A 115,343-nucleotide genomic window follows, 5' to 3' on the forward strand; every position below is an offset into this window, starting at 1 on the left:
CAGGTTCAGGGAAATGCTGGATTACAAGTCCAGGTGGTATGGCAGAGACCTCATAATTGCTCCGCAAAACTATCCGAGTTCTCAGCTTTGCTCTGACTGCGGTAACCGGTCGAGTCAGACAAAGGACCTGAGCTGCAGAATATATGTCTGTCCAGAGTGCGGTCTTGAGATAGACAGAGATTACAATGCAAGTCTGAACTTACTGAAGCTGACAATGTAAATATAAGATACAGTGTCAGTCGGGGAGGGTACCGCCCTTAGAGCCTGGAGAATCTTGCTTCATCAGAAGCATTGACCAGGAAGCCCCCACTTCTTAAGTGGTGGGTAGTTCACCTGAGGCAATACCTACATCACTTACAATATTTTCTCCGATGAACCTTGTTATATCGGCGACAATTATAATCGGGCTTCCTTTTGTATGCAGGGCGATGATGCCTGATGAGGAACACACTATTGAAGTGGACCCAGCGTTACTTATTGAAGATGCTGAAAAGGTATACAAGATTGAAACTCCTGCTGACAAGCTTGAACATAGTAGAATAATATGGGGAATCGTGATTGTTCTTGGATTTGCATATATTGTATACAACGTTGCACTTAATAAATTGAATTCGCTAAATCTAAATTTTGTTAACTTTATCTTCATGTTTGCTGGTATATTGCTTCATGGAAATCTTAAGAAATATATTGATGCTTTTGCGGATTCTGCAAAGAGCTGTTCTGGGATTCTTCTTCAATTCCCATTCTATGCGGGTATTCAAGGAATGATGACTGGCGCGGTTGCTGGAGTTTCTCTGGCTGGGGTTATATCCACTTTCTTTGTTGGAATAGCTACTACTACAACTTTTCCTCTATTTACTTTCTTGAGTGCGGGTATTGTTAACTTCTTCGTTCCTTCTGGTGGGGGTCAGTGGGCGGTTCAGGGTCCTATTATGATGCCGGCGGGTCTTGCGATTGGGGTGCCTGCTGCAAAAACTGCACTAGCTATTTCATGGGGAGATGCTTGGACAAATATGATTCAGCCTTTCTGGGCGCTTCCTGCTCTTGGTATAGCTGGACTTACAGCAAAAGATATAATGGGTTACTGCGTAATTACGCTTCTATTTTCGGGAGTAGTTATTGCTGCGGGACTGCTTATTTTTTAAATTTAATACAATGAGATTTTAAAATAGCAACTCCACTCAAAAATAGCAACTTCACCTAAATAGAAGTTGCTATTTTTTATACTATATTTTATAGTTTTTTTAAAAACTCATCTCTCCTGCTTTTGGAAAGAGGCCGTAGAGTCCGCCTGTATGAATGAACAGTATGTTTTGATACTGGGAAAAGTCTGCCATTGGATTGTTTGGCTCGAGCCCAAAATTACTCTTGGCTATCTCGGAGACCATGCCTTTGAGGGTTTTTCCTGTATATACTGGATCAAGAAATATTCCTTCTAGTCTTGCAAATTCTTTAATGAATTCAAAATCTGCGCTCACGTTGAGGGCGTATCCCTTTCCTGCGTATCCGTCTGTGATTATAAGGTTTTCCTCTGTAATTTCAAGGATTTCTGGACTTATGCCTTCGAGGTAGTTACAGCACTCTTTGATATACTCAAAGGATCTTTTTTGAAAGTTTGGAGCTGTATCTGCAATATTAAATCCGATAACGTCGCATTTCATATTGTAGAGCTTTGAGCCGACTACGAGTCCTGCATATGTGCCCGCTGAGCCTACACAGGAAACGATAGCATCAAATTTCATTCCAAGTTCTTCCTCCTGGGTTTTAATTTCTTTCATGGCGTTTATATAGCCAAAGAGTCCGATGCCGTTTGATGCACCTTCGGGGATTATATATCCTGTTTCGCATTGGGATTCGAGCTCTTTTTTGATATCTTCCATTATTTCAAATCTTTTTTCTGCGTACTCCTTTGCGCTTATAAATCTTATATCGGCGCCTACTACGAGGTCGAGCAGATGATTTCCTTCTGCATGGCCTTTTTCGGATTCTCTAAGGACAAGTACTGACTTCATGCCCAGCTTTATTGCAGCTACCGCGGTTGCTCTTGCGTGGTTTGACTGAATTCCTCCACAGGTGATGAGGACTGTAGCTCCCTGTGATTTTGCTTCTGCAGTTACAAATTCGAGTTTTCTTACCTTGTTTCCGGAGAGTTCTACTCCAGTTTCGTCATCTCTTTTTATGTAGATATTTTTTTCGAGCTTTTCTGAAAGCTTTTGGAGCTTGTAGGTCCTGGTTGGCAGGTTTGCTAGGGATATTTTTTCAGGTAGTGTGATCATACTGATTCTTCCTTTCTGTTATCTTTTCAATGAATAATCCTTTAAAACAATATTGAAATTAGTAAATCTCTTTATAGAGTTGTTGTTTTCTTGTATAAAATTCCAGCTATTCGCATAATCTAGCTTTACAGAAAAATCGCTATTACAAATAAAATCTATGAATCCCTCCAAGTCATCAATATATAGATCTTGAAAATTTTCAGCATATTGCACTTTCGCATAATCTTCAACTTCAATTTCATTGTGAAGGACATGTTCTAAATTACATGAAAAATAGAAAACTCGATAAGGCACAGAGTTATAGACTTTAGAAGTCTGAGATAAGAGTTTTAACAAAGCTTGCTTTCTTTTATTTCGATCTTTTACGGATTGAATATCCGGAGCGTAAATGCCATCATTTCTGTAAGAAAATACATTATTAAGTGTATCAGAGTGGATACTATCTTCAGAGACAAATGCAGCGTCCATGTCAACCAAGTGTATGACTTCTTTATAGTCAGCAGGTTTAAATTTCCTTCCGCTGCTTTTAATTAACTCAGTTATTTTACTTTTAATATTATTTTGACTACTATGTTTATCAGAAGTGATGTCGCCTTGTGCAACTTCAAATATAACTTGGCTATTATTTCCGAATAACTCTGACAACAACAATTCAAGACTTTCTTTTTCGCTGAATCCCTCAACTATAAACAAAACAACTTTTTTTCTTGCCAATATCATTCACCCGCCTTTCTAAAAGCCCGGGCTATTCTTGGAGAATTTGTTCTGTCATATATAATTTCATCTTGTCCATCGAGGATTATGTCTCTATAATACATATCTCTAATATTATTATTGGCCTTAACATTTTTCAATTTTATATACCTGTTATCTGGATTGGTAGTTGTAAACACTAGGCTGTTTTTATTGAGGACTTCAAGAGGGCGTAGATTATGTGAAGTGAATATCAACTGTCCGTTGCCTCTTTCCTCTAATATTTCAAGAATTTCACCTATGAGATACTCAAAAACACCCGAATCCAGCTCATCAATCAATAAGGTCATCGACCTGTAATTGAACATTGAAATTAGAAGATGAATAATAGCCACAATCTTTTTAATACCATCAGACTCATACCTTATGGCAATCTCTACGCCATCCCTACAAGACATAAGCTCTACTGCAACCTCTTCTTCTCCTGACTTGGAAATCCTTACACTGACTTCCTGAAGTTTAATTGTCAGACCTGGTATAATTTCACTAAGAACCATATTTGAAGAATTAAGACTGGTTTCAATCTCAGCAATCGCAAATTTAGGCAAATAAGTTGCTTTCTCTAAACCTATAGGCATAACCCCCATTGAACGCTGAATATTATCCTTATAATTTTTGAAATTGATAGGAAGTAAAATGTTAGCATTACTTAATGCCATTTGTTTGTTATCAATAATAAGCAAATTAAACATAGCGTAATGTTGAAGGGTCTGTAATATACCGAATTCTTTTCCAACAGTGTTAAAACTAGAATCTAAAATACTGAGAAGCTCATCTGAAAAGATAAAGCTCTGGTTATCTCTAAATTTAATTTTTTTGGTAACTATAAGATCGTTAGGATCGGGGAACAATCTGGATATATCATCATTTCTATATTTGGGAGAAATGCTACTTTTGTTGTATTGATTATTAATTAAGACTTTGACTTTATTCCAATTCTCATTTTCGGTGGACTTATCCCAGTAAGAGAGTGTTTCTCTTTGTATAAAACAACCTTCTTTATTCTTTGCAATAACTACACTATATTTTGCTTTGTACTTACCTTTATCATTCTCAATAAAAAATAAAACGTTTATTTCGGCCTCATTCTCACCATATTTTATATATTTGTCTATATCTTCTGGCAATGACTTTCCTGAAAAAATATTTTTTATTAAACTCATTGCACTTATAATAGAAGTCTTTCCAGAACCATTTTGGCCATAAATCCCACGGATATCTCCTCTGTCATTTTCTATATTAGAAACAGTAGATACCTCAATAGTTCCGTTAGATGTATTCTTATAATTTTTAATATTTATCTCTAAAATTCTTACCATTGTATTTTCAAAGTTAATCATATCATCCACCTCCATTTTCATTATAGTATGTTAATTTATTTTGCACAACATTATTTTTAAAAATAGATACATTTTGTGCCATTTTAAATTTTCAATATTCAATATTCGAGAAAAGCAGTCCTGTTCTCCATATTGACGAAATCATCAAAATATGAAATAATGGATGGTGGAACAAACAATTTAATACATACAGAAATTAGTCTAGGAAGTCAGGTTAAAATCCTGCACAGTCTCGCTGCCGTGATAGAGGAGTGATACAGCATAATGCCACTGGGAAACTGGGAAGGCGCTGTAATTGCTATGATACTTAAGTCGGAACACGTACTTTTTCTGTTAACACACTCTACGATGAATAGAGGCTGTTAAAGTGATATGAATAATATGACCTAAACTCCCTGAGACTCGATGAGACTTGGGGCTTTTTTTACAGGTTTTTATAAATTGAGCTTTGACCCTGCTTTTCGGTAGAATTATTTTTTGAAGAGAAAGGGAATTGAAATGAAAAAAGAAAAAATTGCAAAGATTTTACTGAGCGTGGTTGCGCTCCTGGGAATGAACACGGTGTATTCGAGTGCGATGCACATAGCGGAGGGTTTTTTGCCTTCTCCCATGTGGATAATATTTTGGTTTGCGGTTTCGGCTCCGTTTGTAATCTATGGTTTCAAGGCTATAAAGGTGAAGATTGATCAGGTGCCTAAGGCAAAGATTCTGCTTGCCATGGCGGGTGCGTTTGTGTTTATACTTTCTGCGCTAAAGATACCATCTCTTACAGGAAGCTGCTCTCATCCTACTGGAATAGCGCTTGGAGCTATACTTTTTGGGCCTTCTCCGATGGCGGTTATGGGTCTTATAGTGTTACTGTTTCAGGCCCTGCTTTTGGCTCATGGGGGAATAACCACTCTTGGAGCAAACGTGTTCTCGATGGCAATTGTAGGTTCTTTTGTAGCTTATTACACCTACAAGTGGCTGAAATCTGCGGGAGTTTCTTCGGCGGTGAGCGTATTTGTGGCAGCTTTTCTTTCTGATTTACTGACATATGTTACGACTTCTTTCCAGCTTGCAGTGGCATTCCCATCTCCAGATGGAGGAATAATGGCTTCACTTGTAAAATTCATGGGTGTTTTTGCGGTTACGCAGATTCCAATAGCTGTCGGGGAGGCAATACTTACGGTAATAGTGTTTGGGATACTTGAAAAATACAGTTTTGCTGAGGTCAAGGCGCTTGAAACCGGATCTTATGATGCTTATCCTGAGGGAAGTGTGAAATCAGAAGAACCTAAAGGGAAAAAAATTGCTTCGGCATCATCAGGAAAAAAGAGTCCACTTTGGAAAAAGAACGTAATACTTCTTGTTGTGTTTTTTATAGTGGTATTTGCACCTCTTGCAATAAAGAGTGGTTCTGAGTTTGGTGGAGCTGACGGGATTGCAATGGACATAGTTACTGAGATAGATGAAAATTACCAGCCAAATTTTGAACCATTCTTTGAGCCTGCAAGTGGAGAGATAGAATCACTTCTTTTTGCACTTCAGGCGGCGCTTGGAGCGGGGGTTATAGGATTTGGTCTTGGAAGGCTTACTAAGAAGGAGAGTTAAAAAAATTGAGCGGAACTGACAGATATGCCTATGCCTCAAAAGTGAGGTCAAGTGACCCGGTAACCAAGATACTAGTTTCCCTTGGGATGATGTTTATATGTATAGTTCTGGATGATATTCTTGTCAGCCTTGTTACCATAGTGGCTATGAGCGCCTGCAACATGTGGATGGGGGGGCACCGCGCCAGAGATATCTGGAGGATGCTCAGGATTCCCATGGGATTTATATTTCTTGGAGTAATAACCATAGCTGTTGGAAGGTATGACCCTTCGGCAAATCTGATTGCAGGGTTTAAGGCAGGGAATCACCTTTATGGAATCTCACAAAAGGGAGCACTTGAGGCAATTAGCATATCTGCAAAGTCGCTTGGGGTGATAAGCAGTGTGTATTTTCTTGTTATGAATACGCCCATGACTGATATTACTCTGGCACTTTCGAAAATGCATGTTCCTGCGCTTTTTGTGGAACTGCTGGAGCTTGTCTACAGATTCATATTTGTACTTGCAGACACTGCTGAAAAGATAAAGACAGCGCAAAGTTCAAGGCTTGGATACGTCGATATGAAGACTTCATACCGGTCTACTGCGGATCTCATATCGAGGGTTTTTATGAGCTCGTTTAGAAAAGCGGACAACATATATGATGCACTTGAAAGTCGCGGATATACGGGAGAGCTTCGTACGGTTGGATATGAATATGAAATAGATACAAACATTACTTTTGTGGCAATAGCTGTCGCCCTGCTCCAGATAGGGGCGTATATGATATAGGTGAGTGAAATTATGCAAAACAATAATATTATAGAGACTCGAAATCTTTGCTACAGCTATGAGGGCGGAGAGCTGGCCCTTGATAATGTCAGTATTGAGATCGAAAGAGGAAAGACTACGGCTATACTTGGGGGAAACGGAGCGGGAAAATCCACTCTGTTTCTTAATCTAAATGGAGTTCTGAGGCCTCAGTCGGGGGATATATATATAGCTGGCAAAAAGCTGGAATACTCGAGAAAAGGCATTCTTGACATGAGAAGAACTGTTGGGATAGTATTTCAGGATCCGGATCATCAGCTTTTCTCGGCAGATGTATACAGAGATATAAGTTTTGGGGCGGTAAATCTTGGCCTTCCTGAGGATGAAGTCAGAAGGCGCGTGGATGATGCCATGGAAAAGACAGGAGTTTCACATCTTGCAAAGCGTCCTACTCATGCACTGAGCTATGGACAGAAAAAAAGAGTAGCTATCGCAGGAGTGCTTGTAATGCAGCCGGAGCTTATTATACTCGATGAACCTACTGCGGGGCTTGATCCACAGGGCGTAAGTGAGATAATGAAGCTGCTGGATGAAATAAAGGCCAAGACGGGCATATCAGTTGTAATAGCTACCCACGACATAGATATGGTTCCGCTTTACAGTGACAAAGTATATATAATGAACAGCGGAAGAGTCGTTTCAGGGGGTACTTCCAAGGAAATATTTTCTGATCCGGATGTCATAAGGGAAAACAATCTCAGACTTCCAAGGATAGAGCACCTTATGGAGATTCTAAGAGAAAAAGATGGTCTGGATGTGGACAAGTCTGCCGCCACAATCGGAGAAGCAAGGATAGAAATTTTGAAAGTACTGAGGAGAGACATATAGTATGGATATGGTGATACAGGGGCAAAAAAGTCTCAGACGTGGTTATACTACAGGAAGCTGCAGCGCGGCTGCCACAAAGGCTGCGCTCCTGATGATGATGAGTGGGCAAAGATGTGACACTGTAAAGATAGACACTCCAAAAGGGATAGAACTTAATCTGGAGGTGCATAATCAGGAATATAGCCCAAATGAGGCCTGCTGTAGCATCATAAAAGACGCCGGGGATGACCCGGATGCAACTCATGGACTTCATATATTTTCAAAGGTCAGCAGTCCAGGTGGCCAGCATTTAATTCCTCCTCAGCCCTATGAGGAAGACCTTGATATATGTGGAGTTACCGTGAAAACTTACATAAGAGGGGGGCGCGGAGTAGGAGTAGTTACAAGGGGCGGCCTGAGCTGCGACGTCGGCAAGAGCGCCATAAATCCGGTACCAAGAAAAATGATAATAAAGTCTGTAAAAGAAGTACTTGACCAGTATGAAGCAGACGCCTTACCTCGCTTTTTAAAAATCGAAATATCGGTAGAGCGCGGCGAAGAAACCGCCCTCAAGACCTTTAACCCAAAACTTGGGATAATAGGCGGTATTTCTATACTGGGAACTAGCGGCATAGTAGAGCCCATGAGTGAAAAAGCTCTGGTTGATACTATAAAGACTGAAATAAAACAGTTTGCAGAGCTGTACAGTGTGCAGAGAAAAGACGGCGCTGAAGCGGCTGTGGGCATTGCAAGATTGGTTGTGCCTCCCATGCTGGTGTGCCCTGGGAATTATGGACAGGATTATGCGAGAGATGAACTTGGTATAGATTTGGAGATGGCTGTAAAGTCTTCAAATTATATAGGTGAAATGCTCGACTACAGCTGCTGGCTGGGGATACCTCGGATACTGCTGATTGGTCATGCGGGAAAGCTCATCAAAATAGCGGCGGGGGTAATGAATACCCACTCTGGATCTGCGGATGCAAGGCAGGAAGTAATCGCTGCTCACAGCGCCATGCTTGGAATGGAATCTGGAGCTATAAGGGATATAATGAATGCTATTTCTGCAGAAGAGATGACAGATATTTTACTGTCTCAGGGCAGCGATTTTGCGAAAAATGTATTTGAGAGTATTGGAAAAAAGATAAGAGAACATATAGATCACAGAACAAAGGGTAAAATTCAGGTTGAGTTTATTGTATTTACAAAAGTGCACGGAGCTCTCATAAAGAGCGATGGCGCCGACGAAATGCTGAAGGATTTGAGAAAACATCAGCAGAAACAATAGTAGGGAATCAGATTATAGATGAAGCTTATTATAAATGAAGGAGAATTTATGACAGGAATATTATATGGAGTAGGCGTGGGCCCTGGAGATCAAAAGCTGCTGACACTTCAGGCGGTAGAAACCCTTGAAAGTGCTGACTGCATTGCATATCCGATATCTGGAGGCGAAAATGTTGCGCTTGGAATAGTAAAAAAATATATACAGGGCAAGGAAATGGTTGCGTGTGATATGCCAATGACAAGGAATCGTGCTTTACTTGAACAGAGTCACGAAAGATGTGCAGATCAGATGATAGAGCTTATGAAGCAGGGCAAAAATATTGCCTTTATAACTTTGGGAGACCCTTCTATATACAGCACGTATATCTATGTACACAAAAAAGTGCTTGCAAAAGGTTACAACGCCCAGCTTATAGCGGGGATACCATCGTTTTGTGCGGTTGCGGCAAGGCTGAACGACTCGCTTTGTGAATCCAAAGAACCACTTCTCATAGTGCCTGCTTCATATGATGGACTTGAAGACTGCCTGCAGTTTCCGGCCAACAAGGTGTTTATGAAATCGGGAAAAAGCATACTGGATTTGAGAGAAAGACTCAGAGAAACAGGAAAATTAAGCAATGCGAAGATGGTGGAATGCGCGACTATGGAAAATGAAAAAGTGTATCACAATCTGGATGAGCTGGATGAAAAATCGAGTTATTTTTCAATAATAGTAGTAAAGGAGAGCTAAGAATGATAAATTTTGTAGGAGCAGGCCCCGGAGCGGTGGACTTGATAACAGTAAGAGGAAAACAGCTGCTTGAACAGGCAGACATTATAATATACGCGGGTTCTCTGGTAAATCCAGGACTGCTTGGATATGCCAAAGAAGGATGCGAGATTCACAACAGTGCGTCCATGACGCTGGAGCAGGTAATTGAGGTTATGAAGGCGGGCGAAAGTGATGGCAGAGCGGTAGTAAGGCTGCACACAGGCGACCCAAGCATATACGGAGCGATAAGAGAGCAGATAGACATGCTCGAAGAACTGAATATACAGTACAAAGTCTGTCCAGGAGTAAGTTCGTTTTGTGGAGCTGCGGCTGCGCTTGGAGCCGAGTATACTCTTCCGGGAGTTAGCCAAAGCGTTATACTTACAAGAATGGAAGGCAGAACGCCTGTTCCACCAAAGGAAGAAATATCTCTTATGGCGGCGCATCAGGCTACAATGGTAATATTTTTGAGTTCGGGAATGCTTGAGCAGCTGAGCGAAAGACTTATCGAGGGCGGATATACAAAAGACACAAAAGCTGCGATAGTATACAAGGCTACATGGGATGATGAAAAAGTAGTTAGAACAACTGTCGGAAACCTTGCACAGGCGGCTCGCGAGAACAACATAAGCAAGACGGCGCTTATTACCGTAGGTGAGTTTCTTGGAGACAAGTACGAAAGATCACTGCTTTACGATCCGGGATTCACGCATGAATTCAGACAGGCGAGCAAGTAAGATGAAGCGCGAATCAGGCAGGAAAAGTATATATGTGATGGCATTTACAATTAATGGTGCAGAGCTTGCAGCAAGAATGAGGGATGTATTTTCTCAGTGGAAAAATATTGATGCGAAGTTTTTTGTGACGAAAAGGCTCACTGGAGGATCGCCCGCAAGCCTTGGAGAATTTACATCTCAGGCCTTTGCAGAGGCTGATCACATAATATACATCGGTGCGGCAGGAATTGCGGTCAGGGCTATAGCTCCTCACCTTAAATCTAAGGACACAGATCCTGGGGTAATAGTTATTGATGAGCATGCAAAACATATAATACCCATACTCTCAGGTCATATAGGAGGCTCGAATGAGCTTGCGATAAAACTGGCAGAAGTTCTTGGGGCAGATCCTGTAATAACCACGGCAACTGACATAAATGATGTGATTTCTATAGATTCATGGGCAGTAGAAAACTCCATGAAAATTGACAGCATAAAAAATATCAAGCACATATCATCAGCCGTGCTTGAAAACAGGAAAATTAAAGTATATACTGACTGCAGAGGAAACTTTGCGAAGCTGAAAACAGAAGAACTACTGAGTCTTTACAGTGGCTTTGAGCTCGCGGACTCACTGGATTCGTCATATCCAACAGTGGTTATAACCGATGCTCACTCTCTTGTGGAGAAAGTAAAAATCAGATTCCCCGAGGCTCTTGTGCTTATCCCCACTGCTACCTTTATTGGAATGGGATGCAGAAAAGACATTGATGAAGTCCTTGTAAATGAGCTGTTTGAACAGGCAATATCAGAACTTGATCTGGATATAAGGGCTGTAGGCAGCATAAATACTGCGGATATTAAGAAGGATGAAAAAGCACTGCTTGCTCTTGTGCAAAAACATGACTTTGCATTTAATACTTTTTCAGCAGAAGAACTCATGGAAGCGGATAAACATACGAGCAGTGAAATGTCTCATTCGGAGCTTGTGAGCCGGACGGTAGGAGCCGGTAACGTGTGCGAGAGAGCGGCGGTTATGGGAGCCTTCGGGTCACCTGCATACTCAGGGGCAGAAGGCATAGAGATTATAATGAAGAAAATGAAACGAAGCGGCGTAACTATAGCGGTTTCGTGCATATAGATAAGATGGGAGCAGAAAATGAAAATATATGTAGTGGGATTTGGTCCCGGTGGAGAGGATCAGATAACTCCAAGAGCGCTTGAGGCTCTAAGAAAATCTGATGTAATTGCAGGATACAGTCTTTATGTAGACTTGATAAAAGACATTATAAAGGATAAGAAACTTATACAGACTCCTATGAAGAAGGAAGTGCAAAGATGCCAGATGGCTATAGATGAAGCTCTAAAAGGACAGACTGTGGCTATGATATCTAGCGGAGATGCTGGAGTATACGGCATGGCAGGAGTTATGTATGAACTTTGCGAAAATCATCCTGAGGTAGAAATTGAAGTAGTGCCTGGCATAACTGCGGCATGTTCTGGAGCGGCAGTGCTTGGAGCGCCTCTTATACACGATTTTGTAGTAATAAGTCTTAGCGATCTTATGACGCCATGGGAAAAGATAGAAAAAAGAGTGGAGCTGGCAGCAGAGGCCGATATGGTAGTATGTCTTTACAATCCATCGAGTGTAAAAAGAGCGGACTATCTTCAAAAAGCGTGCGATCTTATGCTCAGACACAAGGACTCTGAAACAAAATGCGGCTATGTAAGAAACATTGGACGTGATGAAGAAGAATATACACTATGTACTCTGGGAGAGCTAAGAGAGGCGAAAGTAGATATGTTTACGACGGTAATTATAGGAAATGAGACTACAAAAGTTATAAATGGAAAACTGGTTACACCGAGAGGATACAAGGTGAATTAGATGAAGGCTTTCGTATTTGCGGGAACAACTGAAGGACGTGAGGCGGCTGTTTTTCTTGCGCAAAGAGGCATAGATACAAGGGCTTTTACTGCCACGGATTATGGACTTGAAGTGCTCAGCGGTGCGGCCAGAGGGCTGGATAATATAGTCATAGAATCTGGCAGACTGAGTGAAGATGAGATAAGCTCAATGCTGCTTGAATGCAAGGATGCTAAAATCGTTATAGATGCCACTCATCCGTATGCGACTCAGGTCACGCAAAACATCAGAAAAGCCTGCATGGATACGGACACGCGCTACATCAGGGTGCTTAGAAAATCTACATTCACAGAAACATCGAGCGAAGAATTCGGTGCAGAATCAGGATTTCACGAAGGCATAACCGTGCTTTCAGACGCTCAGGCGGTATGCGATTGGGCTAATCTTGAAGAAAATACAGGCAAGAAAATACTGCTTACGACAGGCAGCAAAGATCTTAAGATCTACAGTCAGATAAAGAATTACAGTGAGAGAGTTTATCCGAGAATACTTTCTGATCTGGATTCTCTTGCAAATGCTATAGAGCTGGGATACAAAAAATCCAACATAATATGCATGCAGGGACCTTTTTCGGTGGAGATGAACATGGCTCTGATCGAGGCAACAGGCGCGAATGTACTAGTAACAAAGGATACAGGAGCGGCGGGAGGATTTGACAGCAAATTGGAGGCAGCAGCGCTTAAGGGAATAGAAGCTTTAGTAATTGGAAGGCCTGCAGACGAAAATGGAAATGCAGCTGAATCGGAGGGACTTAGCCCCGAGGAGTTCAGAAATTATATAGACGAACATTTTCCACTCTTTCCGCATTTTCCGATGTTCGTAAGCCTTGCAGGTAAAAAGGTCACTGTAGTGGGAGCAGGAAAGATAGGGGCGAGAAGAATCAAAGTGCTGGTCGAATATGGAGCATCCATAAGAGTCATCGCGCCAGGTATATGCGATGAAATAAGAGCGCTTGTTAATGAAAATCTGGAAATAATTGGGCGAGAGTACCGCAGCGGAGACCTTGAAGGTTCGTTCATGGTCATTGCAGCCACAGACAAAAGAGAAGTTAACAAAATGATTGGAAACGATGCAAAAAAAATTGGAGCTCAGGTCTCGGTGGCAGACAGCCGGGAGGAATGCAGTTTTTATTTTCCGGCGGTAATCAGAAACGGAAGTATCAGCATCGGGCTGGTATCTGATGGAAGAGATCACGCCGCTGCAGCAAAGACGGCAAGAGAACTCAGAGAATATTTTAAAGTAAATTAAGTGGGAATAATTCAGATAAAGTAAAGAGGGTATAAATTTGAAAATCATTAGAGTAGGAAGCAGAGAAAGTAAACTGGCGGTTATACAGACTCGAATGGTCATGGACGCCATAAAAAGAGCCAATCCTGAAGTAGAGGTGGAGCTGGTTACAATGAAGACCACGGGTGATATAATCCTGGACAAGACGCTGGACAAGATAGGTGGAAAAGGACTTTTTGTAAAAGAACTCGACAAGGCGATGCTTGAAGAGCAGGTGGATATAACAGTTCACAGCTTTAAGGACATGCCGATGGATATACCGTCTGAGCTGCCGATTGTGGCAACCGGAAAAAGGGAAGATCCAAGAGATGTTCTTATACTACCGCAGGGAGTTTCGGAAATGGATTTTTCAAAGCCCATCGGCTCATCGAGTGCAAGACGCAGCATGCAACTGAAAAAGCTGTACCCTGAATCAGATGTAAAACCTGTAAGGGGAAACGTCATTACAAGACTTGAAAAGCTGGATCGTGGAGAATACTCTGCACTAGTGCTGGCAGCTGCCGGAGTTAAAAGGCTTGGACTGGAGCACAGAATAAGCAGATACTTTACCCCTGAGGAAATTATTCCTGCAAACTGTCAGGGCGTAATCGTGGTACAGGCGAGAAAAGGATTTGACACGAGCCTTCTTGGAGATTTTGCATCAGATGAATCGTGGATAACAACCGGCTGTGAGAGAGCTTTTGTGAAGGAACTTGACGGAGGCTGCAGCGCACCTATTGCGGCCCACAGCAATATAGATGGAGACGAGATAGTGCTGACTGGAATGTATGTATGTCAGGAAGACTATGAGAGAATGAAGAGGCAGGAAGAGGCGCAGATAGAGTCTGGTAACAAGATAATCACAATTACCATGCCAAGGGTACATAAAAAGACGGTAAGAGCAAAGATAGCTGATGCGCAGTCCGCCGCTATATCTCTGGCAAAAGACCTTAAGAAAGAAAGTGAATGTATGAAAACTGGAAAGGTTACTCTGGTAGGAGCGGGTCCTGGAGACAAAGGCCTGCTTACGCTCAAAGGAAAAGAGAGGCTTGAAGAAGCTGAGGTAGTAATATATGACAGACTTATTGGAGACGGTATACTGGGACTTATCCCAAAGGATGCTGTAAAAATAAATGTCGGAAAAAAATCCAACAATCATCTGGTTCCACAAAGCGAAATAAACAAGCTTATACTTGAGCATGCACGTTGCGGCAAAAGAGTAGTAAGGCTTAAGGGCGGCGACGGATTTTTGTTTGGAAGAGGCGGCGAGGAGCTTGAACTTCTTCATCAGAATAATATAGATTTTGAAGTAGTACCTGGAATAACTTCCGCCATAGCGGTTCCGGCTTATGCTGGGATACCGGTTACTCACAGAGACTGCTGCTCCAGTGTACACATAATAACCGGGCACGCAAAGGCGGGAAAAAAGATAGATATAAATTACAGTGCGCTTGTATCTCACAAAGGGACTCTCGTATTTTTGATGGGACTGACTGCCATCGAAGAGCTCATGAAGGGGCTTGTCGGTGCGGGAATGGATCCGAATATGCCGGCAGCAACCATTGAAAAGGGTACTTCTACAAATCAGAGAAAGGTAGTGTCTACCATATCTGAGCTTGCGACTGAGGTTAGAAAACATAACATAGAGAGCCCTGCCATAACGGTAGTAGGAACTGTATGTGAGCTCAGTGACAAATTTGACTGGTTCTCTCAAAAACCACTTATTGGGAGTACTATAGTGGTTACAAGACCAAAGGACAGGATAGGAACCATCGCAGACAAACTGAGAGATCAGGGAGCCGATGTAATTGAATATCCATGCATAGAGACAGATGTAATAAAGGACAATCCGCGTTTTGAAAAAGCTATGAAAGAAATCAGGACCTACAGCTGGATGGTATTTACGAGTCCTGCAGGAGTGGAGACTTTCTTTGAAAAACTTTTAGACGTAAAGATGGATATAAGGAGTTTCTTTGGACTCAAAATTGCAGCGGTTGGCCGTGAAACTAAAAAAAGACTTGAAGACAGAAATCTACTTGTGGACTTTATGCCGCAGACTTATGATTCACCTGCGCTTTCAGACGGACTTGCAAGGGTAATCAAGGAAGAGGCCGGCTCAAGTGAAAATTCCGGTCCGGAAGGTAAAATTCCGGCCAAGGTGCTTATACTTCGTGCAGACAAAGGCAGTAACGTGCTTCCGCAGACGCTTGAAGCTCACGCAATAGCCTATGATGACGTGCACATATATGAAACGAGCTACGTGAGCAATGAATCTGAATTCGTGAGAGAAAAACTGGACGAAGGCGAGATAAATTATGTTACATTCACAAGCGCATCGACAGTTATTGGATTTACTCAGTCTATATTAAGAGATCGCCCGGAGTTTGACTTTAAAAAGGTAAATGCAATCTGTATAGGCGAGCAGACGGCGGCTGAGGCAAGAAAATACGACATGAGAATACACGTTTCGAGAGAATCCAGTATGGATTCCATGATAGAGGAAATAGAGATACTTCACAAGATAGAATCAAACAGACCGATTGGAGAATAGAGATGGAACTTATACAAAGAGCAAGAAGATTAAGAGAAACAGACGCAATAAGAAGAATGACCAGAGAGACCAGACTTTCATCAGACAGCCTCATACTGCCATTTTTCATAAAAGAAGGCAAGGACATAAAGACTCCAATATCATCAATGGACGGACATTTTCATTACAGTCCTGACAGAATAAACGAAGCAGTTGAGGAAGCTATGGAGCATGGCGTAGAAAAATTTCTTCTTTTTGGAATACCAGAAGAAAAGGATCCTGTGGGAACTCAGGCATTTCATGAAGAAGGCGTGGTTCAGCAGGGAATAAGAGCGATAAAAGAAAAATTCCCAGAAGCATTTGTAATAGCTGACACCTGTATGTGCGAATATACTTCACATGGACACTGCGGAATACTTTGCGGACAGGGCGTGGACAATGACGCTACAATTGAATACATCGCAAAAACAGCGCTTGCTCAGGTTGAAGCCGGAGCAGACATGGTAGCACCTTCTGACATGATGGATGGAAGAGTAGGAGCTATAAGAAGGCTTCTTGATGAAAAAGGACACAAGCACACGAGTATAATGAGTTATGCTGCAAAATATTCATCTTCTTTCTACGGACCATTCAGAGAAGCGGCGGGATCTGCACCAAGTTTTGGAAACAGAAAGCAGTACCAGATGGATTATCACAACAGAAGAGAAGCTCTTAAGGAATGCCATCAGGACATAAAAGAAGGTGCTGACATCCTTATAATAAAACCGGCACTTTCATATCTGGACATAATAAGAGAAGTAAAGGACACTACCAATGTGCCAATAGCAGCTTACAATGTAAGTGGGGAGTTTGCGATGGTAAAGGCGGCTGCAAAGGCAGGGCTTATAGATGAGTACGGAGTTATGTGTGAGAGCGCTGTAAGTATGTTCAGAGCGGGCTCGGATATATTGATAACATATTTTGCAAAAGAACTGGCAGATGCAATCAAGAGAGGGGATATAGGATAATGAAGGGAATACTGATACTTGGACATGGATCTAAGGCAACAGAAACAGAAAAGACACTTGAGAAGATAGTGGAGATGGTAAAAGAAGCCAATCCAGACAAGATAATAGAATTTGCATTTCTTCAACTGAGTGAAAAGACTCTTGACAAAGGGCTGGACAGCCTGCTTGAAAAGGGCGTGGATGATATAAAGGTAATCCCATATTTCCTTTTTGCAGGACTTCATATACAAGAAGATATTCCAGCTGAGATAAACAAATTTCTTAAAGGAAAAGGCAATATAAAGGTAGAGATGGCAGATACCCTTGGAGCAGATCCAAGACTGGCACAGATAGTGAGCGAAAGAATCGCCAAGATATATTAAGAGAATCACAGGATATACTAAAGGAGCCTCTATGAAAAAAACAGTCAGGATAACAGGAATTGGGATGGGTACTCCAGATTCGCTTACAAAAGAAGCGATTGATTCACTTGCAAATGCTCAGGAGATAATAATTACAGATACTCTGGCAAAGAGACTGAATCTTGGGATTGAAACAAAGGCAGTCACCACGCTTTGCAAAGTTTCCGAAGTTGCAGGGAAAATAATGGAGAGCCATTTTGAAAATATAGTCGTGCCTGTTTCTGGAGATACAGGATTTTTCAGTCTTTCGAGGACGATAGAAAAAGGTCTGAAAAAACTGAAAGGCGAGGTGCAGGCAACCCCGACCTCAGTAGCCGATGATATTGAGCTTGAATATATAAACGGCATAAGCAGCATGCAGTATTTTTTTGCTAAAACTGGCGGCAGCTATGATGATGTAAAGATAGCCAGTGCCCACGGAAGAAATACCAGCATGGTGGCGCTTGCAAGCTACAACAAAAAGGTGTTTGCACTTACAGGCGGCGATCAGAAGGTTCATATAATCTGTAAAAAACTTGCAGATGCAGGACTTGGAGATGTGCTTGTGACGGTGGGCGAAAATCTTGGTAGCAAAGGAGAGCGGATAATATCTGCCAGTGCGAAGGAGATATCAAATCTGGAATTTGAAAATCTGGCTGTTATGCTTATTGAAAACGTTCATGCTGCAAGACCTTTTGAGATGCTAAGAGATATTGATTTTGAGAGGGCAAAAGTGCCTATGACCAAAGAAGAAGTTCGCTGGATTTCGGCGGGAAAGCTGGACATCAGGCCTTCAGACATAGTATATGACATAGGCGCAGGTACAGGTTCTGTTACGATTGAGATGGCGAGAAAGGCCTGCGAGTCGACTGTCTATGCTATTGAGAGAAATCCTGAGGCGACTGAGCTTATCAGAAAGAATATGGCAAAGACAGGAAGCTATAATATCGAACTCTTTGAAGGCAGAGCGCCTGAAGGAATGGAAACCTGGCCCGAGCCGGACAGGGTATTTATAGGTGGCAGCAGTGGAAATCTGAGGCAGATACTTGAATCTGTTATTTCAAAGACCACCAGAGGATTTATTGCAGTTATTAATACTGTAACACTTGAAACTCTGACTGAGGCCTTTTCCGTACTAAGTGAACTTGGATTTAAAGATGCAGAATATCTGAGCATAACTGCGGCTAAATCGCAGAAAACAGGAAGCTACAACATGATGATCGGGGCAAATCCGGTATATATAATAACTGCAAAGTATGACGCTTCTGCTGATGGGAGCGCTGAGCGTGAATAAGAAAAAATGGAGAGGCATATGAAGATAGATATAGTAAAGCCGCATGAGATAGAAGACAAGAGCTTTGAGATAATAAGCTCTATAATTGAAGACCAGTATCCGGACGTTATAATAGATCCGGAGCATGAGAGCATAGTAAAGAGGGTAATACACACTTCTGCTGATTTTGAGTATCTGAATAATCTTGTCATATCTCCTGGTGCCGTTAAAAAAGCCAGGCAGGCGCTTCAAAATGGGGCGATAATAGTAACTGATACCAATATGGCAAAATCTGGAATAAACAAGACTCATCTTGCAAGGCTCGGAGGCCAAGTACACTGTTATATAGCAGACGAAGATGTTGCACTTGAAGCATCTCAAAGAGGGGTAACAAGAGCTATAGTATCCATGGAAAAGGCGGCAAAACTGGACAGGCCCCTTATATTTGCCATAGGAAACGCTCCAACTGCCCTGATAGCACTGGATGAAATGATAAAGCAGGGAAAGATAAAACCGGAGCTTATCATAGGCGTACCGGTAGGATTTGTGAATGTAGTCGAATCCAAAGAACTTATAATGGAATCAGGCATAGAATACATCGTAGCAAGAGGCAGAAAAGGTGGAAGCAACGTAGCAGCCGCTATATGTAATGCTCTTGTCTATTCTCTTGTGGAAAGATAAATGTAAAAGCTTGAAAGATAAAATACGCAAAGTTGCCACACAGAAAAATGCAAGTTTTAATGCAATAAACCAGGACGAGCATGGTATTATGTATATAGTAAAGCTAATAACACACAAAATATATACATAATGCTACTTTTCAGCGATAATAGCAAACCTTCCGAAAGGATGGGACGCAAAGCTAAAGGGCCTAAGTACGAAAGTACAGGCAGCCAGCTACCGAAGGGGAAGTTTTTTATTGGAAAAATTTTCAGTGAATCTCGGAAAATATTGTTGATAGTAGTCTGCTGTATATCAAACAGGAGAAGAAACTACTATGAAAAAATATTCAGGCAATATAACTAAAAAACTAAGTTCAATTCTTATAGTATCAATGTTTTTTGCATCAAGCACTGCACTTTCATTTGCAGACGTAAGAGATACAAAACTGGAGCATCTGAGAACTCTTAGTACAGAATTTAGAACAAATATAAACAATACTTCGGAACTTGACACAAATGCAGGCAGCAAATGGCAGATGAAGGTTGATGCAGACCTTGTTAAGGATGGAAAAGAAGCCAGGAAATTCCTTCAGGGCGTTTATTCAGTAGTTCCATTTTTCAATTCGATGACAATAAAAAGTTTATCAGGAAACTATACTATGAATCTTGAGAATCTCAGTGCATATGAAAGCAATACAGTAGTTGATGTAGCAAAGCAGTGGATATCTGAAATTATCACAGCTGACATGACAGAGGTTCAAAAGCTAAGAGCAATCCATGACAAGATAATCAATGAGACCGTATACGATGCATCTTCAGGCGATGAAGCACACTCACCTGCTGGGGTAGCATTAGATAAGAGAGCAGTATGTGACGGATACTCAAGAATGTTTACAATAATGGCAACGCTTATCGAAATACCAGTAGTTCAAGTTACTTCAAATGCAATGAATCATGCATTCAACCTGGTTTACATAAAGGGGGAATGGCTGATGGTGGATGCTACTTATGATGATCCGATTACTTCAAACGGGAAACAGGTGCTTAAACATGACTACTTCCTTATTGGGCCGGCAGATTCTAAAAAACATAAGTTTGATAGCTCGGAAAACGGACTTACTCTTGAAGATTATATAAAAATAGGTAACTACATCTATCAGGATGTAATATAAGAAGAATAATCTGGCTTGTAAATTCTGGTGATATCATAAAACGTGGTATCACCTTTTTTTTGTATTTTTGTTTATTGAAAAATACTGGAAATAATAGTATTATGAAGGCTATAGATAGTTTTGAATAGATAGTTTTGAGAGGAAATTTAATGGGGAAGATAGTTTCATGCTTAAAGAGAAAGAGCAAATACATAAAAAAGGCGTTTGTTTTATACTGCGTGGTATGCGTGGTGCTTATATTGGGGTTGTCATCAGAAAATATTCTACAAAAAAATCATAAAACTGATTCTATGAATATAGACTACGGCTGGTCGGTAGCAACTGACAATGTTATAGAGACGCAAAGTACTACTTTGCCCTACAATGTAAAAAATAAAGATGCCAGGATTATTGAATTGTCAGCAAAGATACCTCCAAATGACTTTACGGTTGCTGCGATTTCTTTTATGTTGACACAGAAAAACGTCTGGGTTTATTATGATGGAGAAGAAATTTACCGGTATGTCTTTGACAGCGAAGATTCGAGACTGAAAGACGGAAGTGGAAGGGTGGTATGCACACTGCCCGAGCAAAAGCCAGAAGGCGTACTTAAAATAAAATTTGAAAGAAATGATGATTCTTATATAGGAACTTTTGGTAACATAAAGTTCATAGACGGCGGCGTGAATGAACAAAATTTCATGTCTAATTACAGCTTTGTATTTATATTTTCTGTGGGCCTTTTTATAACAGGTCTGCTTATGCTTGTTGCAGGTGGGGCGTATATGGGATTTGGAGTAAAGATATCCTCGCTTATATACATGTCTATGTTTATATTATCTTCGTCTTTGTGGGTCATCTGCAGCAGCAAGGTTGCGCAGATGTTTTTATCTGACTGGGCGCTTATACATAATATTGAATATATGAGTCTGTATCTTTTGCCTGTAGGGGTGTGGGGATATATATCTTCGAGCTGGAAGCATGAGATATCAAGAAGAAGGTATATCAAGTATATAATGTCAGCTTTTTTTGGAATTGCAGTTACACTTAAGCTTATCGGTGCAGCAGATTTTTTTGATCTTTTGTCTGTGTTTAATACACTTGTGGTGATAAATATACTGGTAATGATATACACGGCATTAAGGGGATTTTCAAAAAAAGAACTTTCGCTTAAGATGTTTTATGCAGGGACATGTGTAATGGCGGGATTTATTCTTTTTGAGCTGCTGATGTTTTACAAGTCACCTGTGTATGATACGCTGGAAAGCTATATGGGAGCTGGATTTTCAATAATGATAACTTGCATGATAGCTAGTTTTGTGATATCCACAAGAGAGGCAGTAGCAAAGCTTTATGAGGACAGGTTTTATAAGGAAATGGCCTTTACAGACGTGCTTACGGGACTTGGAAACAGGACTAAATTTGAAGCGGACGCGGAACAATTTGAGCTTCTGAAGTTTACGGCGGATAAATTTGTGCTCGTAGTTGCAGATGCCAACTGTCTCAAGAAAATAAATGATACAATGGGACATCTTATGGGAGATCTGGCTATAAGGGCGATGGCAGATTCTATGAGGATAGTATTTAAGAGGAATGAAGGTATATACAGGACTGGTGGAGATGAATTTTGCATAGTGCTTTCGGAAATGAGTATTCAGGAGGTTGAAGATAATCTTGAAAAACTCAATCAGCTTCTTTTGTGTACAGATCTTGGGTTTCCAATAAGTATGTCTTACGGGTTTGCAAGTTTTGATATGAAAATCCATACATCCATTAAGGAAATGTACAAAGAGGCCGATGATAGGATGTATGAAATAAAAAATAATTATAAAAAGCTTGCACAGATTTGACACTCTGTTATTAAAATTCATAAGAGGAGGGCTAAATTTAATTATGAAGAATAAAAAATTATATTATAAATTGGCAGGAATGCTTTTGGTGACAGTTTTCGCAGTAGTCTCTATATTTTATTTTACTTTCTTTAAAAACTCCCTTATGACTGAGGCCCAAATGCATCTTAATGAGATAACCATACAGACAGCCGGAAGGATAGAAGAAAAGCTGATTAGTAACAAGGAGTTAATAGATACTCTTGCAGTTGAGGCAAAAGATTTTGAAAATCACACAGAAAAAGACAATATCTCAAGGCTCAAAGGCTGGGCAGGAAAAAACACATTTACTCAGATCTCATTTGCTGATGAAAAAGGTATGGGCTATACTTCGGATGGCAATCATGTGGATTTTTCTGATTCGGAGTTTTTTGAGAAGGCACTTTTGGGAAGTGGCAACATTAGTCCTGTAATAAGAAATTATGAAGGTGGATTTGAAAATATAGTGATATTTACATCTCCTGTCTATAGGGATGATATATTTAAAGGCGTGATATATGGCCTTTTTGAAATGGAGAATATAACAAAATCACTTGAACTGGAATTTTTCAATGGTCTTGGTCAGGGCTTTATAATTGATGAACTGGGAAATGTACTGGCTCATTCGGATGAGGATATGGTTAAAAAAAATATGTTTCTTGAAATTGCAAGAAACAACGACAGTATAGATACACAAAAAATAAAAGCCAGAGTTCTTGCTATGGATTCTGGCAATACTGTGTATGTACATAAAGGAACAAAGTACTTTGTCTCTTTTTTCCCAGTCCTTGGAGAACATAACATGAGCAGGGGCAAATCTAATTCGGGGATGTCTGTGTTGATGATGGTTTCTTACAACCGTGTATTTGAGCAGTCCAATATGATAATGAGACGCACTGGAAGTATAGTAGTAATGACATTTTTATTATTCTGTATGATAATTGCCTATGTACTTTATCAAAAGCGGGTCAATGAAGAATCGCTCGAAAAAGTAGCATATGAAGATGAACTTTGCAAAATACTAAATAGAAAAGGATTTGTAAGATCAGCAAATTACATGCTTAGAAATTCAAAAGATGAGCTTGTTGCTATTTGCATAGATATAGACAATTTCAAAATTACAAACAGCATATTTGGATATGAATTTGGAGACAGGGTACTCAAGGCTATGACATCAGAGCTTCAAAAAGCATTTGGAGAAGACGCTGTTATTGGAAGGATAAATGCGGACAACTTTAATGTTATAGTGGGCTATGCAAGCAAAAACTGTGTTTTAAGGGAAGTTGAAAAAATAGCAGAAGCTATGAAAAACAGGTTTTCAAGCCATAAAGAAATCTTGGTTTCGATTGGGGTATACTTTGTTGAGGATGCATCAGAAGAAAGTAAGCAGATATTTGATAAGGCGCAGCTTGCCAACAAAAGTGTGAAGTATGCCAGCAAGACTCCTTATGCGATTTATGAAGAAAGTCTTAAAGATGAGATTGAAAAAGAAAACTGGCTAGTAGAGGAAATGAAAAAAGCTATTGAGAGAAAAGATTTTGAAGTATATTATCAACCAAAGTTTGAGATTGCAAGGGAGCGGACAGTAGGTGCAGAGGCTCTCATAAGGTGGAATCACACAGAAAAAGGATTTATAAGTCCTGTGGAATTTATACCTCTTGCAGAAAAGACCCAGCTCATAGTAGATATTGGAAGAATAGTATTTGAGCAGGTGTGCAAAGATATGTCATCATGGAAGCAGAAGGGCATGAGTCCGCTTTCTGTGGCGGTAAACCTTTCGAGAGTGGAGATTTATCAGGCTGATGTAGTGGGAAATATAAAAAACATGATGAAGATTTATGAAATACCGGGCAATCTGATACAGATTGAAATTACAGAGACGGTAGCTGTAAATGAATATGAAGATCTGAGGGGTGTTCTTTTGCAGCTTAACGAACTTGGTATTTCCATATCTATAGATGATTTTGGATCAGGATACTCATCGCTTGCATGTCTGCATAAACTCAATGTGGATACACTCAAGCTGGATCGTTCATTCCTTGTAAATCTTGATAGTGATGAAAAGGGGATTAATATCCTTCGTGGGATGATAGAACTATCAAGAGAACTTGGGCTCAGGACTGTTTGTGAAGGAATTGAAACAAGAGAGCAGATGGAAATGTTAAAGCAAATGAATTGCAGATATGGGCAGGGTTTTATTTTTGCAAGGCCTATGCCACTTAAAGAACTTGAAAAATTTTTGAAAGATAAGCAATAGAAAAATTGATAGAATAAAATGCACCTGAGAGCTCGTTTAAAGTTCTCAGGTGCATTTTTATTATTCGCGCATGTCCATGTTATATTTTTTCAACTTGTAATTGAGGGTCTGTCTCGAAATCTGCATGAGGTCTGCAAGCTTTGAAAGGTTTGGGGCCTTTTTTGATTTGGCCATTATAAATTCTTTCTCAAAGATTTCCGTTGCAGTCTTGAGCGAATCTTCTTCGTGCAGTGCGGATTCTGGTTTTTCGCAGTTTTTACTCCATGAATTTTGATTGCTACTCATTTCCTTTGTTTTTTTTACTATCTTTGGGACGTCTTCTTTTGTTATTACGGATGAGTCTGAGAAGTTGAAGGCGCTTTCTATTATGTTCTTAAATTCCCTGACATTTCCGGGCCAGTTATATTCAAGAAAAAGCTCTGTAACTTCTGGGGATACCTTTTTTATGTTCTTGTGCATCTCGGTATTGTACAGGCTTATGAAATGCTTTGAGAGTTCTTCGATATCGGATTTTCGATCCCTTAGGGGAGGGGCTTCGATCTCTATGCCAGAAAGCCTGTAGTAGAGGTCTTTTCTCATCCTGTTTTCTTTTACGCAGTCTTCTGGAATTTCGTTTATTGCGGCTATTATGCGGACGTCTGTCTGTTTGGATTCGATCCCGCCTATCCTGGTTATTTTTTTCTCTTCTATGGCTTTGAGGAGCTTTGCCTGCATGTTGATGTCCATGGAATTTATCTCATCCAGAAATATGCTTCCCCCGTCTGCGAGCTCGAATATGCCGGGCCTGTTTTCTGCTCCTGTGTAGGAGCCTTTTGTCGTTCCAAAGAATATGCTTTCAAGGAGCGTATGGGGGATGGCGGCGCAGTTCTGGGTTATGAAGGGTCTGGACCTTCTCGGGCTGTGGCTGTGGATGGACTGGGCTATGAGTTCTTTTCCGGTTCCCGTCTCGCCGTAGATGAGCACGCTCGAGTTTGACTGGGAGACCTTCTGGATCTTGTATTTCAGTTTTTCTATGAGCTCGGAGCTTCCTATGATGCTGTGTATGTTATACATGCCGTTTTCATCCTTGTAGGTGCTGGTCATGTTTGAAAGGTCGATGAAGCTCTTTGTGGGATAGTTGTCGATGAATTTGGAGATGCTTACAGCGCCTATTATCTTCCCATTTTCCTTGATGGGGAAGGTGTTGTCCAGCATCATATGTTCGCTTCCGTCCACGTACTTGAGCTTTTGGATTTGATTTATTGCGCTTTCTCCATATTTTACGGCGCGGTAGCAGGTTGAGTTTTCGGTGTTCAGGTTTTCCCATACTTCCCAGGGCGTTTTTCCTATAGGATCTATCAGGCTGAAGTGGAACTCTTCGGCAAAAGACTTGTTGTATCTGATGATGCAGTTTTCATCTACTATCATGACTCCGTCAAAAAAGTTTTCTATGTTGTTTATAATATCATAATAATTCTCTATCATAATGACTTTATCCTCCGTTTGGTGGCTGGGCTTGAGAGCCTGTATTTATACTTTACTGTGTATATTATAATACATATCAATGATTTTTGTAATATAATTTTACAAAATGGTAAAAATTTTTACAATGGCATAATGGCGGGGGACGAGCTGGTTTTCTGAAAACGTTATCACAAGGACGTTTTCAGAAAATTGAAATTTTTGGCACGTAAATTGCATATAGGAGTGTATACATAAAGTGGATATGCATAAACTGTTTATATTTTAGTAAAATCAAAGGAGATGATATTTTGAAGAGCAGTGAATTAGAAATTATGGTAAATGAGTCTATAGAAAGCGAAAAACATAAGGCTTTTGAACTCAATGAGTATATTTTCAGTAATCCTGAGACGCCTCACAAGGAATTTCTGGCAGCGAGCAGATATGCTGAGATTTTAAGAAATGAAGGGATTGAGGTAGAACAGGAATTTCTGGGAGTAAAGACGGCTTTTAAAGCGACCATCAATGAGGATCCAGACTCGGATATAAAGATTGGGATACTCGCTGAATATGATGCACTTCCTGAAATTGGACACGCCTGTGGACACAGTGCAAGTGGAGCGCTTAGCTTTCTCGCGGCACTGGGGCTTTACAAAAACAGGGAAAATCTTAAAGGCAATATTTATCTGATAGGAACTCCTGCTGAGGAATTCAACGGTGCTAAGACGGTCATGGCAAACTCCGGGATGTTTGATGATTTCAGCTATGTGGTGATGATACACATGATGGATTACAGCCAGACTCATGCAAAGTTCATGGCATTAGCAGGATTCGACTATGAATTTTTTGGACAGCCAGCTCATGCAGCAGCTGCACCATGGGCCGGAAAGAATGCGGTAAATGGAATGACGCTGTTCATACATGCGCTTGATATGATGAGGCAGCAGTTAAGGGACGGCTCGAGAGTTCATGGGATGATAATGAACGGCGGTTCTTCGGGCAACACTATACCTGATTATGCGTTGTGTCAGTATATGTTCAGGTACAGTGAGAAGAACTATCTTGATGAAATCGTAAGAATGGCCGAGGATGCAGCTAAAGGTGCCGCTCTTGCTACGCAGACTACGGTAAAGATAACGCCTCCAGCAAGCGCTTTAGCAGATTTAAAAGCTACTCCTCATACTGATGATCTCATTGGAGATATATACAGAGAGCTTGGAGTTGAGGTAGACACAAATCCGGTTGTTTCTATGGGGTCTTCGGATATAGGAAACCTCAGCTACAGATGTCCGGCATTTCATCCTCTGATTTGTATTTCAGACACACCGGTTGCGGCGCACACAAGAGAATTTGCGCAGTGCATGCTGACTGATAAGACAAAGTGGGCAATTGAAAAGGGAGCCAAGACGATTTCGGCACTTGTAATCAGGTCGCTTTATGACCCTAGTATAATTGAAAATATGAAAACAGATTTTAACCAGAATCGATAGATATCCAAGAAAAAGGAGATTATAAAAAATGGAAGCTAAGAAAAAGTCGTTTAAGATGCCTCACGTGTTTGCAGTTTTACTAATATTGATGTTGTTTACTACAATTTTGACATATGTTGTTCCGAGTGGTCAGTTTGAGAGGATTGCAGATCCAACTACGGGAAGACCGATACTTGTTCCTGGTTCGTTCCAGTTTGTTGAAAAAACTGACATGATAGGTTTTATGGATTTCTTCTCTTCAATATACACGGGTATGGTTGAGGGTGGAATAATAATATCATCTCTTTTAATCCTTTCAGGGGCGCTGTTTGTTATAGAGAGCACTGGAACTTTTTCAGCGGGGATTCACTCGCTTCTGGGAAAGACTAAAGGAAAAGAGTTTTCAATGGTAGTAATGTTTTACTCAGTGTTCGTTCTGTTTGGAGTACTGGGATACGGTGAGGGTGCATATCCGTTTTATCCGCTGATAGTGGGTGTTGTTATGGCGCTTGGCTATGACAGGATGACGGGTGCTGCAGTTGCGCTTGTAGGAAGCGCTGTAGGATTTACATCTGGGCTTGTGAATATGTTTACTACTGGGATAAGTCAGCAGCTTGTAGGACTTCCTCTGTTTTCTGGAATGGGCTTCAGGGCAGTGGGACTTGTTATTTTCTACGTTATAGGACTTGCATTTATATATTCATATATTAAAAAAGTAAAGAAAGATCCAAACAACAGTCTCACAAAAGAAGAATACCTTGTTCAGAAGGCGAGTGAGGAAAAAGGGGAAATCGTTGAACTTACAAACACGAGAATAATGGGACTTGTTGGATTCTTTGTACTGGTAGCACTTCAAGGATATGGGGCACTGAAACTTGGCTGGGGCCTTCCTCAGATTTCGGGAATATATGTGGTTTTTGCAATAATAATGGCGGCAATATTCAAAATTGGGCCGTCTGACATGAGCATGAGATTTACAAAAGGAGCAGAAAGGGTGCTTGGAGCTGCTATGGCAATAGGTTTTGCAAGAGCGATAATGGTGCTCTTAACTGCTGGAAACATACTCGATACTTTCATATACTACCTGAGTGAATCACTGATGGGCAAAGGACCTGTGCTCACGCTTCTTATAGTTTATTTCTTCGTTACAATATTTAATTTCTTTGTTACATCAGGAAGCGGAAAGGCCGTAATGGTAATGCCTATACTGAGTCCTCTTGGGAATCTTCTTAACATAAATCAGCAGGTTATGGTGCTTGCATATCAGTATGGTGATGGATTCACTAACTTCCTGTGGCCAGCTGGCGCAATGGTATGTACGGCGATATGTGGCGTGGATTATGGTGCGTGGCTTAAATATGCATGGAAGACATTTGCAACGCTCATAGTTGCGGGATATGTACTTGTAATTATAGCTAATAAGATAGGATTAGGTCCTTTCTAATTATGCTACTTTCTAATGATAATAAAACTTTATAAGGAGAAGGAAATTGAGAAAAGAGAATCTTGAAAAGGCGATAAAGCTTCGTCACGAATTGCATGAGCATCCAGAACTCTCAAGTCAGGAAGTATGGACGAGGAATCACATTATGGAGTTTTTAAGAGAAAACACAAGCCTTGAAATCGTGGACAGGGGAAGATGGTTTTATGCAGTATACAGATCTGAAAAAGGCAGGAGAAATATAGCGTTTCGTGCAGATTTTGATGCGCTTGCAATGCAAGAACCGGATACGATTGAATATGCTTCAAAAACTCCGGGGGTTTCACACAAGTGTGGGCACGACGGCCACTCGGCAAGTCTTGCGGCTTTTGCCATGGAGATTGATCAGGAAGGCTCGGATAATAATATATACTTCTTGTTCCAGCATGCGGAGGAGACTGGCGAAGGAGCAAGAGAAGCCTGCGTGTTTATTGAAGAAAACAATATAGATGAGATATTTGCATTTCACAACATGAGCTCTATGGCTCACAGGTCGATAAACATAAAGGATGGGACTGCAAACTGTGCGTCAAGCGGGATGACAATAAAGATGGAGGGTCAGCCTTCGCACGCGAGTGAACCAGAAAAAGGGAAAAATCCTGCGTTTGCAATTGCAAAGATAATTGATGCGATACCGGGACTCATTTCTCCGGAAAAAAACGAGGGAATGGTCTTATGTACAGTAATACAGGTGGACGTTGGCGAAAGGGCATTTGGGGTTTCTCCGGGTAGAGGAGAGTTGCTGCTTACCATAAGGGCGCTTTATCAAGTCGAGATGGACAAGTTGCGTGAAAACCTTGAGAGCATTGCAAGAAGCGAGGCAGAAAAATACGGTCTCAGCGTGAGTTTTGAGTATAATGATGTTTTTCCTGAGACTTGCAACTACAGTGAGAGTGCAGATAAGATAAGAAGGGTAAGCCTTGAAAAAGGCATGCAGCTTGTGGAAATGAAAGAGGCATTCAGGGGGTCAGAGGACTTCGGTGAGTATCTCAAGCATACAAAGGGTGCAATCTGCTACATCGGAAACGGCGAGGACTATGCGCCTGTGCACACTTATAACTTTGACTTCAGAGATGACATAATAGAGACGGCGGTAGAGCTTTTCAAGGGGCTTTCTGCACTTTAGATAAAACTAAATACTGGTGCTTCTGAAAAAGCTGCCATCCTTACGTTGAATCGTACTTGATGGCAGCTTTAATTTTACACAAATGTAAAAATTTTTACAAAATATCTGATGTTTTTTTTATTTATGCTAATAATTATCGTGTTTTTAATAATAACAAATGAAAGAAAGCGGTCTATATTAAGTTTTTGTATAGAAAATAAATATTATTATCAATAAATTCTGTAATTGGCATAAAAATTGCATTATTAATAGATGTGGGCAATTATTACATAATTTTATTGGTTTAAAGGAGAGTTTAAAAATGAAAAAATCTACAAAAGACACACTTGTCATAGGATTTGCGATTTTTGCAATTTTCTTTGGTGCTGGGAATCTTATATTTCCGCCATGGATAGGACAAACTGCTGGTGCTGCATGGTTTCCTGCAATGATTGGCCTTATAATAACAGGGATAGCGTTGCCGATACTTGCAATTGTTGCGATTGGTAATGGTGGTGGAACTTTTCAAAAGCTAACAGAGCCAATAACGCCTTGGTTTTACCACTTTTACAACTTTTTTATAATGATCTGTCTTGGACTGATGATAACACATCCAAGAGTTGGTGCGGTTGCTTATGAAACTGGGATAAGAACCCTGCTTCCAAATGTTAACGAGGCTATACTTCATCCTGTGGCGCTTATCGCATTTTTTGGATTGTCAGCCTGGTTTTGTATTAACTCTGCAAAAGTTGTGGATAAAGTGGGTCAACTGCTCACACCTATCCTGCTTGTAGCACTTGCGATTATAATAGGACTGGCGATAGTTAATCCTGTAGGAGTTCCTGTTGATACTGGAATCGAAAACGCATTTTATATGGGATTCAGCAATGCATATCAAATTGGGGATATTCTTACGGGACTGCTGTGTGGAGTAATCTTTATAAATGCAATTGTTGACAAAGGATACGGACTTACTACTGAAAAAATGGGAATGTCGGCGCTTATCAAAGCTTGCCTTGTTGCATTTGTAATGCTGACATTTGTATATGGAGGACTTGAGTATCTGGGAGCAACAGGGGGATCGAATTTCCCGTCTGATACTGACCAGACTGTGCTTCTTGTAGGGCTTGTTAAGATGCTTGGCGGAAACATACTCATGAACGTGCTTGCTGTATGCGTGATAGTGGCATGCCTTACTACATCAACTGGACTCATGTCAGTAATAGCAGGATATATTAACGATCTTTCAAAAGGCAGGATTCCCTATAAAGCTGGGGTTGCATTCGTAGCTGTAATAGCTATTATTCAGGCATTAGGTGGAGTTGCTAAGATAATTGTGATAGCAGGCCCTATATTTATGTTCATATATCCGCTTTCAATTGTTATTGTAATTCTTGGATGTTTCAAGAAGTATGTGCCTAACAACGGAGTATGGAAAGGTGCGGTTCTGGCAGCTGCAATAATAGGACTTTATGACAGCTTTGGTATTATAGGAGCAATAATGGGATTCTCTATACCTGCAGCTATTACGGGGATATATACTATTATCCCACTGGCTTCTCAGGGGTTTGCTTGGGTACTTCCTTCGATTTTAGGTGGAGCTATAGGTGGATTTGTTGGAAAAGATAAGTAATATGTACATTTTTAGAGAGGAAATTTAACAATGAAAGTTGATTATTACGCAAACGGAAAGATTTTCACTGGACAAGATGAAACAAGGTTTGTATCAGCATTTGGAGTAGCTGATGGAAAGATTGCATGGACTGGTGAAACTGCTGAAATAGAAGGCGAATATATAGATTTAAAAGGAAAAATTGTGCTTCCGGGCTTTATAGACTCACATATACATCCTGTTTATGTTGCAAGTGTACAAAATCAAGTTGCATGTATGCCGCCATTTGTAAACAGCATTGACGATATGATCGAAGCGCTCAAAAAAACCGTTGATGACACAGATCCTGATTCATGGATTGATGGATGGGGATTTGATGAATCCAAGCTTGCTGAGGGCAGAACTCCTACTAAAGAAGATCTGGACAGAGTCTCAACAACTTATCCTGTACAGATAATTCGTTCGTGTTTCCATGCCCGAGTTCTTAACTCGAGAGCACTTGAAATTGCGAAAATAAACAAGGATACTCCAGATATTCCAGAGGGGATAATCGAGAAAGACGAATATGGTGAACCTACGGGGGCCCTTTACGAAGCCGCTCACTGGTACGTAGAAAAATTCAGAAATCCAGTCACGCATGAAGAACGCATAAAATCTATAGCTGATCTGACCAACAGATTTGCAAGCCTTGGGATAACAGGAGTTACAGAGGTTATGGGTATGCCGGATGACTACGAAATGTATATGGATGCAAAAAAATCAGGATTTAAGCAGCATATTGCAATCTATAAAAAATTCAAAGATTACATGGACAGCGGACGAGCTGAAATAAAATATACCGATGACCCTGAAGAGACTGTCAGATTTACGGGACTTAAATTTTTCCTTGATGGCAGCATATCTGGACACACAGCGTTCATGAAGGAGCCTTATCCAAACAGCGATGAGAGAGGAATGCCTCTTGGTTCTGAAGAAGAGATGGAAGAGCTTTACGAATATGCCAAAGTCAGAAACCTTCAGATAATAATCCACGCTATGGGAGATTCGGCCATACAGTTCATTATAGATTACTTCAAAGACAAGCCTTTGTGGGTAGAAGGAGCTCCTTCTGTAAGGATAGAGCACTGCTCTATCTTGAGTGATGAAATGATTGATGAGATAGGATCAGCTGGCATCGGCGTGACTATGAACATTGACTTTTTGTATGCAGAATATGATTCTTGGAGAAAAAATCTCGATGATAAAAGATTCAACATGGCGACAAGGCTGCGCAGCTCTTATGACAAAATTGAGCACCTGGCGCTTGCGTCGGACAGTCCTGCAACTTTATGGGCGGTACCTGAAGACGTATTTATGTCACTTAAGGCAGCAGTTACAAGAAAAGCTCATGGGGGGCAGGATATAAATCAGGCTGAGAAAATTTCTGTAGAGCAGGCAATTCTTTTATACACAAAAAGGGCTGCAGTTGTGTGCAATATACCACTTACGGGGCAGCTTATACCAGGGTATCATGCCGATTTTATAGTTCTCGATAAAGATATATTCAAAGTATCTTCAGAAGATATAGACAAGGTTGAAGTAGTAGAGACTTTTATAAAAGGAGAACAGATCTATAAGAAACAACATTAAACTTAGATAATTAGAATCCTGGATTATTCAACATCTGCAAAATGCAGAGAATGGAATAATTCGGGATTTTTTTGTGGCGTAGATAGGCGTTTTTTAATTTTGCCAATTCATTGCACCAAGATAAATCAAATGTTATAATAAAAACATATGAAAAATTCACAAAATAATTTTTTAATTATAAATTAAGAGGAGAATAATGGCGGAGAATATGAAAAAAGATAAGATTAACAATACAAAAGGAAATACTGGGAAACCGGTCTTGCTGGCTTCTAATAAAAACAGTGAAGAGCGCTTTGCAAGGCAGCTGGGAAAGCTGGGATCGTCGATATTTATAATCATAGTAGCCATGTACTTCAAGGTTCCAGATAAGATACAAAATCTATATCTTATGATAGCGCTTACTATGCTCATATATCAGCCACTTTTCAGGACTATTAAGGTACTTGTCAAAAAAACGCAGACCACAACAAACTGGATTGAGGTCACATTTGTGGTGACGAGTATACTGGCAGTATCTGTGAATCAGTATCTGGGAGCAGCTATAATAATGGTAATAGGTGAGATAATAGAAACTGTAAGAACAAGACCTATGTAATGAAGGGAGGAAGAAGTGTCGGGAAAAATCAAGCTTGATAAAACAGCGGTCGTGACCGTAGCAAATTCCAAGGGAGGGTCTGGAAAGAGCACTACAGCGTCCATGCTGGCAAGAACCCTGGGTGAAAAAGGGTACAGGGTGCTTGCTGTGGACTGTGACTCTCAGATGGATCTTACTAATACACTGGGTTTTACGGTGGATGAATCACTTGTAGAGTTTGGACTTACGCTCATAGATTTCAACAAGACCATATACCAGATGATACGCAGCAAGGGTAATGTGAGAGACTTTATAATACCTACAAAATACAGTAATCTCGATATAATAGCAGGGGATGACTATATTGGCAGGATAGAATTTGACCTTCATCATGAGTATCAAAGAGAAGCGATACTGAAAAAAATCATGAAGAGTCTTGTTGCTGAAAATGCATATGATTTTATAATATTTGACACATCCACGCATCTGGGGGACCTGGCAGCAAATATACTTAACATAACAGACCATGTAATAATACCTGTTCCTATGGCTATGTTTGGAATAAGAGGAATCAGGACGTTCATAGATTTTTATAATCAGTTTACAGAAATAAATGAAAATCTCAGTATACTTGGAATCCTCATGACCATGTACAGGCCTAATAACAAGATCATGAATGAAAGGGCCCAGACCCTACTTACAAATATTTTTGGAGATGAACTCCTTTTTGATACAAGAATATCAATTGATACCAACATAGAAAAAGCCCAGTGGAACAATGTGACGGCGGTGGACTATGCTCCAAAGGGCAGAGCCACAATCCAGTACCATGATCTGGCAAAAGAGGTGATCAAACGTGTCAAAAACTAAGAAAATAGATATAGGCTCAAAGATGAGTTTTGCAAATGTGTCGCTTGACAGGAGCTCTTATTCTCTGGCTCCTCTTAAGGAAGCAGAAGAAAAACCTGATCAGATTGTAAGGATAGATGTAGATTACCTTGAGACCGCACCAGAGGAGTGGAACTTTTATCCAAGGCTTGAAGGTGAAGAATTTTCAAAGCTGGTAAAGTCGATTTATGAACACGGCCTGCTTCATCCTATCGTTGTAAGAAAGCAAAGAGACCGCCACACAATACTTTCGGGTCACAACCGTGTCAGGGCTTTTGCTCAGATTAAAAAGGAACTCCAGGAGATAAAAAATGGCCGAAACAGCAGTCTTCTTGAGATGAAAGATGACTCTGTAATAGATCCGCAAGAATACGACCAGATAATGGCAGTCATAAAAGAAGATATAAGTGATGACGAAGCAAGAGAGATAATAATTGATGCCAACTACGTTCAAAGGCAGCTGGGTCAAAAACTCATGACCAGGAGTATAATTGAAAAATACAAGATAATTCAGCAGCGAAGAAAAAGCTCTGATGAAGAAAAATACAAGAATATAAAGACCAGAGAAATCGTGGCAAGAGAGTTTAAATTAAGTGGAAGACACATAGACAGGTATAAGAAGCTGGAGAGCCTCAATGAGACCATGTTAAATGAGTTTTATGAGGGTAAACTATCCCTTGAACTCGCTGCAAAACTCGCGGGTCTAAAGCCAAACGTACAATCTTATATAACAAAAATGCATCTGAGAGATATAAAAAAATATCCGGCAAAAACTCTTGCAAGTCTTAAACCTTCCCTTACTCAGACTGATATGGATTCTATAATGAATGAGATAAAAGAAGATGGAAATCATATTAAGATAAGCCTAAGAGAAAATGGCAAAAACAGGCATTATGTTATTGAAGAACCAGAGATAATGGAAAGAATAAAGAACTTGCTTGCAGAGCATGCAAATGATAATTAGAATTTGAAAAGCGGGGAGGACATTATGAGGATGCTGGCATCTTTTTCAGGGGGTAAGGACAGTGTTCTGAGCCTGGACAGAGCCTTGGAGCAGGGGCATGAAATAGCGGGATTGTTTGTTACAGTAGATATAGATGGGAGTTCCTGGTTTCATGATATAAATCACGATATACTTGAGGCTGTGAGCATGAATCTGGCTATACCTGTATTTTTCTGTCCATGCAGACAAGGAGATGACTATACTTTAGATTATGAGAAGAGCATGAGACAGATGATAGCTATAACAAGAGCTCAGGCCTGTATATTTGGAGATATTGATATAGAATCTCACAGGCAGTGGGCAGAGGAGAGGGCCCAAAATCTGGGGATAGAGGCTGTTTTTCCCCTGTGGCAGGAAAATAGGAGAAAACTTGTAAGTGAATTTGTAGACAAGGGATACAAGGCAGCTATAAAAAAAGTTAACAAAAAGTATCTGGATTCGAAATATCTGGGTAGAGTTTTGGACCACGAACTTATAGAGGAGTTTGAAATGATGGGCATAGATTCATGTGGCGAGAATGGCGAATACCATACCCTTGTTTATGACGGGCCGATCTTCAGTAAGGGGATAAATCTAAGGCTTGGAAAGATTTTAGAAAATGAGTATTGCTACTCAAGGGAGATTGAGCTGGCATAGACAAGGAGCATTTATGAAAAATAATTATTATGATAATGTGGAGCATAAGGTTGACAGTTCGGGTCCGAAAAGGATGCCTATAATTGAATCCAGACTGAAAAAGAGAATAGTTACAGTCCCAGATGTTATAAGAGATGCTTCAGGTATAAAAATATTTGGTAAAAGGATAAAATCGATGATTTTTACGACTGACCTGGCTATAATAAACAACAACAATGCCGATGCAGTTATCGCTGTATACCCTTTTACACCCCAGCTTTCTATAACCAAGGCCATAATGGAGGTGTCTTCTACTCCTGTATTTTGTGGAGTGGGAGGTGGACTTACTTCTGGGCAGAGGTCTGTAGATATAGCCCTTCATGCAGAACTTGGAGGAGCCTACGGGGTCGTTATGAATGCACCTGCAACCAATGAACTTGTAAGTGAGATGAGAGACAGAATAGACATTCCAATTGTAATAACTGTTGTTTCGGAAAAAGAAGATTTTGAAGCTAGAATAAGGGCTGGAGTGGGAATATTCAATGTTTCTGGTGGAGCCAATACTGCAAATATAGTAAGAAAAATAAGAGCCATACGTCCGGATTTTCCTATAATAGCAACTGGGGGGCCTACCAATGAAAGCATAAGAGAAACTATAAATGCTGGAGCAAATGCCATAACCTATACTCCACCAACTTCTGCGGAGCTTTTTGCTGAGATAATGGAAAAATACAGAGAAGAATTGTAAGAAAATAAAAAACATTTTAAAAAAACAAAAATATTCTTGACAACTTTTTGAAAAGAATGTATGATGATAAACAATAAACAAAAGCTATAACAAAGATTAGTAATTAGAGTTACGGATTATAGAGAGCAGTCGCAAGGTGAAAGACTGTATCCGATTTTAATGAATCTCCTTTCGAGCTGCTTTATGAAAATAGAGCCGTCTAACCCGCGTTACAGGGAACGAGTGAGTAGAGCCTTAGACGTTTTGAGGACTGCTAATTTGGGTGGCAACGCGGAAGAGTGCAGTGTTTGTATACATAAATACAGATGAACTTACAGCTTTCGTCCCTGATTTAAGGGACGGAAGCTTTTTTTATACCCAAAAAAGCCAACGATCCCAGGAAATAACAAATTTGCTGATTTCAGACCGGAGGAAAATATGGAAAATGTAAGACTCTTTATACCAGGACCAGTTAGCGTAAGAGAAGATGTACTTGAAAAAATGACCATGCCACAGATTGGGCACAGGACAAAGGAAGCATCAGCGCTGCAAAGACGTATATCAGATAATCTTAGAATACTTTGGAATACAAAATCAGAAATACTTTTATCAACTACTTCTGGAAGCGGGCTTATGGAAGGCGCTATAAGGACCTGTACGGCCAAAAAAGCGGCCGTGTTTTCAATAGGGGCTTTTGGCAAGAGATGGTACGAAATGGGCAAATGGAATGGAGTAGAGGCGGATCTTTATGAAGTGGAGATGGGAAAAGCAACTGACCCTGATGAAGTAGATAAAGTGCTTGCTACGGGGGCATATGATCTGGTTACCATAACTCATAACGAGACTTCAAGCGGAGTGGTAAATGATTTAGAAAAAATTGGAGCAGCAGTAAAGAAATATCCCAATGTAATATTTTGTGTAGATATGGTAAGTTCTGCAGGCGGGCACAGGATAGATGTAGATGAGCTTGGAATAGACATATGCATAACCTCAAGCCAAAAATGCCTGGGACTTCCTGCTGGCCTGGCAGCCTGCACATTCTCCAAAAAAGCAGTAGAAAGAGCCAAGACCGTAGAAAACAGAGGGTTTTATCTGGACCTTCTTCAGCTTTATGATTTTATTCAAAAGAAGGACTATCAGTACCCTTCTACACCTTCTCTGGCACATATGTTTGCACTCGATTATCAACTTGATTATATACTCAATCACGAAGGCCTTGAAAACAGATTCGACAGGCATCAGGAGATGATGCACATGGTCAGAGCCTGGGCAAAAAAGAATTTTGATGTACTTGCAGGGGATGACATAGCATCAAGGACTGTCACGGCTGTTCTAAATACGAAAAATATAGATATAGCTGAGCTCAACAAAGAGCTTAAAAAGCGGGGCATGATGATCTCAAACGGATACGGAGACCTCAAAGACAAGACCTTTCGGATAGCTCATATGGCAGATACAACTCCAGAACATATCAAAGAGCTGCTTGATAATATGGATGAGATACTAGGACTCAAATAAGGTGTTTATATTAAGTGTATATGTAAAGGAGAATACTATGAGAATACTTGCAAATGATGGAATAGATAAGATAGCGGCAGATGAATTTACAAAAAGAGGATTCCTACTGGATAAAGGGCATTATGACAAAGAGGAATTGAAGACTAAGATAAGAGATTTTGAGGTACTGATAGTAAGGTCTGCTACAAGGGTCGATAGAGATATAATAGACGCAGCAACATATGGAAAACTAAGGCTGATAGTAAGGGCTGGTGTTGGAATAGATAACATTGATGCAGGTTATGCAAAAGAAAAAGGGATAGAGGTAAGAAATACTCCAAACGCAAGCAGCGATTCTGTTGCAGAGCTGGTCCTTGGTCATATGTTTTGCCTTGCAAGATTTATTTCTATTTCAAATGTCACTATGAGAGACGGAAAGTGGAATAAGAAGGAATATGAAGGCATAGAACTCGCTGGAAAAACGCTTGGAGTCATAGGCTTTGGAAGGATTGGAAGATCGCTTGCAGAAAAAGCTTCTGCGCTTGGAATGCAAGTCATATTTCACGATACATGTGTAAAAAATCATGAGAAATTTGAATACACAGAGTTTGAAAAGCTTGTTGAAAATGCGGATTTCATATCTGTTCATACGCCTTACACAGGGAGCGCTGTAATTGGAGAAAAAGAATTTGAAAAAATGAAAAAGGGAGTATTTATAATAAATGCAGCCAGGGGAAATGTAATTGATGAAAAGGCACTTTTGCAGGCACTTAACACTGACAGGGTAAGCGGGGCTGGGGTAGATGTATTTGAAAAGGAACCTGCCGTTAATTTCGAGCTTGTGAACCATCCAAAGGTATGTGTAACGCCCCATATAGGATCGGCTACAAAAGAAGCTCAGATGAGAATAGGCAGAGAAACAATAGAGACAATAATTGATTTTTTTGATAATATAATTGACAAAGCCATATAATTTGTTCACAATATAGAGTATACAAGCAGGATTTGTTTAATAATAAGAGAAGGAGATTGGGGAAAATGATTACACTTAAACCATTTAAGGCATTAAGACCTGCAAAAGAGACCGTAAAAGATGTTGTGGCACCACCCTATGATGTTATAGATACTGCAATGGCCAGAGAACTTGGAAAGAATCCAAAAAGCCTGGTGCATGTAACTAGGAGTGAAATTCATTTTAACAAGGACCAGGATCCTTATTCACAAGAGGTTTACAAGAGTGCAAAAGAGACTCTGGAAGAATTTCAAAAAAAAGGTATACTTTTTCAAGAAGATTCAAAATCGTATTATATATATCGTCAGATAATGAACGGCAGAGCTCAAACTGGGATAGTGGGATGCGCCGCAATTGACGATTACAAGAACGGAAACATAAAGAGGCATGAGTTTACTCGCCTTGACAAGGAAGCGGACAGGATAAACCATTTTTACGCATGTGAAGCTAATACGGAGCCTGTATTTCTTTTTTGCAATGAAAATGAAAGGTTTAAGAGCTTTACAAGCAAATACACTCGTGACCACAATCCAGAATATGATTTAATTACAGATGACGGAGTTGCTCAGATACTGTGGGTGGTTAACAAAGAAGAGCATATAAAAGAAATTTCAGAAATATTTGCGGAGATGGATTCACTTTATATAGCAGATGGTCATCACAGAACTGCTTCGGCATATAATGTTGGTGTGGTTAAGAGAAAGGAAAATCCGGGTTACAGTGGAGATGAAAATTTCAATTATTTCATGTCAGTGGTATTTCCTTCAGATGAACTTTTTATTATGCCATACAACAGACTTGTAAAAGACATGAATGGTATGACCAAGGACGAATTTGTAAAAAAAATCTCAGAAAAATTTGATATAAAAAAGATATTTCTAAGTGCAGATGAAAGATTTGATTATGATGCTAAGCTTGAGAAAATACAGCCCAAAAACAAGAAACATATAACTATGATTATGGAAGAAGAATATTACAGACTTGTACCAAAAAAAGGAACTTATGATGAAAATGATTCAGTTGCATCTCTGGATGCTTCTATCTTGCAGGAAAATCTTCTTGGGAGTATACTAGGCATAAAAGATCCGAGGACGGACAAAAGGATAGAATTTTTTGGAGGAGAGAATATGCTCGAAGAAATAGAGGCAAAGCTTCTTGTGAGATACAGAAGAGGCCTTGGATTTCTTTTATATCCAACTCAGATTGAAGATATAATGAGTGTAAGTGACAATAATCAGGTGATGCCACCTAAATCAACCTGGTTTGAACCAAAATTAAAAAGTGGACTTTTTATACACAAGTTCTAAATAAAGAAAAGGATGAAATAATGAAATTACTTATTGATAGGATAATCAAAGATGGAGAAGGCAGAGAAGGTCATATAATCAAGGTGGATTCTTTTATAAATCATCAGATGGACATGAAGCTGATGGATGAGATTGGAAAAGAATTTGCAAAGAGATTTGAAGGGCTTGGGATAAACAAGATACTTACAATAGAAGCTTCGGGAATAGGGATTGCAGTAATAACCTCGGTTCACATGGACTATATACCTGTTGTATTTGCAAAAAAATCACAACCCAACACAATGACTGAACGATATTACGGGGCAGAGGTGAAATCCTTTACAAAAGGGACCGTTTCACTGGCAAAAGTCACCAAAAAATATCTAAAAGAGGGAGATAAAGTCCTTATAATTGATGACTTTATGGCTTATGGAGAGGCTTCCAGGGGACTGATAAGTCTCGTTGAGCAATCTGGCGGACAAGTTATGGGTCTGGGCGCTGTGGTAGAAAAAGCATTTCAGGGCGGCGGAAAAAAGCTCAGAGACGAAGGCTACAAGGTAGAATCTCTGGCGGTAATAAGCAAGATATATGATGATGGGACTCTCGAGTTTATGAATTATGATTCTGAGTAGATGTTGTTTGTAAAAAAGACAAAATAGAATCATCTGATAGGATTTCAAGTGTGATAATTCGGGATATACGGAACTATATACAAAAAAATCGTAAAATATTTACGATTTTTTTGGTTAAAAGTATTTACAATTTCTCGGCGATTGTATATAATTGAGTCATAAACAGATAAAAAAAAATAAAGGGAGATTGATATGAAAAAAATATTATCACTGGCTTTAATTTTAGTTCTTTCACTTACTGCACTGGTTGGATGCGGCTCAGGCGGCGATTCCACAGAAGAAGGCGGCGCGGATCCTATAACTGTTGGATTTATATACGTTGGACCTGTAGGTGACGGCGGATTTACAGATGCCCATGACAGAGGAAGACTTTACCTTGAAGAAAAACTTGGAGACAAGGTAAGAACTATCTATCAGGAAAGTGTTCCTGAAACAATGCAGGATGTAAAAAATGCGGCAAAGATAATGATAGACGAAGGAGCTTCAATAATATTCTCTACAAGCTTTGGTTTCATGGATGCAACTGAAGAACTTGCAACAGAATATCCAGATGTTAAATTCATGCATTTCTCCGGATATAAGATGAATGATACAAACTTTGGAAACTACTTTGGAGCTATGGAAGAGGCAAGATATCTTTCTGGTATTGTAGCAGGACTTAAATCAGAAACAAACAAGATTGGTTTTGTTGGTGCATTCCCACTTACAGAGCTTTTCATAGGAATAAATGCATTCACACTTGGAGCACAGTCAGTAAATCCTGAAGCAACAGTTCAGGTTATATGGACAAACTCATGGTATGACCCAGCTAAAGAAAAAGAAGCAGCAGAAGCCCTTCTTTCAGCAGGATGCGACGTAATAGCTCAGCACTGTGATACTACTGGACCACAAGTTGCTGCTCAGGAAAAAGGCGTATGGGCTATAGGATACAATTCCGATACAAAAGAATCTGCACCAGAAGCATTTATGACAGCTCCTGTGTGGAATCATGGAATATTCTATGTTGACCAGGTTCAAGCTGTAATAGATGGGACTTGGAAAGTAGACAGTTACTATGGAAATATGCTTGAGGGATACGTAGATCTTCTTCCACTTACAAGTGTTGCACCAGAAGGAGCTGCTGACAATGTTGCAGAAGTTAGAGCTCAGATTGAAAGTGGAGACTTTAACCCATTTACCGGACCTATAAAGAATCAGGCGGGAGATGTAGTGGTAGCAGAAGGTGAAAAACTTACAAGAGATCAAATCTGGCAGATGAACTATCTTGTTAAGGGAGTAAAAGGAACAACTAAATAATAACATATAATGTTATCATTCTCAGAGCATGACTGCCATGTTCTGAGAATGCATTTTTATTTTAATTTAAATAGTTTGTGGAGGAAAAATGCAAAAGAATAAAGCTGTAGAAATGATTGATATTTCAAAGAGCTTTGGGAGCATTAAGGCGAATGAAAACGTCAATCTGACCATATACGAAGGAGAAGTACATGCGTTGCTTGGTGAAAACGGAGCGGGCAAGAGTACACTTATGAACATGCTTTCGGGAATATACCGTCCTGACAGCGGTTCTATTTTTGTCTATGGAGAAGAAAAACATTTTGATTCACCCAGTGAACCTATTGAACTTGGAATAGGTATGATACATCAGCACTTCAAGCTCATAGATGTACTTACTGCTAAAGAAAACATAATACTTGGACAAAAGGGAAGCTTCTTTATAAAAGGCAAGGCCCTGACTAAAGAAATCAGAGCCATATCTGATAAATACAGACTGGATGTAGATCCTGGTAAAAAAGTATATAATATGTCAGTTGGGGAAAAACAGACTCTGGAAATAATAAAAGTACTTTATCGTGGGGCAAAGATACTCATAATGGACGAGCCTACAGCTGTCCTGACTCCACAAGAGATAAAGAGGCTTTTTAAAATTATCAATAATATGAAAGAAAGCGGTTGTTCAATAATCATCATAACTCACAAGATGAATGAAGTAATGGAGATAAGTGACAGAGTTACGGTACTTAGAAAAGGAAAGTCAATCCAGACGCTTGAGACCAAAAAAACAACTTCATCAGAGCTAGTTGAGATGATGGTTGGAAAGGCAGTGGATCTTTCTATAGAAAAGCCTCAGATCATAAAATCCGAAAAACCCATGCTGGAACTTGATGAAGTTACTGTGCTGGACAAAGATAAAAGATATGCGCTTAAAGATGTTACCTTTAGTGTTCACGGAGGAGAGATACTCGGAGTTGCGGGACTTGCAGGAAGTGGACAAAAAGAACTTTGTGAGACCATCGCTGGGCTCATGAAGACCAATTCTGGAAGAATATATTTTGAAGGCGAGAATATAATAGATAAGAGCCCAAGAGAAATTATAAATATGGGAGTAAGAATGGGATTCATACCCGAAGATAGGCTTGGAATGGGTCTTGTAGGCTCTATGGACATTGTAGATAATATAATCTTAAAGGATTATCAAAATCAGCCAGGTATATTCCTTAACAAGAAGATAATGGAATCCAAGGCCCATGAGATAGTAGAAAGACTTGAAATATCTACACCCAATATATACCACCCTGTAAGAAAGCTTTCTGGTGGTAATATTCAAAAGGTCTTACTTGGAAGAGAGATAGATGCCAATCCCAAGCTTCTCATAACAGCATATCCGGTTAGAGGGCTAGACATTGGAGCTTCGTATAAGATATATGACCTCTTAAATGAACAAAAGAAAAAAGGCACTGCGGTACTCTTTATAGGAGAGGACCTGGATGTTCTGCTTGAGATATGCGACAGAATAGCAGTCGTTTATGAGGGGCGAATGACAGGAATAGTAGACACTGCTACGACTACAAAAGAACAAGTCGGGGTGCTTATGGCAGGTGGAACTATGGAAGACGTAGAAAAGCTTGCCATAGAACAGAAAAAAGAAGACTTGAAAGATAAAGCACAAAAGAAGGAGGTGAAATAATTGCTAAATTATAATATAATTAAAAAAGATGAGCTTGAAGGTAAACAGGCCATGATGGTAAGGGCCTTAGCAATTATTCTATCTTTTGTATTTACAGGCATATTCATGGCGATAATTGGATACAATCCTGTTCAGGTTTTTACAAAGATGATTTCAGGTGCCCTTGGAACTGAGATGAGAATACAAGAGACCATAACAAAGGCTATACCTCTTGTAATAACTTCGCTGGGTATACTTGTGGCATTCAAGATGAAGTTTTGGAACATCGGAGGAGAAGGACAAATTATGATGGGTGCCCTGGGTGCATCCTATATTGCCTTAAACTATGCTGACAACATGGCATCATTTCCCCTGCTCCTGCTTATGGCACTGGCATCTATAGTATGTGGGGGACTTTGGGCACTCATACCTGCATTTTTCAAGGTAAAACTGGGGACCAACGAGACTATATTCACGCTGATGCTAAACTATATAGCTATAAAGATAGTTCAGTACCTCCAGTATGGACCATGGAAGGACCCTAATGCTTCGGGATTTCCAAAGGTTGCCAGCTTTGCTCCAAATGCTCATCTTCCCAGCCTTTTTGGTGTTCATATAGGATGGATTATAGCCCTGATACTTTCGGCGGCTATGTACATTTTTATGAAATATACAAAAAAAGGTTACGAGATAGAAGTAGTTGGGGAGAGCCCTAACACTGCAAAGTATTCGGGTATGAACGTAAACGGAATTATTATAATGGCGCTTGTAATATCAGGAGGCCTTTGTGGCCTTGTTGGAATGATCCAGGCTTCTGCTATTGAAAAAACGCTTACTTCAACGCTTTCAGGAGGACTTGGCTTTACAGCTATAATAACTACCTGGCTGTCTGGGTTAAAACCTCACTTTATATTGATAACTTCTCTTGCTTTTGCGGTTCTTTTGCAAGGCGGGGTTTATATTCAGATAGCTATGCAGATACCCTCTGCAGTTGCTGAAATGATTCAAGGGATAATACTTTTCTTTGTACTTGGAAGTGAATTCTTTATAAGATATAAGTTTGTAAAGGGGGATAAATAATGTGGATTGATATTTTTGCAGCGGCTATAACTGCTGGAACACCCCTTCTTTTTGCAACAATAGGAGAGATATACACACAAAGAGTTGGAAACACGAACCTTGGAGTAGAGGGTATGATGATAATGGGAGCTGTGGTAGGATTTTCTACTGGATACATCACTCAAAACGCTGCGCTTGCCCTGCTTGGAGCTATACTTGCCGGTGCGGCGGGAGCGCTCATATATGCGGTGATAACTATAACTCTAAGGGCAAATCAGATTGTTACCGGGCTTGCACTGACTATATTTGGAACTGGATTTGCAAGTTTTGTGGGAAAACCTTATGTAGGAAAAGTTGCTCCTGAAGCTATAAAGAGCTTCTTTCGAGTAGTTGAGATTCCACTTCTTTCAGACATACCCTTTATAGGAGCGGTGCTCTTTAAGCATGATGTATTTGTATATCTGGGCTATATAGTTACTTTTTGGACGCTCATATATTTTTATAAGACAAGATGGGGGCTTAACCTAAGATCCATTGGAGAAAGTGCTGCTTCGGCAGATGCATCTGGTATAAACATAGGTGTCTACAAATATGTCCACACTATAATAGGTGGAGCTCTAGCAGGTCTTGGCGGGGCATATCTTTCACTTGTTACTATACCTGTATGGCAAGAGGGAGTTACGGGAGGAAGAGGCTGGATTGCAGTAGCTCTTGTAATATTTGCATCATGGAAACCTGTAAAAGCAATGTTTGGAGCTCTTCTTTTTGGAGGACTCGATATAATTGGCTTCAGGCTCCAGGGGATGGGAATACACGTTTCTCAATATCTTATAGACATGCTGCCTTACCTGACAACTATTGTGGTACTTATAATAAGTACCAGAAAAAACAAACCAGAGGACATGCCTCCTGCGGATTTGAGCATACCTTACTTTAGAGAAGAAAGATAGGATATTACTTTTTTTGTCAAATAATATTTTAACGCCGGAGAGGCTGAGAAATCAGTTTTTTCTGGCGTTTTTTAATTATGCGCATGATAGAAGAGCCTTTTACTGGGTATAAATTTTGGAATAGGCAAGTTCAAGGATGAACTGAAATTTCAAAGGGCAGGGAGTTGACAATTTATGAGATGGTTCAGGAGAAGTGCGATCAGAAGTAGTGGTGTTATTTTAATGGTTTTCATAATAAGTATATTTTCTATTTATGCTGTCATTTCATACAAAACTGTCGGAGATTTTTTTGAAAAGAGTAGCAGGGCGGGGCTTTTTAAGGACGCAGTAGCTATTTCATCTGAAATAGAAAGCACCATAAGCAGATATGATATTCTGGTAAAACAGATGGCAGCCAATCATGATTTTCGTGCACTTGCCATAGAAATTAAGAATAAAAAATATAAACGCTCACATCCGCTCTATAAAAGAGCTGTGGACCAACTTAAGGGAATAAAGTCAATAGATGATAGCATTGCTCTTGTATATATAGCGCCAAGCAGTATAAATGACATAATAGCAGACCTTTATGATCATGATATGGCGGAGGGCTTTGATCTTGATACCAGAATCTGGTACAAAGAGATGGTAAATACCCAGAAAATGAATCTGAGCGCTCCGTATGTAGATGCGCGAACTGGGAGTGTGGCTGTTACTATAGCAAGACCCCTTTATAATGAAGGAATTATAGCGGGTGCAGTAGCGATAGATATAATGATAGATGATATTTATAAAATGATGAGTGAGTATAAGGTTGGAGAAAACGGATACATCCTTATTTTAAACCAGAATGGAAAAGTAATATATCACCCAGAATTAAATATCTCTAGAGAAACGGACATAGCTGACGCAGATTATTATCTGTCAGATATGAAGAATGTGATTTTATCAGGCCAATCGGGAGTTGTGGAATATGAGACCAATAACAGGAAGAACTATATGGCTTATGTTCCGGTAAATCATTCAAATCTTGTGGTGGCAGCAATCATTCCAAAATCCGAGGTAATAATGCCGGTACAAAATTTTCTTAAATCAAATCTGATAATACTGTCTGGAATAATAGCAGCTATTGCCGCATTTATAATAAGCCTGACAGGCAGAATAACCAGGCCTATAATCGAAATGTCGGAGAATATAGAGCGCTATGAAAAATCTGATCGCAGAATTACAATACCGGAAAAATATTTTCAAAGAACTGATGAAATAGGGATTTTGGCCAAGGAACTGGATTATATGAGTAGGAGCATAGAAAAGAATATAGTGGATATGGATGATAGAAATAAGGAACTTTTTGAGGAAATAGAAAGAAGAAAAACTATCCAGATGGATATACATCGCCTTAAAAATTTTGACGGCCTCACAAAGCTTTATAATACGGATTACTTTGAGTTTATGGTAGCCAGTTTTATAGACAAAAATCCTTCGCCAGGAAATATACACTCTATGATATTAATAAATATAGACAACTTCAGACTCATAAATGAAGCAAGAGGATTTGAATTTGGAAATCAGGTACTGCTTACCTTTTCAAGGAAGTTGACAGAACTGGCAGATGAAAAAGATATAGTTGCAAGACTGGGAAATGATGAATTTGCAGTATTTAAGACAGGTGTTGAAAACTACGAGCAGCTATATAAGTTTATAGTCGATTTTAGCACAGAGATCAACAATTATCACAAAGTAGCAGGAGAAGGTATGTTTGTTAATGTGACTATGGGAATCAGCGTGTATCCATCTGATGCAGGCAACTGTCAAGAGCTTTTGAAAAAAGCCACATCTGCACTCAACAATGCCAAAAATGACACGAGTATGGACTTTGAATTCTTTAATATGGACATAAACAAACAATCAGTATATAAATATGAGCTTAAAAACAGGCTCAGATATGCCCTCGAAAAAGAAGAGCTCATGGTATATTATCAGCCGCAGATAGATATGAAAACAAAAAAGGTCAAGGGCATGGAAGCCTTGCTGAGATGGAAACATGATGGTGAAATGATTCCACCAGACAAGTTTATACCAGTAGCTGAAGAGTACAACCTTATAATTCCGATTGGAGAGTGGGTACTTAGAAATGTCTGCAAATTTGGGTATGAATTACACAAAAGAGGCTGGGACATACAAGTAGCGGTAAATCTCTCCAGAATACAGTTCAAGAATCCATATATAGTTTCTCTTGTGAGCGATGTTTTGATTGAGACCAAACTCCCTCCGCATCTGCTCGAGTTAGAGATAACAGAAAGCATCCTGATGGATAATGAGCAAGAGTGTGAAATAATACTTGAGAGTTTCAGAAATATGGGGATAAAGACTGCAATAGACGATTTTGGAACGGGTTATTCTTCGCTTTCTTACCTCAAAAAATTTGCAGTAGACAGGATAAAGATAGACAGGACCTTTATAAAAGAAATTCCTGAAAAAGATGATGGGGCCATTGCTAAAATAATAATAGAGCTTGCTTCGGTACTTCACCTGGATGTTATTGCAGAGGGCGTAGAGACTGGAAAACAGATGGATTTTCTTATCAACAACAGCTGCCTGTTAGCTCAGGGCTTCCTGTTTTCAAGACCACTCAGCAACGAGTATATAATAGAGTTTATTGAAAAAAACCAAGATGTCAAACATGAAGATGGTTAAAATGTTTTACAAATGTAGTATAATATAACAAAATACAATAAGAGGAGAACAGTATATGAAAAATCTCGCAGATGCAAAGTATCTTTATGAAAACCGTGACAAGGTCGTAGTAATAGATGCTACCAACAATTTTATGATAGCTTCAGAGGGAAGAGAAAAATATGAAAAAAGGCATATTGAAGGCGCATTTCATATAGATCTGAAAAACGATATGTGCAGGCCTGTTACAGAGCATGGAGGAAGAGATCCGCTTCCAGAGGACATGAACTCATTCCGGGAAAAACTCGAGGAATATGGGATAAGCACAAACACAGAGGTTGTAGTTTATGATGAGGATATTGTTCCTGCCAGCCGTTTCTGGTGGATGTGCAAGTATATAGGCCCAATAAATGTGAAAATTCTCGACGGTGGAATAAAATCTTGGACACAGAGCGGATATGAGCTCACTGACAAAATTCCTCCACTTCCTGAAAAAGGGAAAATAGAAATGAAATTAAACTCAGATATAATAGCAGATATAAAGGATATAAGAAGAGCCATTGATGATGATGAGGTAATCATAATAGACTCAAGGTCCAATCCGAGATATACAGGAAGAGAAGAAGCCATAGACGTAAAGGCTGGACACATTCCTGGAGCTAAAAACAGCTTTTATGAAAAGGTATTGATGGATGATGGAAAATACAAGAGTCTAAATGAAATAAAGACTGTATTTGAAGGTACTGAGAATTACGGTGAAGTTATTGTACACTGTGGTTCGGGTGTATCGGGACCTGTAAACATTATAGCGCTCGATGAGATTGGAATAAAGTCAAAGCTTTATGTAGGAAGCTGGAGTGACTATATAACCTATGAGGACAGTATAATAGCTACGGGAGAAAATTAAAATGATGATTTCTTTAATTGAAGGGGTAAAGCTTAAAGCGATAACAAAAGCACTCAAAAAGAGCTTTCTATTCGCGGATATGACTGAATCGGAAATAGAAAAGGTACTCATATGCTCTGGAGCTACTGTAAAAGCCATAGATAAGAATGAAATAATATTTGATCACGATGATACTCCAAAATATCTTTTTGTGCTTTTAGAGGGGGCAGTGGCAGTTTGTAAGGATTCGATTTCTGGGAAACGCGGGATTGTAACTGTTATTGAGCGTCCTGGAGATATTTTTGGAGAAATCTATCTTTTTCTTCCAAAAAATGAATATGATTTTTACACTCTTGTAACTCATCAGGCACAAGTCATGATGATACCCAGAGAATTCTTTTCAAGTACATGCTCTAACAAGTGCAACTACCATTCCAAATTGATTGATAATATGCTGGGTATACTTGCGCAAAAAGCCTATTACCTGGGCCAGAAACTTCAGATACTTTCGAGCGGGTCTTTGAGGCAGAAAATATCTAAATATCTGCTGGACAACTGTGACAGTAAGGGATTTATCAAAATGAAAATGAACAGAGAAGTTTTTGCTGATTATCTTATAGTGGCAAGACCCTCACTTTCGAGAGAACTTTTGAAAATGCAGGACGAGGGACTGATAAATGTGGATGGAAAAAATATAAAAATTGTGGAGCTTGACGCACTCGAGGCAGAACTGTAAAAACAGCTGAGCTAAAAAATCTGAAATAAAAAATAACCAAAATTTAATAAAAAGCCCAAAATCCGTAATAAATGTTACGGATTTTTTGTTTTTGATGTAGTATTATTAAGTTACAGAAACAGTTCAGACAAAAAAATAAAAAATATATATTAAGTCATATAATCTAATTGATGAGAAAAGGAAGGTACAAAATGAAAGTAACTAAAGATATGATAATGGGAGATATACTGAGAATGGAAATGGGGCTTGCTCCAATATTTATGGAAAACGGAATGCACTGCCTTGGATGTCCTTCAGCTCAGCTGGAGTCACTTGAAGAAGCATGCGCTGTACATGAAATAGATCCGGACGCTTTAACTGCAAAACTTAATGCTTACCTTGAAAAAAAGGGGTGCTAATATGAGTGCATTTTTAGGACCTATACACCACTGGCTTTTTAACAAGATTCAGTTTCAGGATCAGATGGTAGAAAATGTTATTGCCTATGCAGAAACTTTTGGAAAAGAAGATAATTTAAGAGAGCAATTGAGACTTAAATATGGAGAGCTTGAAAAACAGCCTCTTGAAGATATAATAGACGGCTCAAATATCCACGGATGGCTTCAAGACAGGGTTATAGTTGTAGAAAACAGACTTGCGGAACTTGTTGTAGATTTACTTGCCGCAGATCCTGAAAGAATAAAAGATCTAAAGAGGATATTTTTTGAATCAGGTAAAGAAAAGAGCGCGGCAGGTATAGACAGCGCGGATATGATATACAGATTCCTCAGTGACAACCTTCTTGATGGAATGCCGTGTGACAGAGCAAATAAGGTTCTTACAGAAGAAGATGATCATGCCGTTTGGGTAAGAAATACATGCGTACACAAGCCTTACTGGGATGCGGTTGGCGGAGACATTTCGCTTTATTATGATCTGAGAGCCTCTCTAATAGAAGGTATGCTTTATGGAAGTAATTTTGAATATATAAGAGCTGATGAAAACACTAACGAAATAAAGCGTAAATAAAAAGGAGAAACTGATGAAAAGCGTAGATATACTTGTAAAAGAGCACGATAATATACTGGCGTTTCTGGGCACGGTAAATAATGCCTGCCTGTATGTAATTGAAGGTCAGGAGCCAGACACCGGAGATTTCAGGAAGATGATAGATTTTGTAAGAACTTATGCTGACGGACATCATCATGGCAAGGAAGAAAAATTTCTTTTTGATCATATGATAAAAGAACTTGGAAAGATAGGCAAAAACCTCATAACCCACGGGATGATGGTAGAGCATGACCTTGGGAGACTCTATATGTCTGATCTTGAAAAGGCGCTTGACAGCTATGACGAAAAACCTTCAACTCAGGCAAAGCTTGGAATAGTTGCAAATGCGGCGGGCTATGCGTCGCTTCTTGAGAGACACATAGAAAAAGAGAACACTCTGGTATTCAGATATGCACAGAAAAATCTTTCTAAAGAATCTATAGAGAAAGTCAACGAAGACAGTGACAGATTTGAAGAAAAAGCTCTTGCAGATGGCGTAGTAGATAAATATATGGCACTTCTTGAAGAAATGACTACAAAATACAGCAGATAGAAATAACTTTATTAAATAAAATAGTAGACTAAAACCGTATGTACCTTGATAAAAAAGGGTTTATGCGGTTTTTTTGTATGCACATGGAAATTTATCACAAGAAATAACTTCCCTTTTATGCTCCTTTAAAGTATAATAAGAGTGTAAAAGGGAAAAAAGAAAGGTGATGTTTTTATGGGACATAGAGAAAAACTTGTTGAGCTGATTAAAAAGAACAATGGTTTGTTATTGACAAAGGATGCAGAAGCACAAGGTATCCCCAGAAAATATTTGTCTATATTAAATAAAGAAGGATTGTTAGAACGAGTAGCTCAAGGTGTCTACTTATCACCTGATGCTTTTGAGGATAAAATGTATATTATACAGGCAAGAGCAGGAAAAGCTATTTTTTCTCATGAAACCGCTCTGTATCTTCATGACTTAGCCGATCGAGATCCTATTGAATTATCTGTGACAGTACCTTATGGCTATAATGCTTCGAACTTGAAATGTCAGGGTATTAAAGTTCATAAAGTAAAAAAGGAACTTCATGAATTGGGAGTCATCGAGATGAAAACGATGTTCGACAGGCCAATAAGAGTATACGATAAAGAGAGGACAATCTGCGATATTATTTGCAATCGTAATAATATGGATATTTCAATTTTAAATGACGCGCTAAAAAGATATATGAGAAATAAAGAAAAAAATATTAACCAATTATTAAAATATGCAAAAGAGCTCAGGATTTACAACATAACAAGAAAATACGCGGAGATGTTCCAATGAAAATAGATATTACTACAGGAGACAAAATAACACCAGGAGAAATTGTATATGAATTCAATTTGCTTTTGGAAAATCGAAGCATTCAAATTTTAACCTATAATATCGAAACTGTAGTTGCTGAAAAAATGGAGACCCTTATTTCAAGAGGTATTACAAATACAAGAATGAGAGATTTTTACGACTTGTATATCTTGTTAAAACTGCAAAATGAGAACATTAAAAGTGATTTTTTGAAGGAGGCTTTATTTGAGACAGCTAAACGGAGAAACTCACTCCGTAATCTACAATATGGAGAAGAGGTGATTAATGATATTTTTGAAGATCAACTTCTTCAGGAGTATTGGAGAAGATATCAGAAGGAATATAGCTACGCTGAGGATGTTTCGTGGAAAGATATAAGAGATGCAGTGGCTTATTTATGGGATATGACTGAATTTGTTAATATTTAATTATAAGATTACATCAAAAACCCTCCGGTCTGCACTTAAGCAGATTTCGGAGGGTTTTTTGAAGATCTATCTTTTTTAAATTCTATTTCTTTTTAATTATATCAGTTCCCATGTAAGATACTAAAATATCTGGGATTTTGACACTACCATCGGCCATCTGGTAGTTTTCAAGTATAGCTGCCACTGCTCTTCCTATTGCTAGTCCAGAACCGTTTATAGTGTGAACGAATTCTGGTTTTGAAGCTTTGTCACGCTTGAATCTTATGTTGGCTCTTCTTGACTGGAAGTCTTCAAAGTTTGAACATGAAGAAATCTCTACATATCTTCCGTAGCTTGGCATCCATACTTCAAGGTCGTATTTAAAGGCTGCAGTAAAGCCGAGGTCTCCAGAACATATCTGAACTACTCTGTAAGGAAGTCCTAGCATCTGAAGCATTGTTTCTGCATCGGCAGTAAGTTTTTCAAGTTCTTGGTATGAATCTTCAGGTTTTGTAAATTTTACAAGCTCAACTTTGTTGAACTGGTGCTGTCTTATAAGGCCTCTTGTATCTCTGCCTGCTGAACCCGCCTCTGCTCTGAAACATGGTGTATAGGCGCAGTATTTTAGAGTAAGCTCATCTGCGTTAAGGATTTCGTCTCTGTGGATATTAGTAATTGGGACCTCTGCCGTTGGTACAAGGAAATAATCAAATCCCTGGAGCTTGAACATGTCATCTTCAAATTTTGGAAGCTGGCCTGTTCCGGTAAAGCTCTGTCTGTTGGCTATAAAAGGAGGAAGCATCTCTGTGTAACCATGTTTTGAAGTATGGGTATCAAGGAAAAAGTTCATCAAAGAACGCTCAAGTCTTGCACCAAGGTCCTTATAAAGTGTAAATCTGGCTCCTGTAATTTTTCCGCCTGCTTCAAAATCGAGTATACCAAGATCTGTTCCTACATCCCAGTGAGCCTTGGCCTGGAAATCAAATTTAGCGGGCTGTCCCCACTTTCTGATTTCAAGATTATCTTCATCTGTGTCACCCTTTATTACTTTTGGATTTGGGACATTTGGGATTGTAAGCATCTTGTTAAACAGCTCTGTCTCTACTGCTTTAACTTCTTCATCAAGTACTTTTATTTCATCTGAAAGTCTTTTGAGTTCAGTCATTAACTCTGTAGTATCCTTGCCTTCTTTTTTGTACTGAGGGATAAGCTTTGAATCAGCATTAGATTCGCTCTTCATAACTTCAACCTTTTGAAGAAGCTCAATCCTTTTATTGTCAAGCCTAATCACTTCCTCAAGTGAAAAGTCAGCTTCTCCCCTTAAATCCATGAGGGGTTTTATGATTTCAAGGTCTTGTTTAATACGTTTTATATCTAACATATGATACCTCCTGTATAATAATAAATTTTAAATGATTCCTGATAAAAATAAAAAAACCGCATAAAAAAACCCTTACATCCAGTAATAGGACGAAGGTTATCCGCGGTGCCACCTAAATTAGCATAAAAATGCTCAGCTCTTTGCCAGTAACGCAGGCGGCGTGCAGGTTTTCCTGCAGGCTCCAAGGTAGATTCGTATAGGTTCTCTGCAGATTCACACCAACCATCTGCTCTCTTTTTGAAAGAAACTAAACTACTTGTCCTCTTCACAGCCCTTTATTTGAATTTTAATATTGTTACTTGAATATTATCATTTAAACTGTAATTTTGCAATAGTTTTTTTGCCTCTTGTGGTATAATATGAATATCATTGCAATCAAGTAAAATTTTATGGTAAAATACATTGCATTGTTAGTAGAAAATAATGAGTGAAATATAAGGAGGAAATCATGGCAAGAAAAGGTGGAGGTTTTCCAGGCGGAGCAATGCCAGGAAACATGAATAATATGATGAAACAGGTTCAAAAGATGCAAAAAGATATGGAAGTTATGCAAGCTGAGCTTGGAGTAAAAGAAGTAGAAGCTTCAGTTGGAGGCGGCGCTGTTGTTGTTAAGGCAAATGGAAATAAAGAAGTACTTTCAATAAAAATAAATCCAGAAGTTGTTGACCCTGAAGACGTGGAGATGCTTGAAGATCTTGTGCTTACTGCGGTTAATCAGGCCCTAAAAGCAGCTGATGACATGATGACAAGCGGGATGTCAAAAATCTCGGGCACAATGGGAATGCCGGGGATGTTTTAATGCAGCACTTCTCAAACCATATTGATATATTGATAGAGCAATTTGCCAAACTTCCTGGAATAGGCAGAAAGACCGCGCAAAGGCTTGCTTTTCATGTTATAAATCTTTCTCAAGAAGAGGTTCAAGAGCTTGCAGATGCAGTCGTTAATGCAAAGGAAAATATTATGTACTGCCAGCAGTGCTGCAATATAGCAGACAGCAGCTTGTGCTCTATATGCGGAAATCCTTCAAGAGATTCGGCTATAATATGCGTGGTAGAAGACCCAAGAGATGTCGCAGCTCTGGAAAGGTCCAGAGAGTACAGAGGCAAGTACCATGTGCTGCACGGTACTATATCGCCTATGGATTCCATAACTCCAGACATGCTAAAGATAAAGGAACTCATAAAAAGACTGGCAGACACCGAACTTCAAGAAGTAATACTCGCGACCAATCCTACAATAGACGGAGAAGCTACAGCTATGTATATAGCAAGGCTGATAAAACCTTTTGGAATAAAGGTCACAAGAATAGCCCATGGACTTCCTGTAGGTGGGGATATAGAGTATGCAGATGATGTGACAATAAGCAAGGCCCTCGAGGGAAGAAGAGAATTGTAATTATATTATAAAACACAAGATATTGTGGATAAGAATGCTAAAAGCTGTGGGTAAGTGGCGAGTTATCCACAATATTTAGGGTATAAAAATATTTATAGAGTTTTAATCGTATTTTAATGTTAGGAGAAAAAATGAAAGATATCAGTATTTTTGATGTAATCGGACCAAACATGATAGGTCCATCGAGTTCTCACACTGCGGGAGCTCTCAGAATAGCCCTTATAGCATACAAACTGGCGGACAAGGATATAAAAGAAGCAAGATTTGTTCTTTATGGTTCGTTTGCCCAGACATACAGAGGCCATGGAACAGACAGAGCCCTTCTTGGCGGTATAATGGGTTTTGGAACTGAGGATGAAAGAATCAGAGATGCTTTTGAATATGCAGACAAGCTTGGAATAAAATACAGCTTTGAGACGAATTCAACAAACAAGAACGTACACCCTAATACTGTTGAGATATTTATAAAAAACTCAAAAGGTGAAGAAAAATCCATAATGGGAGAGTCAATCGGAGGCGGAAACGTTCAGGTCAAGCAGATAAATGGTGTAGAGGTTATGTTCACCGGAAAATACAGTACTATAATAGTAAGACAAAAAGACAGAAAAGGGGTTGTGGCCCATATTACCACAGCACTGAGCGACTGCGACATAAACGTTGCCTTTATGAGAGTTTACAGAACTCAAAAAGGAGAGACTGCCTACACTATAATAGAGGCTGATGAAGAGATAGACAAGAGTGTAGTGGCCAGAATACGTGAATGTGAAGATATTGAAGATACTACTATAGTAGAGATATAAGATTGGAGATAAGATGAAAGATAATAATATAAATTTTGATTTTACAAGTGCAGTAGAGCTTCTTGCTTTGGCAGAAGAAACGCAGATGAGTATAGGTGAGCTTATGCTAAGTAGAGAGGTTCAGGTTTTTGGAAAGACTAAAGAAAAGGTTCTTTCAGATCTTATGCACTCTTACCATATAATGAAAAATTCTACAAAAAAAGCGCTCAATGAAGACCTCAAATCAATGGGTGGACTTTTAGGCGGAGAAGAAAAAAAGATTATGGCAAGAATAGATAAAAAACCTGTGTGTGGAAGCTTCATGTCAAAGGTAATAGCCTATGCAATGGGAGTGCTTGAAGTGAACACTTCTATGGGTCTTATTGTAGCGGCTCCAACTGCAGGATCTTCGGGAGTTATTCCTGGTGTATTTGCGGCAATCCAGGAAGAATATGACCTCACAGATGACGAAATGATGCCTGCTATGCTTACAGCATCTGCAGTAGGGTATATAATTACAAGAAACGCAACTGTATCTGGAGCTGAAGGCGGATGCCAGGCTGAGATGGGATCAGCATCTGCAATGGCGGCAGCTGCTATAACAGAGATTATGGGTGGAACACCACTTCAGGCATTTGATGCAGCAAGCTCAGCAATGGGAAATATGCTTGGTCTTGTGTGCGACCCAATAGCTGGACTGGTTGAAGTACCTTGTCAAAAAAGAAATGCAATGGGTGCGAGCAACGCGCTTATATGTGCAGAGATGACGCTTTGTGGAGTGAATAACCACATACCTTTTGATGAAACAGTAGAGGCAATGTACCAGGTAGGAAGGTCTCTTCCTTATGAACTTAGAGAAACAGCGCTTGGTGGACTTGCAGCAACAAAGACCGGATGCAACCTTTGTTCAAAAATATTTGGCTAATCGGGAGTATTACTCCCTTTTTTACACAAAAAATCACAAAAAATGTATAAAAATTTTATATGATTTCCACAATCCTGGAGTAAAATAGTAAACAGGCGGCAAGGAGAAAAAATGAAGTATATATCATTATCGTCCGGAAGCTGTGGCAATTGTCATTATATAACAGGCAAGGACACAAAAATAGTAATAGATGCAGGGATTTCCGGAAAGCGGGCAATTGAACATCTTGCAATGCATGGTCAGAGTATGGATGGGCTCGATGCAATACTGGTTACTCATGAACACATAGATCATATACAGGCGGTTGGAATACTGAGCAGAAAATTCAATACTCCGGTATATGCCACTGAAAAAACATGGGAAAGCATGAAAAAGCACATAGGAAAAATAAAAGAAGAAAATGTAAGAGTCTTTAAAAGAGGAGATACTCTGGATATCAAGAATATAGAGGCCAAGACTTTTGAAATAAGTCACGATGCCGTAGAACCTACAGGATACACCCTAAATCAGGGTAATCAAAAAATCTCAGTAGTTACTGACATTGGATGTATTTCTGATGATGTATTTAATAATATAAAGGGTTCGGACATAGCGGTTATAGAATCAAATTATGATCCTCATATGCTCAGCTATTGCAGCTATCCCTATCCTCTCAAACAAAGAATAAGATCAGATGCGGGGCATCTTAGCAATGAAGAAGCTGGATATCTTGGAGCGGCACTTGTAAAAAGTGGGACAAGGAAACTCCTTCTTGCACATCTCAGCAAGGAGAGCAATCTTCCGGAGCTGGCGTTTCAAACTGTAGCATCTATACTTTCACAGCAGAATATAGGACCTGATGATGTAGGACTTGATGTAATGCTCAGAGGCAGGGTTTCAAAAATATACTCAATAGAATAGAGGGATGCAAAATGAAAAAAAACAAGATACTGCTTATTGCGCTCATTGGTGCAATTGTAGGAAGTATGCTTACAATAACAGTGCTTCCACTTATAAATGGGCTTCCGATTATGGGGACCGGTAATGGTGGAGCTCAGACGACTATAAACGTCTCAGAGCAAAATACAGAGAATGTATACAAGGCGGTTATAAAAAAAGCAATGCCTTCTGTTGTGGGAATTACTACAGTAGTAGATGTTGGAAATTTATTTACAGGACCCATGCAGCAGACAGGAGTCGGTACAGGCGTAATCATTGATGCAAGAGGGATGATACTTACAAACTCCCACGTTTTGGAAGATGGTGCCGGAAAAGATGTAACAGTACTTTTTGAAGATGGATCAAAGAGCAAGGCGGAAATACTGTGGACAGACAAGACCATAGATCTTGCAATGATCAAAGTTAACAAGCAGGGCCTTCAGGTAGCAGAGCTGGGAGACAGTGACAAGGTAGAAGTGGGAGATTTAGCAGTAGCCATAGGAAATCCACTCGGACTGGAATTTCAGCGTTCAGTTACAGAAGGTATCATAAGTGGACTCGAAAGAACCATACAGATAGATGCAAATGCTACCATGGACAATCTGATACAGACAAGTGCGGCAATAAACCCTGGAAACAGCGGAGGGCCTCTTCTAAATTCTAAAGGTCAGGTAATTGGCATAAATACGGCTAAGGCAAGTACAGGCGAAGGACTTGGGTTTGCAATACCTATAAACACGGCAAAACCTATTGTAGATCAGTTCATAGAGACGGGATCATACCAAAAGGTGACTCTTGGCATACAAGGCATAGATGCCCAGTATTATGAACAGGCAACGGGAATTGAAACTGGGGCAGACAGCGGAGTATTTGTAGCGAAAATTGATGAGGGATCGGTAGCAGCCAAAGCCAGCCTGATGGTAAATGATGTAATAATAAAAATGGACAATACTAAGATAGAAAACATGCAGGATCTGGTAAAATACCTGTATGGAGTCAAAAAAGGAGATACTATAAAATCAGTAGTGCTCAGAGACAGCAAAAAGGTAAATTTGGAATTTGTATTCTAGAGGCTTGAAAATTTTAAAAAAGAATATTCCCCTTGAAATCAGGCAGGACAATTCCTGGAGCATTTTAAGGGGTTTTTGTGTTAATAAGATGAAAAGTGACATCAAGAGTGGTATAATAAAGTATATTATAATAAACAGGTAAAGATTAAAATAGAAACGGAGTTGCCATGTTTTTTCAGGAAAAAACTGATATACAAAAGAGAGAAACCAGCATACCCAATACATTTTTTGAGCAGATTCTGCCAATTGTGAATCCGGTAATGCTTAAAATATACCTGTATGCATATTACCTTAGCAAGAATCAGGAATATGACCAGGAAGAATCTATAGATAGCAATGAAAGTCTTTCGGAGAAGCTCGACGTTTCCCTGGACGATGTACTGTCTTGCTGGGATTTTTTTGAATCCTGTGGGCTTATAACAAAACACAGTATCAATGATGAACAGGCCCAGTCTTTTTCGGTAGAATTTAAAAATCTCCTAAGTGTAGGACTTGCATCTAAACCATCAAAGGTAACTACAGATGAGCTTTTGGTAGCCTATCAAAATGAAGAATACAAAAAGATGTTTGATCAGATTGAACAGTCAATTCAGATTCCTCTTATGCATTATGACATGACCAAGATAAATGAATTTATAAAGCAGTATAATGTACCCAAGGACCTTGTCGTAGAAGCCGTAAAATTCAATTTGTATCGAAAAAAATCCAAGTCTGTGGCATCTGCACTTGGCATACTCAGGAACTGGTATCTCGACGGGATAAGGAGCTCTGAAGACCTCGATGTAATGCTAAGAAATAAAGAAAAGCGCTACCTTGAGTATAAGAAGATATTGGCCAGTCTTGGTGAGTATCGTCTTCCTACAAAGCCGGAAGAAGAAATGATGAACATATGGCTGGATGACTACAAGTTTACTATAGAAGTTATAGAAGATGCCCTTAGCAAGACTACTGCAATAAGAAGCCCTAATATGAATTACCTTAATGGAATACTAAAAAACTGGAATGAAAAGCTCAAAGACAAAGATGCTAAAAAAGAAAATAGTGGACCAGTATCATCGGCTATGATTGGATTTGAAAGAGAAGACAAGAATAATTTCAGAGAAAAAATATTCAAGCTTGTAAAATTTTCAAGGAAAACCATGAATAAATCAGAGATAGACAGCCTGAGTTTTTTGTATGAGCATTATCACTTTGATGATATAGAGCTTGCTGCAAAGTGGCTCAAGGAAAAAGGGACGCCGGCCAGCCTGGAGAATCTGTGCAAGATACTCCTTGATCCTTCCATGAATGAAGAATCTGAAAAAGTCACCCTGGAAGATATCAGAAATATAGAACCGGATTTTCCATCCAGGTACAAGTCAAAAGACCAGACCAAGTCAAGATCTTTGGGGGACAAACCTCAGGAAATGGACGATCTGGAAAAAAGGCTACAGAAAAAATTGTTTGAAAAACTTGCAAAAAAAGAAAAAGATATGGAAAAAAACAGTCTAAGTTAATATCTACACGGAAAATGAGGGAATATGGAAAATACAGAATATATATACCAGAGAAAGAGGGATCAAAAAGAAGCAGAACTTCAGAGAAGAAAAAATATTATATACTCTGCAAATCCTGAACTTGAGGATATGGATACTGAGATTATGCTTTTAAATCTGGACCATACAAGAAATACTGTCCTTGGTAAGAAAAACGAAGCTGAAGAATCGCAAAGAAAGCTTGTGGCTGCCAAAGAAAAAAGACGTATATATATGGCAGAAAATGAGATAAATCCACTTGATCTAAGACTCAGATATGAATGCACTACATGCAAGGACAGGGGTTATATAGAGAAGATGGGACGTTTTGAAAAATGTTCATGCCTGGTAAAGCTTCAGGAACAGCTAAGATACAGGAAATCAAATCTTGTAAAGCGTGTTGAAAAAGAAAATTTCAGGACCTTTAATATGGAGATATTTGATAACGAAAAGAAGTATTTGATTTCTCCGGAAATGAACATAGAAAAGACGCCAAGGGAGCAGATGGAGCTGATAATGAGAGAATCCAAAAGCTTTATGGACAGTTTTGACTCAGGAGATACAAAGAGTATTTTATTTTACGGAGGCACTGGGCTTGGCAAGAGCTTTATGTGTTCAGCTATTGCAAAAGAAATGATGGACAGAGGTCGGACGGTCAGGTATTATACCTCAAATGAGCTTATAGATATGCTCCAGATGTATACATTTGACAGGGCAAGCTTTCTTAAGGAGTACATACTTGAGGACTATAGAGAACTTGATGATGTAGACCTGCTGATAATAGACGACCTTGGAGCCGAACTTACCAATAATTTCGTAAAGACGGCTTTGTTTAATATAATAAATACGAGAATAATAAAAGAGAAAAAGATGATTATATCCACCAATCTGTCGCCGGCTGAGCTTAGAGACAGATATGACGAAAGGATATTTTCAAGGCTTATTATGTATGTGGATACCTACAAGTTTGTAGGTGAAGATCTTAGATGGTAGAGGTGTAAATATATGAGTGATAAAATAATGCAAAATAAAAACAGATTTATGGAAATATACAAAACACATATAACAAGAGAAGGAGCAGACCGCTTGCTGACATATCTGGAAAAAAGCGATTTTTTCACGGCGCCTTCTTCGACCAGATTTCACTGCAGTTACGAGGGAGGCCTGTGTGAACACAGCCTCAATGTATACGACTGTCTCAAGGACTATCTTACGAGGGATTTTGTAAAAAACAGGTACAATTTAAATCCATCTGAAGAAAAGATAGCCATAGTAGCTCTCTTGCATGACCTTTGTAAGGTAAATACTTATACTGTGAGCATGAGAAACAAAAAAAATGAAAGCGGCCAGTGGGTACAGGTACCTTTTTATGAATTTAAGGAAAAATTTAACTATGGAAGTCATGGAGGCAAGAGTATATTCATAATTCAGGAATTTATGAAGCTTGACCCTGATGAGCAGGTAGCAATAAACTGCCATATGGGAGCCTATGACAGAATGCCAGGAGACTTCAGTCTTAACAATGCATACGCACAGTTTCCACTTGCACTTGCCCTCCATATTGCAGACGTAGAATCTTCGGTAATACTTGAGCATGAATAAAAGTGTTTTCTCTTTTTAACAAAATATGATGTAATTTTGAATGGTTAAGGGTATAACAATAATAATCAATGAAGGAGGAATTTTATTTCGAGCAGTTAGAAAAGAGGAGACCCTGGTGTTTTTTTAGTCTGTTTTAGTATAAGCGTTGTATATCTCGTTACCACTTTGGTTTATTATATCAACATAAACACTTTCGGCGCTCTTTTGCAGATCGTATCTAAGTTCTGGTGAGATATTAATTATCTGTATGCCTTCAGCAGTGATATCTTCTGTTTTTTTTTCTATTCTTTCATCTGAGGCATTTCTTGCAAAATCTCGTGCGATTTTAGCAGCTTTGTCCACTATTTTCTGCTGATCAGCGCTGAGCTCATTATAAAATTTGTCACTTACAATCAGTGAAATATAATGTGGGATATGATTGGTTTCAAGGATATATTTTTGCTGCTCATGCAATCGCCCAGAAGCGATTACTTCGTATGGATTTTCTTGAGCATCTATAGTCCCTTGCTGGAGTCCGACATAAACCTCATTAAAAGACATGGGAGTAGGATTTGATCCGAGGGCTTTCCAAAACCTTATATGATTGGGATTTTCCATGGTTCTTATCTTGAGCCCCTTGAAATCATCTATATTTTCGATTTTACGGTTTGAGGTAGTAACGCGAAATCCCTGATCTGCGAATCCTAGGACCCTGTAACCAGAGCGTATATACACATTTTCTATCAAATTATAAAAAACAGGATTATCCACGGCACCTCTTGCATCTTTTATATTATCAAAAGCACAGGGCAGATCAAATATGGATATTTCAGGCATAAATGCGACTTGAGGTGCGGTGTTTTGAACAACAAAAGGGATATCTCCACTTTCGCAGCTTTCGAGAAGCTCTCTATCTCCTCCAAGCGTACTATTTGGGTACACTTGAATTTTCATTTTTCCATTGCTGAGAACTGAAACTTCATCAGCAAATTTTTGGGCAAATATATTTGTCACAGTATCTTCAGGACTTGCGGTTGCAAGAGGCCAAGCATAACGCTGCACATCTTCATCTTGAGAGCCGCAACCAGACGATAATGAAAGGACGAAGCCTATTATTACAATAAAACATATATGTTTTTTAACATTTATTTTCATAAAAATTCTCCTTCGCCTTCAATTTCCGAGCAGTATCAGACTTATTTGAGGAAATATAGATATAAGTAGTAGTGCTATAAGAAAAAAACCAATCATAGGAACAACTTTTACCGCGATTTCCGTTACTGGGATTTCTGAAATGGTACTTGCAATAAATAAGTTAACTCCAATGGGTGGGGTAACAAATCCGATTGCTAGATTTACGACCATAATCACACCAAAGTGTACAGGATCAATATCAATGGCTTGGATTATAGGAAGCAAGATAGGGGCAAGAATTAGTATTGCAGGAGTAGTGTCCATTACCATGCCTACCAAAAGCAGGAGCAGATTTATAATTACTAGTATAGCAAATCTGCTACTGAAATTTGTCAGTATCATTTCCGAAAGCTGCTGAGGAATTTGCATTAGCGTAAGGACTCTTGAAAAAGCTATTGAGGAGGCAAGTATGAATAGTATTGGAGAAAAAGTCCTTACTGATTCGATTATAATATCTTTCATTTCCGAAATTTTCAGTGTCTTGTAAACGAATATGCTTATGATGACAGAATAGAATACGGATATTACAGCGGCCTCTGTAGGTGAAGTGATTCCGGCATATATAAAGCCAAGTATTATTACTGGAGCCATAAGTGCAAACAGGCTCTCTTTTATTACAATTAATACCCCTTTTTTATTAAGATCGTCGATTCTTTTGTTTATGAGAGTCCTGTCTTCTCCGTTTTTAATACAATAAAATATGCAATAAATCATCAAGAGAAAAGAAATTAGAAGTCCAGGCAATATTCCAGCGATAAAAAGACTGCTTACAGATTCTCCAGATGCCATTGCGTACATTATAAATGGAATACTAGGAGGAATTATTACCCCAACCCCTCCAGAAACAGCGACTATTGCAGTGCTGAATTTTTTATCATATCCAAGTGATGAAAGTATCGGAATAGTCATGCTTCCTACTGCGGCAACTGTTGCAGGACCAGATCCGGAGATTGCTCCAAAAAACAGGCATGTTCCGATTACGGAGCATGGAATCCCAGCTGTAAATCTTCCAAATAAGAGTGAAAATATGTCGAATATTTTTTTTGATATCCCACCCCTGGCCATTATTATTCCGGAAAGTACAAACATAGGTACGGCAAGGAGTGGAAAGCTGTCAATACCTCCAACCATAGAACGTATAACGAACTGACCGCTTGCAGTAAATGAAGGGTCGAATACCCCTGGAAGCACTGAGGCCAATCCGAGGGATATTGACACTGGGATTGCTAGAAGGATTGATATTATGAATATTATCATTATGACAAGTGATGACATCAATTACCTCCTTTGAGTTTGTTATCCAAAACATCATTTTTAACAATTTTATATTCGATTATCCAGCGCTGCAGTATACGTATAAAGGCCAGCAGAAAACCCACAAGAGGAGCACTTTGGACAAGATACATAGGAACTCCGAGAGCTGGGCTAACTTGATTGCTGCTTATGGAAGAATTTAAATACATTATGCTGTAAGGAATCAAGTAGGCAAAAAGTAAAAGCTCTATTGTATGGTTTATTACTTTGAGCAGAGCTCTGTTTCTGTCTGAAAATCTGTGCAAAAACTGCTCTATCTTTATAGATATGCACCTTTTTGTGCAGTAGCTTATGCTCAAAAAGGCAGACCATATGAAAAGGTATCTGGTAACTTCCTCTGACCAAGAAAGCGAATAACTGAGCGCATACCTTGAAAATACCTGTATACCCATGATCAGTGTCATTGCACACAAAATTGTTACAAGTAATGCTTCCTCGAGATTTTTATCCAGCCACTTTAACATATCGTCTACCTCCTTCTTGATTTTAATAAATTATAAATTATATTCCTGAGTGTATTATTTTTAGAACTTCATGAAGTTCATTTACACCTATCTGTCCAGGTGCGGAAGCTTTTTTTGCTGCTCCAAATGTAAGTGCCGAGCCAAATGTCTCTCCGGCAAGACGACTTATCAAGCCTGTCCCAGCCATAGACATAGTAATTATTGGCCTGTCAGCATGATGCGAATACATTTCCTCTGTAGCCGAAAGAAGTGTAAGTACATCTTTTTTGCTTTGAGGCATTACGGCTATTTTGGGAATATCGGCACCAAGCTCTTGCATCTTCATGAGTCTTGATATTATTTCTTCTTTTGAAGGAGTCGCAAAGAAATCGTGATTTGAAGCGACAACTTTAATTCCATATTCATGAACTTTTTCTATTATTTCTTTTACTATTTCATCTCCTGTAAAAGCCTCAACGTCAATTAAATCTACGTGACCAGTCCTTGCGGCAGCTATATTAAGTTCTGAATAGGTTTTTGAATCAATGCTTTTTTCTCCGCCTTCCTTGCTAGTTCGGAAAGTAAAAAGCAGAGGAATCTCTCCAAGAGCGGCTCTAAGTTCAAAAAGAGTTTGTTTTAGGATCTCTATGTCAAATACGTCTTCGTACCAGTCAACACGCCACTCTGCTATATCTACTGGAATTGAGCCAAAATTCTTAGCTTCTTCTAATATTTCATTTTTCGTAATTGCGACAATAGGAACGCATATTTTAGGTATTCCACTGCCAAGCTCTATATTTCTTATTTTTACAGTATTCATTATATTCTCCTTGTATAAATGTGATAACTAGCTTATTGTTACTTTGTTTTGTTTGTACTGGATATTTACAAAAGTTGCTAGCAGTATACCAATGAAAGTTATTCCTATATTAAGAATTATAACATGCAATGGTCCCTGAGCGCCCCCGTTTTTTGTAAGTATTCCAGCAACATTAAGAATTATATAGTTAGCAAGACTCGATGCGATCATTATTATAGAAGTTATCTTGCCTTTGTTTGAAGGGAACATATCGTTTGAAGCGGCTGTAGCCATCTGAAGAACTCCTCCTGCTGCCGAGAAACCTATTACAAAACCTCCAAGAAGACATATGAAAGGAGTTCTTACTATATAAACTATTATAAGCATAGACATTGCTATTGCAGGATAGATAATAAGGAATCTAATAGGATTTACTTTTTTCTTCATCAGATATGCAGTAAGTAGTACTGCTATAATCGTACCTGCTGAGTAGAATGACTGGATTCTTTTAGGGTCAGCTAAGCCAACCATCTTTCCAAACTCCTGGTTACAGTTTAGCCAAAGCTGAAATGTTGAGGTACATGTAAATCCGATGGCGATAAGAGCTATTGCAGCAGGTGTAAATTTCATCTTTGAAGATGCGGCTTTATCACCCTTCTTTATGTTGCTGTTCATTGGTGGCACTGGCATAAAGGCTATAAGTATACCGTCAATTATTATAAGTGCAGCCATTAGGAAAAATATAGATTTGAATGAAAGCTCATTTGCAGCTACAAACCCTATCATTGTAGGAAGTAGCAATTGTCCAAGAGATACCGCAAGTTTTGTAAATATAGTAGCAAGGCCACTTGATTCAACGAGTATTTCCAGACACGCAGGAATTATACCCGTATCGATGAATGAGTTCGCTGCTCCACCAAGGATAGCGAATGCATAAGCAACGTACATATTTGGTGAAAATACTATACCTATGAAATATATTGCATAGCATGCTATACCAATTAATGCCGATGCTTTACGGCCAAACTTGTCTGACAAAGGGCCAGCAACTGGAAGTGTGATTAGTCTTCCGAGTCCAAGTGCAGCGATTACGATAAGCACATTTCCTACGTCAAACGATCCATCTGCGAGTTTTTGAGCTCCCCACTGGCTTGCAAAGTTTTGTTTATACTGACCTAATATCGATACTCCAATACCATGAATGAAAAAACTGATGTACATGATAAATGCCGTTGGGTAATACTTTTTGTAGTTTATAGTTTCCATTTTATCCTCCAATTATAGTAATATATTTTCAATTTGAAAATCTTAGTATTTTATTCCCAGCGTTTCTTTCATGTATTCGATTGGCATAGGTTTTCCAGTCCACAGCTCAAATGCTGCAGATCCTTGAAATAACATCATTCCAAAACCGTTCATGCATTTACATCCGATTTCTTTTGCCATTTTCAAAAGAGCGGTTTCTGCTGGAGAATAAACAACATCGGCCACTACAAGATCAGGTCTAAGATATGAAGAATCAGGTATATATGATTGTCCCTCAAGCGGTTTCATTCCCATTCCTGTTGCATTTACAAAAAGGCAGCTGGCTGCAATCTCTGATTTTAGCATCTCAAGGTTATCAAGATCAAAAAGTTTTGCATTACAGTTTGTCTTTTCGTTTATAGCTTTAACATTTCTTTCAGCTCTTTCCCAAAATTCATCTTTTCTGTTGAATACAGACATTTCGGCTACTCCATCTAGTGCTGATTGGATTTCGATTGCAGTAGCGGCCCCACCGGCTCCAACTATAGTAATTTTTTTACCTTTAATATCAATTTCATTATCTCTGAGAGCAGCCATAAATCCAGTTCCGTCTGTTATGTGACCAGTAAGTATTCCATTGTCATTTACTATAGTGTTTACAGCGCCTGTAAGTTCTGCTGCTGGAGACAGCTTGTCGAGATACTTGTGTACTACGGTTTTGTTGGGCATTGACACATTAGAACCTCTCATTTTAAGTGCTCTTATAGATTGCACAGCATCTTCAAGATTGCTGTTGTCTACCTCAAATGCAAGATATGCATAGTCGAAACCCATTTTTGAGAATGCCTCATTTTGCATAGCCGGAGAACTGGAATGTCTTATTGGATATGCCATCAATCCTATGAGTTCTGTATGTCCTGTTATTCTTTCTGCCATTTTTTCAACCTCTTTTCATAATTTTAATAGTAAGCTTTCGTTATTAATTTGACAATTCCTGTATAGTTATTATATGATATAGAAAACATAACTTCCAATACAACTTATGAACAATATTGATAGTTTGGAACTATCATTTAGAAGGAGGATAAGATGAATCTAAACCAACTTTACTATTTTCAAATGGTGGCTAATTTGCAACACTATCATCAGGCAGCGGCGGAGCTAAACATATCTCAGCCAAGTTTAAGTCGATCGATGTCAAATCTAGAGGAGGAGCTTGGACTATTTCTTTTTGAAAAACAAGGAAGAAATATAGTACTTACAAAATATGGCAGAATTTTTTTGGAACACGTGGACAAAATCATAGAGGAACTTGAAAATACAAAGAAGAGGATGGAAAATCTTGCAAGTAGCAGTGAGGGGCATATAGACATAGCATATGTTTCTCCACTTGCGAAACACTATATACCATTTTCAGCCAGACGATTTTTGGATATAAAAGAAAACAAAAATGTAACTTTCTCGTTTTCCCAAAATTACACTGCCAAGATGATAGAAGGTCTTAAGGCCGACAAATTCGACGTAGTATTTGGATCTTATTCTGAAGAAGAAAGTGATCTAAACTTTGTCCCAATAATAAGACAAGAACTTGTAGTTATAGTTCCGCATAACCATGAGCTAGCGCAGTATGAAGAAATCGACATAAAGCAGATGCAGAGCCATAACGTGATTGCATATGAAAGATATTCAGGCCTTGGGAAATTTACGAGAAAACTTTTCAAAAATTTTGATATGAACCCGGAGATAATATGCGAATCATCAGATGAAGGATCTATAGTGGCACTTGTTGAGGCTGGTTTTGGAGTGGCTATTGTAGCAAGGGTATCGGAACTTGAATCGGCAAATATAAAAATACTTACGCTCAAAAACAGAGATATGTATCACGACGTATACATGATACATCACAAATACAGATACCTTGCACCGGCTGTCCAAAATTTTATAAACTTTATAAAGAAACAGTCCAATTCCCTTTAGTATGATAGCTAAAAACTATCAATAAATCATAAAACATACATTAGATTTATCTTTACGGCTGTAATATAATTAGATATATCGTTATTTTATATACAACTACAGTCTATATATATGTCATTTTTATGTTAGAGATTTATGGAGGAAGAAAATGAAAAGTGCTTACAAACAATTATTGAGTCCGTTGACAGTAAAGAATATGACCTTAAAGAATCGCATTGCCATGACACCTATGGGAACCAATTATGCAGAACAAAATGGAGAGATGAGTTTTCTTCATATAAATTACTATGAGCAGAGAGCAAAAGGTGGAACGGGGCTTATAATAGTTGAAAATACTTGCGTTGATTATCCACTTGGATATAATGGAACGACACAGCTTAGAATAGATTCTGACAATTATATGCCAAGACTTTTCAAACTTTGCGAAAGTGTACACAAATACGGAGCTGCAATAGCTATACAGCTTAACCACGCAGGAGCGTCTGCAGTGTCATCAAGAATAAATGCTCAGCCGGTATCCGCTTCTGACGTTCCAACCAAAGAAGGTGGAGAGATTCCAAGACCTTTGTCAAAAGACGAAATTAAAGACATTGCCAAGAAATACGGAGATTCAGCAAGAAGAGCACAAATTGCAGGATTCGACGCTGTTGAAATACATGCGGGACACTCATATCTTATAAGCCAGTTTCTTTCACCATTAACCAACAAAAGAACCGATGAATTTGGGGGGAGCCCTGAAAATCGTGCACGTTTTGCAGGGATGGTAATTGACGAGGTAAGAAAAGCAGTAGGACCAATGTTTCCAATTATAGTAAGGATAAGTGCAGACGAGTTTGTAGAAGGTGGAAACCATCTACAAGACTCTATAGAATATTTAAAATTCTTTGAAAAAGAAGTAGATATGTTTGATGTTTCAGCTGGATTAAATTCCTCAATACAGTACCAAATAGACGCAAATCACTTCGCGGATGGATGGAGATCATATCTTTCTAAAGCAATAAAGGAAGAATTCGGCAAACCGGTATTTATAATGGGAAATATAAGAGATCCTAAAATTGCAGAAGATATAATTGTAAGAGGAGATTCGGACATGATTGGGATTGGAAGAGGGCTTATAGCAGATCCTGAATATGTAAATAAGTTCAGCTCAGGCAGAGAGGATGAAATAAGAAAATGTATATCATGTAATATTGGATGTGCAGGAAATAGAATTGGGGTAAACAGGCCAATAAGATGCACAGTAAATCCGTGCGTAAATGAGACTGAGGACTATAGAGATGTTGAACTGCTTAAACCTTGTAATGTGGTAGTAATAGGAGGCGGTACAGCTGGTCTTGAGGCTGCATGTACAGCTGCAGAAGTTGGATGCAGTGTATTTCTTATAGAAAAGAATCAGGAAACTGGAGGACTTGCCGCTGAAATTTCAAAGATCCCGGACAAAAATAGACTTGCAGATTTTCCAAACTATCTTAGAAATCGAGCTTCAAAATTGAGAAATCTGTATATACTAAATAACACAGAGGCAAATTCAGAACTCATAAGAAAACTAAATCCAGATATAATTGTAAACGCAACAGGATCACTTCCACTACTTCCGCCAGTAAAAGGGCTTAATGAGTACATTAGTAAAGAAGGTACAAATGTATATTCTATTATTGACATGATAGAAAATATAAATAAATATCCACAAGATCTTACAGGAAAGAAAGTCGTAGTAGTCGGTGGAGGAGCAGTGGGGCTTGATGTAGTTGAGTATTTTGCTCCAAGGAATGCGCAAGTATCTATAGTAGAAATGCAGCCAGTAATAGGAAGAGATATAGATCCTGTATCAAAGAGTGACATAAATGCGCTAATGAAGAAGTATAGCGTTAATAAGATGCCAAATACAGCACTTCTTGAAGTGAAACCAGGAGAATTTGTTGTAAAAATTGGAGAAGAACAAAAAAGTCTTGATTTCGACTACGGATTTGTGTGTCTTGGTATGAAAGCTAACAGTCCGGTGATAGAAGAGATAAGGTCGGAATTTGAAAATGAAGACGTTGAAATAATCAATATTGGAGACAGTGTGAGGGCTAGACGCATTATCGAAGGAGTCTTTGAAGGAAGAAATATAATCAGTATTCTAAAAAATAAAAAATTTATAAAATAAATATAATAGGTAATATAAAATAATGTTTGCTAATAACTACATTATATTATATTATAAGGTAATAAGCAAAATCAATCGCACTCGCTAAGCAGGTGCGTTTTTTGTTAACAGTAAAAATTAATTATGTAAAAAATACAAAAACGGAAGGGGATGAAATATGTCCAAAGAGAAAATTGAATTCCTTTATCTGTCGGAGCCGGACATGATAGAGGCCGGTGTGCTCGATATGAAGGAGTGCGTAAGAGTTATGGAAGATGTATTTTCGCTTATGAGCGACAATGACTATCTTATGGGAGGTCCCAAGGGAAGTTCTCACGGTATGAAACTCTGGTATCCTAAGGAAAAAAGAGGGAAAAACATGCCAGTAGCGGGTGCTGACAGAAGAGCAATGACCATGATAGCTTATGTCGGTGGAGAATACGACGTATGTGGAAATAAATGGTATGGATCTAATGTATCAAACAAAGAAAAAGGTCTTCCAAGATCGATACACAGCATAACCCTAAGTGATCCGGAAACTGGAGCCCCACTTGCTATGTGTTCAGGAAACCTTGTAAGCGCTATGAGAACTGGCGCTGTACCTGGGATAGCGACAAAACACCTGAAATCAGATCAAGCTTCAACAGTGGGTATAATAGGAGCGGGAGTAATAAACCGCGCCGCTCTGATAGCAATATGCGAGGCTATGGAAAATGTAGATAATGTAAAAATATATAATCGCAGCAAATTAAAAGCAGAAATTCTTTGTAGAGAACTTTCAGAAGAATTGGGTATAAAGATGATAGCTGTAGATTCTGTAGAAGAAGCGGTAAAGGGAAGTGATGTAATCAGCATAGCAACTTCGGGCGCTCAAAGTGCAAAAATTGAGGATGCCTGGGTAAAAAAAGGTGCAATCATACATCTTGTTGGTACAGCATCTCTGAGTGAGGAACTCTACATGAATAGCACAGTGGTAGTTGACAACTGGAATATGCACCTGGACTGGATTGATGAGGGTCTTAGACATTCAGATGGAATAGACAGTCTTTTGTTATCAGCACCATCTGCACCTTTGATGAAACTATATCTTGAAAAAAAGAAGGACCAGAGCCAAATCATAAACCTGGGAGATATAATAACAGGAAGATCGGTGGGAAGAAAAAACAACGAAGAAACGGTAATTTTCATATCAGGAGGAATTCCAGCTGAAGACGTAGCATGGGCCTACACCGTATATAACAATGCGCTTGAAATGGGCATAGGGCAGAAACTTCTTCTTTGGGAAAAACCACACTGGTCATAAGGGCATAAGTAAGATAATATATTGTATTAATTTGAAGGATCAGAGTGAATGAGTATGGAGACGAGAATCGACAAGGATAGTCGAAGTGATTTAATAGCAAAGCTCACAAGAGAAAATGATATTCTTAAGAGAGACACTGAGAGGTACAGGCTTTTGCTTGAAGGCTCGCAGGAAAGTGTCTGGGAATGGGATCTTGAGAGGGGAATATATAATTTTTATACAGATAGAACTGATTTTCAGCATATGAACGCGACTGAGAGTGAAATGGCCGTGGATCTCTGGAGCAAGCATATACATCCAGGGGATCACGATGATTTTGTGGATGACCTGCAGCTTTTTATAAAGAGCAGTAAAAAACACTATGAAAAGACTTTCAGAGTAAAAAACGATAGTGGAGAATACAGGTGGATAAAAGCCAGAGGAGCTGCAAGGCATGATGAGTCAGGACAAGTAGTCTTGTTTGCCGGATCTGTACTTGATATTACGGATAGCGTTGATATGGAGAGAAACCTGATCAGGCTTGCATACTACGACAAGCTTACAGGCCTTCCAAACAAGGAAAAGATAAAGGATGACTTTGGTAAAATAATTGCTGAAAAAGAATGCGATGAGTATATTGCATTTGTTCATATAAATATTGATAACCTTAGCTATATAAACAATACCTTTGGTTATTCGGCAGGTGATGAGATGATCAGGAGATTTTCTGGTTTTCTTTCGGGATATTTTGTGCAAGGACATTGTTTATCCAGGGTAAATGCAGACGAATTTTTAATTATTTACAGAGATTTTGGTAATATTGAAGATCTTGAGCGAGATATGGACACTTTCTTTACTGCTGTAAGAAATGAAAAACTTCTGATGCACAGCGAAATAAAGACGTCTATAAGTGCAGGAATATCTGTACATGGGGTGCATGGAGAAACTTTCTTTGACCTTTTAAAATGCTCGGATGTGGCGCTTTATTACTGCAAGAACAATGGCAAAGACCAATTCAGGATATATGATTCTAATACAGGTAAAAAACTTTATACAACTATAGATCTTATAAACCAGATAAGAATCGGTCTTGAGAAAAATGAATTTCAGATGCATTATCAGCCTATTGTCAGTTCTAAAACTGGTAAACTGGTTGGTATTGAAGCACTTGCAAGATGGTATCATTCCAAAAGAGGTGTGATTTCGCCAGGGGAGTTTATTGTAGCTGCAGAAAACTCCGGACAGATAAAAACTCTGGAAAGATGGATAATAGAAGATGTATTCAAGCAGATAGAGGCATGGAGGCATCTTGAGGAGATGGACATATTTGTATCTATAAATCTTTCTGCAAAGGGGCTTATAGAGAACGATCTTATTACATATCTTGAGGCTATTCTTGAAAAATACATTGTTAATCCTGAAAAGATAGAATTTGAAGTTACAGAAACGGCGCTCATGAATAACATTGACCAGTCTATGACTATGCTCAATAAGCTTAAGAAAATGGGATTCAAGCTTGCACTTGACGACTTTGGGACTGGCTATTCATCCCTTAATTATCTCAAAAATATACCAATAGACAAGGTCAAGCTTGACAGGAGCTTTGTTGAGAATATAGACAGGAATACAAAGGATCAGCTTCTTGTAAAATCTATTATAGAGCTTTCTCACCGAATGGAGCTGGAGGTAGTAGGTGAAGGCGTTGAGACGCATTTTCAAAATACTCTTCTGGGTACTTTTGGGTGCGACTATATACAAGGCTATTTTCATGGAAGACCCCAGGATAAAAACCAGATAAATACGTGGATAAAACAAAATTATATTTAAAAAATCATATTAAAAAAACAATTTAATAACAATACAAAAAACTGCAGCGGCATCTACATAATGCCCTGGAGTTTTTTTGTATTTAGATATAAAGATATCAGAGGCTCAAGAATTTTTTATAAGTTCTATCTATTCCGATGGCTCCTATAGGAGCACTTATTATTATGGCAAGTACGGCGACTGTAAGGATAGTGTTTCCAGCGCTTACTCCTGCAGCAAGCGGGACAGATCCTATTGCGGCTTGTACTGTAGCTTTGGGTATATATGCGATGGAACAAAAGACGCGTTCTTTAAGGTTAAGGTCGGTTTTTGCAAGACTTATATTTACCCCTATTATTCTTAAGAGGAGTGCGAGTATTATAAGGATTACAGAATTGATGCCTGCAGAGGAAAGATAGCTTATATCAACCTGGGCACCTACAAGTACAAAGAGAAGTATCTCAGCACCAACCCATATTTTTGAGAATTTGCCCATTAATCTTTTTGCAAGTATTTCATGGGTTTTCAGTATGGTGCATCCCAGTGCCATAACGGCCAGGAGTCCGGATACGGGGAAGTACGGTTTAAGGAAAGTTTCGACAGATACAAATATAAAAGAGACACTAAGTATTATAAGGACCTTGACAGTATCTCTCATATGTATTTTTTTAAAGATGCCTACCAGAATAATTCCGGTGACAACGCCCATGATTATGCCTGTTATAATTGAAATAGGGACAGAGATAAGCGTCATAGCGCTGAAGTCCTCGCCCTTATACATGCCAAGAAAAGCTGTAAAAAGAACAATCACATATATATCATCTACAGAAGCTCCGGCCATTATGATTTGGGGTATTTTTTTCTTCTTCCCATATCCGGTTTCTATCAGATGTATCATGCGAGGAACTATTACTGCAGGTGAAACTGCAGCAAGTACGCATCCCATTATGGCAGCCTCGATATGGGAAACGCCAAGCAAAGCTGGAGCCAAGAATGTCACTGCTCCTATTTCAAAGGTTGCAGGAATGAAACACATTAAAACTGCAGGTCTGCCCACCTTTTTCAGATCCTTTATATCAATGGAAAGTCCTGCTCTTACAAGGATGACTATAAGCGCAATTTCGCGAAGGTCCGCTGATATATTAAGTATATCGCCAGAAATCAGGTTTAGTATGTTTGGTCCAAGAACTACTCCAGTAAATATCATGCCTATAAGACCGGGGATATGAAGCCGGTTGAGTATACCACTTAGAGAAAAGCCGATTATAAGTATTAGTGAAAGGGAAAGTAACATTTAGAGCCTCCTTTTTAGTAAAATGATGTATAATGATATCACATTGAAGTGATTTGCGCAATAAAAGGTCAGGGAAAGCAGGTAATATTATGAGAAACGTAATTATACTTGGGTTTATAAGTTTTTTTGCAGATATAAGTACCGAGATGGTATATCCCATAATTCCTCTCTATCTTACTACGGTATTTGGGGCAACTCCCGCGCTTGTGGGAATAATAGAAGGAACGGCAGAGAGCCTTGCCAGTCTTCTGAAGGTATTTAGCGGATATATAACTGATAAATATAAAAACAGGAAAAAGGTTGCATTTGCAGGTTATGCAACGGGAATAATATATAAACTGATGCTTATATCAGCAACTTCTTGGACAGGGATACTTGGGGCAAGAGTGATAGACCGAATTGGAAAGGGAGTAAGGACGGCGCCAAGAGATGTAATGGTAAGCCAGGCCTCTGAAAAAGGCCAGCTTGGAAAAGCCTTTGGTATACACAAGGCTATGGATATGGCAGGATCAGCGCTGGGCATACTATTTGCATATTTTATCATGAAAGCCTACAATGGAGAAATAGAGTACAAGAAGATATTTCTGATCTCCATAATTCCAGGATTGGCAGCACTTATGCTGTTCTTTTTTGTAAAAGAAAATAAAAACAAAGAAAAAGGACCCGCTATTGAGCCCTTTTGGAAAAATATTAAAAAGCTGGATTCTCAGCTTAGGATGTATCTGATTGTGGTTTTTCTCTTTACTTTGGGAAACTCGTCCAACGCATTTCTCTTACTCAGGGCAAAGAGCGTAGGATTTGATAATTCGAGCGTTATACTGATGTATTTCATATATAATATTACGGCTTCAGTACTTTCTATACCCTTTGGCAAAAGATCAGACAAGTCGGGTAGAAAAAAGTTTCTTGTATCGGGCTATATAGTATTTGCGCTGGTATACATGGGTTTTGCACTGGCTATAAACAAAGCATTTGTAATTCTGATGTTTGTAATGTATGGTGCATACACGGCTATGATTGCTGGAGTTGAAAGAGCATTTATATCTGAAATTTCACCGCCTGATCTCAAAGGAACTATGCTCGGACTTCATTCTACTGTGGCCGGAATAGCACTTTTTCCAGCAAGTGCATTAGCTGGCATACTATGGAATTCTTTTGGAGCAGAGGCACCCTTTATTTTTGGAGCAGGTATGTCACTTTTAGCGGCACTTATACTAATTCTGTTTATGAAAAACAGTTCTTATATAGAAGCCTGAAGAAAAAGTATATAGCTTATAACTGGGATTGCGCCAGCAGCCGTATATAAAATCTTTGGAAATGCTATGGTTTTTTGGGATGTTTTTGATTTAAAATGAAGGATTGCAAAGCCCGCGATTCCAGCGATAACTCCAAAGAAAAGAAGACTGTGTAATTGTGAATTTGCAGTGTAAATAGAGCCTCCACTATATAAAAGATCGGCTATAAACAGTATAGAAAAATTGAAAAGATTGCTTCCAACTATATTTCCAGTGGTAGCATTAAAGTTTCCAAGGCGCACAAGGGATATGGACGACGCAAGCTCTGGCAAAGAGGTCGCAACTCCAAGCAGCAAGGCTCCAGCAAAGGTCATTCCAAGGTTTAGTTTGGTTGCTATTATGTCTGTAGTAAGCGTAAGCGCTATACTCACAATTACAAGAAGAACGCTTTGAAATGCAAATCGCACAAGAATCTGTTTTTTGCTCAGATGAGAAATGGCGGTCTCCTCTTCATCTTCGGCGCTGCTGTCATCACCAGACATGTTTTTTACGCAGTAAACATAGAGTAAAAAAACCACTATGGATATGGGATTTATTCCAAGTATATTCAGATTTGAAGGTACAATGAGAGCTATGCTTACCAGTGCATACATCATAAGAGTTGCAATTACTGTGTTTTTATGACTTACAGAAATAAAACTTTTTGAGAATCTGCCTGTTCCAAACAGGATAAGTGCACCAAGTATAGCAAGATTGAAAAGATTGCTCCCAAGCACATTACCAATAACCAGGTCTGGCTGGTTTACAAAAAGGGTGGCAGCGATACTTGTAAAAAGCTCTGGCAGACTGGTTACTGCGGCAAGCATTACTCCGCCTATAAAGGCTCCAGATATGTTAGTAGTCTTATCGAGAAGGTCGACATAGACAGAAAGTTTTACAGATATTAGTACAATAGCAGCGGCAAGCGCCAGGTAGATTATATAGATCATTGTTCCTCCGATAAATTGTCTTTTAAATAATATTAAAATAAATATCAAACAGTACTAATTATATCATTTACCAGATTATTTGTATATAATAAGTACAGGCAATATGTACTTATTAAAAAATGTTAAGTGCCTCAGATAGAGACAGGAGAAAAAATGCCCAGAAAAAAAGTGTTAGTTATTGATGATGAAAAGGAAATCAGAGAAATAATAGGAGAATATCTTGTTTCAGAGGATTTTGATTTTTATGAAGCAGGTGACGGCATGAGCGCAATGAAGATCTTTGATTCTCTGCATCCAGACCTTGTCATACTTGACGTGATGATGCCTCGCATGGATGGATGGGAGGTCTGCAGGGAAATACGGAAAACTTCAATGATTCCACTTATAATGCTTAGCGCAAGAGGAGAGGAGTATGATAAGCTGTTTGGGTTTGAGCTTGGGGTAGATGATTACATAGTAAAGCCATTTAGCCCCAAAGAACTTATGGCCAGAGTAAAGGCTGTGCTCTCAAGAGGCGCTGCAAATGACGAGGATATCCATGAAACAATTGAGATAAAGGATCTTAAGGTGGATTTTGATGCAAGGACCATACACCTTGGAAATAACCTGCTTAGCCTTACCCCCAAGGAATATGATCTTTTAAGTTTCTTTGTAAAGAATAAAGGAAGAGTTTTTTCAAGAGAACAGCTCCTAAATCAGGTGTGGGGCTATGAATTCATGGGTGATGCAAGGACGGTAGACACTCATGTGAAAATGTTAAGAGAAAATCTGGCCCATCGCAGAAACTGGATAGTAACCTCATGGGGGATTGGATACAAATTTGAAGCAGGTGAAAATAAATGAAAAGCATAAGAATGAGGCTTTGGAGCGGAATGATGTTTCTTTGCGCCATAGTAATATTGCTTATATTTCTTTTTCAGATAGTTTTTCTCGACAAATTTTATACGCAAATGGAAATAAACAAAGTGGAAAAAAACATAAGAGAGATTGTTTCACAGATAGAAGATTATCAAGACATGAATACCGCCCTAAAAGCAAGCGATCTTACTGAAAAAATCGATCAGATATCTTATGACAAAAATATGGAAGTTCAGATAGTAACTTCTGATGAAAAGCTCATTTACAATACAACTAAGAGCGGAAATAAAATGCCGGGCATGATGCAGGGAGAAATAACAAATTCAATTATCTTTGGTCTAAAGGGTGAGGAATATAAAAATCAGACTATCCACAGGCGATTTGGGAATAAAATTGTAGTTATGGGGCTTCCAGTTTATATGGGTGGAGAAGTTAAGGGGGCAGTAGCTTTATCATTTCCTCTGGCATCGGTTGAAGATACAGCTGATATACTGAAAAAGCAGCTTATAATTATAACATTTGTAATACTTGCAGTCTCTATAATAATGTCATCTCTAATGTCGAAAAAGTTTACAAAGCCCATACTTCTTATAAGTGAAACTGCTGAGATTTACAGCCACGGAGAGTTTGAAAAACGCTTGCCAGATCTTGGGGAAGATGAAACTGGTCAGCTTGCGAGGCGGATGAATCAGATGGGAGAAGCTCTTTCTCGCAATGAGATGCTTAAGAGAGAACTCATATCCAATGTGTCTCATGAACTCAGGACACCTCTTACTATAATAAGAGGGTACGCAGAGGCACTAAGAGATATAAGTGGAGACGATATTGAAAAAAGAAATAAGCAGCTTGGGGTAATAATAGAACAGTCCAAGCGATTGGGCAGTATAGTAGAGGACATGCTTAGTCTGTCAAAACTCCAATCTGGCACAGAATCACTTAAGGTGGAAGAATTTTTAGTAGAAGGTATTCTTGAAGATATAAGAATGATGTATTGTGTAAACAATGAAAAAAGGACATTTATAATATCAGAAAGTGAAGGCAAGAATCGAAATGTAATAGGTGACAAGAGAAAGATAGAGCAGGTGCTTTATAATTTTATAAGTAATGCTTTTGTTCACACATCTTCAGAAAATATGGTTGAGGTAAGACTTATAGAACTAAGTGATGCTATGAGAGTAGAAGTCAGAGATAATGGGCCAGGCATTTTAAAAGCTGATATTGACCATATTTTTGAACGTTATTACAAGGGATCCAAAACCGGAGATAGGTTTGCTTCAGGTTCAGGACTTGGACTCGCCATTGTAAAGGGAATAATGGAGCTTCATAAAGCCCCATATGGAGTAGAGAGCGAACCTGGTAATGGGACTATTTTCTGGTTTGAACTCCCATTTTCATAAATTCCTCAGTTATTATGAACTTTCATCACAATTCCATCATATTTGTTTCCTATAATGGGTTTAAGGGAAGATTTTGAAAACCTTAACTGAAATATTTGTAAAAAAGGAGAAAATTATGAAAAAGAATATGAAAAGAACAATAGCAGGACTTGCAATGGCAGCAGTGATGGCAGTAGGAATATCTGGAGGACCAGCATTTGCAGATTCTGGAGATACAGCGCAAAGTGGTCAGCAGTTCCAGGGAACCAGGAATGGTCAGTGTGAATTTTGTCAAAATGGCGAAAACAGAGTTGGCGGATTCAAAAATGGAAGTGGTTTTGGAGCTGGAGAAAAAAGAGGCATGGGTAAGGGAAACAGAACGGGCCCTAAGGATGGAAGCGGAATAAGAGCTCAGGATGGAACCTGCGTGCTAAACAATAATTAATATTTGTCAGGAGTGCCATGGGCGCTCCTTTTTTTATCTAAAATTTTGGGTATACTATAATGGTAAGGTTAAAACTTCGATTTTGAAATTTTCAGGAGGGAGTATAAAGATGGTTGAGAAAATAATTTTTGCATCAGGCGCTTCAGACACTTCAATGGAAGTTATAAGGTGTATGAAAAGTGTAAGAAAGCTGGGTATAAAAAAGTGCCTTTTACTTCAGTGCTATAGTTCGGGAGAAGAGGCTTCTTCGATTGGAGGGATTGTAGAAGAAATTTATAATGAGAATCTGGAAAGACAAAAAGAATTGCTCATTGATCAGGGATTTGAGGTTGAGACAAGGATAGTAAAGGGATCTATAGAAAATGAAATAAATGAGATTGCACAAAAAGAAAATGCAGATATGATAGTTACAAAAGCAACTAACAGGTCTCTTATTGGGGAGGCGGTGTTTAAGGGGCTTGCATATGAGGTTCTTCATAACTCCCAAAAACCAGTTATGCTTGTGAGGGCTAACAATAAAGATGACGCTGATGTGGAATGTGACATAATGGAGCACATAATGTTTCCTACAGACTTTTCTCAAAATGCAAAAAAAGCATTTGAAGTTCTCAAAATTCTTGCTCCATGTGAAGGCACTAAAATCACCCTGGTTCATGTACAAGACCCAACGAGGATGGATTTGGAACGTTTGCAGATACTTGACAAAATGAACAAAGAAGATTTTGCCAAGCTTATGGATATGAAAAGAGAGCTTGAGGGAAATGGAGCTAAAAACGTTGGAGTACAGGTGGTTCAGGGTATTCCGACCACGGAAATAATGAATCTTATGGCTGATAAGGAAGTATCTCTTATAATAATGGGAACTCAGGGACTGGGTTTTGTAAAAGAATTGTATTTAGGAAGTGTAAGTCATTATCTGGCAAGGCATGCTGTTTCTTCTGTTTTGCTGGTATAATTAAAACATAAAAATAAAGACAAATAAAATAAGACCGCACACACAAATGCAGTCTTATTCTATTTAAATACTTATATTTTTATCATGTTCATTATGCGATTGGACCATTCTATAGATTGTATATACCATCTGAATAATTCGCTTTCATCTATGTTCAGTTTTTGAGCGCTTTCAGAAATATGGGAGGAGCCATTTCCTGTTTCGTAATAACTTATGATATCATACACGGGGCTCAAGATACCCTTTTTATGGATTAAGGAATCCTTGATATCATCTCCCACTTGGAGGTCTTCAAGTGCTTCTGGCATTGGCACATCAAGCATGGCATCAAGTACACTGAACAGGCACATAAGTGAGACTTCGTGGCGTCTGTTTTTAATATTGCTGTTTTGTGAAATAAGTTCACCAAATTTAGACCTTACAAGTGAAAGTCTCACAATTTCTTCTGGTTTTTTAAAAGAAATATCCTGAAGCATGAGGACAGAAAACCAGCGTTCGAGTTCAATAAGTCCCATTCTGGTGAGTATGGACATGATAGAATTATTTTTGTATTGGCTGTTTCCGCCAACTTTGACTACCCTGTAAGCCATATTTACATCTTTTTCTATAATGTTTGTAAGTTTATGAAAGGAAGGTTCCTCAGATCGCAGTTCTGAAAGCAGGTGCTGGTATATAGTTATGTCAGTTTTTTGAGATTTAAGTCCCGCAATAATTACAGGGCGACTGAAAAAATATCCCTGGAAAAGCTGAAAACCCATTTTTTTTGCTTTTATGTAGGTGTCTTGATCTTCTATTTTCTCGGCAACGAGCATTTTATTTTCTGAAAGAGCCTTGGTAACTTGATCTTTTATGTCATCTAGCGGAGTAAGCAAAATATCAAATTTTATTATATCAGCATGCTCAACAGCCTTGTAGGAACCTTCACTATTGCCAAAGTCATCCAGTGCTATATGATAGCCCTGTTTTTTGAGGTGAAGGATTCTTTGTACCAGAGCCTCGTCGACGAAAGTATCCTCTAAAATCTCTATTATTAGAATGTCAGGCTTAATGAGTTCTATAAATTCGGAATTAAGGAAATCATAATTAAAATTTATAAATGCTTTTTTATCGCCTACTATCTGGTCAATTCCAGACTCGAAAAGTCCACCAAGAACAGTGGCAGTTGACTTGTTACTGTCTGCAAACCCAAAAGAAGTAGATTCAGAATCATTGCGGTACAAAAGTTCATAGCCATATACATTCATGTTTGTGTCAAATATAGGTTGCCTTGCAATATACATAGTAATCCACCCCTCCTTAAATCGAAATGCCTTATTGTCTAAAGATATGTTTATATGACTTAAGTATAATACATTTTTTAAAATTATACTACAAATTTTGATGCTTGTGGATGTTGAAAGTATAAGCTTGATAATATATAATTAATATTGGTAGAAAAAAAATAATAATGAGGAAACATATGGAAATATCAGTGATAATACCTGTTTATAATGAAGAAAAAACAATAGAAGAAATGAAAGATATTATGAGGCCTCTTAAAGGCCGGTGTGAAATTATTTTTGTTGACGGAGGATCCACTGACAATACTGTATCGCTTATATCAGATGAATTCACGCTTATAAACTCTCCTAAAGGGCGGGCGAACCAGATGAACAAGGGAGCACTCAAAAGCAGGGGAGAGGTACTTTTTTTTCTGCACTGCGATAGCACTTTGCCAGATGCGGCACTTGAACAGATAGAAGAAGTAATGAATAAATTCAGATCAGGATATTTTGGAATAAAATTTGACTCAGAAAATATACTCATGAAATGCTGCGCTTTTATGTCTAATCTTAGATCAAAGATGTCAGGGATAGTTTTTGGAGACCAAGGTATGTTTATAGAGAGAGACCTTTTTTTTCAAGTGGGAATGTTCCCGGAGATTCCTTTGATGGAGGATTATCAGTTTTCGCTGAATCTCAAAAAAATGAAAATAAGATATGGCGATGCCAAAGAAAGAATATGTACTTCGGACAGAAGGTTTGGAGAGGGAAATGTGAACAGGCTCAGGGTGATGTGGAACATGCACAGGCTGAGATTTCTATATAGAAAGGGGATTCCTGCAGATGAGATTGCAAGGATGTACAGTAATATAAGATGAATGAAGCAATAATAATATTTACAAGAGTGCCGGTTGCAGGGAAAACAAAAACGAGGCTTGAATCACTGTTTTTGCCAGAAGAATGTGCAGAGATTCACAGCTGTTTTTTGAAAGATATAAAGAAGTGCTGTGAAAATACAGGGAGAGACTGTTTTGTTTTTTATACCCCATATGGGAAGAAAAACATCCTGTATTCGCTTCTGGGAAAAGATAAGAAATATGTTCTTCAAAAAGGAGGAAATCTGGGGATAAGAATGCATAATGCCATAGAATACGTACTGAAAAGTGGATACGATTCATGCGTTCTTATAGGATCTGATATACCAGAGCTTGAGAGTTCGGACTTGGTCAAGGCGTTTGATGTGTTAAGAAGAAATGATTTGGTTTTAGGGCCTACTACAGATTATGGATATTATCTTATAGGTATGAAAAAACCAGATATTAAGGTTTTTGACAATCAGATATATGGATATGGAAGCGTGCTTAAAAATACCATAGAAGCTGTAAAAACAGCGGATCTAAGCTATAACCTGATAAAAGCGTATGCAGATATAGATGAACCAGAAGACGTATTCAATCTTAAGAAGCGATTTGACATGAAAGAATATGATGAAAATAAATATACAGCGAAGTATGTGGAATATCTTGTAAAGGAGTACGAAGATAGATGGATAGAATCAGCGGACTGCGGGACTATGTAAAAACGAGCTTATATCTTGAGGCACTTGGAATTCCTGAAGATCGGGAGATAGAGTATAAGATGCTTGCTCAGGGCGAGTACAACATAAATTATTATTTCGTTCATCCTGTGACGCGAAGGGCTCTGGTTTTGAGGATAAATACCGCTAGTCAGATGAATTTGAGGAATCAGGTTGAATATGAATACACGACGCTTAAGCTACTTGAGAAATCAGGAAGGACTCCGGAGGTCCTTTATTTTGATCCGGCACCTGAAAATATGGAGTACGGCGTCATAGTGATGGAATTCTTGAGCGGGAGGCATCTTGACTACAAATCGGATCTTGTGTCGGCGGCTCAGTGCCTGGCGGACGTACACAGCGTCAAGGTAAAGGAGGAAAGTCATCTCATCTCTCCAGAGGCTCCGTTTCAGGCTGTAATAGACGAATGCAGAGAAATGATAAAAACCTACTGCGAATATCAGTTTGCAGATGAAAACAAGAAAGCGCTGATCGAGGACCTTTTGGAGCGTGGGAGCAAAATGGCAAGAGGATGCTCCAGCTACAAAGGATACAGATGCTGCATAAATACGGAGCTCAATTCAACAAATTTCCTAATTAACGAAAACTATGGACAGGACTTTCTGGTGGACTGGGAAAAGCCACTATATGGGGACCCCGCTCAGGACATAGGCCATTTCCTTGCTCCAACCACTACCTTCTGGAAGACAGACATTATCCTCGGGAGAAAAGCTATGGACGATTTTATTTCTGACTATGAAAAAGCGGTCGCAGGAAGATTTGATACCTGCGGGCTGAGAGACAGGGTTAACGTATATATCCCGCTAAACTGCCTCAGAGGAATAACATGGTGCGCCATGGCCTGGGTTCAGTACAAAGACCCGCAGAGGCTTATTGCAAATGAGTCGACCCGATTAAAACTTGAGCAGTATCTGGACATGGAGTTTCTGCAGAGGATAGAGCGAGATTATTTCTAACATGGAATTATTTCTGAAAAAATGCACGATTGCTGACAGGTAATATTAAAAAGGACAATCATCCTCTAAAAAAAGGACTATTGAAACGTAGACATATGAATGTTTTAACGGTATAATCTAATGCATGAGAAGTTCAGAAAAGAAGGTGACGATATGATTCCAAGACTCTTTATGCTTATTGCATTCGTGATTATTTCCTTAAAGGTATTCCACATGATTTATTTAAGCCTTTTCAGGGAAGGGCTTTGTGATGACGGCTTTTATTGTGGAGGGATAGCAGAGAGTAGTTATGCAAACAGCATGAAACAGAGGAGGATTGCGCCGCAGACCAGATCAGGAAACAGGAAAGCACTCATTCGAAGGTCTTCTGCCTCATCAGGAATTCATCTGAACACAGGCTCATATAGCTCATATAAAAAACTCAATTCGCTTTAAAGACAACTCGAAAGAAAACATATCTACATATGCCCAGTATAACCCCCATCCTTTTATATCCCGGGCTTCGCGATTAAAACAGATGCAGATTCAGCTGCACTGTTTTTTTTTGAAAAAAATCACAAAAAATCATAAAATTAATTGTAAATCATATGGGATAGTGTATAATACTAACCATAAATATATTTTTGAAAGGGACTGATATTGATGATTGAAGATAACCGTAGAGAGCAACCTTTTTTGCAGGGGTTGTTTGATATGGTATTTTTTTACTTATTTCAGAAATATGGAGGAAGAAATGAATAATCTAAGGATTGAAGATTACGGATATAATGATTTTTTCAAAAAACAGAAGAAAGATTACGACAGGAGCGGCGAGCTGGCCGTTGCCAGAATAACTCAGGTACACAGGGAAAGCTATACTGCAGTATCAGATATGGGCGAAAAGAATGCAAGGCTCAAGGGCTCGATTTTCTTCAGCCCTGAGCGCGCGCAGACTTATCCGGCTACGGGAGATTTTGTGCTGATAAAGCACAATCCTATGGGAGAAGATATTATATACAAGGTATTGGATAAAAAGAGCAAGTTTTCAAGAATGGATACATTCAACAGCAGGGAGCAGGTGGTGGCAACCAACTTTGATTATGTGTTCATTGTCACATCTATGAGAAAGGAAAAGCAGACTGCCCTCATGAACAAGAATGCAGTTGAAAAGAGCATCGCAAAGCTCCAGAAGGAGATGTATAAATCAAGAAAGAAGAGGTGAAGCTTTATGTACAGGAATGTTCTGATAGTGTGTGTTTCGGTTCATCATGGAAATACCCTCAGGATCACAGAGGCCATGAACAGGGAGCTTTGTAGATTTTATCATCCAATTGATAAATAATATGATATAATTAGATAAATCTGAAAATTTACAGGAGGAAGAATATGGGTAACAAATATGTAGCAATAATACAGTGTGACATTGCGCACAACAGATGCAGCGGCTATGCGTGCACAGAGTCGTTCTATAACAGAGAAGGAATGTTTGAAAACTATGAAGATGGGACCAGATATATTTCATTTACATGCGGAGGATGCTGCGGCAAGAGCGTAGCAGCCAAGCTGGAGCATTTTGCGGCAAAGTGCAAAAAATACGGAGATATAGCAAAAGACGATGTAACAGTTCACCTGTCTTCTTGTATGGTAACAGACAATCACCACTATGACAGATGCCCTCATGTGGATTACATAAGAGATATCGTGCGTAAAAAAGGATATGAGAATGTGGTGGAGGGTTCATTTATAAGCAAGACTGCAGCATTTAAGAGAGAAAAGGGTATACATAAAGTATATTAATAAAATACAAAAAATATGGAGGAAACAAATATGATAAGTAGAGAAGAGGCGTGGAAACTTCTTAAAAAATATAACAAGGAAGAATTTCATCTGCAGCACGCACTTACTTTAGAAGGTACTATGAGATACTTTGCTAAGGAAGAGGGTTATGGCGAGGAAGCAGATTACTGGGCGATGGCAGGACTTCTTCATGATCTGGATTTTGAACTATATCCAGACCAGCACTGCACCAAGACTCAGGAAATTTTAAGAGAGTATGGTTTTGAGGAAAAATTCATAAGAGCGGTTGCAAGTCATGGATACGGGCTTTGCACAGAGCCGCTGCCACAGCCTGAACATACTATGGAAAAAATACTTTTTGCAACAGATGAGCTCACGGGATTAATAGGTGCAGCCGCAAGGATGAGGCCGTCTAAAAGTGTAATGGACATGGAAGTTTCGAGTATTAAAAAGAAATTCAAAGATAAAAAATTCGCCGGTGGATGTTCCCGTGACGTGATAAAACAAGGGGCAGACATGCTGGGATGGGAATTGGACAAACTCTTTGAAGAGACAATAATGGCCATGCGTTCGTGTGAAGAGTCAGTGAACCTTGAGATGGACAAGCAGAATATAGAGCAGTAACACTAAAATAGATTATTATTTTGAAAGGGGGGAGAATATGGACAGATTTACTGTAACGGGAAAAATGAGGATTGCTTTTGCTGTAATGATAATTATTACGGCAGTAATGGCATCATACAACTTTGCCAAAAGTAATTTTCAGGACACTCTTATTAAAGATGTTGAGCTAACGGAAAAACTTGAAATTGGAAAGCCTGAGTATGTAGGGTTTGAAGAAATAAATACCGCAGATTACAATCTGGAGAAAGATGATTCTTCTTCTTATTCTCAGATCGAGATAAAAAACATATCAGATGAAACCCTTTATGAAATAAGTGTTGAAATGGCTGAACAAGAAACTGCCACAAAAAACCATTTCCTCATACCATCTTATCATATAAGTATCCTCCGATCAGGTGAATCAGCGCTACTTAGCTCTCAACATGAAAATGTAAAGCAGGAGCAGCCGCTAAAAGTTACAGAGGCGTCTTACAGAGATTCAGAAGGTAATGCTATACTTATATCGGGGTCCTTTGATCAAGGTCAAAGCCGAAATATTAAAGCAGAGCCTAATATAAAAACAGAATTCAAAAGCCTGAGTGAGGAAGTAGACAAAATCCGTACTGGGGAGATAATTATATCTCAGGACTCAGGACAAAAAACTGCACAGGTAGAAGTAACAAATAAATCAAGTGACAAACTCTATGATGTCTATATTAATTTTCAGGAGTATTATGATGGAAAAGCGGTAGGCAACCTATATAGCAGGCTGGAGGTCTTAGACGGAGGTTTTGGAGGAACAATAAAAATAAATACAAAACCTGATACCGAGCTGAAGATATCTGATATAGGCTACAGACTAAAGACTTCTGATAATCAAAATGCTTATGTATATTCTATATATCCCCAGGAAAAAACATACAAGACGAGTCTATATGGGAGCGTGGCAGCATCTAGAACAAGTAATCCAGCTATTACCTTTGCAAGACTTGCAGCGATTATTATATTTTTGGAAGTAAACAGAAGAGAAGCAGCATACAGAATAAAAGGTATTAAAGAAGGAAACGATGAATATCTCAAAAAAGCAGGATATGCAGCAATAATAAAGTGGATAACTCTTGTTATTTATATAGTCCTTGTTGCAGATTTGTTTATGAAATAAAAAAAGAGCCTGAGGCTCTTTTTTTGATTTATCATTAAATTTACTTGTTTTGTGAAACTATCATTATAAGCTCTCTTAAGAGTTTACATGCCACTGCAGTCGAAACGCCGCTGTGGTCATATACAGGAGAAAGTTCATTTATATCAAGACCAACTATATTAAGCTGGCTCAGTTTCATTATAGCTCCAAGAAGTTCGTTGAATGTAACCCCACCAGCTTCTGGAGTTCCAGTTCCTGGGAATATAGAAGGGTCAAGGACGTCAAGGTCAAGCGTAAAGTAAACCGGCTTGCCCTTCAATCTATCTATTGCCTCATCAAGTCTTGTAAAGCTGAACTTATTAGTCTGAACATGATCTTTTCCCCACTCAAACTCGGATCTTTCACCTGAACGAATCCCGAACTGGAATATTTTGTCGTCTCCAACTATTTCCCAGCATCTTCTCATAACCGTCGCATGAGAGAGTTTTTCGCCCATGTAATCTTCTCTTAGATCTGCGTGAGCATCAAAGTGGATTATATGAAGATCTGGATATTTTTCTGCGACGGCCCTAACTGTTCCAAGGGTTACAAGGTGTTCTCCACCTATCATTAAGGGCAGCTTTGAATCACCCAGGACTTTTTTTGTAAAGTCTGTTATTGTATCAAGGGTCACTGCAGCATTTCCAAAGGTAAGCTCAAGATCGCCTGCGTCAAATACTGGAATATCTTCCAGATCCATATCCTGATATGGACTGTAAGTCTCTATTCCAATAGATTCAGTTCTCATTGCACTGCTCGCAAAACGTGTACCAGGTCGAAATGAAGTAGTAGAGTCAAATGGAGCGCCAAAAAGCACTATGCCTGACTCGTCATATTCATTTTCACATCCTATGAATGTGGATACATTTCTATTCATGGGCCTGGTCCAGCAAGTCCTTCACGTAGTTTGGAAGTGCAAAACATCCTGTATGAAGGTCAGTATTGTAGTATTTTGTCTTAAGTCCAAGTGCATTCCATCTTGCCGCATCGAGGTCTGTCAGTGGATTGAATTTTTTTGATGCAAATCCAAACAGCCAGTGTCCTGACGGATACGTTGGTATATGAGCCTGATACACGCTGCACATTGGGAAGAACTCTGTGATTCTTTTGTGAGCTCTTTGCATAGAAGCGGCATAGCTGCTGTAGTATGGGCTTTCGTGCTGATTTACAAGAATCCCTGTTTCGTTAAGCGCCTTGAAGCAGTTTCCGTAGAATTCTTTTGTGAAAAGCCCTTCGCCAGGTCCAAATGGATCTGTAGAGTCAACTATGATAAGATCATATTCATTTACCTTGTTTCTAACAAACTTAAGTCCATCTTCATAGAAAAGGTTAACTCTTGGATCATTAAGTTTTGATGAAGTCAGCGGAAAAAACTCAAGTGAAATATCTACAACCTGTTTGTCTATTTCAACCATGTCAATCTGCTCGATAGTTTCATATCTTGTAAGTTCTCTTACAGTTCCACCGTCACCAGCCCCTATTACAAGGACTTTTTTTATATCAGGGTTTGTAGCCATTGGAACGTGAACTATCATATCGTGATAGATAAACTCGTCTTTTTCTGTAACCATCATAAGTCCGTCAAGAGTAAAGAACTTGCCGAATTCTTTTGATTCAAAAACATCTATTCTTTGAAAGTCACTTTGACCTGAGTAAAGCTGACTTTCTACTTTTATTGAAAAGCGTACATCATCTGTATGCTGCTCTGTATACCATAATTCCATATTATTTTCCCTCCAAAACATTTATTTTTTCAATATTCATATCCTCTGTTCCAGTAAGAAGGCTTCCCTTTTCTTTGGCAAAGGCTATATAGTCAAGAGAGTCTCTTGATATTCTTTCACCAGGTGCCAGAATAGGGATACCAGGAGGATAACACATTACAAATTCACCTGAAACCAGGTTTTCACTTTCTTCTATTGGAACTTGATGTTTTTTACCATAAAAGGCTTCTGTAGGGGAAACTACAACATCTGGTTCAATATATTCATGGTCAAACATTCCTGCTGGATCTTTCTGGTAGAGCCTTTTTATTTCAGACAGTGCAGCTATAAGTCTTTCGATGTCGAGAAGCCTGTCTCCTACAGAAATTATGGCAAGTATATTTCCTACATCGCCAAATTCTATCTGAATTCCATAATTGTCTCTTAAAATATCGTAAACTTCGACTCCTGCAAGGCCCATTTCTCTTGTATGAATAGAAAGTTTTGTAATATCAAAATCATATACAGTATCACCATTTATGATTTCTTTTGAAAATGCATAGTATCCACCTATGTTGTTTATTTCTTTTCGTGCATACTCCGAAATCTCCTGAACTTTGTCAAATATCTGCTTTCCATTTAGAGCAAGATTCATTCTGGATATGTCAAGTGATGACATAAGAAGATAAGAACCGCTAGTTGTCTGGGTAAGATTGATAATTTGCCTTACATATTCAGGATTCATGGCAGGACCAGTAAGCAGGAATGAACTCTGTGTAAGAGATCCTCCTGTCTTGTGCATGCTTACAGCCGCCATATCAGCGCCTGCAGCCATAGCGGTAACTGGCATATTGTCTCCAAAATAGAAATGCGTTCCGTGAGCCTCATCGACAAGCACTTTCATGCCTGCTTCATGAGCCAGTTTTACTATTGATTTAAGGTCTGAGCAGATTCCATAATATGTTGGATTGTTGACTATTATGGCCTTTGCATCAGGATAATCCTTTATGGCCTGCCTTATGTCAGCTATGGACATTCCAAGTGGAATACCCAGTCTTTGGTCAACTCCCGGATTAAGGTATACAGGAGTTACCCCACCTACGATAAGCGCGTTTATGGCGCTTCGGTGTACATTTCTTGGCATTATAATCTTGTCGCCGGGCTTACATACGCTCATTACCATAGCCTGAACAGAAGAAGACGTTCCTCCTACCATCAAAAAGGCATGGTCAGCGCCAAAAGCCTCAGCAGCGAGTATCTCTGCATCTCTTATTACTGAAGACGGATGGCACAGATTGTCCAGCATCTTCATGGAATTTACATCCACGGACATACAGTCAGCACCCAAAAATTCCTTCAGCATTGGATTGCCAGAGCCTTGCTTGTGACCTGGAACATCAAAAGAAACTATTCTCAGTTCCCTGTATTTCTTGAGTGCCTCATATATTGGGGCACTGTTTTGGGAGACTTTATTCAATTTCGCTACCTCCGCCGTATACATTGAATCCACTGAAGATCTCGATCATTTCTCTTCTGAGATTGTTGGTAATCTCGAGTCTGGCCTTTGGATTGATTTCATAAACATCTTTGTTGAAAAGATAGTTTTGAAGCTCTATATCTTTTATAAGCATTTTTGTATGGAAAATATTAGCCTGATATACGTTGACATCTATGGCATCATATTTTTGTAAAGTTTCGTCCGCTATATAGTCTTGTATGGAAGTAATGTTATGATCTATATAACACTTTTTGCCATCAACATCTCTGGTAAAACCTCTCACCTTGTAATCGATTGTCATTATGTCGGAATCAAAGCTCCCTATAAGATAATCCAAGGCATTGATTGGTGAAATTTGTCCACATGTGGATACGTCTATATCCACTCTAAATGTAGCAATGGAGTTATCAGGATGATACTCCGGATATGTGTGCACAGTTACGTGACTTTTGTCCAGGTGTGCTACCACCGTATCTTTCATTTCTCTCGTATCAAAAAAGAGATTTCTCCCCTGATTGCATGATTCGTCAACCACTTCATCTGGAAGCGCTTCCTCTGCAATCAAAATCGTTACGCTTGCTCCTTGAGGATCGTAGTCCTGTTTGGAAATATTGAGCACATGTGCTCCAATCATTTCAGTGACATCGCAGAGGATTTTAGTTAATCTCTCCGAGTTATATTGCTCATCAATGTAAGCAATGTAATCTTTTTGCTCTCTCTCACTCTTCGCATAACATACATCATAGATGTTGAAGCTAAGTGTTTTTGTGAGGTTGTTAAAGCCATATAGTTTTAGCTTATTTTGCAACCCTAACATCACAACCTTTCTATTTTATATTTAAAATATCAAAAAGTCTAATCAACTTTTAGAGTTAATAATATCAATAAAATTAGAAAATGTCAATGAATTATAATTAAGTTTGATAAATGACCAGGCTTGATTACATCAAGCTTTGGAAGGGGTTTATCGTGCTAAACAATACAAAGACTCCCACTAAAATTATTTTGTAAAAAAAATACACTTTTTTGTAAATAAAGTATTGACAGTTGAATACCCGTTCAACTATAATAAAATTGTGAACAGTTGAATGCATGCTCAACTGTTAAAAAATAAAACATAAAAAAGTAAAATCATATGGGAGGAAAAAATGGCCAAAGAAATAGTAAAAGCGATATATTGTGACTGTGATACCATACACGAAGATATACTTAATGAAGTCAGGGGTAAAATGCCAGATGATGATGTCTTGTATGAACTGGCAGATTTGTATAAGATATTTGCTGACAGTACCAGAGTCAGGATACTCTGGGCCCTGGATCAGAGCGAGATGTGCGTGTGTGACATGGCGGTTCTTCTTGGAATGACCAAATCAGCAATCTCACATCAGCTTAGGACTCTTAAGCAGACAGATCTTGTAAAGTTTAGAAAAGAGGGTAAAAATGTATTTTATTCTCTCAAAGATGATCACGTAAAAAAGATTCTGGAGATGGGCATGGAGCACATAAATGAATAGACAGGTGAATTAGGGAGGAAATGCTATGACAAATTTAATTGAAGATGCAGAAAAAGGTCACGGACACATTAAAGACCATGGTGACGGCGGATGCTCTGACTGAGCGTCAAAAACGGAAATAGTTATTTCCAAAGGCAACAACCACATTCATGAAATAGACAGAGGAACACTTGCAAGAATAATAGCTGCAATTGCCATATATGCAGCAGCATTTATAGTTAAAAATGAACTTACTTCTCTTTCTCTCAATGTGTTAGCCTACCTTATAATAGGATATGATGTCGTATTGAGAGCTTTAAAGAACATTTTCAAAGGTGAAGTTTTTGATGAGAATTTTCTTATGACTATTGCTACAGTCGGAGCATTTGCCATAGGAGAGCATCCAGAAGCTGTAGCGGTAATGCTTTTTTATCAAATTGGTGAATTTTTTCAAGACTATGCAGTAAGTCGCTCTAAAAAATCTATAGCAGACCTTATGGATATAAGGCCTGACTATGCAAATCTGAAAATAAATGATGAAGTGTTGGTATTTTCACCTGAGGAAGTTGAAATAGATGACATAATAGTTATAAAGCCTGGTGAGAGGATACCCTTGGATGCAGTAGTGACAGAGGGTACTTCTTCTGTAGATACCTCCGCGCTTACGGGAGAGTCTTTGCCAAGAAGTGTTAAAGCAGGAGATGAAATCCTCAGTGGAAGCATAAATATAAACAGCGTAATAGAAGCCAGAGTGATCAGAAAATATAAAGAATCTACGGTAAGTCGTATATTAGACCTTGTAGAAAATGCAGCCAGCAAAAAATCCAAGTCAGAAAAATTTATTACCAGATTTGCAAGATACTATACACCGGCAGTGGTTGCAATGGCAGCGATATTGGCTTTTGCAGTACCGATGGTGAGCGGAGGCAGTTTTTCACAGTGGATATCCAGAGCCCTCATATTTCTTGTTATATCCTGCCCCTGTGCACTGGTAATTTCAGTTCCACTAAGCTTTTTTGGAGGAATAGGGGGTGCGTCAAGAAGAGGTATCCTTATAAAAGGAAGCAATTATCTAGAATCTCTGGCTATGACTGAAATCGTAGTGTTTGATAAGACTGGAACCCTTACAAAAGGGGTATTTGAAGTTCATGGGGTAAAGCCTTCTCGTAATCCAGGTTCAGCCAATATTAGTGGCGAAGAATTGCTTGAATTTGCAGCATACGCAGAGAACTATTCAAATCATCCGATTTCAGTTTCTCTCAAAAAAGCTTATGGAAATACAATTGACAGAAAGAGAATAGGTACAGTTGAGGAAATTGCCGGTCATGGAGTAAAGGCTATGGTTGATGGCAAAACTGTATATGCAGGCAACAACAGGCTGATGGAGATTTTCGAAATAGGATTTGACAGTGAAGATATAGCAGGAACGGTGGTTCATGTTGCTATAAATGGAAGATATGCAGGTCACATAATGATCTCAGATGAATTAAAGGACGATTCGATTGCTACTATTGAAGAACTGAAAAAATCAGGAATCAAAAAAACAGTCATACTGACGGGAGACTCAAAATCAGCAGCAGATTCAGCCGCAAACTTGCTTGGAGCGGATCAAGTATATTCAGAACTGCTTCCTGGGGATAAAGTAGATAAAATAGAAGAGTTAATGAAAGACTTATCCACAAAAGGCAAGCTTGTTTTTGTGGGAGACGGAATAAATGATGCGCCAGTACTCGCAAGATCCGATATAGGTATAGCCATGGGCGGTCTTGGTTCGGATGCAGCAATAGAAGCAGCGGATGTAGTTATAATGACAGATGAACCATTTAAGGTCATAGATGCAATAAAGATTTCGAAAAAAACATTAGGAATTGCAAAACAAAATATTATATTTGCACTTGCCATAAAAGCCCTTGTAATGATTCTGGGAGCTGCAGGATTGGCTAATATGTGGGCTGCGGTTTTTGCAGACGTAGGAGTTACATTTATTGCGGTAATAAACTCCATGAGAGCACTGGTATACGAGGATAAATAATTCACAATCCAATTATTGAACCAATGTCTGTGAGCGGATATTCTTTGAAATATTTGAGTTTTAGATTTTTGGATTTTATGAAATTTGTGATTATTATAAAGTCTGGATGATCTTCGAGGTTTCCGTTAAAGATTATATAATCATCTATTTGGCCCGAGCTGCCACCAAGAAATCCATATTCAAAACCATGGAGCCTTACATGGCCAAGAGATACTTTAAGTACATCGATTTGAGGATAATTTTCTCTGATAGTCCTGAATATGCCAGCATCTGAGGTTATTATAGAGTTATTATCCACAGCCACTATATTGCAGTTTGCGTATCCTTGTTTTATGTCAATGATTTTTAAGTCGGATTTTTTTACTGCCTCTATTATTGAATCATCGGTATAGCTTGTATTATGAATAAAAAATCTTCCCACCTGAACCCCGTTATAGATGGCGCTGGCAGGGTATATCTCGCCGACAGGTTTTGAGCCTGGGATTATATTGAGAGACTCAAAGCCAGGTCCAAGCTGGTCAGCAATGTTTTCAATTTGGTCTCTTGCAACAATTAGATTGCCATCTATGAGGAATAAATATATGTCCGGGTGGTCAGAGATTTCTTTATAAACTTTACCAGAATCTTTTATTTCTATTACAATTTTTCCAAGGCTTGTCAAGAATTCCTTGAGTTTAAGGTCGGCTCTGTTTGATAAAAACACATATTTCATTATCTACTCCTTCAGTATATTTTTGACTTATGCATACATTATAGAGTCAAGCCCCTAATATTGCAAGGCATCAGATGATTGTTATTGACTATCATCTGAGTCTTTGTTATACTTTGGAGATATAAAATAAAACAGACATACCTGGAGGTAAAATGAGGCTTCTGCATATTGATAATAATGAAATGTTTTCGAAAAAAATCAAAAAAATCGTTGAGGATAATGATGTTGTCTATATTTCTTCGGATTCTTATGAAAAGGCATATGAAATAATTACGGATATAAAGGTGGACCTGCTTATAATAGCGGAGCAGATAGGTGATTATTCATGTAAAGATTTTATAGAAAAGCTTCAATTGGAAAAAAGTACAGTCACACCAGTTATAGTTATATCAGATGAGCAGGACTATGATAAAAAATCGGTGTATTTTGATATGGGGATAATGTCATATTTGACAAAGTCTCCTTTTTCAAATGAGAGATTTGAAAAATATATTCAAACCATAAAGAATGATCTCAGTCTAATAGATGAACTCAAATATTTGAGTATTGCAGTAGTCGATGACAGCAGTTTTTCACTGGGAGTTATAAGTCGTTTTTTCAACAGGTATGACATAAAAAATGTGGATTACTTTCAGAATTCATATGAATTCATGGAAACTGAAAAACATTATGATATATATATTATAGATTATGTTATGCCAGGATTTGATGGGGAAGACCTTATATACAAGATAAGAGAAAAAAACCTCGATGCCATAATAATCATTGTGACGGGTCATGAAAGTCAGAAGATAATAACTCATTCACTCAATATTGGTGCGGATGATTTTATATTAAAACCTTTGGATATAAAACTCTTTATGTTAAGAATAGTTTCATGTATAAGACAGCAAAAGTTAAATAAGGAAAATGTAGATAAAAGCAAATTATTGTTTAATATGGCTACCAAAGATATGCTTACAGGCCTGTGCAACCGCAATTATTTTTTGGAGTTATATGAAAAGAAAACTTCAGAATCTATAAGAAGCGGAGAACCACTCGCGGTTATATTGATGGATATTGACCATTTTAAATCCATAAATGATCAGTATGGACATCTCAAGGGGGACTACGTACTGAGCGAAATTGCAAAAATATTAAACAAAAATCTCAGAGCATCAGATACCATATGCAGGTGGGGTGGAGAGGAATTCTTGATCTTGTGTTCGCGTACGGACAAGGAAAAGGCTCTGATTGTCGCAGAAAAACTTAGAAGAGAGATTGAAAGCCATGTGTTTGAAAATATAAATACAATCACATCGAGTTTTGGAGTGACTCAGTGGCAAGTCGGTGATAATCAGGAGAAAATATTCAGAAGAATGGATAACTCTCTTTATCTTGCAAAGCTTACGGGGCGTAACAAGGTGGTTTTTGATGAAGAAATTACAATTTTGCAAAATGAAGCACCGTCAAATATAGAATGGGGAGCTTTTTTCAGAAGTGGAAATGTGAATATAGATATGGATCATCACGAATTGATAGTAATATCAAATGAAATTATTCGCAATTGTTTTTTGGATCACAGGGAGGAATTTACAAAAATTCTCTTTGACAAGCTAATTGACCTTACGGATAAACATTTTAAAAATGAAGAAGATATATTGAAGCTGTATAATTATGAGGGACTTGGGGAACATAAGGATATTCATGAAGATTTTCTCCAAAAGGCGCTCATAGTACAAAAAAATCTTAATGATGGAGACGTAAACTCTGTAGATGTGGCAAAATATCTTATTCAGGATATGATTGTAGGTCACATAGTAAAACATGATTTTGATTTCTTTCATGTATTTGAAACGGATATGAACAAGTAAGCTAAAAGAACAAAATTGCTCTGGAAAGTAAAAATTCCAGAGCAATTTTTTATAAAAATTCATAAAAAGACATTTTACCTGCAAAATTTGGAATTGAACGAAAAAATACTTTTTTATAAAGAAAATGAATAAATGTTTGTCTTGTGAAAACAAGTTTAAAATAGTTTATAGTTTAACAATACAAAAATGCTGGATTTACAAAAAAAACCAATGCTTTGATTAAATCGCAAACAAAAAAAGATATAATAAAAAAAATCCCATGTTTACGGGACTTACATAGTTCCGAATTTTCTAACAAAGACCACTTGAAATAAAGCTAAATGCTTTAATGAAATAAAAAAAATATATTAAAAAGGGGTTGAAATTGTAATGGAATTAGGATAGAATATCATTATTATGTCACATAATTAACAATATAAAAAGGAGATTATTATGAACAACACAGAGATGACAATAAAAGTTGATGAAATTCTGCAAGAATTTGGTCGCGAAAAAGCTCAGCTTATAAACATAATGCAGGCAATTCAAAAAGAGTATCGCTATCTGCCAGAAGAATCATTAAAATACATATCGGAAAAAATGGAAATAAGCGAAGCAAAAATATATGGAGTGGCTACATTTTATGAGAACTTTTCACTGAATCCAAAAGGGAAATATGTAATAAAGATATGCGATGGTACTGCTTGTCATGTAAGAAAGTCAATACCTATACTTGAAGCACTGAGGAAACAGCTTGTGCTCACAGAAAAAAAGAAAACAACTGATGATAAGATGTTTACTCTGGAAACAGTATCATGCCTTGGAGCATGTGGTCTTGCTCCTGTAATAACCATTAATGATAAGGTATACCCAAAGGTAACTCCAGACTTTGTAGTCGAGATCATAAATAATATAAAGGTAGAGGAGGCGCAAAATGCTGATAAATAGTTATGATAAATTGGTAGAACTGTCAGAGCTTTATAAATCGTCTCTGGATAAGCAAAGAAAAAAGATACTTGTATGTGCAGGTACCGGATGTATAGCTGGAGGATCTCTGGATGTATATGCAGAGCTGAAAAGACTGGTTGAAGAAAAAGGACTGCTTGTAGACGTGGACCTTGAAAAAGAAGAAGAAGGCGTGGGCATCAAAAAGAGCGGATGCCACGGATTCTGCGAAGCTGGGCCTCTTGTAAGGATAGAGCCTGAAAATTATCTTTACCTTAAGGTAAAGGTTGGCGACTGTCAAGAAATAATAGAAAAGTCCATACTTGATGACGAATCTGTGGACAGACTGACATATGAGCTTGACTGCAAATCCTATAAAACACAAGAAGAAATACCTTTTTATAAACGTCAGCACAGAGTAGTGCTAGAGCATTGTGGACATATGGATGCAGAAAGTATACAAGAATACATTGCCCATGGAGGATATCAGGCTGCTGCAAAAGCAATAACTACGATGACTCAGCAGGAAATTTGCGATACGCTTGTGGAATCAGGTCTTAGGGGACGTGGCGGTGGAGGATTTCTTGCCGGTACAAAGTGGAAACAAGTACTTGCGCAAAAAGAAAGTCAGAAATATATAGTTTGTAACGGGGATGAAGGTGACCCTGGAGCATTTATGGACCGAAGCGTAATGGAGGGAGATCCTCACAAGATAATAGAAGGAATGATGATAGCAGGTTTTGCAACTGGAGCAGATCAGGGATATATATATGTAAGAGCAGAGTATCCTATGGCAGTTGAAAGGCTTAAGATAGCCATAGATAAAGCAAGAGAATGTGGATTGTTAGGGAATCACATACTTGGAAGCGATTTCAGTTTTGAGATTCATATAAACCAGGGAGCCGGGGCATTCGTATGTGGGGAAGGTTCGGCACTGACAGCTTCTATTGAGGGCGAAAGAGGAATGCCAAGGGTAAAACCGCCTAGAACTGTTGAGCAAGGACTTTGGGCAAAACCGACTGTACTCAACAACGTAGAGACCTTTGCCAACGTTCCGGTAATACTTCTTAAGGGAGTAGAGGAATTTAGAAAGCTTGGAACTCCAGGAAGCCCGGGTACAAAGGCATTTGCCCTTACAGGAAATGTCGTTAACACAGGACTTATTGAAGTACCTATGGGAACAACTCTCAGAGAAGTAATATTTGAAATAGGTGGAGGTATTGCAGGAGGAAAGAAATTCAAGGCAGTACAGATAGGCGGACCATCGGGAGGCTGCCTTTGCTTTACAAAGCAGCATCTGGACATGCAGCTTGACTTTGATTCTTTGAGCGAAGTAGGAGCAATGATAGGGTCTGGTGGTATGGTTGTAATGGACGAAGATACCTGTATGGTTGAGGTGGCAAGGTTCTTCATGAACTTTACTCAAACTGAAAGCTGTGGAAAGTGCATACCTTGCAGAGAAGGTACAAAAAGAATGCTTGAAATCTTGGAAAAAATAGTAAATGGAAACGGAGAGCCAGAGGATCTGGATCTTCTTGAAGATATAGCTGACACTGTAAAAAACACAGCTCTGTGTGGACTTGGAAAGACTGCGGCAAACCCTATCTTAAGTACACTGGAGTGGTTTAGAGATGAGTACGAAGCTCACGTAATAGATAAAATATGTCCGACAAAAAACTGTAAAGGCCTTATGAAACTGGAAATAGACCCAGTTCTTTGCAGAGGATGCAGCAAGTGTGCAAGAATCTGTCCGGCGGATGCTATTTCAGGAAAGATTAAGGAACCGTTTACCATAGATACAAAAAAATGTATCAAGTGTGGAGCTTGTATCGAAGCTTGTGCATTTGATGCTATAAAGGAGGCATAATATGAGCAAGGCTATGATTATAGATGGTATGAGAGTGCCTTATACTGATGAAAAAAATATCCTGGCGGTAATAAGGAATGCAGGCATAGATCTTCCTACATTTTGTTATCATTCAGAACTTAGTATATATGGGGCATGCAGAATGTGTTCTGTAGAAGACCAGAGGGGAAACATAATTGCGTCTTGTTCAGAAAGACCAAAAGATGGAATGGTAGTATCTACAAACACTAGGAGAGTTCAGAAGTATAGAAAGACTATCCTGGAGCTTCTTCTTTCAAACCATGATAAGGACTGTACATCTTGTGAGATAACGGGAAAATGTCAGCTCCAGTCACTGGCGCTCAGATATGGAGTAAAAAAATCCAGATTTGAGAACAATTTCCAGGAAAAAGAAATAGATAATTCGAGTCCAAGTATTGTAAGGAACCCAAACAAATGCATAAAATGTGGAGACTGCGTTATGGTATGTGAGGATGTCCAAGGCGTTGGAGCGCTTGGATTTGCACATAGAGGCTCAGAAGTTGAGATAACCCCTGCATTTGGAAGAAAACTGGCAGAGAGTAATTGCGTAAACTGTGGCCAGTGCAGAATCGTATGTCCTACAGGAGCAATAACAATCAAAAACGATACTCAGAGAGTATGGGATGCTATATTTGATGATAACACAAAGGTGGTAGCTCAGATAGCTCCGGCTGTGAGAGTAGCCCTTGGAGAAGAATTTGGACTTCCAGCTGGAACTATGACTCTTGGAAAGATGGTTGCGGCCATGAGAAAGATGGGAGTAGAGCAGATATTTGATACTGCCATAGCTGCAGACCTTACAGTAAGAGAAGAATCAGGCGAATTCCTATCTAAATTTACAAAGGGGCAAGGGCTGCCACTCTTTACTTCATGTTGTCCTGCCTGGGTAAAATTTGTAGAGAACAAATACCCTGAATTTGTACAAAATCTTTCTACGGCGCGTTCTCCTCAGCAGATTTTTGGTTCAGTTTACAAAGAAATTGAAAATGCCAATAGAGAAAATGAAGACAAAAGAAAGCCGTTTCTGATTTCAGTTATGCCATGCACTGCTAAAAAAGAAGAGATTACAAGACCTGAATTTACAAAAAATGGAGTACCTGATGTAGATGTAGTCATAACTACTCAGGAACTGGCTATAATGATAAAAGAAATGGGAGTAAACTTTGCAGACCTGGAAGAAGATTCCATGGATATGCCTTTTGGAGTAGCATCTGGAGCGGGTATAATCTTTGGAAATACGGGTGGAGTTACCGAAGCTGTACTAAGAGACGTGGCGAGCGATAAATTTGATAAAATAGAGCTTGAGATTCTTTTTGAAAATGTCAGAGGACTTGAAGAAGTAAAAGAAGCTACGGTAAGCATTGATGGCGCGGAAATAAGAATGGCTGTTATTCATGGACTTAAGAATGCAGATATGATTCTTAAAGAAATAAAAGAAGGCAAGAGACATTATGATCTTATCGAGGTTATGGCTTGCAGAGGCGGATGTATATCAGGAGGAGGTCAGCCTGTAAACAAAACACCTGCAAAACAGACAAGGCAAGACAGAGCAGCTGGACTTTACAGTGTAGACAGAAAGAAAAAGCTTAAGCGTTCTAAGGACAACTATGTAATGAATGAGCTTTATGAAGGAATTCTCAAAGATAATGAACACATAATGCATATACACAGATAAAATAATAAGGGGAGCATTCGTATAAGCGAATGCTCTCTTTTTTTGTGAAAAGACAATCATAAAGAATCACAGGAAGAATTAAGGTGATTTTGATTGAAAGCAAATAGATTTTGTTGTACTATTGATATAGTGGAAATAATAATAGAGAAAGCTGAGGAGGCGTATTTTGTTTAGTTTGAATGATTGTATGGGTTTTATAACCAACATTGCATCTAAAAAACTTTCAGAGGAATTTAACAGAAGGCTTGAATCCTATGGGGTTACAAGAGTAAACTGGATAGCAATTTACTATATTGGGGAAAATAATGGAATCTCTCAAAGAGAGCTTTCTAATAAGATGGACGTAAACGAATCTTCCATAGCCAGACTTTTGGACAGGATGGAAAAAGAAGAATTTACAATAAGAACCAAGGATCTTAAAGATAGAAGGACTACAAGAATATTTCTAACTGACAAAGGTAAGTCTTTGAGAAAGAGTCTAATACCTCTTGCAGAAGAATTTCAAAATGATGTAACCAGAGAATTGTCAGCGGATGAATTAGAAGTATTTAAAAAAGTATTAGAAAAAATGATTGAAAATTTATAAATTATATTGACGATACCATAAATTAGTGGTATCATCTTTTTAAACAGATACTTGCTATAGCAAACATTGCTATGGCAATCAAAAAATATCACGCTTTTGTGGAAATTAAAATTAGGAGGAAATATGAAAAAAGATGTTAGAGAAATGCTAAATGATTTTACAGGTGGACTTGGAGTACTGTCAGAAACAAATGGGGAAAGTGTAAATGCTTTTATGAATCTTTTGGGAACAAATTATGCACCAGGAGCAGTAGATGTTAAAACAAAAGAACTGATAAGTGTAGGAATAGCTACATACAGCCGTTGTGAATACTGCATAGTGTTTCATGTATATAAGGCGTTTGAAGCAGGAGCAACAAGAGAAGAAATTATTGAATCAGCAATGGTTTCTGTAGCATTTGGCGGAGGGCCTACAATGGCTTATTCTGTTACACTTTTAAAAGACGCAATAGACGAATTTGAAAATGACTTTAAATAAGAAATTCTTAATATAATTATATTTTTAGCAATATGGCCCTGGACTTGAAAAAAAGTCCAGGGCCATAAAATAAGGAGAAAATAAAAATGGAAATAAAGTTAAAGACTATCACTGGCAATGACAAAACTGCAGTTGTGGGAAAGATAAATGTAGCAGTTGGAGATCAAATTGAAGCAGGCAAGACTATACTTCAACTGGAAACTAAAAAAGGAAACAGTCCTGTAAAATCAGAAGTTAGCGGCTTGGTAGAACAAGTGCTTGTATCAGAAGGCCAGACGGTGGAAATTGGTCAGATACTTATTAATGTAAAATCTGATTCCAGCCAGGATGCAAAACCCAAGCCAGACTATTTTGCAGGGATGATAAAAGGGAAAAAAGAAGATGTAAACACAGAGTTACTTATTATAGGTGGTGGCCCAGGGGGATATGTTGCAGCGATCTATGCATCAAAGAATGGAAAAAAAGTGGTACTTGTAGAGAAAAATGCTATGGGAGGAACCTGTCTCAACCATGGATGCATACCTACAAAGGCCATTGTAAAGTCAGCTGAGGTTTTTAGTCATATAAAAAATGCTAATGACTTTGGTATTGAAGTTAAAGAAGCCAGAGCTGACATGGACAAGGTTATAGCTAGAAAAAATGCCATAACAGGGACGCTTGTATCAGGTATAGACTATCTTATGAATAAAAACGAAATCAGAGTCATCAAAGGAAGCGCATCATTTCTTGAAGATGGAAAAGTTTTGGTAAAGTCTGGTAAGGACGAATATACGATTGAAGCAGAAGATACAATAATAGCAACAGGCTCCAATGTATCTACTCCAAAAATTCCGGGTATGGACAATGAATTTGTCATGAACAGCACTCAGGCTCTTGACTGTAAAGAAGACTTTGGGTCTATAACTGTAATCGGGGGTGGAGTAATAGGTATGGAATTTGCATTTATTTATTCAAATTTTGGAATGAAAGTAAATGTAGTTGAATATTTTGACAGGGTCCTTACAATGGTAGACAGCGATGTATCTCAGGAGATATGCGGTATTGCAAAAACAAGGGGCATTGGGATATACACTGGCTCAAAAGTAACTAGAATCGGTAAAGATGAAAATAAAAAAGCTGTTGTATTTTTTGAAGTTGATGGCGAAGAAAAATTCATAGTAAGTGACAAAGTACTTGTAGCAACGGGAAGAGAAGCCAACGTGGCAGGTCTTGAGCTTCAAAATACACAAATAGCTGCTAATGAAAATGGCAGAGGGATAGCAGTTGACGCCAGCATGAGAACCTCAGTTAAGAATATATATGCAATTGGAGATGTAAATTCAAAGATGCAGCTGGCTCACGTAGCGTCTCATGAAGGAATAGTCGCAGTTGATACTATACTTGGTAAAAAAGCGGATATGGATTACAGCGTAGTTCCAAATGTAATATTCACATCACCAGAAATTGCTAATGTGGGAATTACAGAAGATGCTGCTGTAAAGGCCGGTCTTAATATCAAAGTAAGCAAATTTCCTTTTGGTGCTAATGGAAAGGCGCTTACAATGGGAGAACCGGAAGGATTTGTAAAGCTGATCAAAGATATGGATAGCGATAAAATAATAGGAGGAGCTATAATTGGTCCGGAGGCATCGGCACTTATCAGTTCTCTTACTATTATGATAAACAGCCATATAAGCGAGGAAGAGCTTATACACACTGTTTTTGCTCATCCTACAACAGGTGAGGCTATCCATGAAGCAGTTCTTGGACTGGGTATAGGAGCGCTTCATTATCATGAATAGGATAATTGTTTCAAAAGAGACAGATCCTTGCTACAATCTTGCTCTCGAAGAAGACCTGCTTAGAAATGTAAATGATAATCAAGTGATACTGTATCTTTGGAGGAATAACAAGACTGTTGTAATTGGAAGAAATCAGAATCCTTTTTTGGAGTGTGACATTGAAAAGATGAATCAGCAAGGGGTTACTCTTGTCAGAAGAATATCTGGTGGTGGAGCAGTATATCATGATATGGGAAATCTCAACTTTACATTTGTCTCAAAAAAAAATCGAAGTGATGTAGAGCGTCAGCTGAAAGTTATTAAGGCGTCCGTAGAAAAATTTGGAATAAAAGCCGAGTTTTCAGGAAGAAACGACCTTATCTGTGAGGGGAAAAAGTTTTCTGGGCACGCATTTTATAATGAAGACTCAAACTGCTTCCATCATGGGACTTTGATGATAGATGTGGACAAATCTGTACTGGGAGACTTGCTAAAGCCTTCCAGAATCAAACTGGAGTCTAAGGGCATTACTTCAGTTAAAAGCAGAGTGGTAAATTTAAAAGAGCTATGTTCAGATATTACAGCTGAAGCACTATGTGATTCTCTTAAAGAAAGCTTTGAAATAGAATATCGAGATTGCAAGGGGTTTACTGAATATGGAAAAGAAAATTGCCTTCCAGATCAGATGGACAAGTATAGGGACACTAAGTGGACTTATGGAGAAAGTCCGGTTTATGACGCCATATTTGAAAAAAAGACAGACTCTGGGAACTTTCAAGTTCTTGCCAAAGTAGAAGACGGAGTAATAAAAAGTGTAAAAATATATTCTGACAGCCTGAAAACCTATAATTGTGAGGATATTGAGAAGGCGATTTCCGGGACATATTTTCATGAGTTAGATTCTTTATTGGAAAAGTTGATTTAAAAGTTAAAGAGCAGTATTTCTTTTATAGAAATGCTGCTCTTTAAAAATTGATGCACAGACGTTTATTTTATGATAATGTAAGACAGTAGGATACAAACTGATGAGGAAAATGTTTTTTTAAAACAAAATTTTTGGAATTTATAGAAAATTCTTGAATATACATATTTTGTAGGATATACTATTTAACATTAAACGGGAGCGTAAAAAGCGTATGAAAAAAGAGCTGAAGATATTTACAATAGCAGTAGCTTTTATAGGATTTGCTGGAGGGATTGATGGGATTCTGGCAAATTATTTTAAAGAAGCATATAATGTGACTGCATTTCAGAGGGGATTTATAGAGTTTCCAAGAGAACTTCCAGGAGTGCTGGGAGCTTTTGTGATAAGTGGACTTGGATTCATGGGAGATATAAGGATAGCCGTACTTGCACAGATTTTGATGGCTTTAGGTATGACCATACTGGGATTGTTTAGCCCGGGCTTTGGGTTTATGCTGGTATTTCTCTTTATATTTTCGCTGGGACAGCACATTTATATGCCGCTTCATGATGGAATAGCCGTATCTCTTTCTGAAAAAGGGAAAGAGGGAAAGACTCTTGGAACGTTAAGCGGCGTAAAAGTGGCGAGTGCTATGGTAGCTTCGGTTGTGACCTTTATAGGGTTCAGGTACGGTTTTTTCAGCTTCACTAATCCCATTATCCCGTTTTTACTTGTGGCCTTGACATCGGTTCTGGGAGCCCTTGTACTTATATATCTTTGCAGATTTGTAAAAGTGCCGCACAAAGATACTTTGCCTGGGAAAATAGTACTCAGAAAAGAATACAGATATTATTATGCACTTGCGATACTAAATGGAGTACAAAAACAGATTATGATAGTTTTTGGACCATGGGTTCTTGTAGATCTTCTGGGGGCAAAAGCTGACGCAATGTCGCTGCTGGTAATTCTTACTTCACTTCTGGGGATGGGTTTTCTTCCATTTATAGGAAGATGCATGGATACTTTGGGAATAAGAAAGATACTTTATGCAGACGCACTTTCATTTATTTTTGTTTATGCGCTTTATGGAATGCTATGCAGTGCCATAATAGCCGGAGCTGTATCTCTAAAGACTGGGATGATACTTGGGGGGACGATGTTCATATTTGACAGGATGAGCATGAACCTTGGAATGGTAAGGACGATGTATCTCAAGAATATAAGTATTAATAAAAATGAACTTACCCAGACCATTTCGCTCGGGATAAGTATGGACCACGTAGTTTCAATATGCTGCGCCATGTTAAGCGGATATATATGGAAAAGTATAGGACCACAATATGTGTTTTATTTTACAGCAGCACTTTCGATGCTGAATCTTTTAATAGCAAAAACAGTAGAAATAAATGAATAGATAATTAGGCAAAGGAGAAAATGAATATGCTTACACTTGATAAAATATATCATGCAGCTTTTGTGTTAAAAAATGTAGTGAGGAAAACAGATCTTATTCATGCTCCTAATATAAAGGAAGGCAGTAATGTTTACCTGAAAACAGAGAATCTTCAGCTGACAGGATCTTTTAAGGTTAGAGGATCTTATTACAAGATATCACAGCTGACTGAGGAAGAAAGAGCCAATGGAGTGATTGCCTGCTCAGCAGGAAACCATGCGCAAGGAGTTGCACTGGCTGCAACCACAGAAAATATTGAATCACTCATATGCATACCCGATGTGGCACCTATTTCAAAGATAGAGGCAACAAGGAGATATGGAGCCCAGGTAGAGCTGGTAAATGGAGTCTATGATGATGCCTATAACAGAGCGTGTCAGATTCAAAAAGAAAGAAATATGACATTTATACATCCCTTTGATGATATAGATGTAATTGCAGGTCAGGGGACTATAGGTCTTGAAATTTTAGAGCAGCTTGACAATGTGGATGCCGTAGTTGTTCCTATAGGCGGAGGCGGGCTGATATCTGGGGTAGCTTATGCAATAAAGAGTCTGAAACCAGAATGCAAGATATATGGGGTTCAGGCAGAGGGGGCACCTTGCATGTACAGGTCTATGGAATCTCAAGAGAAGGTATCTTTGAGCAGTGCTTCCACTTTTGCAGACGGAATAGCTGTTAAAAAACCAGGAGAGCTTACTTTTGATATATGCTGTGGATATGTAGACCAGATAGTTACTGTAACAGATGATGAGATAGCAGCAGCCATACTCATGCTTATGGAAAAACAAAAACTTGTGTCAGAGGGAGCGGGGGCTGTTGCGGTAGCGGCAGTTATGTTTGATAAAATTGATACTAAAGACAAAAATACCGTATGCATAGTATCTGGAGGAAACATAGATGTCAATATACTTTCAAGAGTCATAACCAGGGGCCTGGTAACAAGTGGAAGACTTTCAGACCTTACACTCGAGCTTATAGACAAGCCAGGACAGCTTGAAGGGGTAGCAAAGACTATTTCCCAAAAAGGCGGAAATGTTATTGCGGTTCACCATGATAAGGCAGAACCTAATATGGCCATCAATGCCTGTCTGCTCAAGATAACCATGGAAACGAAAAACTTTGAACACATAGAGGAAATAAAGAATAGTCTTGTTTCAAATGGTTTCAGGTTAGCTCCATCGACTTCGGATTACTGCATAAGGACTGTATAAAAAAAGGAAGAGGAACTGGGTCTATAAAAACCAGTTCCTCTTCCTTTTTACCTATTTATCATGGACATGTTATTTGCTGTGCATTTTTGCGGCGCTTGGACAGCTACTGCAGCTGCCGCTACAACCGGCGCATCCTTTGCCATTTTTTTTGTCTTGATGCAGCTTGTATGCTGCAAGTCCGAAAAGTCCGAACACTATAGAAGCAATAATTATTGTTGCCATACAAACCTCCTTAAATCTCTGAAGTGCCCAGAGGAGCAATTGATGATCTTGTTCTGTTTCTTGTATCGAGCGAAGACGGCTTTCTAAAGATCATATATAAAAGAGCGGCGAATGCCATAAGTGAGAATATGCTCATTAAAGTCACTTGACTTCTTGTAAAAAAGAGTGCAAATTGATAGAATATGAATGAAACTGTATAGGCGAATCCGGTCTGATAAATAATTGCAAACCATGTCCATTTGGCGCTTGCCATTTCCCTTCTTATGGCACCTATGGCTGCAAAGCATGGAGCACATAAAAGGTTGAATAAAAGGAAGGAATATGCAGATATCTGAGTAAAAGAACTTCCCATGGTAGTCCAGATTTCTGATCCGTTTTCTGCGACTTCTTCAAATCCAAACAGTACTCCAAATGTTCCTACGACATTTTCTTTTGCTATAAGGCCTGTAATTGTTGCTACTGCAGACTGCCAGTCACCAAATCCCAGGGGTGCAAATACTGGTGCAACAAGGCCGCCTAGGAAAGCAAGTATTGAATCTGATGTGTCTACCATGTTGAAAGATAAGTCAAATGAGCTTAGAAACCATATGGTTCCACTGGCAAGAAATATTATGGTTCCTGCCTTTTTCACAAAAGACTTTCCCTTGTCCAGCATGTGAAGAAAAACATTTGAGAGTGAGGGTATATGATATGGTGGTAGCTCCATTACAAATGGAGAAGGGTCACCAGAAAAACCGCGCGTTTTCTTTAATATTAGTCCCGAAACTATTATTGCCGCTATTCCTGCAAAGTATGCAGAGGGACCTATAAGCACCGATCCGGGGAAAAGTGCACCTGCAATAAGGGCTATAATAGGGAGCTTTGCAGAGCAGGGTATAAAAGAAGTGGTTATAATAGTCATTCTTCTTTCATTTTCATTTTCTATGGTCCGTGAAGCCATTATGCCAGGCACGCTGCATCCTGTTCCTACAAGCATAGGTATGAATGACTTTCCAGAAAGTCCGAATTTACGGAAAATCCTGTCCATTATAAATGCTATCCTGGCCATGTAGCCGCATTCTTCGAGTAAGCCAAGTACAAAAAAAAGTATGAGCATCTGAGGCAAAAACCCAAGTACAGCCCCAACTCCTCCTATTATACCGTCTAATATGAGAGACGAAAGCCAGGGTGCGCTGTTTACAGATTTCAAAAATGATTCCGTAGCAGGAGGTATTATTTCGCCAAAAACTACATCATTGACCCAGTCGGTAGCCCAGGCTCCCAAAGTTGAGACCGAAATAAAATAAACCATAAACATTACCAGAGCGAAAATAGGAAGAGCAAGTATTCTGTTGGTAACAATTCTATCGATTTTATCGGAAAGACTCAATTTTCCAGCAGATATTCTCTTTACACATTTTTGAGCAATATTTCCTGTAAAATTATATCTTTGAGAAGTGATTATACTTTCGGCGTCATCATCCATTTCTTTTTCTAGAAGACCTACAAGTTTGTCAGTTTCTGGTCTTATTTTTTCATAAAAAGGAAGAGTTTTTATTATTTTATCATCTTTTTCAAATATTTTAAGGGCATACCACCTAAGTGGGATGTCTGATTGGGTATATGAAGATTCATAAGTATTAGATTTTATAATTTCGCTGATTTTTGAAATTGTATCTTCAACAGGTTTTGAGAATATGTGATTCAAATTTTTTAAAGGCGCTTTGTTTTTTGCAAGTTCTACGGCTTCTTTGCAACCTTGTCCTTTTATAGCAGAAGTTTCAATCACAGGACAGCCAAGCATTTTGCTGAGCTTTGATATATCTATAGTATCTCCGCTTTTTTTGAGTACATCAGTCATGTTAAGGGCTATTACTACAGGGATTCCCATCTCTATTATTTGACTGGTGAGATATAAGTTTCTTTCTATATTTGTGCTGTCTATTATATTTATTATTACATCTGGAGATTCACGCAGAAGATAATCCCTGGTCACTACTTCTTCAAGTGTGTAAGGAGACAGTGAATATATGCCTGGAAGATCTATTATTTCAATATTTTTATCATCTTTAAAAAGTCCGGATTTCTTTTCTACAGTTACACCGGGCCAGTTTCCAACATGTTGCGAGCTTCCTGTAAGTGCATTAAACATTGTAGTCTTTCCCGAATTGGGATTACCCGCAAGTGCTATCTTTAAATTCATTTCATTTCCTCCTTTTATTCAATTTCTATAAGTTGAGCATCAGATTTTCTAATTGTAAGCTCATAACCACGAACGTTTACTTCGATAGGGTCGCCTAGTGGAGCCACTTTTGTGATGGAAATTTCAGTTCCTTTTGTTATTCCCATATCCATAATCCTTCTTCGCAGTGGGCCCTGGCCATGAAGTTTTTTTACATTTACCTTGTTGCCGCATTCCACATTATTAAGACTTTTCATTTTTATCTCCTCTGCACTATTATTCTTTGAGCCATTGATTTATCTATGGCTATTCTTGTATTCTTTACAGATACTATTATATTTCCACCTAGTTCTGAAATAATCGTTACCCATTCTCCGGCCACGAATCCTAAGTTTTCAAGAAACTTTTTTGTAGAATCTTTTCCGTTTATCTTGTCTATTAAACTGATTTCTCCGATACGAACCATGGCAAGTGGCATATTGGACCTCCTTAAATTTTACAAAATTAGCTATAACTAACTGCACTTCAAATAAAAAGTTAGCACAAGCTAACCTAATGTCTAAATATTATCATTTGAATGTGTACTTGTCAACAAAAATTATTGATAATTCTTTAAAAAAATTGTTGACCTGTATTAAAATGAGATGTACAATGGCATTAATTAGTTAAAACTAACTTTATTTTTTATTGAGGAGGGTTAGATATGAGCGAGATTGGCGTTATTTACTGGAGTGGAAGCGGAAATACTAAGGCAATGGCAGAGGCCGTAGCAGAAGGAATAAAATCAGCAGGCGCAGAGACGGACCTGATGGAAGTATCTGACATAAGCCAGGACAAGGCTGCGGAATACGAAAAGCTTGCATTCGGTTGTCCCTCAATGGGATCGGAAATGCTTGAAGAATCGGAATTCGAACCGTTTTTTGAAGCTGTAGAGCAGAAGCTTTCTGGCAAGAAGGTCGCACTTTTTGGATCATACGGATGGGGCGATGGAGAGTGGATGAGAGACTGGCAAGACCGAGTAGAGTCAAAGGGAGCTGTTTTGTTCAAAGAGGGACTTATATTGAATGAGACCCCAGACAGCGATGGACTCGAAGAGTGCAAAGAATTTGGAAAAAGCTTTGCGCAGTTTTAGTGATACAAAAACAGGTACCGTTTTAAGCGATACCTGTTTTTGTCATATATACTATTATTTTTTTATATATATTATTTTTTTATATATATTGTTTTTTTATATATATTGTTTTATTTTTGCTTCTATTGCCTGCTTTGGCATGAATCCGATTATCCTGTCAACTTCTTTTCCATCTTTTAATATGGCAACTGTTGGGATTGAAGATACCTGAAACCTTGCAGCTATGTCTTGTGTAACATCAACATCTACCTTTACGAACTTGGCAGTGTCTTTCATTTCTTTGGCAAGGTCCATGAAAACTGGGGCAAGCATCTTGCATGGTCCACACCAGTCTGCATAAAAATCAACGATTACTACTCCATCTTTAACCTCTGTATCAAATTCTGATGATCCTATTACTTTTATCATTATTTTCTCCTTTTATTGTATATAAATTTTAAATTATTACTTTTTCAAGTTGTTAAGGTATGAAACGGCAGACAATGAGGCTATGTTGCCTTCTCCTGCCGCTTTGATATACTGATATGGAGCTCCTACTACATCACCCGCGGCAAAACAGCCTGGAAGGTTGGTTTTCATCAGTCTGTCAACTTCGACGTGATTATCGGCTATTTTTAGGCCTGGAACGAGTTGTCCTGGAGATATACTGTCTCTTAGTATAAACAAGCCATCGGTTTCTATTTCGCTGTTTTTCATAACAAGTTTATTTACAGAGTTTTCACCTCTTATTGCCAGGGGAATATCATTTACTACCTGGATTGATTTATTCACTTCGACTTTATCTTTGTACATGGGTACGTAGTATACTTTTGAGGCAAGATCTGAAACATAATTCGCTTCAGCTTCATCATGCTTGTTGTAAGATATTATAGTTACGGTCTTGTTTTTGTAAAGCGGGGCATCACATGTTGCACAATAGCCCACTCCTCTTCCCAAAAACTCATCCTCACCTGAAAATGGTTTTCCAAAATTCACTCCTGTTGCCAATATGAGAGAGGATGCTTCATACATCTTATCGTTAGCCATGAGTGCATAATATTCACCCATGGGATATATATTGTTTATTTTTTCTTCAGTAATCTCGATTCCCATAGATTCAAGGTGGTTAGCGAATTCGCCTCGCAGCTCTTCTCCACTTCTTCCAGGAAAACCCAGGTAGTTGTTTATAGATGGGGCCTTGATAAGCTTTGTACTCATTTCACGACTTCCAAAAACAATAAAGCTCTTATTTCTGATTTTGGCATTGAGGGCAGCTGAAAGACCAGCAACTCCACTGCCAACTATTGCTATATCATATCTGTTATTCATATTTTATCTCCTGTTTGGATTATTAAAGTAGATTTATTTCATAAGTCTGACAAGAAGTTTCTCAATGGGGACTTTAAGTTCTGATCGTTCTTTAGAGCTTATTCCAATTTCGCATGATATAAGATGGGGTATATCTTTAATTTTATCTTTAAGATGGTAACCTTTTTCAGTAAGTTCAACAATTACTACTCTGTCATCGCTGGAAGCTCTTTTTTTTGAAATAAGATTCATTGTTTCGAGTTTCTTAATTACCGGGGTTAATGTTCCAGAATCAAGATGAAGCTCTTTGCCTATTTCTTTTACGTTCATGCTCTCATTTTCCCATAATACAAGCAGAGTAAGATATTGTGTATATGTCAGATTGTATTTGTCTAAAAATGGCTTGTAAAGCCTTATTATTTCTCTTGAGAGGGCATAAAGTGAAAAGCAGAGCTG

The 115,343-nt window shown here is 38.7% G+C and carries 110 protein-coding genes, 2 riboswitches and 2 other annotated features (1 of these 114 running past the window's edge); of the genes, 84 read left to right on the top strand and 26 right to left on the bottom strand.

Features of this window, described 5'->3' with window-relative positions; all coding sequences use genetic code 11:
• Together G558_RS12150 and G558_RS12155 are read left to right on the top strand one after the other, a co-directional pair.
• Positions 1–220, top strand: a 220-nt coding sequence (locus G558_RS12150; protein ID WP_036931442.1) for a zinc ribbon domain-containing protein, incomplete at its 5' end; no start/stop codon positions are given.
• Between the two features lie 97 nt (positions 221–317).
• Positions 318–1,145 carry a TIGR00366 family protein gene (locus G558_RS12155; RefSeq protein ID WP_051188418.1) on the top strand — a complete coding sequence of 276 codons (828 nt, stop codon included), beginning with the start codon at positions 318–320 and terminating at the stop codon, positions 1,143–1,145.
• Between the two features lie 99 nt (positions 1,146–1,244).
• Here G558_RS12155 and G558_RS0102520 read toward each other — a convergent pair whose 3' ends face one another.
• The 3 genes from G558_RS0102520 to G558_RS0102530 are packed head-to-tail and all read right to left on the bottom strand — an operon-like array spanning position 1,245 to position 4,369.
• Positions 1,245–2,276, bottom strand: a complete 1,032-nt coding sequence (locus G558_RS0102520; protein WP_028828759.1) for a D-cysteine desulfhydrase family protein — start codon at positions 2,274–2,276, stop codon at positions 1,245–1,247.
• Positions 2,277–2,294: 18 nt separating this feature from the next.
• Positions 2,295–2,996, bottom strand: a complete 702-nt coding sequence (locus G558_RS0102525) for a hypothetical protein (protein ID WP_028828760.1) — start codon at positions 2,994–2,996, stop codon at positions 2,295–2,297.
• Positions 2,993–4,369 carry an AAA family ATPase gene (locus G558_RS0102530; RefSeq protein ID WP_028828761.1) on the bottom strand — a complete coding sequence of 459 codons (1,377 nt, stop codon included), beginning with the start codon at positions 4,367–4,369 and terminating at the stop codon, positions 2,993–2,995. Before G558_RS0102530 ends, G558_RS0102525 begins: the two co-directional genes overlap by 4 nt.
• A gap of 204 nt (positions 4,370–4,573) precedes the next feature.
• Positions 4,574–4,690: riboswitch (cobalamin riboswitch) on the top strand.
• Between the two features lie 177 nt (positions 4,691–4,867).
• Here G558_RS0102530 and G558_RS14150 point away from each other — a divergent pair.
• The 17 genes from G558_RS14150 to G558_RS0102615 all read left to right on the top strand — a co-directional run bounded on the left by G558_RS14150 (position 4,868) and on the right by G558_RS0102615 (position 24,653).
• The gene (locus G558_RS14150) at positions 4,868–5,962 is read left to right on the top strand and encodes an energy-coupling factor ABC transporter permease (RefSeq protein WP_071604440.1); all 1,095 of its coding nucleotides are present in this window, start codon (positions 4,868–4,870) and stop codon (positions 5,960–5,962) included.
• 5 nt (positions 5,963–5,967) lie between these two features.
• Positions 5,968–6,732: a cobalt ECF transporter T component CbiQ gene (cbiQ, locus tag G558_RS0102540; protein WP_028828762.1), complete on the top strand. Its 765-nt coding sequence runs from the start codon at positions 5,968–5,970 to the stop codon at positions 6,730–6,732.
• Positions 6,733–6,744: 12 nt separating this feature from the next.
• The gene (locus tag G558_RS0102545; RefSeq protein WP_036931444.1) at positions 6,745–7,599 is read left to right on the top strand and encodes an ATP-binding cassette domain-containing protein; all 855 of its coding nucleotides are present in this window, start codon (positions 6,745–6,747) and stop codon (positions 7,597–7,599) included.
• 1 nt (position 7,600) lies between these two features.
• Positions 7,601–8,866, top strand: coding sequence for a cobalt-precorrin-5B (C(1))-methyltransferase CbiD (cbiD, locus tag G558_RS0102550; RefSeq protein ID WP_028828764.1), 1,266 nt, complete (start codon positions 7,601–7,603; stop codon positions 8,864–8,866).
• Between the two features lie 48 nt (positions 8,867–8,914).
• Positions 8,915–9,595, top strand: a complete 681-nt coding sequence (cobI, locus tag G558_RS0102555; protein ID WP_028828765.1) for a precorrin-2 C(20)-methyltransferase — start codon at positions 8,915–8,917, stop codon at positions 9,593–9,595.
• 2 nt (positions 9,596–9,597) lie between these two features.
• On the top strand, positions 9,598–10,353 hold the full coding sequence (cobM, locus tag G558_RS0102560) for a precorrin-4 C(11)-methyltransferase (RefSeq protein ID WP_028828766.1): 756 nt from the start codon (positions 9,598–9,600) through the stop codon (positions 10,351–10,353).
• Between the two features lies 1 nt (position 10,354).
• On the top strand, positions 10,355–11,473 hold the full coding sequence (locus G558_RS12165; RefSeq protein WP_051188419.1) for a cobalt-precorrin 5A hydrolase: 1,119 nt from the start codon (positions 10,355–10,357) through the stop codon (positions 11,471–11,473).
• A gap of 18 nt (positions 11,474–11,491) precedes the next feature.
• The gene (gene cobJ / locus G558_RS0102570) at positions 11,492–12,220 is read left to right on the top strand and encodes a precorrin-3B C(17)-methyltransferase (protein WP_028828767.1); all 729 of its coding nucleotides are present in this window, start codon (positions 11,492–11,494) and stop codon (positions 12,218–12,220) included.
• Positions 12,221–13,507, top strand: coding sequence for a precorrin-6A reductase (gene cobK, locus G558_RS0102575; protein ID WP_028828768.1), 1,287 nt, complete (start codon positions 12,221–12,223; stop codon positions 13,505–13,507).
• Positions 13,508–13,544: 37 nt separating this feature from the next.
• On the top strand, positions 13,545–16,076 hold the full coding sequence (cobA, locus tag G558_RS14450) for a uroporphyrinogen-III C-methyltransferase (protein ID WP_330363777.1): 2,532 nt from the start codon (positions 13,545–13,547) through the stop codon (positions 16,074–16,076).
• A gap of 2 nt (positions 16,077–16,078) precedes the next feature.
• Positions 16,079–17,062, top strand: coding sequence for a porphobilinogen synthase (hemB, locus tag G558_RS0102585; protein ID WP_028828770.1), 984 nt, complete (start codon positions 16,079–16,081; stop codon positions 17,060–17,062).
• Positions 17,062–17,424 (top strand): sirohydrochlorin chelatase, encoded by a 363-nt coding sequence (locus G558_RS0102590; protein ID WP_028828771.1) that lies wholly within the window; start codon positions 17,062–17,064, stop codon positions 17,422–17,424. The genes hemB and G558_RS0102590 overlap by 1 nt, the downstream gene beginning before the upstream one ends.
• A 31-nt stretch (positions 17,425–17,455) precedes the next feature.
• Positions 17,456–18,736, top strand: coding sequence for a precorrin-6y C5,15-methyltransferase (decarboxylating) subunit CbiE (gene cbiE, locus G558_RS0102595; protein WP_028828772.1), 1,281 nt, complete (start codon positions 17,456–17,458; stop codon positions 18,734–18,736).
• Between the two features lie 18 nt (positions 18,737–18,754).
• Positions 18,755–19,396 (top strand): precorrin-8X methylmutase, encoded by a 642-nt coding sequence (locus G558_RS0102600; RefSeq protein ID WP_071604441.1) that lies wholly within the window; start codon positions 18,755–18,757, stop codon positions 19,394–19,396.
• Positions 19,397–19,536: 140 nt separating this feature from the next.
• Positions 19,537–19,620, top strand: a riboswitch (cyclic di-GMP riboswitch).
• Between the two features lie 92 nt (positions 19,621–19,712).
• A complete protein-coding gene (locus G558_RS13305) occupies positions 19,713–20,549 on the top strand; it encodes a transglutaminase domain-containing protein (protein ID WP_028828774.1) in 837 nt (278 codons plus the stop codon).
• A 149-nt stretch (positions 20,550–20,698) separates the two neighbouring features.
• Positions 20,699–22,378 carry a sensor domain-containing diguanylate cyclase gene (locus G558_RS0102610; RefSeq protein WP_028828775.1) on the top strand — a complete coding sequence of 560 codons (1,680 nt, stop codon included), beginning with the start codon at positions 20,699–20,701 and terminating at the stop codon, positions 22,376–22,378.
• Between the two features lie 43 nt (positions 22,379–22,421).
• A complete protein-coding gene (locus tag G558_RS0102615; RefSeq protein ID WP_028828776.1) occupies positions 22,422–24,653 on the top strand; it encodes a bifunctional diguanylate cyclase/phosphodiesterase in 2,232 nt (743 codons plus the stop codon).
• Between the two features lie 60 nt (positions 24,654–24,713).
• On the opposite strand, the gene G558_RS0102620 is transcribed toward G558_RS0102615, so the two are convergent.
• The gene (locus G558_RS0102620; RefSeq protein WP_036931446.1) at positions 24,714–26,117 is read right to left on the bottom strand and encodes a sigma-54 interaction domain-containing protein; all 1,404 of its coding nucleotides are present in this window, start codon (positions 26,115–26,117) and stop codon (positions 24,714–24,716) included.
• A gap of 287 nt (positions 26,118–26,404) precedes the next feature.
• On the opposite strand from G558_RS0102620, the gene G558_RS0102625 reads away from it, so the two are divergent.
• From G558_RS0102625 to G558_RS12190, 26 genes are all read left to right on the top strand, one after another.
• Complete coding sequence (locus G558_RS0102625; RefSeq protein ID WP_028828778.1) at positions 26,405–27,583, top strand: amidohydrolase; 1,179 nt, start codon at positions 26,405–26,407, stop codon at positions 27,581–27,583.
• Between the two features lie 28 nt (positions 27,584–27,611).
• Entirely contained in the window at positions 27,612–29,006 is a 1,395-nt protein-coding gene (locus tag G558_RS0102630; protein WP_028828779.1) for a YfcC family protein, read from the top strand.
• A gap of 46 nt (positions 29,007–29,052) precedes the next feature.
• The gene (locus G558_RS0102635) at positions 29,053–30,168 is read left to right on the top strand and encodes a M20 metallopeptidase family protein (RefSeq protein ID WP_028828780.1); all 1,116 of its coding nucleotides are present in this window, start codon (positions 29,053–29,055) and stop codon (positions 30,166–30,168) included.
• Between the two features lie 301 nt (positions 30,169–30,469).
• Positions 30,470–31,780: a branched-chain amino acid transport system II carrier protein gene (gene brnQ, locus G558_RS0102640; protein WP_028828781.1), complete on the top strand. Its 1,311-nt coding sequence runs from the start codon at positions 30,470–30,472 to the stop codon at positions 31,778–31,780.
• Between the two features lie 30 nt (positions 31,781–31,810).
• On the top strand, positions 31,811–33,388 hold the full coding sequence (locus G558_RS0102645; protein WP_028828782.1) for an amidohydrolase: 1,578 nt from the start codon (positions 31,811–31,813) through the stop codon (positions 33,386–33,388).
• A 196-nt stretch (positions 33,389–33,584) separates the two neighbouring features.
• The gene (locus G558_RS0102650; RefSeq protein ID WP_028828783.1) at positions 33,585–33,983 is read left to right on the top strand and encodes a hypothetical protein; all 399 of its coding nucleotides are present in this window, start codon (positions 33,585–33,587) and stop codon (positions 33,981–33,983) included.
• A gap of 15 nt (positions 33,984–33,998) precedes the next feature.
• The gene (locus tag G558_RS0102655; RefSeq protein WP_028828784.1) at positions 33,999–34,832 is read left to right on the top strand and encodes a ParA family protein; all 834 of its coding nucleotides are present in this window, start codon (positions 33,999–34,001) and stop codon (positions 34,830–34,832) included.
• Positions 34,819–35,814, top strand: coding sequence for a ParB/RepB/Spo0J family partition protein (locus tag G558_RS0102660; protein ID WP_028828785.1), 996 nt, complete (start codon positions 34,819–34,821; stop codon positions 35,812–35,814). Before G558_RS0102655 ends, G558_RS0102660 begins: the two co-directional genes overlap by 14 nt.
• A 24-nt stretch (positions 35,815–35,838) precedes the next feature.
• Positions 35,839–36,489 (top strand): Dph6-related ATP pyrophosphatase, encoded by a 651-nt coding sequence (locus G558_RS0102665; protein WP_028828786.1) that lies wholly within the window; start codon positions 35,839–35,841, stop codon positions 36,487–36,489.
• 13 nt (positions 36,490–36,502) lie between these two features.
• Positions 36,503–37,216 carry a beta/alpha barrel domain-containing protein gene (locus tag G558_RS0102670; protein ID WP_051188420.1) on the top strand — a complete coding sequence of 238 codons (714 nt, stop codon included), beginning with the start codon at positions 36,503–36,505 and terminating at the stop codon, positions 37,214–37,216.
• A gap of 77 nt (positions 37,217–37,293) precedes the next feature.
• Positions 37,294–37,547: a binding site (T-box leader), on the top strand.
• 86 nt (positions 37,548–37,633) lie between these two features.
• The gene (locus G558_RS0102675) at positions 37,634–38,713 is read left to right on the top strand and encodes a pyridoxal-phosphate-dependent aminotransferase family protein (protein ID WP_028828788.1); all 1,080 of its coding nucleotides are present in this window, start codon (positions 37,634–37,636) and stop codon (positions 38,711–38,713) included.
• A 37-nt stretch (positions 38,714–38,750) separates the two neighbouring features.
• Positions 38,751–39,665 (top strand): D-2-hydroxyacid dehydrogenase, encoded by a 915-nt coding sequence (locus G558_RS0102680; RefSeq protein ID WP_036931449.1) that lies wholly within the window; start codon positions 38,751–38,753, stop codon positions 39,663–39,665.
• Between the two features lie 65 nt (positions 39,666–39,730).
• Positions 39,731–41,011 (top strand): DUF1015 domain-containing protein, encoded by a 1,281-nt coding sequence (locus tag G558_RS0102685; protein ID WP_028828790.1) that lies wholly within the window; start codon positions 39,731–39,733, stop codon positions 41,009–41,011.
• Between the two features lie 20 nt (positions 41,012–41,031).
• Complete coding sequence (locus tag G558_RS0102690) at positions 41,032–41,622, top strand: xanthine phosphoribosyltransferase (RefSeq protein WP_028828791.1); 591 nt, start codon at positions 41,032–41,034, stop codon at positions 41,620–41,622.
• A 192-nt stretch (positions 41,623–41,814) separates the two neighbouring features.
• Entirely contained in the window at positions 41,815–42,918 is a 1,104-nt protein-coding gene (locus G558_RS0102695) for a BMP family ABC transporter substrate-binding protein (protein ID WP_028828792.1), read from the top strand.
• Between the two features lie 88 nt (positions 42,919–43,006).
• Complete coding sequence (locus G558_RS12180) at positions 43,007–44,590, top strand: ABC transporter ATP-binding protein (RefSeq protein ID WP_051188421.1); 1,584 nt, start codon at positions 43,007–43,009, stop codon at positions 44,588–44,590.
• Positions 44,591–45,649, top strand: coding sequence for an ABC transporter permease (locus tag G558_RS0102705; protein WP_028828793.1), 1,059 nt, complete (start codon positions 44,591–44,593; stop codon positions 45,647–45,649).
• Positions 45,649–46,578, top strand: a complete 930-nt coding sequence (locus G558_RS0102710) for an ABC transporter permease (protein ID WP_028828794.1) — start codon at positions 45,649–45,651, stop codon at positions 46,576–46,578. Before G558_RS0102705 ends, G558_RS0102710 begins: the two co-directional genes overlap by 1 nt.
• Before the next feature lie 174 nt (positions 46,579–46,752).
• A complete protein-coding gene (locus tag G558_RS13310) occupies positions 46,753–49,254 on the top strand; it encodes a bifunctional diguanylate cyclase/phosphodiesterase (RefSeq protein WP_084502797.1) in 2,502 nt (833 codons plus the stop codon).
• A 55-nt stretch (positions 49,255–49,309) separates the two neighbouring features.
• Positions 49,310–50,140, top strand: coding sequence for a sulfurtransferase (locus tag G558_RS0102720; RefSeq protein WP_028828796.1), 831 nt, complete (start codon positions 49,310–49,312; stop codon positions 50,138–50,140).
• 1 nt (position 50,141) lies between these two features.
• Entirely contained in the window at positions 50,142–50,855 is a 714-nt protein-coding gene (locus G558_RS0102725; RefSeq protein ID WP_242825199.1) for a Crp/Fnr family transcriptional regulator, read from the top strand.
• Positions 50,856–51,046: 191 nt separating this feature from the next.
• Positions 51,047–51,253, top strand: coding sequence for a DUF1858 domain-containing protein (locus tag G558_RS0102730; protein ID WP_028828798.1), 207 nt, complete (start codon positions 51,047–51,049; stop codon positions 51,251–51,253).
• 1 nt (position 51,254) lies between these two features.
• On the top strand, positions 51,255–51,863 hold the full coding sequence (locus G558_RS0102735; protein WP_028828799.1) for a hypothetical protein: 609 nt from the start codon (positions 51,255–51,257) through the stop codon (positions 51,861–51,863).
• Between the two features lie 13 nt (positions 51,864–51,876).
• Positions 51,877–52,437 carry a hemerythrin domain-containing protein gene (locus G558_RS0102740; RefSeq protein ID WP_028828800.1) on the top strand — a complete coding sequence of 187 codons (561 nt, stop codon included), beginning with the start codon at positions 51,877–51,879 and terminating at the stop codon, positions 52,435–52,437.
• Positions 52,438–52,611: 174 nt separating this feature from the next.
• The gene (locus tag G558_RS0102745) at positions 52,612–53,205 is read left to right on the top strand and encodes a type IV toxin-antitoxin system AbiEi family antitoxin domain-containing protein (RefSeq protein ID WP_028828801.1); all 594 of its coding nucleotides are present in this window, start codon (positions 52,612–52,614) and stop codon (positions 53,203–53,205) included.
• Positions 53,202–53,654 carry a nucleotidyl transferase AbiEii/AbiGii toxin family protein gene (locus tag G558_RS12190; RefSeq protein ID WP_051188422.1) on the top strand — a complete coding sequence of 151 codons (453 nt, stop codon included), beginning with the start codon at positions 53,202–53,204 and terminating at the stop codon, positions 53,652–53,654. Before G558_RS0102745 ends, G558_RS12190 begins: the two co-directional genes overlap by 4 nt.
• Before the next feature lie 82 nt (positions 53,655–53,736).
• Here the strand turns inward: G558_RS12190 and serS are convergent, their stop codons facing one another.
• On the bottom strand, positions 53,737–55,014 hold the full coding sequence (gene serS, locus G558_RS0102755; RefSeq protein WP_028828802.1) for a serine--tRNA ligase: 1,278 nt from the start codon (positions 55,012–55,014) through the stop codon (positions 53,737–53,739).
• 82 nt (positions 55,015–55,096) lie between these two features.
• Positions 55,097–55,292, bottom strand: a binding site (T-box leader).
• 170 nt (positions 55,293–55,462) lie between these two features.
• On the opposite strand from serS, the gene G558_RS0102765 reads away from it, so the two are divergent.
• The 9 genes from G558_RS0102765 (at position 55,463) to G558_RS0102805 (ending at position 63,220) form a co-directional block, all read left to right on the top strand.
• A complete protein-coding gene (locus G558_RS0102765; protein ID WP_028828804.1) occupies positions 55,463–55,813 on the top strand; it encodes a YbaB/EbfC family nucleoid-associated protein in 351 nt (116 codons plus the stop codon).
• The gene (gene recR / locus G558_RS0102770; protein ID WP_028828805.1) at positions 55,813–56,412 is read left to right on the top strand and encodes a recombination mediator RecR; all 600 of its coding nucleotides are present in this window, start codon (positions 55,813–55,815) and stop codon (positions 56,410–56,412) included. The genes G558_RS0102765 and recR overlap by 1 nt, the downstream gene beginning before the upstream one ends.
• A gap of 131 nt (positions 56,413–56,543) precedes the next feature.
• The gene (sdaAB, locus tag G558_RS0102775) at positions 56,544–57,212 is read left to right on the top strand and encodes an L-serine ammonia-lyase, iron-sulfur-dependent subunit beta (protein ID WP_028828806.1); all 669 of its coding nucleotides are present in this window, start codon (positions 56,544–56,546) and stop codon (positions 57,210–57,212) included.
• Between the two features lie 13 nt (positions 57,213–57,225).
• Entirely contained in the window at positions 57,226–58,116 is an 891-nt protein-coding gene (gene sdaAA, locus G558_RS0102780; protein WP_028828807.1) for an L-serine ammonia-lyase, iron-sulfur-dependent, subunit alpha, read from the top strand.
• 111 nt (positions 58,117–58,227) lie between these two features.
• Positions 58,228–59,016 (top strand): MBL fold metallo-hydrolase, encoded by a 789-nt coding sequence (locus tag G558_RS0102785; RefSeq protein WP_028828808.1) that lies wholly within the window; start codon positions 58,228–58,230, stop codon positions 59,014–59,016.
• A gap of 11 nt (positions 59,017–59,027) precedes the next feature.
• Complete coding sequence (gene htrA, locus G558_RS0102790) at positions 59,028–60,104, top strand: serine protease HtrA (protein WP_028828809.1); 1,077 nt, start codon at positions 59,028–59,030, stop codon at positions 60,102–60,104.
• 167 nt (positions 60,105–60,271) lie between these two features.
• A complete protein-coding gene (locus tag G558_RS12195; protein WP_036931453.1) occupies positions 60,272–61,600 on the top strand; it encodes a DnaD domain protein in 1,329 nt (442 codons plus the stop codon).
• Between the two features lie 24 nt (positions 61,601–61,624).
• Positions 61,625–62,611: an ATP-binding protein gene (locus G558_RS0102800; protein ID WP_028828810.1), complete on the top strand. Its 987-nt coding sequence runs from the start codon at positions 61,625–61,627 to the stop codon at positions 62,609–62,611.
• 12 nt (positions 62,612–62,623) lie between these two features.
• Entirely contained in the window at positions 62,624–63,220 is a 597-nt protein-coding gene (locus tag G558_RS0102805; RefSeq protein WP_242825200.1) for a hydrolase, read from the top strand.
• Between the two features lie 123 nt (positions 63,221–63,343).
• On the opposite strand, the gene G558_RS0102810 is transcribed toward G558_RS0102805, so the two are convergent.
• Genes G558_RS0102810 through G558_RS0102835 form a run of 6 tightly spaced genes read right to left on the bottom strand, consistent with a single transcriptional unit; the run spans position 63,344 to position 69,130 of the window.
• On the bottom strand, positions 63,344–64,354 hold the full coding sequence (locus G558_RS0102810; protein WP_028828812.1) for a TRAP transporter substrate-binding protein: 1,011 nt from the start codon (positions 64,352–64,354) through the stop codon (positions 63,344–63,346).
• 18 nt (positions 64,355–64,372) lie between these two features.
• Positions 64,373–65,668 carry a TRAP transporter large permease gene (locus tag G558_RS0102815; RefSeq protein WP_028828813.1) on the bottom strand — a complete coding sequence of 432 codons (1,296 nt, stop codon included), beginning with the start codon at positions 65,666–65,668 and terminating at the stop codon, positions 64,373–64,375.
• Positions 65,668–66,171, bottom strand: coding sequence for a TRAP transporter small permease (locus G558_RS0102820; RefSeq protein ID WP_028828814.1), 504 nt, complete (start codon positions 66,169–66,171; stop codon positions 65,668–65,670). Before G558_RS0102820 ends, G558_RS0102815 begins: the two co-directional genes overlap by 1 nt.
• A gap of 37 nt (positions 66,172–66,208) precedes the next feature.
• Entirely contained in the window at positions 66,209–66,970 is a 762-nt protein-coding gene (gene aroD / locus G558_RS0102825; RefSeq protein WP_028828815.1) for a type I 3-dehydroquinate dehydratase, read from the bottom strand.
• Between the two features lie 27 nt (positions 66,971–66,997).
• Positions 66,998–68,215, bottom strand: coding sequence for an MFS transporter (locus G558_RS0102830; protein ID WP_330363781.1), 1,218 nt, complete (start codon positions 68,213–68,215; stop codon positions 66,998–67,000).
• A gap of 42 nt (positions 68,216–68,257) precedes the next feature.
• Positions 68,258–69,130: a shikimate dehydrogenase gene (locus G558_RS0102835; RefSeq protein WP_028828817.1), complete on the bottom strand. Its 873-nt coding sequence runs from the start codon at positions 69,128–69,130 to the stop codon at positions 68,258–68,260.
• A gap of 153 nt (positions 69,131–69,283) precedes the next feature.
• Between G558_RS0102835 and G558_RS0102840 the strand changes: the two genes are divergently transcribed.
• The 4 genes from G558_RS0102840 (at position 69,284) to G558_RS0102855 (ending at position 75,408) form a co-directional block, all read left to right on the top strand.
• Positions 69,284–70,171 (top strand): LysR family transcriptional regulator, encoded by an 888-nt coding sequence (locus tag G558_RS0102840; RefSeq protein ID WP_028828818.1) that lies wholly within the window; start codon positions 69,284–69,286, stop codon positions 70,169–70,171.
• A gap of 148 nt (positions 70,172–70,319) precedes the next feature.
• Complete coding sequence (locus G558_RS0102845) at positions 70,320–72,320, top strand: oxidoreductase (RefSeq protein ID WP_028828819.1); 2,001 nt, start codon at positions 70,320–70,322, stop codon at positions 72,318–72,320.
• Positions 72,321–72,477: 157 nt separating this feature from the next.
• The gene (locus G558_RS0102850; RefSeq protein ID WP_028828820.1) at positions 72,478–73,602 is read left to right on the top strand and encodes a tyramine oxidase subunit B; all 1,125 of its coding nucleotides are present in this window, start codon (positions 72,478–72,480) and stop codon (positions 73,600–73,602) included.
• Between the two features lie 54 nt (positions 73,603–73,656).
• Positions 73,657–75,408, top strand: coding sequence for a putative bifunctional diguanylate cyclase/phosphodiesterase (locus tag G558_RS0102855; RefSeq protein WP_169337706.1), 1,752 nt, complete (start codon positions 73,657–73,659; stop codon positions 75,406–75,408).
• A gap of 97 nt (positions 75,409–75,505) precedes the next feature.
• Here G558_RS0102855 and G558_RS0102860 read toward each other — a convergent pair whose 3' ends face one another.
• Entirely contained in the window at positions 75,506–76,681 is a 1,176-nt protein-coding gene (locus G558_RS0102860; protein ID WP_028828822.1) for a cation:proton antiporter, read from the bottom strand.
• A gap of 89 nt (positions 76,682–76,770) precedes the next feature.
• Here G558_RS0102860 and G558_RS0102865 point away from each other — a divergent pair, with 89 nt between their 5' ends.
• Positions 76,771–77,937 carry an MFS transporter gene (locus tag G558_RS0102865; protein WP_028828823.1) on the top strand — a complete coding sequence of 389 codons (1,167 nt, stop codon included), beginning with the start codon at positions 76,771–76,773 and terminating at the stop codon, positions 77,935–77,937.
• On the opposite strand, the gene G558_RS0102870 is transcribed toward G558_RS0102865, so the two are convergent.
• Positions 77,922–78,905 carry a sodium:calcium antiporter gene (locus tag G558_RS0102870; RefSeq protein WP_028828824.1) on the bottom strand — a complete coding sequence of 328 codons (984 nt, stop codon included), beginning with the start codon at positions 78,903–78,905 and terminating at the stop codon, positions 77,922–77,924. The two genes, G558_RS0102865 and G558_RS0102870, sit on opposite strands and share 16 nt — an antisense overlap.
• Before the next feature lie 153 nt (positions 78,906–79,058).
• On the opposite strand from G558_RS0102870, the gene G558_RS0102875 reads away from it, so the two are divergent.
• From G558_RS0102875 to G558_RS0102890, 4 genes are all read left to right on the top strand, one after another.
• On the top strand, positions 79,059–79,748 hold the full coding sequence (locus G558_RS0102875; RefSeq protein ID WP_036931455.1) for a response regulator transcription factor: 690 nt from the start codon (positions 79,059–79,061) through the stop codon (positions 79,746–79,748).
• A complete protein-coding gene (locus G558_RS0102880; RefSeq protein ID WP_028828826.1) occupies positions 79,745–81,160 on the top strand; it encodes a sensor histidine kinase in 1,416 nt (471 codons plus the stop codon). Before G558_RS0102875 ends, G558_RS0102880 begins: the two co-directional genes overlap by 4 nt.
• A gap of 115 nt (positions 81,161–81,275) precedes the next feature.
• Positions 81,276–81,584, top strand: coding sequence for a hypothetical protein (locus G558_RS0102885; RefSeq protein ID WP_028828827.1), 309 nt, complete (start codon positions 81,276–81,278; stop codon positions 81,582–81,584).
• 109 nt (positions 81,585–81,693) lie between these two features.
• The gene (locus tag G558_RS0102890; protein ID WP_028828828.1) at positions 81,694–82,539 is read left to right on the top strand and encodes a universal stress protein; all 846 of its coding nucleotides are present in this window, start codon (positions 81,694–81,696) and stop codon (positions 82,537–82,539) included.
• Positions 82,540–82,610: 71 nt separating this feature from the next.
• Here G558_RS0102890 and G558_RS0102895 read toward each other — a convergent pair whose 3' ends face one another.
• Positions 82,611–83,819 (bottom strand): EAL and HDOD domain-containing protein, encoded by a 1,209-nt coding sequence (locus G558_RS0102895; protein WP_028828829.1) that lies wholly within the window; start codon positions 83,817–83,819, stop codon positions 82,611–82,613.
• Positions 83,820–83,998: 179 nt separating this feature from the next.
• On the opposite strand from G558_RS0102895, the gene G558_RS0102900 reads away from it, so the two are divergent.
• The 8 genes from G558_RS0102900 to G558_RS0102940 all read left to right on the top strand — a co-directional run bounded on the left by G558_RS0102900 (position 83,999) and on the right by G558_RS0102940 (position 89,895).
• Positions 83,999–84,679: a TIGR04283 family arsenosugar biosynthesis glycosyltransferase gene (locus G558_RS0102900; RefSeq protein WP_036931457.1), complete on the top strand. Its 681-nt coding sequence runs from the start codon at positions 83,999–84,001 to the stop codon at positions 84,677–84,679.
• Positions 84,676–85,380, top strand: coding sequence for a TIGR04282 family arsenosugar biosynthesis glycosyltransferase (locus G558_RS0102905; protein WP_028828831.1), 705 nt, complete (start codon positions 84,676–84,678; stop codon positions 85,378–85,380). The genes G558_RS0102900 and G558_RS0102905 overlap by 4 nt, the downstream gene beginning before the upstream one ends.
• A complete protein-coding gene (locus G558_RS0102910; RefSeq protein WP_028828832.1) occupies positions 85,347–86,354 on the top strand; it encodes a phosphotransferase family protein in 1,008 nt (335 codons plus the stop codon). The genes G558_RS0102905 and G558_RS0102910 overlap by 34 nt, the downstream gene beginning before the upstream one ends.
• Positions 86,355–86,474: 120 nt before the next feature.
• On the top strand, positions 86,475–86,789 hold the full coding sequence (locus G558_RS0102915; RefSeq protein ID WP_156888493.1) for a hypothetical protein: 315 nt from the start codon (positions 86,475–86,477) through the stop codon (positions 86,787–86,789).
• A 298-nt stretch (positions 86,790–87,087) separates the two neighbouring features.
• On the top strand, positions 87,088–87,555 hold the full coding sequence (locus G558_RS12200; RefSeq protein ID WP_028828834.1) for a ribosome small subunit-dependent GTPase A: 468 nt from the start codon (positions 87,088–87,090) through the stop codon (positions 87,553–87,555).
• Between the two features lie 164 nt (positions 87,556–87,719).
• Positions 87,720–88,130, top strand: a complete 411-nt coding sequence (locus tag G558_RS0102930; RefSeq protein ID WP_028828835.1) for a CGGC domain-containing protein — start codon at positions 87,720–87,722, stop codon at positions 88,128–88,130.
• Positions 88,131–88,160: 30 nt separating this feature from the next.
• Positions 88,161–88,754 carry an HDIG domain-containing metalloprotein gene (locus G558_RS0102935; RefSeq protein ID WP_028828836.1) on the top strand — a complete coding sequence of 198 codons (594 nt, stop codon included), beginning with the start codon at positions 88,161–88,163 and terminating at the stop codon, positions 88,752–88,754.
• 37 nt (positions 88,755–88,791) lie between these two features.
• On the top strand, positions 88,792–89,895 hold the full coding sequence (locus G558_RS0102940) for a hypothetical protein (protein WP_028828837.1): 1,104 nt from the start codon (positions 88,792–88,794) through the stop codon (positions 89,893–89,895).
• A 40-nt stretch (positions 89,896–89,935) separates the two neighbouring features.
• Here the strand turns inward: G558_RS0102940 and speB are convergent, their stop codons facing one another.
• From speB to speD, 4 genes are read right to left on the bottom strand one after another with little or no spacing between them, the layout of a single operon-like run.
• Complete coding sequence (gene speB / locus G558_RS0102945) at positions 89,936–90,790, bottom strand: agmatinase (RefSeq protein ID WP_028828838.1); 855 nt, start codon at positions 90,788–90,790, stop codon at positions 89,936–89,938.
• Positions 90,783–91,637: a polyamine aminopropyltransferase gene (gene speE, locus G558_RS0102950; RefSeq protein WP_028828839.1), complete on the bottom strand. Its 855-nt coding sequence runs from the start codon at positions 91,635–91,637 to the stop codon at positions 90,783–90,785. Before speE ends, speB begins: the two co-directional genes overlap by 8 nt.
• Position 91,638: 1 nt before the next feature.
• The gene (locus tag G558_RS0102955; protein ID WP_028828840.1) at positions 91,639–93,093 is read right to left on the bottom strand and encodes an aminotransferase class I/II-fold pyridoxal phosphate-dependent enzyme; all 1,455 of its coding nucleotides are present in this window, start codon (positions 93,091–93,093) and stop codon (positions 91,639–91,641) included.
• Positions 93,086–93,931 carry an adenosylmethionine decarboxylase gene (speD, locus tag G558_RS0102960; RefSeq protein ID WP_028828841.1) on the bottom strand — a complete coding sequence of 282 codons (846 nt, stop codon included), beginning with the start codon at positions 93,929–93,931 and terminating at the stop codon, positions 93,086–93,088. The genes G558_RS0102955 and speD overlap by 8 nt, the downstream gene beginning before the upstream one ends.
• A 331-nt stretch (positions 93,932–94,262) precedes the next feature.
• Here speD and G558_RS0102965 point away from each other — a divergent pair, with 331 nt between their 5' ends.
• Both G558_RS0102965 and G558_RS0102970 read left to right on the top strand, forming a co-directional pair.
• Positions 94,263–94,628 carry an ArsR/SmtB family transcription factor gene (locus tag G558_RS0102965; RefSeq protein ID WP_028828842.1) on the top strand — a complete coding sequence of 122 codons (366 nt, stop codon included), beginning with the start codon at positions 94,263–94,265 and terminating at the stop codon, positions 94,626–94,628.
• A gap of 286 nt (positions 94,629–94,914) precedes the next feature.
• Positions 94,915–96,639 (top strand): heavy metal translocating P-type ATPase, encoded by a 1,725-nt coding sequence (locus tag G558_RS0102970; protein WP_242825201.1) that lies wholly within the window; start codon positions 94,915–94,917, stop codon positions 96,637–96,639.
• Position 96,640: 1 nt separating this feature from the next.
• Here the strand turns inward: G558_RS0102970 and G558_RS12205 are convergent, their stop codons facing one another.
• Positions 96,641–97,351 (bottom strand): DUF6873 family GME fold protein, encoded by a 711-nt coding sequence (locus G558_RS12205; RefSeq protein WP_051188423.1) that lies wholly within the window; start codon positions 97,349–97,351, stop codon positions 96,641–96,643.
• Between the two features lie 152 nt (positions 97,352–97,503).
• Here G558_RS12205 and G558_RS0102980 point away from each other — a divergent pair, with 152 nt between their 5' ends.
• From G558_RS0102980 to ilvA, 10 genes are all read left to right on the top strand, one after another.
• Positions 97,504–99,204, top strand: coding sequence for a diguanylate cyclase (locus G558_RS0102980; protein WP_028828844.1), 1,701 nt, complete (start codon positions 97,504–97,506; stop codon positions 99,202–99,204).
• A gap of 432 nt (positions 99,205–99,636) precedes the next feature.
• Complete coding sequence (locus tag G558_RS0102985) at positions 99,637–100,131, top strand: complex I 24 kDa subunit family protein (RefSeq protein WP_028828845.1); 495 nt, start codon at positions 99,637–99,639, stop codon at positions 100,129–100,131.
• On the top strand, positions 100,118–101,995 hold the full coding sequence (locus tag G558_RS0102990; RefSeq protein ID WP_028828846.1) for an NADH-ubiquinone oxidoreductase-F iron-sulfur binding region domain-containing protein: 1,878 nt from the start codon (positions 100,118–100,120) through the stop codon (positions 101,993–101,995). Before G558_RS0102985 ends, G558_RS0102990 begins: the two co-directional genes overlap by 14 nt.
• A gap of 1 nt (position 101,996) precedes the next feature.
• Positions 101,997–103,691, top strand: a complete 1,695-nt coding sequence (locus tag G558_RS0102995) for a [FeFe] hydrogenase, group A (RefSeq protein WP_028828847.1) — start codon at positions 101,997–101,999, stop codon at positions 103,689–103,691.
• A 166-nt stretch (positions 103,692–103,857) separates the two neighbouring features.
• Positions 103,858–104,277 (top strand): MarR family winged helix-turn-helix transcriptional regulator, encoded by a 420-nt coding sequence (locus G558_RS0103000; RefSeq protein ID WP_028828848.1) that lies wholly within the window; start codon positions 103,858–103,860, stop codon positions 104,275–104,277.
• Positions 104,278–104,400: 123 nt separating this feature from the next.
• Positions 104,401–104,754 carry a carboxymuconolactone decarboxylase family protein gene (locus tag G558_RS0103005; protein ID WP_028828849.1) on the top strand — a complete coding sequence of 118 codons (354 nt, stop codon included), beginning with the start codon at positions 104,401–104,403 and terminating at the stop codon, positions 104,752–104,754.
• A gap of 86 nt (positions 104,755–104,840) precedes the next feature.
• Positions 104,841–106,535, top strand: a complete 1,695-nt coding sequence (gene lpdA, locus G558_RS0103010; protein ID WP_028828850.1) for a dihydrolipoyl dehydrogenase — start codon at positions 104,841–104,843, stop codon at positions 106,533–106,535.
• A complete protein-coding gene (locus G558_RS0103015; protein ID WP_028828851.1) occupies positions 106,528–107,439 on the top strand; it encodes a lipoate--protein ligase in 912 nt (303 codons plus the stop codon). The genes lpdA and G558_RS0103015 overlap by 8 nt, the downstream gene beginning before the upstream one ends.
• Before the next feature lie 211 nt (positions 107,440–107,650).
• Positions 107,651–108,832, top strand: coding sequence for an MFS transporter (locus tag G558_RS0103020; RefSeq protein WP_028828852.1), 1,182 nt, complete (start codon positions 107,651–107,653; stop codon positions 108,830–108,832).
• A 26-nt stretch (positions 108,833–108,858) separates the two neighbouring features.
• Entirely contained in the window at positions 108,859–110,085 is a 1,227-nt protein-coding gene (gene ilvA, locus G558_RS12210; RefSeq protein WP_051188424.1) for a threonine ammonia-lyase, read from the top strand.
• 69 nt (positions 110,086–110,154) lie between these two features.
• On the opposite strand, the gene G558_RS13600 is transcribed toward ilvA, so the two are convergent.
• The 4 genes from G558_RS13600 to G558_RS0103045 are packed head-to-tail and all read right to left on the bottom strand — an operon-like array spanning position 110,155 to position 112,946.
• A complete protein-coding gene (locus G558_RS13600) occupies positions 110,155–110,307 on the bottom strand; it encodes a FeoB-associated Cys-rich membrane protein (protein WP_071604443.1) in 153 nt (50 codons plus the stop codon).
• Positions 110,308–110,317: 10 nt separating this feature from the next.
• The gene (gene feoB / locus G558_RS0103035) at positions 110,318–112,489 is read right to left on the bottom strand and encodes a ferrous iron transport protein B (RefSeq protein WP_028828853.1); all 2,172 of its coding nucleotides are present in this window, start codon (positions 112,487–112,489) and stop codon (positions 110,318–110,320) included.
• 14 nt (positions 112,490–112,503) lie between these two features.
• A complete protein-coding gene (locus G558_RS0103040; RefSeq protein ID WP_028828854.1) occupies positions 112,504–112,725 on the bottom strand; it encodes a FeoA family protein in 222 nt (73 codons plus the stop codon).
• Between the two features lie 2 nt (positions 112,726–112,727).
• A complete protein-coding gene (locus G558_RS0103045) occupies positions 112,728–112,946 on the bottom strand; it encodes a FeoA family protein (protein ID WP_028828855.1) in 219 nt (72 codons plus the stop codon).
• Between the two features lie 225 nt (positions 112,947–113,171).
• Between G558_RS0103045 and G558_RS0103050 the strand changes: the two genes are divergently transcribed.
• A complete protein-coding gene (locus tag G558_RS0103050; protein ID WP_028828856.1) occupies positions 113,172–113,600 on the top strand; it encodes a flavodoxin in 429 nt (142 codons plus the stop codon).
• A 96-nt stretch (positions 113,601–113,696) separates the two neighbouring features.
• Here G558_RS0103050 and trxA read toward each other — a convergent pair whose 3' ends face one another.
• The 3 genes in view from trxA to G558_RS0103065 are tightly spaced (at most 36 nt apart) and all read right to left on the bottom strand, a layout consistent with a single transcriptional unit that may run on beyond the window.
• Entirely contained in the window at positions 113,697–114,008 is a 312-nt protein-coding gene (gene trxA / locus G558_RS0103055) for a thioredoxin (RefSeq protein WP_028828857.1), read from the bottom strand.
• 36 nt (positions 114,009–114,044) lie between these two features.
• Positions 114,045–114,908: an NAD(P)/FAD-dependent oxidoreductase gene (locus G558_RS0103060; protein ID WP_028828858.1), complete on the bottom strand. Its 864-nt coding sequence runs from the start codon at positions 114,906–114,908 to the stop codon at positions 114,045–114,047.
• Positions 114,909–114,941: 33 nt separating this feature from the next.
• On the bottom strand, positions 114,942–115,343 hold the 3' portion of the coding sequence (locus tag G558_RS0103065; RefSeq protein ID WP_028828859.1) for a MarR family winged helix-turn-helix transcriptional regulator. Its footprint extends 33 nt past the window's final position; 402 of the gene's 435 nt are visible here — the last part of the coding sequence; the start codon falls outside the window, past its right edge; the stop codon is at positions 114,942–114,944.

Source organism: Proteocatella sphenisci DSM 23131 (assembly GCF_000423525.1).
GTDB classification, from domain to species: domain Bacteria; phylum Bacillota; class Clostridia; order Peptostreptococcales; family Filifactoraceae; genus Proteocatella; species Proteocatella sphenisci.

Bases quoted from the DNA above. Each gene is read 5' to 3' on its own strand.
- G558_RS0102880 (WP_028828826.1), top strand. From the start codon at position 79,745: ATGAAAAGCATAAGAATGAGGCTTTGGAGCGGAATGATGTTTCTTTGC.
- G558_RS0102835 (WP_028828817.1), bottom strand. From the start codon at position 69,130: ATGGCAGAAAGAATAACAGGACATACAGAACTCATAGGATTGATGGCA.
- G558_RS0102665 (WP_028828786.1), top strand. From the start codon at position 35,839: ATGAGGATGCTGGCATCTTTTTCAGGGGGTAAGGACAGTGTTCTGAGC.
- htrA (WP_028828809.1), top strand. From the start codon at position 59,028: ATGAAAAAAAACAAGATACTGCTTATTGCGCTCATTGGTGCAATTGTA.
- G558_RS0102530 (WP_028828761.1), bottom strand. From the start codon at position 4,369: ATGATTAACTTTGAAAATACAATGGTAAGAATTTTAGAGATAAATATT.
- recR (WP_028828805.1), top strand. From the start codon at position 55,813: ATGCAGCACTTCTCAAACCATATTGATATATTGATAGAGCAATTTGCC.
- G558_RS0103020 (WP_028828852.1), top strand. From the start codon at position 107,651: ATGAAAAAAGAGCTGAAGATATTTACAATAGCAGTAGCTTTTATAGGA.
- G558_RS13305 (WP_028828774.1), top strand. From the start codon at position 19,713: ATGAAAAAATATTCAGGCAATATAACTAAAAAACTAAGTTCAATTCTT.
- G558_RS0102680 (WP_036931449.1), top strand. From the start codon at position 38,751: ATGAGAATACTTGCAAATGATGGAATAGATAAGATAGCGGCAGATGAA.
- G558_RS0102830 (WP_330363781.1), bottom strand. From the start codon at position 68,215: ATGGAAACTATAAACTACAAAAAGTATTACCCAACGGCATTTATCATG.
- lpdA (WP_028828850.1), top strand. From the start codon at position 104,841: ATGGAAATAAAGTTAAAGACTATCACTGGCAATGACAAAACTGCAGTT.
- G558_RS0102890 (WP_028828828.1), top strand. From the start codon at position 81,694: ATGGTTGAGAAAATAATTTTTGCATCAGGCGCTTCAGACACTTCAATG.
- G558_RS13310 (WP_084502797.1), top strand. From the start codon at position 46,753: ATGAGATGGTTCAGGAGAAGTGCGATCAGAAGTAGTGGTGTTATTTTA.
- G558_RS0102900 (WP_036931457.1), top strand. From the start codon at position 83,999: ATGGAAATATCAGTGATAATACCTGTTTATAATGAAGAAAAAACAATA.
- G558_RS0102740 (WP_028828800.1), top strand. From the start codon at position 51,877: ATGAAAAGCGTAGATATACTTGTAAAAGAGCACGATAATATACTGGCG.
- cbiE (WP_028828772.1), top strand. From the start codon at position 17,456: ATGAAAAAAACAGTCAGGATAACAGGAATTGGGATGGGTACTCCAGAT.
- G558_RS12190 (WP_051188422.1), top strand. From the start codon at position 53,202: ATGAAAATAGATATTACTACAGGAGACAAAATAACACCAGGAGAAATT.
- G558_RS12165 (WP_051188419.1), top strand. From the start codon at position 10,355: ATGAAGCGCGAATCAGGCAGGAAAAGTATATATGTGATGGCATTTACA.
- G558_RS0102850 (WP_028828820.1), top strand. From the start codon at position 72,478: ATGTCCAAAGAGAAAATTGAATTCCTTTATCTGTCGGAGCCGGACATG.
- G558_RS0102630 (WP_028828779.1), top strand. From the start codon at position 27,612: ATGGAAGCTAAGAAAAAGTCGTTTAAGATGCCTCACGTGTTTGCAGTT.
- G558_RS12195 (WP_036931453.1), top strand. From the start codon at position 60,272: ATGTTTTTTCAGGAAAAAACTGATATACAAAAGAGAGAAACCAGCATA.
- G558_RS0102995 (WP_028828847.1), top strand. From the start codon at position 101,997: ATGAGCAAGGCTATGATTATAGATGGTATGAGAGTGCCTTATACTGAT.
- G558_RS0102885 (WP_028828827.1), top strand. From the start codon at position 81,276: ATGAAAAAGAATATGAAAAGAACAATAGCAGGACTTGCAATGGCAGCA.
- trxA (WP_028828857.1), bottom strand. From the start codon at position 114,008: ATGATAAAAGTAATAGGATCATCAGAATTTGATACAGAGGTTAAAGAT.
- G558_RS0102865 (WP_028828823.1), top strand. From the start codon at position 76,771: ATGAGAAACGTAATTATACTTGGGTTTATAAGTTTTTTTGCAGATATA.
- G558_RS12200 (WP_028828834.1), top strand. From the start codon at position 87,088: ATGAATAATCTAAGGATTGAAGATTACGGATATAATGATTTTTTCAAA.
- G558_RS0102905 (WP_028828831.1), top strand. From the start codon at position 84,676: ATGAATGAAGCAATAATAATATTTACAAGAGTGCCGGTTGCAGGGAAA.
- G558_RS0102610 (WP_028828775.1), top strand. From the start codon at position 20,699: ATGGGGAAGATAGTTTCATGCTTAAAGAGAAAGAGCAAATACATAAAA.
- G558_RS0102930 (WP_028828835.1), top strand. From the start codon at position 87,720: ATGGGTAACAAATATGTAGCAATAATACAGTGTGACATTGCGCACAAC.
- hemB (WP_028828770.1), top strand. From the start codon at position 16,079: ATGGAACTTATACAAAGAGCAAGAAGATTAAGAGAAACAGACGCAATA.
- G558_RS0102620 (WP_036931446.1), bottom strand. From the start codon at position 26,117: ATGATAGAGAATTATTATGATATTATAAACAACATAGAAAACTTTTTT.
- G558_RS0103015 (WP_028828851.1), top strand. From the start codon at position 106,528: ATGAATAGGATAATTGTTTCAAAAGAGACAGATCCTTGCTACAATCTT.
- G558_RS0102980 (WP_028828844.1), top strand. From the start codon at position 97,504: ATGAGGCTTCTGCATATTGATAATAATGAAATGTTTTCGAAAAAAATC.
- G558_RS0103060 (WP_028828858.1), bottom strand. From the start codon at position 114,908: ATGAATAACAGATATGATATAGCAATAGTTGGCAGTGGAGTTGCTGGT.
- G558_RS0102690 (WP_028828791.1), top strand. From the start codon at position 41,032: ATGAAATTACTTATTGATAGGATAATCAAAGATGGAGAAGGCAGAGAA.
- G558_RS0102800 (WP_028828810.1), top strand. From the start codon at position 61,625: ATGGAAAATACAGAATATATATACCAGAGAAAGAGGGATCAAAAAGAA.
- G558_RS0102805 (WP_242825200.1), top strand. From the start codon at position 62,624: ATGAGTGATAAAATAATGCAAAATAAAAACAGATTTATGGAAATATAC.
- feoB (WP_028828853.1), bottom strand. From the start codon at position 112,489: ATGAATTTAAAGATAGCACTTGCGGGTAATCCCAATTCGGGAAAGACT.
- G558_RS0102735 (WP_028828799.1), top strand. From the start codon at position 51,255: ATGAGTGCATTTTTAGGACCTATACACCACTGGCTTTTTAACAAGATT.
- G558_RS0102860 (WP_028828822.1), bottom strand. From the start codon at position 76,681: ATGTTACTTTCCCTTTCACTAATACTTATAATCGGCTTTTCTCTAAGT.
- G558_RS13600 (WP_071604443.1), bottom strand. From the start codon at position 110,307: ATGGCAACAATAATTATTGCTTCTATAGTGTTCGGACTTTTCGGACTT.
- G558_RS0102815 (WP_028828813.1), bottom strand. From the start codon at position 65,668: ATGTCATCACTTGTCATAATGATAATATTCATAATATCAATCCTTCTA.
- G558_RS14150 (WP_071604440.1), top strand. From the start codon at position 4,868: ATGAAAAAAGAAAAAATTGCAAAGATTTTACTGAGCGTGGTTGCGCTC.
- serS (WP_028828802.1), bottom strand. From the start codon at position 55,014: ATGTTAGATATAAAACGTATTAAACAAGACCTTGAAATCATAAAACCC.
- sdaAA (WP_028828807.1), top strand. From the start codon at position 57,226: ATGAAAGATAATAATATAAATTTTGATTTTACAAGTGCAGTAGAGCTT.
- G558_RS0102590 (WP_028828771.1), top strand. From the start codon at position 17,062: ATGAAGGGAATACTGATACTTGGACATGGATCTAAGGCAACAGAAACA.
- G558_RS0102785 (WP_028828808.1), top strand. From the start codon at position 58,228: ATGAAGTATATATCATTATCGTCCGGAAGCTGTGGCAATTGTCATTAT.
- G558_RS0102650 (WP_028828783.1), top strand. From the start codon at position 33,585: ATGGCGGAGAATATGAAAAAAGATAAGATTAACAATACAAAAGGAAAT.
- G558_RS0102985 (WP_028828845.1), top strand. From the start codon at position 99,637: ATGAACAACACAGAGATGACAATAAAAGTTGATGAAATTCTGCAAGAA.
- aroD (WP_028828815.1), bottom strand. From the start codon at position 66,970: ATGAATACTGTAAAAATAAGAAATATAGAGCTTGGCAGTGGAATACCT.
- G558_RS0102895 (WP_028828829.1), bottom strand. From the start codon at position 83,819: ATGTATATTGCAAGGCAACCTATATTTGACACAAACATGAATGTATAT.
- G558_RS0102820 (WP_028828814.1), bottom strand. From the start codon at position 66,171: ATGTTAAAGTGGCTGGATAAAAATCTCGAGGAAGCATTACTTGTAACA.
- G558_RS0102710 (WP_028828794.1), top strand. From the start codon at position 45,649: ATGTGGATTGATATTTTTGCAGCGGCTATAACTGCTGGAACACCCCTT.
- G558_RS0102855 (WP_169337706.1), top strand. From the start codon at position 73,657: ATGGAGACGAGAATCGACAAGGATAGTCGAAGTGATTTAATAGCAAAG.
- G558_RS0103045 (WP_028828855.1), bottom strand. From the start codon at position 112,946: ATGCCACTTGCCATGGTTCGTATCGGAGAAATCAGTTTAATAGACAAG.
- G558_RS0102870 (WP_028828824.1), bottom strand. From the start codon at position 78,905: ATGATCTATATAATCTACCTGGCGCTTGCCGCTGCTATTGTACTAATA.
- G558_RS0102935 (WP_028828836.1), top strand. From the start codon at position 88,161: ATGATAAGTAGAGAAGAGGCGTGGAAACTTCTTAAAAAATATAACAAG.
- G558_RS0103005 (WP_028828849.1), top strand. From the start codon at position 104,401: ATGAAAAAAGATGTTAGAGAAATGCTAAATGATTTTACAGGTGGACTT.
- G558_RS0102675 (WP_028828788.1), top strand. From the start codon at position 37,634: ATGGAAAATGTAAGACTCTTTATACCAGGACCAGTTAGCGTAAGAGAA.
- sdaAB (WP_028828806.1), top strand. From the start codon at position 56,544: ATGAAAGATATCAGTATTTTTGATGTAATCGGACCAAACATGATAGGT.
- G558_RS0102730 (WP_028828798.1), top strand. From the start codon at position 51,047: ATGAAAGTAACTAAAGATATGATAATGGGAGATATACTGAGAATGGAA.
- speB (WP_028828838.1), bottom strand. From the start codon at position 90,790: ATGAATAGAAATGTATCCACATTCATAGGATGTGAAAATGAATATGAC.
- G558_RS0102545 (WP_036931444.1), top strand. From the start codon at position 6,745: ATGCAAAACAATAATATTATAGAGACTCGAAATCTTTGCTACAGCTAT.
- cobI (WP_028828765.1), top strand. From the start codon at position 8,915: ATGACAGGAATATTATATGGAGTAGGCGTGGGCCCTGGAGATCAAAAG.
- G558_RS0102965 (WP_028828842.1), top strand. From the start codon at position 94,263: ATGGCCAAAGAAATAGTAAAAGCGATATATTGTGACTGTGATACCATA.
- G558_RS0102810 (WP_028828812.1), bottom strand. From the start codon at position 64,354: ATGAAAATAAATGTTAAAAAACATATATGTTTTATTGTAATAATAGGC.
- G558_RS0102765 (WP_028828804.1), top strand. From the start codon at position 55,463: ATGGCAAGAAAAGGTGGAGGTTTTCCAGGCGGAGCAATGCCAGGAAAC.
- G558_RS0102915 (WP_156888493.1), top strand. From the start codon at position 86,475: ATGCATGAGAAGTTCAGAAAAGAAGGTGACGATATGATTCCAAGACTC.
- cobK (WP_028828768.1), top strand. From the start codon at position 12,221: ATGAAGGCTTTCGTATTTGCGGGAACAACTGAAGGACGTGAGGCGGCT.
- ilvA (WP_051188424.1), top strand. From the start codon at position 108,859: ATGCTTACACTTGATAAAATATATCATGCAGCTTTTGTGTTAAAAAAT.
- G558_RS0102645 (WP_028828782.1), top strand. From the start codon at position 31,811: ATGAAAGTTGATTATTACGCAAACGGAAAGATTTTCACTGGACAAGAT.
- G558_RS0102670 (WP_051188420.1), top strand. From the start codon at position 36,503: ATGAAAAATAATTATTATGATAATGTGGAGCATAAGGTTGACAGTTCG.
- G558_RS0102720 (WP_028828796.1), top strand. From the start codon at position 49,310: ATGAAAAATCTCGCAGATGCAAAGTATCTTTATGAAAACCGTGACAAG.
- cbiD (WP_028828764.1), top strand. From the start codon at position 7,601: ATGGATATGGTGATACAGGGGCAAAAAAGTCTCAGACGTGGTTATACT.
- G558_RS0102745 (WP_028828801.1), top strand. From the start codon at position 52,612: ATGGGACATAGAGAAAAACTTGTTGAGCTGATTAAAAAGAACAATGGT.
- speE (WP_028828839.1), bottom strand. From the start codon at position 91,637: ATGGAATTATGGTATACAGAGCAGCATACAGATGATGTACGCTTTTCA.
- speD (WP_028828841.1), bottom strand. From the start codon at position 93,931: ATGTTAGGGTTGCAAAATAAGCTAAAACTATATGGCTTTAACAACCTC.
- G558_RS12180 (WP_051188421.1), top strand. From the start codon at position 43,007: ATGCAAAAGAATAAAGCTGTAGAAATGATTGATATTTCAAAGAGCTTT.
- G558_RS0102600 (WP_071604441.1), top strand. From the start codon at position 18,755: ATGAAGATAGATATAGTAAAGCCGCATGAGATAGAAGACAAGAGCTTT.
- brnQ (WP_028828781.1), top strand. From the start codon at position 30,470: ATGAAAAAATCTACAAAAGACACACTTGTCATAGGATTTGCGATTTTT.
- G558_RS0102845 (WP_028828819.1), top strand. From the start codon at position 70,320: ATGAAAAGTGCTTACAAACAATTATTGAGTCCGTTGACAGTAAAGAAT.
- G558_RS0102910 (WP_028828832.1), top strand. From the start codon at position 85,347: ATGGATAGAATCAGCGGACTGCGGGACTATGTAAAAACGAGCTTATAT.
- cobJ (WP_028828767.1), top strand. From the start codon at position 11,492: ATGAAAATATATGTAGTGGGATTTGGTCCCGGTGGAGAGGATCAGATA.
- G558_RS0102940 (WP_028828837.1), top strand. From the start codon at position 88,792: ATGGACAGATTTACTGTAACGGGAAAAATGAGGATTGCTTTTGCTGTA.
- G558_RS0102520 (WP_028828759.1), bottom strand. From the start codon at position 2,276: ATGATCACACTACCTGAAAAAATATCCCTAGCAAACCTGCCAACCAGG.
- G558_RS0102695 (WP_028828792.1), top strand. From the start codon at position 41,815: ATGAAAAAAATATTATCACTGGCTTTAATTTTAGTTCTTTCACTTACT.
- G558_RS0102525 (WP_028828760.1), bottom strand. From the start codon at position 2,996: ATGATATTGGCAAGAAAAAAAGTTGTTTTGTTTATAGTTGAGGGATTC.
- G558_RS0103040 (WP_028828854.1), bottom strand. From the start codon at position 112,725: ATGAAAAGTCTTAATAATGTGGAATGCGGCAACAAGGTAAATGTAAAA.
- G558_RS0102840 (WP_028828818.1), top strand. From the start codon at position 69,284: ATGAATCTAAACCAACTTTACTATTTTCAAATGGTGGCTAATTTGCAA.
- G558_RS0102875 (WP_036931455.1), top strand. From the start codon at position 79,059: ATGCCCAGAAAAAAAGTGTTAGTTATTGATGATGAAAAGGAAATCAGA.
- G558_RS0102990 (WP_028828846.1), top strand. From the start codon at position 100,118: ATGCTGATAAATAGTTATGATAAATTGGTAGAACTGTCAGAGCTTTAT.
- G558_RS0103050 (WP_028828856.1), top strand. From the start codon at position 113,172: ATGAGCGAGATTGGCGTTATTTACTGGAGTGGAAGCGGAAATACTAAG.
- cobM (WP_028828766.1), top strand. From the start codon at position 9,598: ATGATAAATTTTGTAGGAGCAGGCCCCGGAGCGGTGGACTTGATAACA.
- G558_RS0102725 (WP_242825199.1), top strand. From the start codon at position 50,142: ATGATGATTTCTTTAATTGAAGGGGTAAAGCTTAAAGCGATAACAAAA.
- G558_RS12205 (WP_051188423.1), bottom strand. From the start codon at position 97,351: ATGAAATATGTGTTTTTATCAAACAGAGCCGACCTTAAACTCAAGGAA.
- G558_RS0102615 (WP_028828776.1), top strand. From the start codon at position 22,422: ATGAAGAATAAAAAATTATATTATAAATTGGCAGGAATGCTTTTGGTG.
- G558_RS0102685 (WP_028828790.1), top strand. From the start codon at position 39,731: ATGATTACACTTAAACCATTTAAGGCATTAAGACCTGCAAAAGAGACC.